General features: G+C 67.9%; 78 protein-coding genes and 1 pseudogene (1 of these 79 only partly in view). 26 read left to right on the top strand and 53 right to left on the bottom strand.

The genetic code is table 11. The features are described 5' to 3' along the window. Window positions 1–53 precede the first annotated feature (53 nt). The 6 genes from BM388_RS03555 to BM388_RS03530 all read right to left on the bottom strand — a co-directional run bounded on the left by BM388_RS03555 (window position 54) and on the right by BM388_RS03530 (window position 7232). Window positions 54–263: a hypothetical protein gene (locus BM388_RS03555; protein ID WP_089847289.1), complete on the bottom strand. Its 210-nt coding sequence runs from the start codon at window positions 261–263 to the stop codon at window positions 54–56. Between the two features lie 162 nt (window positions 264–425). Continuing rightward, entirely contained in the window at window positions 426–1616 is a 1191-nt protein-coding gene (gene prpF / locus BM388_RS03550) for a 2-methylaconitate cis-trans isomerase PrpF (RefSeq protein ID WP_089847285.1), read from the bottom strand. Between the two features lie 91 nt (window positions 1617–1707). Beyond that, window positions 1708–4335 carry a Fe/S-dependent 2-methylisocitrate dehydratase AcnD gene (gene acnD, locus BM388_RS03545; RefSeq protein WP_089847283.1) on the bottom strand — a complete coding sequence of 876 codons (2628 nt, stop codon included), beginning with the start codon at window positions 4333–4335 and terminating at the stop codon, window positions 1708–1710. Window positions 4336–4407: 72 nt separating this feature from the next. Then, on the bottom strand, window positions 4408–5535 hold the full coding sequence (gene prpC / locus BM388_RS03540) for a bifunctional 2-methylcitrate synthase/citrate synthase (RefSeq protein WP_089847281.1): 1128 nt from the start codon (window positions 5533–5535) through the stop codon (window positions 4408–4410). Window positions 5536–5594: 59 nt separating this feature from the next. Further along, window positions 5595–6485: a methylisocitrate lyase gene (gene prpB / locus BM388_RS03535; RefSeq protein ID WP_089847279.1), complete on the bottom strand. Its 891-nt coding sequence runs from the start codon at window positions 6483–6485 to the stop codon at window positions 5595–5597. Between the two features lie 30 nt (window positions 6486–6515). Then, window positions 6516–7232, bottom strand: a complete 717-nt coding sequence (locus BM388_RS03530) for a GntR family transcriptional regulator (RefSeq protein ID WP_089847277.1) — start codon at window positions 7230–7232, stop codon at window positions 6516–6518. 203 nt (window positions 7233–7435) lie between these two features. On the opposite strand from BM388_RS03530, the gene pabB reads away from it, so the two are divergent. Beyond that, window positions 7436–8809 (top strand): aminodeoxychorismate synthase component I, encoded by a 1374-nt coding sequence (gene pabB, locus BM388_RS03525; protein ID WP_089847274.1) that lies wholly within the window; start codon window positions 7436–7438, stop codon window positions 8807–8809. A gap of 33 nt (window positions 8810–8842) precedes the next feature. Beyond that, window positions 8843–9670: a phosphoadenylyl-sulfate reductase gene (locus tag BM388_RS03520; protein WP_425431902.1), complete on the top strand. Its 828-nt coding sequence runs from the start codon at window positions 8843–8845 to the stop codon at window positions 9668–9670. 115 nt (window positions 9671–9785) lie between these two features. Here the strand turns inward: BM388_RS03520 and cysB are convergent, their stop codons facing one another. Next, window positions 9786–10757 carry an HTH-type transcriptional regulator CysB gene (gene cysB / locus BM388_RS03515; RefSeq protein ID WP_089847270.1) on the bottom strand — a complete coding sequence of 324 codons (972 nt, stop codon included), beginning with the start codon at window positions 10755–10757 and terminating at the stop codon, window positions 9786–9788. 317 nt (window positions 10758–11074) lie between these two features. Here cysB and trxA point away from each other — a divergent pair, with 317 nt between their 5' ends. Continuing rightward, window positions 11075–11398, top strand: a complete 324-nt coding sequence (gene trxA, locus BM388_RS03510) for a thioredoxin (RefSeq protein WP_089847268.1) — start codon at window positions 11075–11077, stop codon at window positions 11396–11398. 90 nt (window positions 11399–11488) lie between these two features. On the opposite strand, the gene BM388_RS03505 is transcribed toward trxA, so the two are convergent. Then, the gene (locus tag BM388_RS03505; RefSeq protein WP_089847266.1) at window positions 11489–12583 is read right to left on the bottom strand and encodes an AI-2E family transporter; all 1095 of its coding nucleotides are present in this window, start codon (window positions 12581–12583) and stop codon (window positions 11489–11491) included. 125 nt (window positions 12584–12708) lie between these two features. Between BM388_RS03505 and BM388_RS03500 the strand changes: the two genes are divergently transcribed. Then, the gene (locus BM388_RS03500; RefSeq protein WP_089847264.1) at window positions 12709–13488 is read left to right on the top strand and encodes an SIMPL domain-containing protein; all 780 of its coding nucleotides are present in this window, start codon (window positions 12709–12711) and stop codon (window positions 13486–13488) included. Between the two features lie 142 nt (window positions 13489–13630). Here the strand turns inward: BM388_RS03500 and serS are convergent, their stop codons facing one another. Next, on the bottom strand, window positions 13631–14908 hold the full coding sequence (gene serS / locus BM388_RS03495) for a serine--tRNA ligase (RefSeq protein ID WP_089847263.1): 1278 nt from the start codon (window positions 14906–14908) through the stop codon (window positions 13631–13633). 199 nt (window positions 14909–15107) lie between these two features. On the opposite strand from serS, the gene BM388_RS03490 reads away from it, so the two are divergent. The 3 genes from BM388_RS03490 (at window position 15108) to BM388_RS03480 (ending at window position 20878) form a co-directional block, all read left to right on the top strand. Further along, window positions 15108–18458, top strand: coding sequence for an FAD-binding and (Fe-S)-binding domain-containing protein (locus BM388_RS03490; protein WP_089847261.1), 3351 nt, complete (start codon window positions 15108–15110; stop codon window positions 18456–18458). A gap of 74 nt (window positions 18459–18532) precedes the next feature. After that, window positions 18533–18733, top strand: a complete 201-nt coding sequence (locus BM388_RS03485; RefSeq protein ID WP_089847259.1) for a DUF2905 domain-containing protein — start codon at window positions 18533–18535, stop codon at window positions 18731–18733. A gap of 174 nt (window positions 18734–18907) precedes the next feature. Next, window positions 18908–20878, top strand: a complete 1971-nt coding sequence (locus tag BM388_RS03480; RefSeq protein WP_175535027.1) for a TonB-dependent receptor family protein — start codon at window positions 18908–18910, stop codon at window positions 20876–20878. 87 nt (window positions 20879–20965) lie between these two features. Here the strand turns inward: BM388_RS03480 and trpC are convergent, their stop codons facing one another. The 5 genes from trpC to gph all read right to left on the bottom strand — a co-directional run bounded on the left by trpC (window position 20966) and on the right by gph (window position 26089). Further along, window positions 20966–21772 carry an indole-3-glycerol phosphate synthase TrpC gene (gene trpC / locus BM388_RS03475; protein WP_089847255.1) on the bottom strand — a complete coding sequence of 269 codons (807 nt, stop codon included), beginning with the start codon at window positions 21770–21772 and terminating at the stop codon, window positions 20966–20968. An 8-nt stretch (window positions 21773–21780) separates the two neighbouring features. Continuing rightward, entirely contained in the window at window positions 21781–22800 is a 1020-nt protein-coding gene (gene trpD, locus BM388_RS03470; RefSeq protein ID WP_089847253.1) for an anthranilate phosphoribosyltransferase, read from the bottom strand. 30 nt (window positions 22801–22830) lie between these two features. After that, complete coding sequence (locus tag BM388_RS03465) at window positions 22831–23415, bottom strand: anthranilate synthase component II (RefSeq protein ID WP_089847251.1); 585 nt, start codon at window positions 23413–23415, stop codon at window positions 22831–22833. 52 nt (window positions 23416–23467) lie between these two features. After that, window positions 23468–24964: an anthranilate synthase component I gene (trpE, locus tag BM388_RS03460; RefSeq protein WP_089847301.1), complete on the bottom strand. Its 1497-nt coding sequence runs from the start codon at window positions 24962–24964 to the stop codon at window positions 23468–23470. Window positions 24965–25213: 249 nt separating this feature from the next. After that, complete coding sequence (gph, locus tag BM388_RS03455) at window positions 25214–26089, bottom strand: phosphoglycolate phosphatase (protein WP_089847250.1); 876 nt, start codon at window positions 26087–26089, stop codon at window positions 25214–25216. 104 nt (window positions 26090–26193) lie between these two features. On the opposite strand from gph, the gene BM388_RS03450 reads away from it, so the two are divergent. Further along, complete coding sequence (locus tag BM388_RS03450) at window positions 26194–27492, top strand: NAD(P)/FAD-dependent oxidoreductase (RefSeq protein ID WP_089847248.1); 1299 nt, start codon at window positions 26194–26196, stop codon at window positions 27490–27492. A 71-nt stretch (window positions 27493–27563) separates the two neighbouring features. On the opposite strand, the gene BM388_RS03445 is transcribed toward BM388_RS03450, so the two are convergent. Genes BM388_RS03445 through rpe form a run of 3 tightly spaced genes read right to left on the bottom strand, consistent with a single transcriptional unit; the run spans window position 27564 to window position 29454 of the window. Beyond that, the gene (locus BM388_RS03445) at window positions 27564–28406 is read right to left on the bottom strand and encodes a mechanosensitive ion channel family protein (protein WP_089847246.1); all 843 of its coding nucleotides are present in this window, start codon (window positions 28404–28406) and stop codon (window positions 27564–27566) included. Window positions 28407–28452: 46 nt separating this feature from the next. Continuing rightward, on the bottom strand, window positions 28453–28746 hold the full coding sequence (locus BM388_RS03440; protein WP_089847244.1) for a GIY-YIG nuclease family protein: 294 nt from the start codon (window positions 28744–28746) through the stop codon (window positions 28453–28455). 9 nt (window positions 28747–28755) lie between these two features. Continuing rightward, on the bottom strand, window positions 28756–29454 hold the full coding sequence (rpe, locus tag BM388_RS03435) for a ribulose-phosphate 3-epimerase (RefSeq protein WP_089847242.1): 699 nt from the start codon (window positions 29452–29454) through the stop codon (window positions 28756–28758). 144 nt (window positions 29455–29598) lie between these two features. Between rpe and ggt the strand changes: the two genes are divergently transcribed. From ggt to BM388_RS03405, 6 genes are all read left to right on the top strand, one after another. Further along, window positions 29599–31329, top strand: a complete 1731-nt coding sequence (gene ggt, locus BM388_RS03430) for a gamma-glutamyltransferase (protein WP_089847240.1) — start codon at window positions 29599–29601, stop codon at window positions 31327–31329. Between the two features lie 187 nt (window positions 31330–31516). Continuing rightward, window positions 31517–32527, top strand: coding sequence for a thiosulfate ABC transporter substrate-binding protein CysP (cysP, locus tag BM388_RS03425; RefSeq protein WP_089847238.1), 1011 nt, complete (start codon window positions 31517–31519; stop codon window positions 32525–32527). 21 nt (window positions 32528–32548) lie between these two features. Continuing rightward, on the top strand, window positions 32549–33421 hold the full coding sequence (gene cysT, locus BM388_RS03420) for a sulfate ABC transporter permease subunit CysT (RefSeq protein WP_089847236.1): 873 nt from the start codon (window positions 32549–32551) through the stop codon (window positions 33419–33421). 1 nt (window position 33422) lies between these two features. Further along, on the top strand, window positions 33423–34250 hold the full coding sequence (cysW, locus tag BM388_RS03415) for a sulfate ABC transporter permease subunit CysW (RefSeq protein ID WP_089847234.1): 828 nt from the start codon (window positions 33423–33425) through the stop codon (window positions 34248–34250). After that, window positions 34247–35350 (top strand): sulfate/molybdate ABC transporter ATP-binding protein, encoded by a 1104-nt coding sequence (locus BM388_RS03410; RefSeq protein ID WP_089847232.1) that lies wholly within the window; start codon window positions 34247–34249, stop codon window positions 35348–35350. The genes cysW and BM388_RS03410 overlap by 4 nt, the downstream gene beginning before the upstream one ends. A gap of 94 nt (window positions 35351–35444) precedes the next feature. Then, window positions 35445–36035 (top strand): YajG family lipoprotein, encoded by a 591-nt coding sequence (locus BM388_RS03405; protein WP_089847231.1) that lies wholly within the window; start codon window positions 35445–35447, stop codon window positions 36033–36035. Between the two features lie 37 nt (window positions 36036–36072). On the opposite strand, the gene BM388_RS03400 is transcribed toward BM388_RS03405, so the two are convergent. The 3 genes and pseudogenes from BM388_RS03400 to BM388_RS03390 form a co-directional block, all read right to left on the bottom strand. Beyond that, window positions 36073–36702 carry a thiopurine S-methyltransferase gene (locus BM388_RS03400; RefSeq protein ID WP_089847229.1) on the bottom strand — a complete coding sequence of 210 codons (630 nt, stop codon included), beginning with the start codon at window positions 36700–36702 and terminating at the stop codon, window positions 36073–36075. A 2-nt stretch (window positions 36703–36704) separates the two neighbouring features. Beyond that, on the bottom strand, window positions 36705–37334 hold the full coding sequence (locus BM388_RS03395; protein WP_089847228.1) for a TIGR04211 family SH3 domain-containing protein: 630 nt from the start codon (window positions 37332–37334) through the stop codon (window positions 36705–36707). Between the two features lie 315 nt (window positions 37335–37649). Next, window positions 37650–38773: pseudogene (locus BM388_RS03390) on the bottom strand (ISAs1 family transposase). Window positions 38774–38992: 219 nt separating this feature from the next. Between BM388_RS03390 and miaB the strand changes: the two are divergent. The 5 genes from miaB to lnt all read left to right on the top strand — a co-directional run bounded on the left by miaB (window position 38993) and on the right by lnt (window position 44419). Next, window positions 38993–40336, top strand: a complete 1344-nt coding sequence (miaB, locus tag BM388_RS03385) for a tRNA (N6-isopentenyl adenosine(37)-C2)-methylthiotransferase MiaB (RefSeq protein WP_089847226.1) — start codon at window positions 38993–38995, stop codon at window positions 40334–40336. A gap of 75 nt (window positions 40337–40411) precedes the next feature. After that, entirely contained in the window at window positions 40412–41515 is a 1104-nt protein-coding gene (locus BM388_RS03380; RefSeq protein WP_089847224.1) for a PhoH family protein, read from the top strand. Continuing rightward, entirely contained in the window at window positions 41512–42036 is a 525-nt protein-coding gene (gene ybeY / locus BM388_RS03375) for an rRNA maturation RNase YbeY (RefSeq protein ID WP_089847222.1), read from the top strand. Before BM388_RS03380 ends, ybeY begins: the two co-directional genes overlap by 4 nt. After that, on the top strand, window positions 42033–42902 hold the full coding sequence (locus tag BM388_RS03370; protein ID WP_089847220.1) for a CorC family transporter: 870 nt from the start codon (window positions 42033–42035) through the stop codon (window positions 42900–42902). Before ybeY ends, BM388_RS03370 begins: the two co-directional genes overlap by 4 nt. Before the next feature lie 26 nt (window positions 42903–42928). Further along, window positions 42929–44419 carry an apolipoprotein N-acyltransferase gene (lnt, locus tag BM388_RS03365; protein ID WP_245781449.1) on the top strand — a complete coding sequence of 497 codons (1491 nt, stop codon included), beginning with the start codon at window positions 42929–42931 and terminating at the stop codon, window positions 44417–44419. A 103-nt stretch (window positions 44420–44522) separates the two neighbouring features. Here lnt and phaC read toward each other — a convergent pair whose 3' ends face one another. The 5 genes from phaC to prmB form a co-directional block, all read right to left on the bottom strand. After that, window positions 44523–46346 (bottom strand): class I poly(R)-hydroxyalkanoic acid synthase, encoded by a 1824-nt coding sequence (gene phaC, locus BM388_RS03360; RefSeq protein WP_089847216.1) that lies wholly within the window; start codon window positions 46344–46346, stop codon window positions 44523–44525. A gap of 241 nt (window positions 46347–46587) precedes the next feature. Further along, a complete protein-coding gene (locus BM388_RS03355) occupies window positions 46588–47025 on the bottom strand; it encodes a phasin family protein (protein WP_089847214.1) in 438 nt (145 codons plus the stop codon). Window positions 47026–47157: 132 nt separating this feature from the next. Beyond that, window positions 47158–47580 (bottom strand): hypothetical protein, encoded by a 423-nt coding sequence (locus tag BM388_RS03350; RefSeq protein WP_139233889.1) that lies wholly within the window; start codon window positions 47578–47580, stop codon window positions 47158–47160. Between the two features lie 57 nt (window positions 47581–47637). Next, on the bottom strand, window positions 47638–48723 hold the full coding sequence (gene aroC, locus BM388_RS03345; protein WP_089847213.1) for a chorismate synthase: 1086 nt from the start codon (window positions 48721–48723) through the stop codon (window positions 47638–47640). Window positions 48724–48768: 45 nt separating this feature from the next. Further along, window positions 48769–49725, bottom strand: coding sequence for a 50S ribosomal protein L3 N(5)-glutamine methyltransferase (gene prmB, locus BM388_RS03340; RefSeq protein ID WP_245781448.1), 957 nt, complete (start codon window positions 49723–49725; stop codon window positions 48769–48771). A 118-nt stretch (window positions 49726–49843) separates the two neighbouring features. On the opposite strand from prmB, the gene BM388_RS03335 reads away from it, so the two are divergent. Beyond that, complete coding sequence (locus BM388_RS03335; protein ID WP_089847209.1) at window positions 49844–50422, top strand: Smr/MutS family protein; 579 nt, start codon at window positions 49844–49846, stop codon at window positions 50420–50422. Window positions 50423–50458: 36 nt separating this feature from the next. On the opposite strand, the gene BM388_RS03330 is transcribed toward BM388_RS03335, so the two are convergent. The 3 genes from BM388_RS03330 to BM388_RS03320 are packed head-to-tail and all read right to left on the bottom strand — an operon-like array spanning window position 50459 to window position 53366. Further along, window positions 50459–51583 (bottom strand): patatin-like phospholipase family protein, encoded by a 1125-nt coding sequence (locus BM388_RS03330; protein ID WP_089847207.1) that lies wholly within the window; start codon window positions 51581–51583, stop codon window positions 50459–50461. Further along, the gene (locus BM388_RS03325; protein ID WP_089847205.1) at window positions 51580–52554 is read right to left on the bottom strand and encodes an alpha/beta fold hydrolase; all 975 of its coding nucleotides are present in this window, start codon (window positions 52552–52554) and stop codon (window positions 51580–51582) included. The genes BM388_RS03330 and BM388_RS03325 overlap by 4 nt, the downstream gene beginning before the upstream one ends. Further along, window positions 52551–53366 carry an alpha/beta fold hydrolase gene (locus BM388_RS03320; RefSeq protein ID WP_089847203.1) on the bottom strand — a complete coding sequence of 272 codons (816 nt, stop codon included), beginning with the start codon at window positions 53364–53366 and terminating at the stop codon, window positions 52551–52553. The genes BM388_RS03325 and BM388_RS03320 overlap by 4 nt, the downstream gene beginning before the upstream one ends. A 223-nt stretch (window positions 53367–53589) precedes the next feature. Between BM388_RS03320 and BM388_RS03315 the strand changes: the two genes are divergently transcribed. Next, window positions 53590–54549 (top strand): AEC family transporter, encoded by a 960-nt coding sequence (locus BM388_RS03315; protein WP_089847201.1) that lies wholly within the window; start codon window positions 53590–53592, stop codon window positions 54547–54549. Between the two features lie 18 nt (window positions 54550–54567). On the opposite strand, the gene BM388_RS03310 is transcribed toward BM388_RS03315, so the two are convergent. The 9 genes from BM388_RS03310 to BM388_RS03270 form a co-directional block, all read right to left on the bottom strand. Continuing rightward, the gene (locus BM388_RS03310; protein WP_089847199.1) at window positions 54568–54897 is read right to left on the bottom strand and encodes an antibiotic biosynthesis monooxygenase family protein; all 330 of its coding nucleotides are present in this window, start codon (window positions 54895–54897) and stop codon (window positions 54568–54570) included. 180 nt (window positions 54898–55077) lie between these two features. Continuing rightward, window positions 55078–55575 (bottom strand): phosphohistidine phosphatase SixA, encoded by a 498-nt coding sequence (gene sixA / locus BM388_RS03305; protein ID WP_089847197.1) that lies wholly within the window; start codon window positions 55573–55575, stop codon window positions 55078–55080. Then, window positions 55572–56636 carry an NAD(P)H-dependent glycerol-3-phosphate dehydrogenase gene (locus BM388_RS03300; protein WP_089847195.1) on the bottom strand — a complete coding sequence of 355 codons (1065 nt, stop codon included), beginning with the start codon at window positions 56634–56636 and terminating at the stop codon, window positions 55572–55574. The genes sixA and BM388_RS03300 overlap by 4 nt, the downstream gene beginning before the upstream one ends. A 137-nt stretch (window positions 56637–56773) precedes the next feature. Beyond that, window positions 56774–58216 (bottom strand): NAD(P)(+) transhydrogenase (Re/Si-specific) subunit beta, encoded by a 1443-nt coding sequence (locus BM388_RS03295; protein ID WP_089847193.1) that lies wholly within the window; start codon window positions 58214–58216, stop codon window positions 56774–56776. 16 nt (window positions 58217–58232) lie between these two features. Then, a complete protein-coding gene (locus BM388_RS03290; protein ID WP_089847191.1) occupies window positions 58233–59804 on the bottom strand; it encodes a Re/Si-specific NAD(P)(+) transhydrogenase subunit alpha in 1572 nt (523 codons plus the stop codon). 253 nt (window positions 59805–60057) lie between these two features. Further along, entirely contained in the window at window positions 60058–61962 is a 1905-nt protein-coding gene (htpG, locus tag BM388_RS03285) for a molecular chaperone HtpG (RefSeq protein WP_089847190.1), read from the bottom strand. Between the two features lie 105 nt (window positions 61963–62067). Beyond that, complete coding sequence (locus tag BM388_RS03280; RefSeq protein ID WP_089847188.1) at window positions 62068–62532, bottom strand: PaaI family thioesterase; 465 nt, start codon at window positions 62530–62532, stop codon at window positions 62068–62070. Further along, entirely contained in the window at window positions 62525–63046 is a 522-nt protein-coding gene (locus BM388_RS03275; protein ID WP_089847186.1) for a PaaI family thioesterase, read from the bottom strand. The genes BM388_RS03280 and BM388_RS03275 overlap by 8 nt, the downstream gene beginning before the upstream one ends. Window positions 63047–63091: 45 nt before the next feature. After that, the gene (locus tag BM388_RS03270; RefSeq protein ID WP_089847184.1) at window positions 63092–63451 is read right to left on the bottom strand and encodes a YkvA family protein; all 360 of its coding nucleotides are present in this window, start codon (window positions 63449–63451) and stop codon (window positions 63092–63094) included. A gap of 158 nt (window positions 63452–63609) precedes the next feature. Between BM388_RS03270 and BM388_RS03265 the strand changes: the two genes are divergently transcribed. Next, the gene (locus tag BM388_RS03265; protein WP_089847182.1) at window positions 63610–65550 is read left to right on the top strand and encodes a transglycosylase SLT domain-containing protein; all 1941 of its coding nucleotides are present in this window, start codon (window positions 63610–63612) and stop codon (window positions 65548–65550) included. Between the two features lie 80 nt (window positions 65551–65630). On the opposite strand, the gene BM388_RS03260 is transcribed toward BM388_RS03265, so the two are convergent. Continuing rightward, window positions 65631–66275 (bottom strand): LysE family translocator, encoded by a 645-nt coding sequence (locus BM388_RS03260; protein WP_089847181.1) that lies wholly within the window; start codon window positions 66273–66275, stop codon window positions 65631–65633. 71 nt (window positions 66276–66346) lie between these two features. After that, window positions 66347–66772 carry an NINE protein gene (locus BM388_RS03255; RefSeq protein ID WP_089847179.1) on the bottom strand — a complete coding sequence of 142 codons (426 nt, stop codon included), beginning with the start codon at window positions 66770–66772 and terminating at the stop codon, window positions 66347–66349. 304 nt (window positions 66773–67076) lie between these two features. Between BM388_RS03255 and BM388_RS03250 the strand changes: the two genes are divergently transcribed. Continuing rightward, window positions 67077–67283 (top strand): cold-shock protein, encoded by a 207-nt coding sequence (locus BM388_RS03250; protein ID WP_040187864.1) that lies wholly within the window; start codon window positions 67077–67079, stop codon window positions 67281–67283. A 110-nt stretch (window positions 67284–67393) separates the two neighbouring features. Here BM388_RS03250 and BM388_RS03245 read toward each other — a convergent pair whose 3' ends face one another. The 3 genes from BM388_RS03245 to yegS all read right to left on the bottom strand — a co-directional run bounded on the left by BM388_RS03245 (window position 67394) and on the right by yegS (window position 69622). Continuing rightward, the gene (locus BM388_RS03245; protein WP_139233888.1) at window positions 67394–68125 is read right to left on the bottom strand and encodes a hypothetical protein; all 732 of its coding nucleotides are present in this window, start codon (window positions 68123–68125) and stop codon (window positions 67394–67396) included. Between the two features lie 78 nt (window positions 68126–68203). Beyond that, on the bottom strand, window positions 68204–68632 hold the full coding sequence (locus BM388_RS03240; protein ID WP_089847175.1) for a VOC family protein: 429 nt from the start codon (window positions 68630–68632) through the stop codon (window positions 68204–68206). 42 nt (window positions 68633–68674) lie between these two features. Then, complete coding sequence (gene yegS, locus BM388_RS03235) at window positions 68675–69622, bottom strand: lipid kinase YegS (RefSeq protein ID WP_089847173.1); 948 nt, start codon at window positions 69620–69622, stop codon at window positions 68675–68677. 175 nt (window positions 69623–69797) lie between these two features. Between yegS and BM388_RS03230 the strand changes: the two genes are divergently transcribed. Both BM388_RS03230 and BM388_RS03225 read left to right on the top strand, forming a co-directional pair. Further along, complete coding sequence (locus BM388_RS03230) at window positions 69798–71396, top strand: cation:proton antiporter family protein (protein ID WP_175535026.1); 1599 nt, start codon at window positions 69798–69800, stop codon at window positions 71394–71396. 173 nt (window positions 71397–71569) lie between these two features. Continuing rightward, window positions 71570–71857, top strand: coding sequence for a hypothetical protein (locus BM388_RS03225; RefSeq protein ID WP_089847171.1), 288 nt, complete (start codon window positions 71570–71572; stop codon window positions 71855–71857). 114 nt (window positions 71858–71971) lie between these two features. On the opposite strand, the gene pepN is transcribed toward BM388_RS03225, so the two are convergent. The 4 genes from pepN to BM388_RS03205 form a co-directional block, all read right to left on the bottom strand. Continuing rightward, window positions 71972–74605, bottom strand: coding sequence for an aminopeptidase N (pepN, locus tag BM388_RS03220; RefSeq protein ID WP_089847168.1), 2634 nt, complete (start codon window positions 74603–74605; stop codon window positions 71972–71974). Between the two features lie 72 nt (window positions 74606–74677). Continuing rightward, window positions 74678–75055, bottom strand: coding sequence for a YbaN family protein (locus BM388_RS03215; RefSeq protein WP_089847297.1), 378 nt, complete (start codon window positions 75053–75055; stop codon window positions 74678–74680). Between the two features lie 166 nt (window positions 75056–75221). Then, window positions 75222–75707, bottom strand: a complete 486-nt coding sequence (locus BM388_RS03210) for a YajQ family cyclic di-GMP-binding protein (protein ID WP_089847166.1) — start codon at window positions 75705–75707, stop codon at window positions 75222–75224. A gap of 54 nt (window positions 75708–75761) precedes the next feature. Further along, window positions 75762–76262 carry a GNAT family N-acetyltransferase gene (locus tag BM388_RS03205; protein ID WP_089847164.1) on the bottom strand — a complete coding sequence of 167 codons (501 nt, stop codon included), beginning with the start codon at window positions 76260–76262 and terminating at the stop codon, window positions 75762–75764. 213 nt (window positions 76263–76475) lie between these two features. Between BM388_RS03205 and cobO the strand changes: the two genes are divergently transcribed. Beyond that, entirely contained in the window at window positions 76476–77075 is a 600-nt protein-coding gene (gene cobO / locus BM388_RS03200) for a cob(I)yrinic acid a,c-diamide adenosyltransferase (RefSeq protein ID WP_089847162.1), read from the top strand. A gap of 93 nt (window positions 77076–77168) precedes the next feature. Here cobO and BM388_RS03195 read toward each other — a convergent pair whose 3' ends face one another. From BM388_RS03195 to miaA, 7 genes are all read right to left on the bottom strand, one after another. Next, complete coding sequence (locus BM388_RS03195) at window positions 77169–78461, bottom strand: adenylosuccinate synthase (protein WP_089847160.1); 1293 nt, start codon at window positions 78459–78461, stop codon at window positions 77169–77171. A 72-nt stretch (window positions 78462–78533) separates the two neighbouring features. Beyond that, window positions 78534–79730, bottom strand: coding sequence for an ATP phosphoribosyltransferase regulatory subunit (locus tag BM388_RS03190; RefSeq protein WP_089847158.1), 1197 nt, complete (start codon window positions 79728–79730; stop codon window positions 78534–78536). A 184-nt stretch (window positions 79731–79914) separates the two neighbouring features. Continuing rightward, window positions 79915–80796 (bottom strand): protease modulator HflC, encoded by an 882-nt coding sequence (hflC, locus tag BM388_RS03185; RefSeq protein ID WP_089847295.1) that lies wholly within the window; start codon window positions 80794–80796, stop codon window positions 79915–79917. A 2-nt stretch (window positions 80797–80798) separates the two neighbouring features. Next, window positions 80799–82019, bottom strand: a complete 1221-nt coding sequence (gene hflK / locus BM388_RS03180; RefSeq protein ID WP_089847156.1) for an FtsH protease activity modulator HflK — start codon at window positions 82017–82019, stop codon at window positions 80799–80801. A 153-nt stretch (window positions 82020–82172) separates the two neighbouring features. After that, window positions 82173–83489, bottom strand: a complete 1317-nt coding sequence (hflX, locus tag BM388_RS03175; protein WP_089847154.1) for a ribosome rescue GTPase HflX — start codon at window positions 83487–83489, stop codon at window positions 82173–82175. An 8-nt stretch (window positions 83490–83497) separates the two neighbouring features. Then, entirely contained in the window at window positions 83498–83749 is a 252-nt protein-coding gene (gene hfq, locus BM388_RS03170) for an RNA chaperone Hfq (protein ID WP_089847152.1), read from the bottom strand. Between the two features lie 150 nt (window positions 83750–83899). Next, on the bottom strand, window positions 83900–84573 hold the 3' portion of the coding sequence (gene miaA, locus BM388_RS03165) for a tRNA (adenosine(37)-N6)-dimethylallyltransferase MiaA (protein ID WP_089847150.1). It continues 265 nt past the right edge of the window; only the last 674 of its 939 coding nucleotides appear in the window; the start codon falls outside the window, past its right edge; its stop codon occupies window positions 83900–83902.

The following is an 84573-nucleotide window of genomic DNA, read 5'->3' as shown; positions in this document are numbered from 1 at the left end:
CATGTCGACCGGCTCGCGGCACAGGTAGACCCTCAGTCCCGTGTCTGGCCGAATCATCGGGCCACCTCCACGGCGACGAAGCGCTGCGGGCGATGACGAGGTGGTACTGGTACCTCCTGCACCACCAGGCGCTGCTCCCACGCCAGCAGTGACGCCAGCTCCAGTCCCTGCTCCGCTGCGTTCTCACTCAACGGCAATTGCCGAGAGGAAGCATGGAACAGATGGCCCAGCCAGAAGGCCTGTGTCGGGGTCAGGTCGGTCATGGTGTCCTCCTTGGGATCGGGTGACACCAGTCTGATGGACACTATTCAGTTGCAGAAGATGGGGTTTGTGGAGCGCTTACGGTGTTTCTCTTTACCACTCTTCACTATAGGAAATGCCCCGCGTCACGGACACGGGGCGCGTATGCATAGGGCGCTGGCGACTCAGAGGCTGTCGCCGGGCACCCGCACCCAGCCTTCCATCAGCACTCGGGCGCTGCGGCTCATCACCGCCTCGTCGATCACCCAGCGCTCGTCGACCAGGCTCGCCTCCGCACCCACTCGCAGGGTACCGGAGGGGTGGCCGAAGGTGACGGCGTTACGCTTGCCGCCGCCCGCCGCCAAGTTGACCAGGGTGCCTTCGATGGCCGCCGCCGAGGCGATGGCGACCGCGGCGGTGCCCATCATGGCGTGGTGCAGCTTGCCCATGGAGAGCGCCCGCACCCGTAGGTCGATCGCCTCGGCCTCGACCGCCTTACCGCTGGAGGCCGTGTAGCTCGCCGGCGGCGCCACGAAGGCCACCTTGGGGGTGTGCTGGCGGTTAGCGGCTTCGCCGAGTTCCTTGATCAGCCCCATGCGCAGGGCGGCGTGGGCGCGGATGGTCTCGAAGCGCTCAAGCGCTTGGGGATCGCCGTTGATCGCCTCCTGCAGCTCGCTGCCGGAGTAGCCGAGATCGTCGGCGTTGACGAACACGGTGGGAATGCCGGCATTGATCATGGTCGCCTTGAGGATGCCCCCCTCCACCACCTCGGCCGGCACCTCCAGATCATCGACCAGCCGGCCGGTGGGGAAGATCGCCCCCTCGCCGTCCGCGGGATCCTTGAAGGCCACCGGCACCTCGGCGGCCGGGAAGGTCACGCCGTCGAGCTCGAAGTCGCCGGTCTCCTGCACCTGCCCGTCGGTGATCGGCACCCGCGAGACGATGGTCTTGCCGATGTTGGCCTGCCATATGCGCACCTCGACCTCGCCGTTCTCGGGAATACGCGCGGGGTCCACCAGGCCGTTGCTGATGGCGAAGGGCCCCACCGCGGCGGAGAGGTTGCCGCAGTTGCCGCTCCAGTCGACGAAGGCCTTGTCGATGGAGACCTGGCCGAAGAGGTAGTCGACATCGTGATCGGGGCTCTCGCTCTTCGAGAGGATCACGGTCTTGCTGGTGCTGGAGGTCGCCCCACCCATGCCGTCGATCTGCTTCTGATAGGGGTCGGGGCTGCCGATCACCCGCATCAGCAGACGGTCGCGGGCCTCGCCGGGGACCCGAGCGGCCTCCGGCAGGTCGTCGAGGCGGAAGAAGACGCCCTTGCTGGTGCCGCCGCGCATGTAGGTGGCGGGCACCCGGATCTGTGGATGGTGTGCCATGGAATTTGCGTCCTTCTCGAGAAAGATCGACCCGGGGCCGTGGCGGCGCCGGGTCGATGGGTGGATCAGTGGGTGATGGTCATCGCCCGGTTCAACCGACCGCCTCGACCTCGGACTCCAGGAAGTCCTGGGCGAAGCGCTGCAGTACGCCGCCGGCGGAGTAGACGGTCACCTCCTCGGCGGTATCTAGGCGGCAGATCACCGGCACCCGGTCGACCTCGCCGGTCTGGCGGTGGATCACCAGCTCGAGGGTGGCGCGCGGCGCCGGCGCGCCCTCGACGTCGTAGGTCTCGGTGCCGTCGAGCTGCAGCGTATGGCGGGTGGTGCCCTCCTCGAACTGCAGGGGCATCACGCCCATGCCGATCAGGTTGGTGCGGTGGATGCGCTCGAAGCCCTCGGCGACGATCGCCTCCACGCCCGCCAGCGCCACGCCCTTGGCGGCCCAGTCGCGGGACGAACCCTGGCCGTAGTCGGCCCCGGCGATGACGATCAGCGGCTGGTCGCGCTCCATGTAGGTCTCGATGGCCTCCCACATCCGGGTCACCTCGCCTTCCGGCTCGATGCGCGCCAGCGAACCCTGGCGCACCTCGCCGTTCTCGTCCCGCACCATCTCGTTGAAGAGCTTGGGGTTGGCCAGGGTCGCCCGCAGGGCGGTGAGGTGATCGCCCCGGTGGGTGGCGTAGGAATTGAAGTCCTCCTCCGGCAGGCCCATCTTGTGCAGGTACTCGCCGGCCGCGCTGTCCATCATGATGGCATTGGAGGGCGACAGGTGGTCGGTGGTGATGTTGTCTGGCAGGATCGCCAGCGGCCGCATCCCCTTGAGGGCGCGCACCGCCGCCATGTTGCCTTCCCAGTAGGGCGGACGGCGGATGTAGGTGCTCTGCGCTCGCCAGTCGTAGAGCGGGCTCTCGGCCTTCTCGGCGGCGTCCAGGTCGAACATCGGGATGTAGACCTGCTTGAACTGCTCCGGCTTGACGAACTCGGCGACGATGGCGTCGATCTCCTCGTCGGAGGGCCAGAGGTCCTTCAGGGTGACCGGGTTGCCTTGCTGGTCGGTGCCCAGCACGTCCTGCTCGATGTCGAAGCGCACGGACCCGGCGATGGCGTAGGCCACCACCAGCGGCGGCGAGGCCAGGAAGGCCTGCTTGGCGTGGGGGTGGATGCGGCCGTCGAAATTGCGGTTACCGGAGAGCACCGCCGTGGAGTAGAGATCGCGGTCGATGATCTCCTGCTGGATCTCGGGGTCCAGGGCGCCGGACATGCCGTTACAGGTGGTGCAGGCGTAGGCGACGATGCCGAAGCCGAGCTTCTCGAGCTCCGGCAGCAGGCCGGCCTCCTCCAGGTAGAGGCGCGCGACCTTCGAGCCCGGCGCGAAGGAGGACTTCACCCAGGGCTTGCGCGAAAGGCCCAGATCGTTGGCCTTCTTGGCCAGCAGGCCGGCGGCCACGACGTTGCGCGGATTGGAGGTGTTGGTGCAGCTGGTGATGGCGGCGATGATCACCGCGCCATCGGGCATCTTGCCCGCCTTCTCTTCCTCCTGGGCCTGGTCGCTGTCCATGTAAGAGCTCACGGCGATCCCGCGCTCGGCGAGGGCACTGGTGGGCAGGCGACGGTGCGGGTTGGAGGGCCCGGCCAGGTTGCGCTCCACGGTGGAGAGATCGAAGGTCAGCACCCGCTCGTACTGCGCCTCGCTCAGGCTGTCGGCCCACAGGCCGGTCTGCTTGGCGTAGGTCTCGACCAGTTCGACCTGCTCCGGCTCGCGACCGGTGATCTTGAGATAGTCCAGGGTCTGGTCGTCGATGTAGAACATCGCCGCGGAGGCCCCGTACTCCGGCGTCATGTTGGAAATGGTGGCGCGGTCGCCGATGGTCAGGCTCTTGGCCCCCTCGCCGAAGAACTCCAGGTAGGCGCCAACCACCCGCTCCTGGCGCAGGAACTCGGTGATGGCCAGGACGATATCGGTGGCGGTGATGCCGGGCTGACGCTTGCCGGTCAGCTCCACGCCGACGATGTCCGGCAGGCGCATCATGGAGGGGCGCCCCAGCATAACGGTCTCGGCCTCGAGGCCGCCCACGCCCAGCGCGATGACGCCCAGACAGTCGATGTGCGGGGTATGGCTGTCGGTGCCCACGCAGGTATCGGGAAAGGCGACGCCCTCGCGAGCCTGGATCACCGGCGACATCTTCTCGAGGTTGATCTGGTGCATGATGCCGTTGCCGGCGGGGATCACGTCGACGTTCTCGAAGGCCGTCTTGGTCCACTCGATGAAGTGGAAGCGATCCTCGTTGCGGCGATCCTCGATGGCGCGGTTCTTGTCGAAGGCGTCCTGCTCGAAGCCGGCATGCTCGACGGCCAGGGAGTGGTCGACGATCAGCTGGGTCGGCACCACCGGGTTGACCTTGGCCGGATCACCGCCACGCTCGGCGATGGCGTCGCGCAGGCCGGCGAGGTCGACCAGCGCCGTCTGGCCGAGGATGTCGTGACACACCACGCGGGCCGGGTACCAGGGGAAGTCCAGGTCGCGCCGACGCTCGATCAGCTGGGTGAGCGCATCGGTCAGAAGCTCCGGCTCGCAGCGGCGCACCAGCTGCTCGGCCAGCACCCGCGAGGTGTAGGGAAGGGTATCGTAGGCACCGGGCTTTATGTCGTCGACGGCCGCACGGGTGTCGAAATAGTCCAGCTCGGTACCGGGAAGAGGCTTGCGGTAGTCGGTATTCATGGCGTCCGCCGGAAAGTCGTCGAGAATGGAAGGGGCAAGGGGCGACCGACTAGGGTCGCCCCGGGGGCTGGATCAGTCGCGCTCCTCGATGGGCACCCATTCGCTCTTCTCAGGGCCGACGTAGTCGGCGCTCGGGCGGATGATGCGGTTGTTGGCGCGCTGCTCGAAGACATGGGCACACCAGCCGGTGACGCGCGAGCAGACGAAGATCGGCGTGAACAGCTTGGTCGGGATGTCCATGAAGTGGTAGGCGCTGGCGTGGAAGAAGTCGGCGTTGCAGAACAGCTTCTTCTCGCGCCACATGACCGCCTCGACGCGCTCGGAGACCGGGTAGAGCACGCTGTCGCCCACGTCCTCGGCCAGCTTCTGGGACCAGTGCTTGATGATGGCGTTGCGCGGGTCGGACTCGCGGTAGATGGCATGGCCGAAGCCCATGATCTTGTCCTTACGCTCGAGCATGCCCATGATCTCGCGCTCGGCCTCTTCCGGCGACTGCCAGTCCTCGATCATCGCCATGGCCGCCTCGTTGGCGCCACCGTGCAGCGGGCCGCGCAGCGAGCCGATGGCGCCGGTCACGCAGGAGTGCATGTCGGAGAGCGTCGAGGCGCAGACGCGGGCGGTGAAGGTCGAGGCGTTGAACTCGTGCTCGGCGTAGAGGATCAGCGAGACGTTCATCACCCGGGCGTGCAGCTCGGAAGCCGGTTCATCGCGCAGCAGGTGCAGGAAGTGCCCGCCCACCGAGGCGTCGTCGGTCTCGGTCTCGATGCGCACGCCGTCATGGGAGAAGCGGTACCAGTAGCAGATGATCGACGGCAGCGCGGCTAGCAGGCGGTCGGAGACGTCCTGCTGCTCGTCGAAGCTCTGCTCGGTCTCGAGGTTGCCGAGCATCGAGGCGCCGGTGCGCATCACGTCCATGGGGTGGGCATCGGCCGGGATCTGCTCGAGCACCGTCTTCAGCGCCTGGGGCAGATCACGCAGGCCCTTGAGCTTGGTGATGTAGGCATCGAGCTCGGCCTGGTTGGGCAGCTTGCCCTTGAGCAGCAGGTAGGCCACTTCCTCGAACTTCGCCTTCTCGGCCAGCTCCTTGATGTCGAAGCCGCGATAGGTCAGGCCGGAACCGGTCTGGCCGACGGTGCACAGGGCCGTGGTGCCGGCGCTCTGGCCGCGCAGGCCGGCGCCACTGATGGGTTTATCTGCCATGTCGTGTCTCCTCGTGAGTCGTTTATTGTCGGTATCGTGGCGTGTCAGGCGTCGCTGCCCTACTCCGCGTTACTGTTCTCTGCAAACAAGGCGTCGAGCTTCTGCTCGAAGTCGTGATAGTTGAGGAAGTCGTAGAGCTCGTCGCGGGTCTGCATCAGCTCCACCACATCGCGCTGGTGGCCGGTGTCGTGGATGCTCTGGTAGACCTTGAGGGCCGCGGCGTTCATGGCGCGGAAGGCCGACAGCGGGTAGAGCACCATGCGACAGCCCACCTCACCGAGCTCCTGCTGGGAGAACAGCGGCGTGGCGCCAAATTCGGTGATGTTGGCGAGAATCGGCGCATCGACGCGCTCGCAGAAGGCCTTGTAGTCATCCAGGGTGTGCACCGCCTCGGCGAAGATGGCGTCGGCGCCCGCCTCGATGCAGGCGTTGGCCCGCTCGATGGCCGCGTCCAGGCCGTCCTTCTGGAAGGCATCGGTGCGCGCGATCAGGGTGAAGTCCGGATCGAGGCGCGCGTCCGCGGCGGCCTTCACGCGGTCAACCATCTCCTGCTGGGAGACTATCGCCTTGTTGGGACGGTGGCCGCAGCGCTTCTGCGCCACCTGGTCCTCGAGGTGCACGGCGGCGACGCCGGCACGCTGCATCTCCTTGACGGTGCGGGCGATGTTGAAGGCACCTCCCCAGCCGGTGTCGATGTCCACCAGCAGCGGCAGGTCGGTGGCGCCGCAGATGCGATGGGCGTCCTCGACCACGTCGTTCATGGTGGTCATGCCGAGATCAGGCAGCCCAAAGGAGGCGTTGGCCACCCCGCCACCGGAGAGGTAGATCGCCTGGTGGCCCACGCGCTGGGCCATCATGGCGGTATAGGCATTGATGGTGCCGACGATGGGCAACGGACGGTTGGCCTCAAGGGCGGCACGGAAGCGAGCGCCGGGCGTCATTTGAGTCATGGAGGGTCTCCGGTTAGTGGGTCGAGCGCCTCAGGAGGAGGTCTCGCTATCCTGCGGTTCGAGGGTGGCCGCATAGCGCTCGACGACGTTGGCTCGCGAGGCGCTGACGTGGCGGCGCATCAGCAGCTCCGCCAGTTCGGCGTCGCCCGCCTCGATGGCGTCGACGATGCGGTGGTGTTCGACGAAGGCACGCTGCGGGCGCGTGCCGCTGGCACTGAACTGGGTACGATAGAGCCGCACCAGGTAGTAGAGGTCGTCGCAGAGCAGGCCCATCAGCATCCTGTTGTGGCTGCCGAGCACGATCTGGTAGTGGAAGTCCAGATCGCCCTCGCGCTGATAGTAGGCCTCGCCGCGGCGCAGGTCGGCCTGGCGCTCGTGCACGGAGAGCACCTCGCGCAGCCCGGCGATCTCCTCGGGGGTCATGTGCTCGGCGGCCAGCCGTGCGGCCATGCTCTCCAGGGCCTCGCGCAGGTCGAACAGCTCGAGCAGCTCCTTCATGGAGAGCTGGACCACCCGGGCGCCCACGTGGGGCACCCGCTGGATCAGCCGGTGCGACTCCAGGCGACGCATCGCCTCGCGCAGCGGCCCGCGCGAGATGCCGTAGGCGCGCGAGAGGCCCGGCTCGGTGATCTTGCTGCCAGGCGCCAGCTCGCCCCGGACGATGGCGTCCTGCAGCTGGTTGAAGACCCGCTCCGCCAGGGTGCGAACTTCGGGGGTAGTGGCCTGTTCCGTTGCGGCTAAGGTCATGGCGATTGTCGACAATTAAATGATGGAAGAACTTTAGCCACTGCCTTACCGGCGGTCAACCGGCCATGCGGCAGAAAACCTTCACCTTTGGTTGTAGACAACCCGACCGATGGCGACGCGCGTGTCGACCATGCTCGATCGCCACAAGGGACAAGTCGGTTCGCGATGCCTAGAATGGACGCCCTGTTTGGGGAAGACTCCTGATGACACCACCGCTCGAGATCACACCGCTGCCCTACCACGAAGACCCGCTCGGCTATTTCGCGGTGCTGCGCGACAGGCCCGGCGCCGTGCTGCTCGACAGTGGTCGGCCGACGGCGCCCGGTGGGCGCTACGACATCCTCAGCTGCGACCCGCTGGCGCTGCTCGAGGTCGACGCCGCCGGCCGCGTCCACGGCGACCCCACGCTGGCGAAGCTCTCCCCCTTCGCCGCCCAGCAGGCGCTGCTCGACCGGCTGCCCGGGGAGGCGCCGGAGAGCGACCTGCCGTTTCTCGGCGGACTGATCGGCTACTGGAGCTATGACCTGGGGCAGCGCCTCGAGCCGGTAGCGGGACAGGCGCGCCCGGCCGTCACGCTGCCGGCCAGCCGGGTCGGCCTTTACGACTGGGCGCTGATCCAGGATCACGATCGCCGGGAGAGCTGGCTGGTGGGCAGCGCCGCGCGACGCGAGAAGGTGCTCGCGTGGCTGGCGGCGGCCGCGCCCCCGGCGACGGCCTTTCGCCTCACTGCGCCCTTCGCCGCCGAGCTCAGTCGCGAGGGGTACCTGGCACGCTTTCACGCCGTGCAGGCCTACATCCGCGCCGGCGACTGCTACCAGATCAACCTGGCCCAGCGCTTCAGCGCCCCCTACGAAGGCGACCTGTGGGCCGCCTATCGCCGCCTGCGCGAGGCCACCCCCACGCCCTACGCCGGCTACCTGGCCTGGCCCGGCCCCGAGGGGGAGCAGGCGATCCTCTCGCTCTCGCCGGAGCGCTTTATCGAGTGTCGCGACGGGCGCGTCGAGACCCGGCCGATCAAGGGCACCCGGCCGCGGGGCGCCACCCCCGACGAGGACCGGCGGCTGGCCGCCGAGCTCGAGGCGAGCCTCAAGGATCGCGCCGAGAACGTGATGATCACCGACCTGCTGCGCAACGACCTGGGCCGGGTCTGCCGCCCCGGCAGCGTGCGGGTGCCGACCCTCTGCGGCCTGGAGAGCTACGCCAACGTCCACCACCTGGTCAGCGTGATCACCGGCGAGCTGGCGGCCGGCCGGCGCCCCATGGACCTGCTGGCGGCGGCCTTCCCCGGCGGCTCTATCACCGGCGCGCCCAAGGTGCGCGCCATGCAGATCATCGACGAGCTGGAGCCCAGCCGGCGCAGCGCCTACTGCGGCAGCCTCGGCTACGTCGACGTGCGCGGGCGGATGGACACCTCCATCGCCATCAGAAGCGTGGTGGCCGAGGCGGGCCGACTGCACCTGTGGGGCGGCGGCGGCCTGGTGGCCGACTCCAATGGCGACGCCGAATATGCCGAGACCCTGGACAAGATCCGCCACCTGATGCGCGCTCTGGCGACGCCGAAAGTTGGCGAGAAATAGAATAAAAAGGCGCCTTCATTAGTCAATCTAGACATAGATATCCAATCATTCGGTATTGGGGAGGGGCACCACGGCTCTGCTAGGGTAGCGGCAATATCGCAAGCAGAGAGCGCCATGACCGCCTTCGACCCCAACCGCTTCGTCCTCGAGCACGACCAGGAGACGCCCAAGGAGATCCTGCGCGCCGCCTACCGGGCCTTCGGCGAGCTGACGATCTCCTTCTCCGGCGCCGAGGACGTGGTGCTGATCGACCTGGCCCTGAAGGTCGCGCCGAAGGAGGACGTGACGGTCTTCTCGCTGGACACCGGCCGCCTGCACGCCGAGACCTACGCCTTCATCGAGCGAGTCCGCGATCACTACGGCATCGCCATCGACGTGCGCGTGCCCGACACCGAGGCCGTGCAGGCCCTGGTGCACGAGAAGGGGCTCTTCAGCTTCTATCGCGACGGCCATCAGGAGTGCTGCGGCATCCGTAAGGTGGCGCCCCTGCGCCGCCGTCTGGCGGGCCTGCCGGTGTGGGTCTCCGGCCAGCGCCGCGACCAGAGTCCTGGCACCCGCTCCAGCCTGCAGATCGCCGAGCACGACAGCGCCTTCGGCAGCGAGCAGGCGCCGCTCATCAAGATCAACCCGCTGGCCCGCTGGACGAGCGACGACGTATGGACCTACATCCGCATGTTCGACGTGCCCTACAACGCCCTGCACGAGCGCGGCTACGTAAGCATCGGCTGCGAACCCTGCACGCGCCCCACCCTGCCGGGCCAGCACGAGCGCGAGGGTCGCTGGTGGTGGGAGGATCAGGGCGGCAAGGAGTGCGGGCTGCACGCCGTGAACCTGGCGCCGCCGGCCTCGTCGAGCGTCTGAGCCGCTCGCCTGCCTGAGATGGGCCTACGATGGAAAGGGGCGCCCCGCGGGGCGCCCCTTTCGTTGTGTTACTCCTTCGGCATGACGCGCATGCGATGGGGCGTGGGCTCGAGGCTCAGCGGATCGGCAGCTCGATATCCTCGAACAGCCCCTGCTCGTGGCGGGGCCCGGCGACCAGCGCCGCATCCACCAGGTCGCGGTCGAGATGACCGGCGAAGCCTTCCAGGAAGTCGTACATGTAGCCGCGCATGAAGGTGCCGCGACGAATGCCGATCTTGGTGGTGGAGCTCTCGAACAGGTGATCCGCCTCCAGCGCCACCAGGTCGGTGTCGTGCTCGGCATCCACCGCCATGTGGGCGACGATGCCCACCCCCATGCCTAGGCGCACGTAGGTCTTGATCACGTCGGCGTCGGCGGCGGTCAGCACCACGTTGGGCGACAGGCCGCGCGCCCGGAAGGCATCGTCGAGCTGGGAGCGTCCGGTGAAGCCGAACACGTAGGTGACCAGCGGATAGTCGGCCAGGGCCTCCAGCGTCAGGGTCTCGAGCTCGGCCAGCGGGTGGCCCGTGGGCACCAGCACGCAGCGGTTCCAGCGATAGCAGGGCAGCAGCACCAGATCGTTGAACAGGTCGAGGGACTCGGTGGCGATGGCGAAGTCGGCCTGGCCATCGCTGACCATCTGGGCGATCTGCTTGGGCGTGCCCTGCTGCATGTGCAGCGCCACGTCGGGATACTTCTGGGTGAAGTCGCGAATCACCGGCGGCAGCGCATAGCGTGCCTGGGTGTGAGTGGTGGCGATGGAGAGGCTGCCGCGGCGCTCGTCGCTGTGCTCCTGGGCGACGTCCTTGATGTTCTCGGCCAGCCTCAGTACCTGACCGGCCAGTTCGATGATCGCCTGCCCCGCCGGGGTAACGCGAGTCAGGTGCTTGCCGCTGCGGGCGAAGATCTCGACGCCGAGCTCGTCCTCGAGCAGGCGGATCTGCTTGGAGATGCCGGGCTGGGAGGTGAAGAGGCTCTGTGCGGTGGCCGAGACGTTGAGGTTGTGGCGTGACACCTCCCAGATGTAACGCAGCTGCTGAAGCTTCATGGCCGCCCTCTCTATGCGTGCTGTCTTTGCGTACTGTCTATGCGTGCTGACTGTGCGTGTTGACTGTGGATGTTGAGGCAAGAATGCCGTGCGTGTCGGCCTGTCATGGCGCCCTTAAAATACTTTAAGGACATAAAAAAATAACCCACAATCACTTTATAGCATAACCTGACGGGCCCGATGCAACCGCCAACCGGCGTTCGCATGGGCAGCGTGGATTTGCCAGCACCCCGGACGATCGCTAACATCGTCCGACCGGGCATGTCCCGCATGCCCCCTTACCCGCTCGATGCAGCGCAACGAAACTGGAGAATCACATGGCCAACAACGTCGATGTCACCAATGCCAACTTCGAGCAGGAAGTCCTCAAGGCCGACGCGCCGGTCCTGCTGAAGTTCTGGGCCCCCTGGTGTGGTCCCTGCAAGGTGATGGCGCCGGTGGTCGACGAGGTTGCCGAAGAGCGCGATGGCAATCTCAAGGTGGTCAGCATCAACGTGGACGACGCTCCGGAAATCGCCGCCGAACAGGGCGTGCGCGGCGTGCCCACCGTGATGCTGTTCAAGTCCGGCACCAAGGTCGCGTCTCTGGTCGGCGCCCAGTCCAAGTCTCAGCTGAGCCAGTTCATCGACCAGAACGCCTGATCGCACGCCTTCCCCGAACGCTCATCGCCCCGGCCACGGCCGGGGCGATGTCGTTTAGGGCGACGCCTCGAAGGGCTTCTCCTCGAGAGGCTACTCATCCTCGCGCTTGGAGATCGGCCGATCCGCCTGATCGAGCGGCGAGCCGACCGCCGGCCCCAGCAGATGCGCGATCCAGCGGGTCTGCGGGTGGCTGTCCAGGGCGATCTTCAGGGTCATGGTCAGCACCACCGAGAGCAGCATGCCCACCGCGCCGAAGATCCATCCCCAGACCACCAGCGACAGGAAGGCCACCGAGGTGGAGAGCCCCAGGGCACGTCCCATCACCCGCGGCTCGATGATGTTGCCCATCACAAAGTTCACCCCCAGATAGGCCGCCGAGAGCAGCATGGCATCGACCGGCCCTCCCTGCGGGGAGACCAGCAGCAGCATCACCGGTGGCACCGCGGCGATGGCCGAGCCGATGTTGGGAATGTAGTTCAGGGCGAAGGCCAGTACCGCCCACAGCAGGGGGAACTCCACCCCCAGGAACTTGCAGGCCAACCAGATCAGGGCGCCGGTCGCCAGGCTAATCAACGTCTTCACGGCCAGGTATCGCTTGAGGGTGTGGCTGAACTCGCTGAAGCGCCGAAGGCTGGGCGCCGGGTTGACCAGGGCCCGGGAGATCTTGTCGCGGAAGTTGAGGGTCTCGAAGAGCAGGAAGATCACCAGCAGCGACACGACGATGCTCTGCATCATCAGGTTGCCCACCTCACCGAGCAGCGCCGGGATCCAGCCGCCGAACTGCTCGGCATCCAGCAGCTCCGCCAGGCGATCGGTGTCGATGGCCAGGCCCAGCCCGGCAAGGCCGTCGAGCAGCCCCAGGTAGTACTGGTAGAGCTTCTGCTCGATCCCCGGCAGCGCGTCGACGAAGGTGCCGAAGCTGTTGACCAGCAGCACGCCGAGCAGCGAAAGGAAGCCGCCGATCACCACCAGCGTCAGCCATACCGAGAGACGCAGACTCAGGCCGAGGCGATTGAGCCACTGCACCGGGGCCGTGCAGACCACGGCGATGAAAAGCGACAGCAGCAGCGGAACCAGCAGGCTGGACCCCGCCCGCATGCCGGCCACGATCACCACCAGGGCCGCCAGGGCCAGGGTCAGGTTGAGGGGGATACTCTGCTGCTCGCTTTCGGGGGGTGGGGGCATGCCCGGTCTCACGGTCGTCGATGGTCTGCTCATGATGACGGGGCACGATGCAATTGCAAGGAGAGGAACCATCCCTGCGCCGCGGGCTCGAAGCCGGGTATCCATCCGACGACAAGGAGAGTGTCATGTCCTTCCCACGCCCCGCCCGAGCGCTGTTCCTTCCGGCCCTGGTCGCCATGCTGTCGATCGCACCGCCGATGACGGCCAGCGCCCTGGCGGCAGAGACGCCCCACCGCCTGGACGTCCAGGCACAGGCCGAGCTTGCGGTCGTGCCGGATCGCGCCACCCTCGAGGCCCGCCTCTGGGAGCACACCCCGGCCGTGGCGCAAGCGGCCGACGTCGAAGCCGATGCCCTGCGCGAGGCCCGCGAGCGCCTGGAGGAGCGCGCCGCCGCACTGATCCAGCGCCTGGAGGCTCAGGGGCTTGCCAGCGAGTCGGTCACCGCCGGTTCGCTGCAGGTCCAGCCGCAGCGTCTGTCGGACGTGCAGCGCGGCGACGACAAGCCGGAGCCGCGGGTGCGCACTCGCCTGCAGCGTCCCCTGAGCATCGAGGTAGAGGATCTCGCGCAGCTACCGGCGCTGCTCGACGCGCTGACCGCGGCCGGCGTCAACGCCCTGGACGGCGTGCGCTACGACCTGTCCGACCGCGAGGCCGCCACCGACGAGGCGCTGGTCAAGGCGCTTGCGAAGGCCCGCCACAAGGCCGAGCTGATGGCCGAGACGCTGGGTATCGGCTTGGGCGAGGTGATCGCCGCCAGCGAGACCCGCGCGCCGGTATTCCAGCCGCGGATGATGGCGATGAGCGACGCACGCGCCGAGGGCGCCGGCCCCGCCGAGTATCGCCCGGGCACCATCACCATCGAGGCCGGTGTCAACGTCAGCTGGGAAATCGAACCGAAGCCGTAAGCTGGAAGCTGGAAGCTGGAAGCTGGAAGCTGGAAGCTGGAAGCTGGAAAGCAACGTAAACAGAACCGCCCCCAGGCGCTTGCCAAGGGGCGGTTCACTTCCAGCTTCGAGCTTGGGACTTCGAGCTCCCGGCGAAGCCGGGTCAGGCGTTGATCGTCTCGACGCCACCCATGTAGGGGCGCAGCGCCTCGGGCACTCTGATCGAGCCGTCGGCGTTCTGATGGTTCTCCATCACCGCGATCAGGCAGCGCCCCACCGCCAGGCCGGAGCCGTTGAGGGTATGCAGCAGCTGCGGCTTCTTCTGATCCGGGCGGCGGAAGCGTGCCTGCATGCGCCGCGCCTGGAACTCCTCGCAGTTGGAGATCGAGGAGATCTCGCGGTAGGTCTGCTGGCTCGGCATCCAGACCTCCAGGTCGTAGGTCTTGGCGGCGCCGAAGCCCATGTCGCCGGTGCACAGGGTGACCACCCGGTAGGCCAGGCCCAGCGCCTGGAGAATCGCCTCGGCGTGGCCGCGCATCTCCTCCAGGGCCTCGTAGCTCTTCTCCGGCTCGACCATCTGCACCATCTCGACCTTGTCGAACTGGTGCTGGCGGATCATGCCGCGGGTATCACGGCCGTGGGAGCCCGCCTCGCTGCGAAAGCACGGCGTGTGGGCGGTAAGGCGCAACGGCAGCAGCTTGTGCTCGAGGATCTCGTCCCGGGCGAAGTTGGTCAGCGGCACCTCGGCGGTGGGGATCAGGTGGAAGCCGCGCTCGTCGTCCAGGCGGAAGAGATCCTCGCCGAACTTGGGCAGCTGGCCGGTGCCGTAGAGCGAGGCCTCGTTGACCATGTGGGGGACGTAGCACTCCTCGTAGCCGTGCTCGAGGGTCTGGGTGTCGAGCATGAACTGGGTGAGCGCCCGATGCAGTCGCGCGATGGGCCCGCGCATCACCGCGAAGCGCGAGCCAGTGAGCTTGGCCGCCAGCTCGAAGTCGAGATCGCCCTTGAGCGCCCCCAGGTCGACGTGGTCGCGCACCTCGAAATCGAAGTTCCGCGGCGTGCCCCAGCGGTGTAACTCGACGTTCTCCTCCTCGCTCCGGCCCTGCGGCACGCTCTCGTGGGGCAGGTTGGGAATCCCGCTGACCAGGGCGTCCCATTCGGCCTGCACCTCGGCGAGGCGGGCCTTGGCGGCATCGAGCCGCTCGCCGAGATCGCTCACCTCGGCCAGCAGGGGCTGAATGTCCTCGCCCTGGGCCTTGGCCTTGCCGATCGACTTGGAGCGGGTGTTGCGCTCGTTCTGCAGGGACTCGGTCTCGGCCTGCAGTTCGCGGCGCCGGGACTCCAGCGCTTCGAGACGCTGGGTATCGAGGTCATAGCCCCGCGTGGCCAATCGTTGGGCGACCGCGTCGGGGTCGCTGCGCAGCAGTTTGGGATCGAGCATGGCATCCAGTCCGTTGCAGTCGGTGAAGGAAGGTCGGGCGGTGGTAAAATCAGGCCGCCCATTGTAGGCAAAAGGGGGCAGGGGCGCCACGCGGCGCGGGCGAGCGGGATGCGCCCCCTGGCCTCTCGCGGTAGAGTAGTGGCATCCCTTCTCCCCCGCCCGGCCCTGCCCCGGCGGCGCCACGATTGAACACGACGCCATGATCGCACGCTTGGACACCGCTGACGCCAGCACCCTGCCGGGCCTCGACGCCCGCTACCTGCGCTTTCTCGAGGCGCTGAAAGCCGACGGCTTCGAGGGCGAGATCACCCCGGACTACGCCGCCCGCACGGTGCTCGCCACCGACAACTCCATCTACCAGCGCCTGCCCCAGGCCGTGCTGAGCCCGAAGCATGGCGAGGACCTTCGGCGCATCGCCCGCCTGGCCGGGCGCGAGGCGCATCGTGACGTGGTGCTCACGCCGCGCGGCGGCGGCACCGGCACCAACGGCCAGTCGCTCACCGACGGCCTGGTGGTCGACGTCTCGCGGCACATGAACGCCATCCTCGACATCGACGTCGAGAACCGCCGGGTGCGGGTCCAAGCCGGGGTGGTCAAGGACCAGCTCAACGCCGCGCTCAAGCCCCATGGGCTCTTCTTCGCGCCAGACCTGTCCACCTCCAACCGCGCCACCATCGGCGGCATGATCTCGACCGACGCCAGCGGCCAGGGCAGCTGCGAGTACGGCAAGACCCGCGACCACGTGCTCGAGCTTGCGACCGTGCTGCTCGGCGGCGAGCGCCTGGTCAGCCGCCCGCTGGCCGACGAGGCGCTCTTACCGCTGTGCGCGCGCGACGACGTCACCGGCACGGCTTACCGCACCGCCCGGGAGATCATCGACACCCAGCGAGGCCTGATCGAGGCCACCTTCCCGCCGCTCAACCGCTGTTTGACCGGCTACGACCTGGCGCATCTCAGGGACGCCCAGGGTCGCCTCGACCTCAACAGCCTGCTCTGCGGCTCCGAGGGCTCGCTCGGCCTGCTCGATGAGGCGGTGCTCAACGTGCTGCCGATTCCGAAGCACTCGACCCTGGTCAACGTGCGCTACGCGGGCTTCATGGACGCCCTGCGCGACGCCAAGGCGCTGATGGGCTCTTCACAAGACCAGCCGCAGGCGCTCGACTCTTCACAAGATCAGCCGCAGGCGCAGCCCACCTCCATCGAGACGGTGGACGACACCGTGCTGCTGCTCGCCATGGAGGACTTCGTCTGGGACAGCGTCGCCGAGTTCTTCCCGGCAGGGGAGACGCCGGTGCGCGGCATCAACCTCGTCGAGTTCAACGACGACGACCCCGAGCGCCTGGCCCAGCGGGTCGAGGCCTTCTGCCGCCACCTTGAGACGGATGCGAGCGTCGAGCGCCTCGGCTTCACGCTGGCCGAGGGCCGCCCACAGATCCAACGGGTCTACGCCATGCGCAAGCGCGCCGTGGGCCTGCTCGGTAACGCCAGGGTCGATGACAAGGGCGAGAAGCGCCCGATCCCCTTCGTCGAGGATACCGCGGTACCCCCCGAGCACCTGGCGGACTTCATCGGTGAGTTCCGCGCCGCCCTAGACGCCCGGGGGCTTGCCTACGGCATGTTCGGCCACGTGGATGCCGGGGTTCTTCACGTGCGCCCGGCCATCGACATGAAGGACCCCGAGCAGGAGCGACTAATTCGCGAGGTCTCCGACGAGGTGGCCGCGCTGACTCGGAAATATGGCGGCCTGCTGTGGGGCGAGCACGGCAAGGGCGTGCGCTCGGAGTACTCCCCCGAGTTCTTCGGCGAGCTCTACCCCAGCCTGCAGCGGGTGAAGGCGGCCTTCGACCCCCATAACCAGCTCAATCCCGGCAAGATCGCGACGCCCTTCATCGGCACTCCCTCCCCTTCTCTCTCCCACGACGAGATATCGGGGGCGGGTCGGAGCGAAGGTCATTTGCCAGGGAGGGCAAGTGTAGCGCCCAAGGAGGGGTTCACAGCGCCTTCGCGATGGTCCGGCACCCCGGGGGATGCCCCCGATACGCCTGACGCTGCCGGCACGGTCAAGGAGGCTAGCGAGGCCCAAGCGGTCAAGTTCGTCGACCCTGGCCTGCTGGCCATCGACGGCGTGCCCACCCGCGGCCAGTTCGATCGCACCATCGACGAGCGGGCCTGGCAGGCCCACGCCGCCACCGTCTACTGCAACGGCAACGGCGCCTGCTACAACTACGATCCCGACGACGCCATGTGCCCCTCCTGGAAGGCGACCCGCGATCGAGTCCACTCGCCCAAGGGGCGCGCCAGCCTGATCCGCGAGTGGCTGCGCCTGCAGGGCGAGGCCGGCGTCGACCTGATCGAGGAGTCACGCCGCCAGCGCGCCGAGGGCGCCTGGGGCTTCGTCAAGCGCTTCCCCCGCCGCGCCCTCAACACCTGGCGCCGCGACCGCGAGGCGGACTTCTCTCACGAGGTCTACGACGCCATGGCCGGCTGCCTCGCCTGCAAGTCCTGCGCCGGCCAGTGCCCGGTGAAGGTCAACGTGCCGGACTCCCGCTCGCGCTTCCTCGAGGCCTACCACGGCCGCTACCTGCGCCCGGCGCGAGACTATGTGGTGGGTGGCATGGAGTTCCTGCTCCCGGCGCTCTCCCGGGTCGCCCCGCTCTACAACGCCGCGCTGGGTACCCGCCTGGTCGACCGCCTGCTGGCGGGCCCGCTCGGCCTGGTGGACAGCCCCCGACTCTCCCGGGCGAGTCTCAGGAAGCAGCTCGCCGCCTGGGGTGTGGCCCAGGCCACGCCGACCTCGCTCGGCCTGCTTACCGAGTCCCAGAAGGCCCGCAGCGTGGTGATCGTCCAAGACGCCTTCACCAGCCACTTCGAGGCGCGGCTGGTGATGGACATCGTCGAGCTGCTCTCGCGGCTCGACGTGCGAGTCTTCGTGGCGCCCTTCTCGCCCAACGGCAAGCCCCTCGATGTCCAGGGCTTCCAAGGGGCCTTCGCGCGCACCGCCGAGAAGCAGGCCCGGCGCCTGAGGACGCTGGCCGAGTTCGGCATGCCGCTGGTCGGCATCGACCCGGCGATGACCCTGACCTATCGCCAGGAGTACGTGAAGGCGTTGGGACCGGACGCCGTGCCAGAGGTGCTGATGCTCCAGGAGTGGCTGGTGACCATGGCCTCGACTCTGGCGCACCGGGTGGCGCCGGAGGAACATGACCAACGGGATCCCGGCTTCCGGCTGCTCTCCCACTGCACCGAGAAGACCAACGCCCCGGGCAGCCCCAAGGCCTGGCAGCAGCTGTTCGCCGCCTTCGACCTGGAGCTCGAACTGCTCAGTACCGGCTGCTGCGGCATGTCCGGCACCTACGGCCACGAGGCCCGAAACCTCGAGACCTCGCGGACCATCTACGCCCAGTCCTGGCAGCCCCAGGTGGAGAGCGAGGCCAACGCCGGCCGTCTGCTGGCCACCGGCTACTCCTGCCGGAGCCAGGCCAAGCGCTTCTCGGATCAGGCCCTGCCGCACCCGCTGCAGGCCCTGCTGGGGTGGCTCAAGCAGCGCTGAGCCCCGACGTCCACCGGCAGCATCGCCGGTGGGCGCCGAGTCGCGGGGACACTGCGGGAGCCCGAGGCGTATCCGTGAACCGCACCCTGATTCTCGTCGGACTGCTGATCATCGCCGCGGACCTGCTCTGGCCCTGGCTTTCGAGGCTGCCCTTCGGCCACCTGCCCGGGGACATCGTGATCCGCCGCAAGCAGGTCACCGTCTACGTCCCGATCACCACCATGATCCTGGTCAGTCTCGTGGTCTCCGCCATCCTATGGCTGTTCCAGCGCTGAGCCGACGGGCCGTTCCGGCGCTACGCTAAAGCCGACCCCATGAACGGGATGAGCCCATGGCAAATCGTTTCACGCTGCTGCTGCTGGCCTGCTGGGGCCCCCTCTCCTGGGCGCAGGCAACCGAAGGCCTCGACAGCCGGGAGGACAAGGGAGACCCCCTCCGGCAGCGCGGCCTTGCCCACCATCACGGTGACCGCCCCGCGACTCACCCGGGACCTCTACGATACCCCGGCCGCCGTCACGACCCTGACCCGGGAGGATATCCAGCGGGGCCAGCAGGGTGTGCGCCTGGATGAGTCCCTGGTGACGGTTCCCGGTGTCTTCCTGCAGAACCGAGACAACTTCGCCCAGGGCCAGCGGATCGCCATCCGGGGCTTCGGTGCCCGGGCTCCCTTCGGCATACGTGGCATCCATGTGCGTGTCGACGGCTTTCCCTTCACCCTCCCCGACGGCCAGGCCCAGATCGATGCCGTGGACCTGGATAGCGCCGAGCGCATCGAGGTCATTCGCGGCCCCTCCTCGGTGCTCTACGGCAATGCGGCAGGCGGCGTGGTGGATATCCGCACCGGCGACGGCAGCGAACTGGTTCGTTCGCCCGTGGTCTCCGTGCAGGGTGGCAGCCACGACTTCCGCAAGCTGAGCCTTCGCAACGGCGACGAAAGCGGCCGATGGATCCACAGCGTCAGCGTGTCGGCACTGGACTTCGACGGCTATCGCGAGCAGAGCGCCGTGAACAAGCGCCTGCTCAACGCCCGTCTGGGGGTCCGGCTCGACGACGACCGCACTCTCTCGGCGCTGGTCAACGTGCTCGATAATCCGCGTGCCGAGGATCCCAGCGCGCTGACGGCCGACGAGGTGGCCGATAACGCCCGTCAGGCCCGCGATGTCGCGATCGACCTGGATTCTCGGCAGGAGGTCGAGCAGCAACTGGTCGGACTGCACTACGAGGATCTCGCCATGGGGGAGGGCGAATTCAATGCCCGTGCCTTCGTCAGCCGACGCGACTTCCTGCAGCAGCTCCCCTTCCCCGGTAGCAGTCTGATCGACTATGAGCGCCACTACTACGGCGGCAGTCTCGACACCACCCTGCCGATGACGCTGGCGGATCGCCCGCTGCGCACCGTGGTGGGGGTAGACGTGGCCCGTCAGGAGGATGACCGCGGACGCCAACGGGTCGACAGCAAAGGCCAGCCGATTGCCGTCAGTGCCGATGAACAGCAGAACGCCACGTCGGCAGGTGTCTTCCTGCAAACCGAACTCGGTCTGACCGAGCGACTCGACCTGAGTGCCGGTGTTCGCCACGACAGCGTGCGCATGACCATCGACGATCGCCTGGTCGGTACCGACGACCCTGACGAAAGCGGCAGCCGAACCTTTCGCGAGTGGACCGGGAGCCTGGGGCTGAGCGTGCGTTTCCACCCGAACCATCAGCTCTATGCCACCCTCGGCACCGCCTTCGAGACGCCGACCTTCACCGAGTTCGCCCCCTCGGACGGCAGCGGCGGCTTCAACCCCGACATCGAACCGCAGACCTCGCTGAACCGCGAGGTCGGGATGCGTGGCCGGCTGGGCGGCCAGCTGACCTATGACCTGGCGGCCTTCTCGGTGCTCGTCGACGACGAGCTGATACCCTTCCAGGCCTCGGATGGTCGCGACTTCTTCGTGAATGCCGGCGAGACCCGACGGGAAGGTATCGAGCTCGGGCTGGACTGGAACATCAGCCTGGCCTGGCGCCTGACCAGTGCGCTGACACTGGCCGACTACGCGTTCGAGCGCTTTCGCGACGAGGATGGCACCTACGACGGCAACGACCTGCCCGGGTTGCCGAGCCGGCTGTGGATGAACCGCCTGAACTGGTACGGCAGCGGAGAGCGCTTCACCACCCTGGAAGCCCAGTACACAGGCTCCTTCTACGCCGACAACGCGAATAGGGTGCAGATTCCCAGCCACTGGCTGGTCAACCTGCGCGCCGGCGACGCCTGGCGCCTGGGCGGCAGCAACACGCGACTCGGGATACAGGTCGGTATTCGCAACCTGCTGGACGAGGACTACAACGAGAACGTGCGCATCAATGCCTTTGGGGGACGCTACTACGAGCCGGATCCGGGCACCACCTGGTTCGCGGGGCTCGAGCTCAGCTTCTGAGCCGCGTTCGATGCCGAAAACGACAACGGGCAGCCGAGGCTGCCCGTTGTCGTTGTCGTTGGCATTGTCGCTGTTACAGGCGAGAGATCAGTAGAACAGCCGGCGCAGCGCCTCGCCGGGCTCGGCCTCGCGGACAAAGGCCTCGCCCACCAGGAAGGCGTTGACGTCGCGCTCGCGCATTCGCAGCACGTCGTCGCGGCTGTGGATGCCGGACTCGGTGACCACCGTGACGCCCGCGGGAATGCGCGGCAAAAGCTCCAGGGTCGTGTCGAGCCGGGTATCGAAGGTGTGCAGGTCGCGGTTGTTGATGCCCACCAGCGCGAGGTCAAGCTTGAGCGCCCGCTCGAGCTCGAGGGCATCGTGGACCTCCACCAGCACGTCCATGCCGAGCTCAACGGCCTGGCGGTGCAGGTCCGCCAGGCGAGCATCATCAAGGGCGGCGGCGATCAGCAGGATGCAGTCCGCGCCGATGGCCCGCGCCTCGCTCACCTGGTAGCCGTGGGTGATGAAGTCCTTGCGGATCACCGGCAGGTCGCAGGCCGCACGCGCCTCGATCAGGTCGTCCTCGTGGCCCTGGAAGAAGTCGGCATCGGTCAGCACCGAGAGGCAGGCGGCCCCGCCCTCGGCGTAGCTCGCGGCGATCTCGCCGGGCCGGAAATCCTCGCGCATCACGCCCTTGGACGGTGAGGCCTTCTTGATCTCGGCGATCACCGCCGGATCGCCGGCGCGGATCCGCCGGTCGAGGGCGGCGACGAAGCCGCGCGGGGCGTCCTGCTCGGCGGCCAGGCGCAGGAGTTCCTGCTCGGAGACGGCGCGCGAGCGCTCGGCCACCTCTTGATCCTTGCGGGACAGGATGCGCTCGAGGATCGTCGGCAGCGCGGGAGCGTCGGTCATGTCGGGCCTCACTGGTTGAACACGCGGGTAAAGTTGGCAAGCTCCTTGAGCTTCTCCAGCGGCAGCTTCGAGGCCTGGGCATCCTGGGCCATGGCGACCCCCTCCTTGAGGGTATCGGCGACCCCGGCGGCATAGAGCGCCGCCCCGGCGTTGAGCGCGACGATGTCGGCCGCGGGCCCTTCGCCCACCAGCGCCTGCTCGACCAGCCGCAGGCTGTCCTCGGCGGTCTTGACGCGCAGCGGGTCCAGCGACTGGCGCTCGATGCCGAACTCTTCGGGGATGATGGTGTACTCGTGGATCTCGCCGTCCTTGAGCTCGGCGACCAGGGTCGGCTGGGCCAGCGAGATCTCGTCCAGGCCGTCCTCGGCATGCACCACCAGCACGTGCTCGCTGCCGAGGCGCTTGAGCACCTCGGCCATCAGCGGGACCAGCTCCGGGGCGTAGACCCCCAGCACCTGATTGGACACGCCGGCCGGGTTGGTCAGCGGCCCGAGAATGTTGAACAGGGTACGCACGCCCATCTCGCGACGCGGCGCCACGGCGTAGCGCATCGCTGGATGGTGGTTGGGGGCGAACATGAAGCCGACGCCCACCTGCTCGATACAACGCCCGACCTGCTCGGCGTCGAGATCCAGGTGAATCCCCGCCACGGCGAACAGGTCGGCGCTGCCCGAGGAGGAGGAGACGCCGCGGTTGCCGTGCTTGGCGACGTGGGCGCCGCCGGCGGCCACCACGAAGCTCGCCGCCGTGGAGACGTTGAACAGGTTCGCCCCGTCGCCGCCGGTGCCGACGATGTCGACCACGTTGTCGGCGGTGAGCCGCACCGGGGTCATCAGCTCGCGCATCACCTGGGCGGCGGCGCTGATCTCCTCGGCGGTCTCGCCCTTCATCGCCATGCCCATCAGGAAGGCGGCAATCTGCGGCTCGCTGGCCTCGCCGGTCATGATCTGGCGCATCACGGCGTGGGTCTCATCGAAGCTCAGGTTCTCGCGACGCATCACCGCGCCGAGGGCCTCTCGCATCTGCATGGGATTCTTCTCCTCTGACTGGGGCACGATTCAGCGACGCTTCAGGAAGTTGGCCAGCAGCTCATGGCCCTGGCGGGTGAGGATCGACTCGGGGTGGAACTGCACGCCCTCCACATCCAGCGTGCGGTGGCGAAGCCCCATGATCAGCCCCGGGGTGACGTCGTCCTCGTCGCACCAGGCGGTGACCTCCAGGCAGTCCGGCAGGCCCTCGCGCTCGACCACCAGCGAGTGGTAGCGCGTCACCTCCAGCGGCTCCTCGAGGCCCTCGAACACGCCCTGGCCGAGGTGGCGGATCCGCGAGGTCTTGCCGTGCATCACCTGGGGGGCGCGCACCACGCGCCCGCCGTAGACCTGGCCGATCGCCTGGTGGCCAAGGCAGATGCCGAGCACCGGGATGCGTCCGGCGAAGCGGCGGATGGCGGCCATGGAGATACCCGCCTGGTCGGGGGTACAGGGCCCCGGTGAGATCACCAGGTGGCTCGGCGAAAGGGCCTCGATCTCGTCGAGGGTGATGGCGTCGTTGCGGTGGGTCGCCACCTCGGCGCCCAGCTCCCCGAGGTACTGGACCACGTTGAAGGTGAAGCTGTCGTAATTGTCGATCATCAGCACGGACATGGTGCGCTCTCCGGCACTCGCCCGGCCAGGGCCGGGCGACAGGAATCAGGGGTCACTCGAGGTTGTCCAGGCCGCGCTCGGCCATGGCCACGGCGCGGAACAGGGCACGGCCCTTGTTGAGGGTCTCCTGCCACTCCATCTCCGGCACCGAGTCGGCGACGATGCCCGCGCCGGCCTGGACGTGCAGCTGGCCGTCCTTGATCACCGCGGTGCGGATGGCGATGGCGGTATCCATGTTGCCGTGCCAGGAGAGGTAGCCCACGGCGCCGGAGTAGACGCCGCGCTTGACCGGCTCCACCTCGTCGATGATCTCCAGCGCGCGGATCTTGGGGGCGCCGGAGACGGTACCGGCCGGGAAGGTGGCGCGCAGCACGTCCATCGCGGAGAGGCCGGGCTTCAGGCGCCCGACCACGTTGGAGACGATGTGCATCACGTGGGAGTAGCGCTCCACCACCATCTTGTCGGTCACGGTGACCGAGCCGGTCTCACTGATGCGTCCGACGTCGTTGCGCCCCAGGTCGATCAGCATCAGGTGCTCGGCGAGCTCCTTGGGATCATTGAGCAGCTCGGCCTCCAGCGCCCGATCCTCCTCCTCGCTGTGGCCGCGCTTGCGGGTGCCGGCGATGGGCCGCACGGTGACCTCGCCGTCCTCCAGGCGGGTGAGGATCTCCGGCGAGGAGCCGGCCACCTGGTGATCACCCAGGTTCAGGTAGAACATGTAGGGCGACGGATTGAGGCTGCGCAGGGCGCGATAGAGATCCAGCGGCGCGGCCCGGTAGGGAATCGACATGCGCTGGGAGGGCACGCACTGCATGACGTCGCCGGCCAGCACGTACTCCTTGATCTGCTCCACCGCCGCCTTGAAGCCCTCCTCGGTGAAGCCGGAGGTGAAGTCGCCCTCCTCTACCGCCGCGCGACCGGTGCCGGGGCTGACGGTGTTGTGGGTGGCGCTGCGCAGGCGCATCTCGAGGCGCTCCAGGCGCTCCACGGCCCGCGCGTAGGCGGCCTCCTCGGCCGGGTCGGCGTGGGTCCAGAGCGTCAGCCGGCCGGAGAGGTTGTCGAACACCACCAGGTCGTTGCAGACCATCAGCAGGATGTCCGGCACGCCCAGCGGATCGGCCTTGGCGTCGACATGGGGGCCGCGCAGGCGCGGCTCGATGTAGCGGATGGTCTCGTAGCCGAAGTAGCCCACCAGGCCGCCGTCAAAGCGCGGCTGGTCGTCCAGGCGCGGCACCTTGAAGCGGGCCTGGAAGCGCTCGATCCACTCGAGGGGGTCCTCCACCTCCACGGCGCCCAGCTGCTGGTCGTCGACGATATGGCGGACGGTGAAGCCGCGCACCTCGATGCGCTCGTGGCACGGCAGGCCGATGATCGAGTAGCGCCCCCACTTCTCGCCGCCTTGCACGGACTCGAGCAGGAAGGTCCAGGGCGCGTCGGCGAGCTTCAGGTAGGTCGAGAGCGGGGTATCGAGATCGGCCAGCACCTCGCGGGTGACCGGAATACGGTTATAGCCGGCGTCGGCCAGCTCATGAAAGCGCTCGGGAGTCATCATGCCCGGGGTCCTCGCGGTGGAGAGAAAGACACTGGTGGATCGAGGGACGCCCCGCCGGGGCGCCCGGTCAGGCGAGCGTCACCATCGCCAGCCGCCGGCCATGCCGGGGCGCGAGAGGGGACGAGCAGCGGTAAGGCGGGAAAAGGCATCCAGCGTCATGCGGGTGTCCATCGGAGGAGATCGCGAGATCCGTTATAACAAAAAACTATCGTTATCGGGCTTCATTATAGCCCAGACAAAATCACCCTAAACGAGTTCCGCAAGCGATTCAACCGTGCCATCCGGGCGGCTCAGCGCCACCGGCTCGCCGTGGTTATAGCCGTAGGGAACCGCCAGGGTGCGAAAGCCCGCGGCGCGCCCGGCCTCGATGTCGTGGCGCGAGTCGCCGACCATCAGGCAGGCCGAGGGCGCCACGTCGAAGTGCGCCGCCACGTGCAACAGCGGCGCCGGATCGGGCTTCTTCGCCGCCAGGCTATCGCCCCCCAGGCAGAGCGCAAAGTGGCGCGCCAGGTCGAAGGCCTCGAGCAGCGGCGCAATGAAGGCGCTCGGCTTGTTGGTCACCAGCGCCAGGGGCAGCCCGCGCGCGCTCAAGCCCTCCAGCGCCTCGCGCGCCCCGGGATAGAGCCGGGTGCGGGCGCAGGGGGCACGGCCGTAGTGGGCGAGGAAGGCGGTGTGGGCCTGCTCTAGCAACACTTTATCGATTTCTTCACCGGCCTCGAGCGAGGCTTTTCCGGCGACTGATCTACGAGGGGGCGCTGTGACCCCCTCCCTGGGCGCTACCGATGCCCTGCTTCGCTCTCGCATCCTGCTCCGCTTGCAGGACCGGTGCCGGCCATCCATGGCCAGCCCGTTCGGAGGAATTCTCCTCACCCCTGGCATAGGACCTCCTCTGCGATCAGTCTGCGGCAACTCGCTAGCCTGTGTTGCGAACCGCAGCGCACGCTCCATCAGCGTAAGCGAGCCGTTGCCGACCCAGTCGCGCACCCGGGCCTCGCCCTGGGGCGCCAGGCCGAGATCCACCAGGGCGGCATCGGCCGCCACGGCCAGGTCAGGCACGGAATCGATCAGGGTGCCGTCCAGGTCGAAGGCCACCAGCCGAATGTCGTTGAGGATGGGGTGCATGACGCCTCTCGTCGAATGAGTCGATAACCCATTATGCCGGACCGGCCATGGGCAGGAAATCGGCTAAGGCTTATGCTGGAGCCTCAACCTTTCGGGAGAGTGACATGGACCTGCCAAGAATCGTCGTGGTCGGCGGGGGGGCCGGCGGCCTCGAGCTGGTCACCCGGCTCGGCCGCAAGCTCGGCAAGCGCGGCCGCGCCGAGATCGTGCTGGTCGATCGCGACGCCACCCATATCTGGAAGCCGCTGCTGCACGAGGTCGCGACCGGGGCGCTGGACTCGGGGCTGGACGAGATCTCCTACCAGGCGCACTCGAGCCTTAACGGCTATCGGTTCCAGCGCGGCACCCTGGGCGGCATCGATCGCGAGGCCTGCAGCCTGACGCTGGCCCCGGTGCTCGATGACGCCGGCGACGAGGTGCTGCCCGCCCGGGAGCTCGCCTACGACCAGCTGGTGCTGGCACTGGGCAGTGTCAGCAACGACTTCGACACGCCTGGCGTTGTCGAGCACTGCCACTTTCTCGACAGCCCCCACCAGGCCGAAGCCTTCCGCCAGGAGATGCTCAACACCTTCCTGCGCCACAACGACCCGCGCCGCGAGCGGCCGGCGCGCATGGCGGTGGGCATCGTCGGCGCCGGCGCCACGGGGGTCGAGCTCGCGGCGGAGCTCCACGAGGCCTCGCGGATGCTGCACAGCTACGGGGTCACCTCCCTGGACAGCGACCGGCTCGAGGTGCACCTGATCGAGGCCGCCCCGCGGGTGCTGCCGGCGCTGCCGGAACGCATCAGCGAGGCGGTCCACCGTGAGCTGGAGCGGCTGGGGGTGAAGATCCATGCTGAGACGCGCGTGACCCGGGTGGAGGCCACGGCGATCCATACCGCCGACGGCGAGCGAATCGAGATCGATCTCGGCGTCTGGGCGGCGGGCATCAAGGCGCCGGCACTGCTCTCGCAGCTGGGCCTGCCGACGGAGAAGAACCACCGGCTCAAGGTCCACGACACCCTGCAGAGCACGGAGGATCCCCGGGTGTTTGCCATGGGCGACTGCGCCAGCTGCCCGCAGCCGGACGGCAGCACGGTGCCGCCGCGCGCCCAGGCCGCCCATCAGCAAGTCGCCACGCTGTACCACAATCTACAGGCCAGGCTCGCCGACAAGCCGCTCAAGTCCTTCGTCTACCGGGACCGCGGTTCGCTGATCTCGCTGGCGCACTTCGACGCGATCGGCAGCCTGATGCGCGGCGCCTCGGCGCGCAGCCTGTTCATCGAGGGGCACCTGGCGAAGTTCTTCTACGCCTCGCTCTATCGCATGCACCAGCGCGCCATCCACGGCACCCTGAAGACCGGCCTGATGGTCGTGGTGGACGGGCTCTACCGCTTCCTGAAACCGCGCCTGAAACTGCACTGACGCCGTGATGAAACGCGACGAGGGCCGCCGGGTATCCCCGGCGGCCCTCGTCAATGGAGCCTGCGCGGCGCTCAGCGCTCGTCGAGGCCTCCCGCCGCCTCGCCGTGGTGATAGACATGCACGTCACGCTGGGGAAAGGGGATGCTGATGCCCTCGCGATCGAAGCGACGCTTGATCTCCTCGATCATCTCCCAGTAGACGTCCCAGTAGTCGCCGGCGCTGACCCAGGGTCGCACGATCCAGGTGACGCTGGAGTCGCCCATGGCGCTCATGCGGATATTCGGCGCGGGATCGGCCAGCACCCGGGAGTCGTCGGCCACCACGCCTTGCAGCACGCGACGCACGGTGTCGATGTCGGCCTCGTAGCCAACCCCCACCGCCAGATCGACCCGCCGGGTGTCGTGAGCCGAGACGTTGGTGATGGCGCCGCTCATCATCTGGCCGTTGGGCACGATGATCTTGCGGTTATCGCCGGTCTTGAGCTCGGTGGTAAAGATCTGTACGTCCTCGATCACCCCGGCCACGCCGCCCGCCTCGACGTAGTCGCCGATCTTGTAGGGGCGAAAGATGATCACCAGCACCCCGGCGGCGAAGTTGGCCAGCGACCCCTGCAGCGCCAGCCCCACGGCCAGGCCCGCGGCACCGATCACCGCGATCAGCGAGGTGGTCTGGATGCCAACCTGGCTGATCGCCGCCAGCACCACGAAGGCCAGCAGCAGGGCATAGAGGATATTGCCCAGGAACTTGACCAGCAGCGGATCGACCTTGCCGCGCCGCATGGCCTTGAGCGAGAGCCGGTGCACGAGCTTCGCCGCCCAGCGCCCGACCACGAAGATGGCGGCGGCCGCCACCAGGTTGATGGCGAAGTTGGTGCCCTGCATCTGGACGAAATCACTGATCCATTGGCTATTCATGGGGTGCTCCCTGTGCTGGCGAGGCCGCGCCCCGCGTCCATGGTGATCATTCGCCGGCCCGGCGCCGGGCCAGCCACTGCCGCTTCGCCGCGGCGCTCAGGCGCTTGACGGCGGCTTCCTGGCGCAGCGCCGCGCCGTGCTCGCCGATACACTCGCGATGCACCAGCGTAAGCGGCCCCTTGCCGCGCAGCGCCTTGGCGCCGCGCCCGCCACGATGCTCGGCCAGCCGTCGGTCGACGTCGGTGGTAATGCCAGTATAAAGAGCGCCCGATGCGGTCTCGATCAGGTAGAGATACCAGAGGCGCTCGGCGGCCGGGCTCGGCGCATCGGCGGCGCTCATCGAGCCGCCTCAGGCGCCGGCCAGGGCCCGGCGGAAGTCGCCGATCACCCCGTCGTAGCGGTGCGGGTCGGCCGCGTTGCGCGCCTTGAACACGGCTGAGCCGGCGACGAAGGTATCGGCCCCTGCGCGGGCGATCTCGGCGATGTTATCGACCTTGACCCCGCCGTCGACCTCCAGGCGGATCGGACGCCCCGAGGCATCGATACGGCGGCGCACCTCGCGCAGCTTGTCGAGGGTACCGGGGATGAACGACTGGCCGCCGAAGCCCGGGTTGACGCTCATCAGCAGGACCATGTCGACCTTGTCCATCACGTAGTCGAGGAAGGAGAGCGGCGTGGCCGGGTTGAACACCAGGCCCGCCTTGCAGCCGCCGTCGCGGATCAACTGCAGGGAGCGGTCGATGTGATCGGAGGCCTCCGGGTGAAAGGTGATGTAGCTGGCCCCGGCATCGATGAAGTCGCCGATCAGCCGATCCACCGGCCTGACCATCAGGTGGGCGTCGATGGGCGCGGTCACCCCGTGCTGCCGGAGGGCCTCGCAGACCATCGGGCCGATGGTCAGGTTGGGCACGAAGTGATTGTCCATCACGTCGAAGTGGACGATGTCCGCGCCGGACGCCAGCACATCGTCCACCTCCTCGCCCAGGCGGGCGAAATCGGCGGAGAGAATCGAGGGCGCAAGCTGGAAATCGAGTCGGGAGTCGGTCATGGCGACGATCGGTTCCTGTGAGAGTCGAGGGGGCACAATGGGCGGCATTCTAGCAGCATCTCGCCCCCCGCCGTATGGCTTGCAGGTTCGCCAAGCCCGGCCGATAGTGATCAGGGCACGCCCCACCCTCAACGGAGAACCCCGATGATGACCCGCTGCCTGTCGCATCCTCTGAGTGCCGGCCTGCTCGCCGGCACGCTGCTCTTCGCCCCGCCGCTGCTCGCTCAGCCGGCCATCCTCGAAGGCGAGCGCTTTCACCCCCAGGAGGGCGCCGAGGGCATGGTGGCGACCAGCCATTTCCTGGCCTCACGGGTCGCCCACGATGTGCTCGCCGCCGGGGGCAACGCCGTGGACGCCGCCGTCACCGCGGGCTTCGCGCTGGCCGTCACCCAGCCCCGCTCCGGCAACATCGGCGGCGGCGGCTTCATGCTGATCTCCGATGAAGACAGCGACGAGGTCATCGCCATCGACTATCGTGAGGAGGCCCCCGCAGCCGCCACCGAAACCATGTTCCAGGACGAGGACGGCAACGCCGTCTCCGAATGGTCGCGCTTCACCCATCGCGCCGCCGGCGTGCCCGGCACCGTGGCGGGCCTGGCCCTGGCGCTGAAGGAGTACGGCACCCTGAGCCTCGCCGAAGCCCTGGCGCCGGCGATCAAGCTTGCCGAGGAGGGCTTCGAGGTGCCCCAGCGCTTCGTAGACGGGGTAAGCGCGACCCGCGAGCGCCTGACGAAGTGGGACTCGACTGAGGCGATGTTCTTCAAGGAGGACGGCAGCCCTTACGAGGTCGGCGACACCTTCCGCCAGCCGGACCTGGCGGCGACGCTCAAGCGCATCGCCGAGCAGGGTGCCCGCGAGTTCTACGAGGGCGAGACCGCCCGGCTGATCGTCGCCGAGATGGAGCGCCATGACGGCCTGATCACCCGCGAGGACCTGGCCGCCTACCAGCCGGTGATCCGTGAACCGAGCCATGGCAACTACCGCGGCTACGACGTATACGCCATGAGCCCGCCCTCCTCCGGTGGCGCCCATATCGTGCAGATGCTCAATATCCTCGAAGCCTACGACATCGGCGACATGGGCTTCGGCGCGGCCAACACCATGCACCTGATGGCCGAGGCGATGAAGCGCGCCTACGCCGACCGCTCGGAGTACCTGGGCGACACCGACTTCGTCGACGTGCCCCTCGAGGGCATCACCTCCGAGGGCTACGCCGACGAGCTGCGCGCCGAGATCGCCATGGATCGCGTCACGCCGAGCGAGGAGATCGCCCCGGGCAACCCGCTGCCCTATGAGTCCAACGAGACCACCCACTTCTCCATCGCCGATGACGAGGGCCTCGCGGTCTCCAACACCTATACCATCAACTTCAGCTACGGCTCGGGGATCGCCGTGGCGGGCGCCGGCTTCCTGCTCAACAACGAGATGGATGACTTCTCCGCCAAGCCCGGCGTGCCCAACGCCTACGGCCTGATCGGCGGCGCGGCCAACAAGATCGAGCCCGGCAAGCGCATGCTGTCGTCGATGACGCCGACCATCGTCAAGCAGGACGGCAAGAACTTTCTGATCACCGGCAGCCCCGGCGGCTCGCGGATCATCACCACCACCCTGCAGGTGCTGATGAACGTCATCGACCACGACATGAACATCCAGTCGGCGGTCAGCGCCCCGCGCCTGCACCACCAGTGGCTGCCCGACGAGCTGCGCATCGAGGCCGGCTTCAGCCCCGACACCCTGGAGCTGCTCGAGGGCAAGGGCCACACCATCAGTCAGGAGTCGGCGATGGGCGCCGCCCAGTCGATCGTGATCGAGGACGGTCGCTTCTACGGTGGCGCCGACCCGCGGCGCTCCACCTCCTCGGCCATGGGGCTCTAGCGCTCAACCGCCCCGCACGCCCACGTGCGGCCCCGCAAATCCCGACGCCCTCGGCCTCGCCGAGGGCGTCGGCGGTTTAGCGTCGACGGATACACAAATTCTAAAAAGGAATAAAAGACGGCATTGTAATTCCACTTGGCGCTGTTTACCTTAGCCCTCTAAGGAAACCGTCGCCCAAGGAGTCACCATGTCGCCGCTGCCCCTCTTCCGCCGCACCCTCGTCGCCTCCGCCATCGCCCTCGGCGTGGTGGCCCCGGTCATGGCCGAGGAGCGCGAACTGCTCAACTCCTCCTATGACATCGCCCGAGAGCTGTTCGCAACCGTCAACCCGGCCTTCAAGGATCACTGGGAAGCGAGCCACGACGACACCCTGAGCATCAAGCAGTCCCACGGCGGCTCCTCGGCCCAGGCCCGTGCGATCCTCCAGGGCCTGCGTGCCGACGTGGTCACCTACAACCAGGTCACTGACGTGCAGGTGCTGGCCGATGCCGGCCTGGTCGCCGAGGACTGGCAGCAGCGGCTGCCGAACAACGCCTCGCCCTACTACTCCACCACCGCCTTCCTGGTGCGCGAGGGCAATCCCGAGGGCATCGAGAGCTGGGACGACCTGGCCGCCGAGGGCGTCGAGCTGGTGTTCCCCAACCCCAAGACCTCCGGCAACGGCCGCTACACCTACCTCGCCGCCTGGGGCGCCGCCGAGCGCGCCTTCGACGGCGATGAGGAGCGGGTGACGACGTTCATGCGCGACTTCCTCGGCAACGTCAAGGTCTTCGACACCGGCGGCCGCGGCGCCACCACCAGCTTCATCGAGCGCGGCATCGGCGACGTGCTGATCAGCTTCGAGTCCGAGGTCAACAACATCCGCCAGGAGTACGGCAGCGACGACTACGAGGTGATCGTGCCGCCGGTCAGCATCCTGGCCGAGTTCCCGGTGGCCGTGGTCGAGGACAACGCCGAGCGCAACGGCACCCTGGAGCTCGCCCGCGACTATCTCGAGTTCCTCTACGCCGAGGAGACCCAGCGCCTGCTGGCCGGCTTCAACTACCGGGTGCATGACGAGGCCGTGGTGGCGGAGTTCGCCGACCAGTTCCCCGAGACCGAGCTCTTGAAGGTGGAAGACGTCTTCGGCGGCTGGGACGCGGCCATGGAGGCCCACTTCGAAAGCGGCGGCCGGCTCGACCAGCTGCAGCGCCGCTAGGCACGCCGCGGAGCCTTCGCCATGAGCCAACGCGCCGCCGGGTCCCGCCTGCCCCTGCCCTTCCCCGGCCGCACCCAGCGGGTGCTGCCGGGCTTCGGGCTCTCGCTCGGCATCAGCCTGACCTTCGTCTCGCTGGTGCTGCTGCTGCCGCTGACCGGCCTGGTGGGTCAGCTGGCCGGCCTGTCGCTCGGCGAGTACTGGGCCATCATCAGCGAGCCCCGGGTGGTGGCGAGCTATGCAATCACCCTCGGCGCCGCCGCGGTGGCGGCGCTGGTCAACGCCGCCTTCGGGCTGCTGCTGGCCTGGGTGCTGGTGCGCTACGACTTCCCCGGCAAGCGCGCGCTGGATGCGCTGATGGACCTGCCCTTCGCCCTGCCCACCGCGGTAGCCGGCATCACCCTGGCGACCCTCTACTCCAGCAACGGCTGGATGGGCCAGACGCTCGCCCCGCTGGGCCTGGAGGTGGCCTACACCTGGGTCGGTATCGCCCTGGCCATGGCCTTCACCAGCATCCCCTTCGTGGTGCGCACGGTGCAGCCGATCCTCGAGGACCTGCCCCACGAGATCGACGAGGCGGCGATGACCCTGGGCGCCCAGGACGGCGTCGCCTTCCGCCGGGTGATCCTGCCGCACCTGTGGCCGGCGCTGGTCACCGGCACCGGGCTCGCCTTCGTGCGCTCGCTGGGCGAGTTCGGTGCGGTGATCTTCATCGCCGGCAACATGCCCTACGAGACCGAGATCACCTCGCTGATGATCTTCGTCAAGCTGCAGGAGTACGACTACGTGGGCGCCTCGGCCATCGCCTCGGTGGTGCTCGCCACCTCGCTGGCGCTGCTGCTGGCCATCAACCTGTGGCAGGGACGCTTCATCCGTCGCCTGCACGGAGGCAACTGACATGCAACGCATCGGTGATGCGCCGGCCCTGCGCCGCCTGCTGATCGGCGCCGCCGTGGCGCTGTCGGCGCTGTTTCTGCTGCTGCCGCTGGTGGCGATCTTCGCCCAGGCCTTCTCCCAGGGCCTCGGTACCTTCTGGGTCAACGTGAGCGACACCTATACCCTGGCCGCCATCGGCCTGACGCTGTTCATCACCGCGCTGACCATTCCCATCAACCTGGTGTTCGGGGTGATGCTGGCCTGGCTGGTGACGCGCTTCGCCTTTCCCGGCCGGCGCCTGCTGCAGACCCTGATCGACATCCCCTTCGCCATCTCGCCGGTGGTGGCGGGCCTGGTCTACCTGCTGCTCTACGGGCGCAACGGCTGGCTCGGCGGCTGGCTCGACGCCCACGATATCCAGCTGATGTTCGCCTGGCCGGGCATCCTGATGGTCACCGTCTTCGTCACCTGCCCCTTCGTCGCCCGAGAACTGATCCCGCTGATGCAGGCTCAGGGCTCCCGCGAGGAGGAGGCGGCGGTGACACTGGGCGCCTCGGGCTTCACGCTGTTTCGCCGGGTCACCCTGCCCAACATCCGCTGGGCGCTGCTCTACGGCGTGATCCTGACCAATGCCCGGGCGGTGGGAGAGTTCGGCGCGGTCTCGGTGGTCTCCGGGGCGATCCGCGGCGAAACCAACACCCTGCCGCTGCACGTCGAGCTGCTGTATCAGGACTACAACACCGTGGGCGCCTTCGCCAGCGCCGCCCTGCTGGCGCTGATCGCCCTGTTCACCCTGGCCGCCAAGGCCGGCCTGGAGTGGCGCGCTGCGCGCCGGGAGGCCCTCGCATGAGCATTCGTCTCGAGAACATCGCCAAGCATTACGGGCCCCGCGCCCGCGCCCTCTCGCCGATCGACCTGGACATCCGCGAGGGGGAGCTGATCGGCCTGCTCGGCCCCTCGGGATCGGGCAAGACCACCCTGCTGCGCATCATGGCCGGCCTCGAGCAGCCCGACCCCGCGCCCGCCGGGCGCATCCAGTTCGGCGAGCGCGACGTGACCCGAGTGCACGTGCGCGACCGGCGCATCGGCTTCGTCTTCCAGCACTATGCGCTGTTCCGGCACATGAGCGTCTACGACAACGTGGCCTTCGGCCTGACGGTGCTGCCGCGCCGCGAGCGCCCCTCGTCCGGCGAGATTCGCGCCCGGGTGCACCGCCTGCTGGAGATGGTCCAGCTCGAGCAGCTGGCGACGCGCTACCCCGCCCAGCTCTCCGGCGGCCAGCAGCAGCGGGTCTCGCTGGCGCGCGCCCTGGCCCTGCGCCCGGAGGTGCTGCTGCTCGACGAACCCTTCGGGGCGCTGGACGCCAAGGTGCGCCAGGAGCTGAGGCGCTGGCTGCGCCATCTGCACGACGAGCTGGGCTTCACCAGCGTCTTCGTCACCCACGACCAGGAGGAGGCGCTGGAGCTCTCGGATCGCGTGGCGGTAATGAGCAACGGCCGCATCGAGCAGATCGATACCCCCGAGGCGCTCTATCGCGCGCCGGCCAACCGCTTCGTCTTCGAGTTCCTGGGCGATGTGAACCACCTCGAGGGCGAGGTGCGGGAGGGCGTGCTGACCTGCGGTGAGGCGCGCCTGGCGGTGGACATGCCCGACGGCGCGGCGGAGCTGCTGATGCGTCCCCACGAGCTGTCACTGGCACCGGCGCCGAGCGCCGAGGCGCACCTGCCGATGACCGTCACCGCCGTCTCGCCGGTGGGCGCCGAGGTGCGCGTGGAGCTCGCCGCCGACTGGCTCGCCGAGCCGTGGCTCGCCACGGTGCGCCACGCCGACTTCGAGCACCTGGCGCTGGCCCGCGGCAAGCGCCTCTATGCGCTGCCGCGCCGCTGGCACCGCTTCGACGACCAAGGCGCCCGCCCGGCCGCACGACCAAGGCTTGCCACCGCAGACTGATGAACTTCCACCACAGGCTGATGGGCCGCCCGCGGGGCGATATACTGGGGCTCCCGATCACTCATCGGGAGCCTTTTTCATCAGGAGTCTTGCCATGCAGCGTCGACGCGTCCTGGGGGCCTGTGCCCTGCTACTCACCGCCGGCTGGCTGGCCGGCTGCGCTAGCCCCCACTACCTGCAGCTCGATCCCCGCCGCACGGCCGGCGTACCCCAGACGGGCAGCGGCCAGGCCGTCACCGTGACCGCCGTGGACGGCCGCGACAGCGAGGTGCTCGGCACCCGCACCGGCAGCGCCATGTCCACGGCGGTGATCACCGTCAACGCCCACGAGCTGGTGCCCGAGCTCCAGGCCGAGGCCGAGCGCGCGGTGCGCGAGATGGGCTTCACCCCGACCACCGAGCGCGCCGAGGGGCGGCCCAGCCTGACGCTGACCCTCGAGCACCTGGGCTACGAGCGCGGCGAGAGTCGCCCCTTCATCGACGAGGCGCGGCTCGAGGCGGTGCTCGTCGCCGAGGCGATCAACGCCGGCACCACCTACACCGGCACCTATACCTCACGCCGCACCCAGGGCTACGCCCTGCGCCCCGACAAGGAGGCCAACACCCGGATGGTCAACGAGCTGCTCTCCGACGGCCTGGATCGCGCCTTCCGCGATCCCGAGCTCGGTCGCCTGCTGGCGCGCTGACCCAACGCCGCGGGCCGCCCCACACCGGTTCACCTGATCAGGTCAGCGGCCCGCGACGCTCCAGCGCCCAGACGCACTCGCGAAAGCCGCTGCCCGGCTCAGGCTCGCCGTCTTCCAGGTGGGTGACCCGAAAGTTGGGAGCGAAGAGCGCCCGCACCTCCTCGGCATCGACGCTGTAGGGCGGGCCGCCGGGATCCCGGGTCAGGCTGATCAGCAGCCCCCGACTCCCCGGCGGCAGCAGCTGCGCCAGGTGGAAGGCGTAGCGCTGGCGGGTGGCCTCGGGCAGCGCGATCAGCGCGGCCCGGTCGTAGAAGGCGCCGATCTCGGCCGCCTGCTCGATATGGAAGTGGAAGAAATCCCCGCACCACAGCTCCACGCTGCCCTGGCGGCAGACATCGAAGCCGTCCTGGTGATAACGGGTGATGTCTCCTCTGCCCTCGGCGACGAACTGCTCGATGGCCGTCTCGGCGAGCTCGATGCCCAGCACCGGGTGGTCGCGCCTCGCCAGCCAGCGCATGTCCAGGCTCTTGCCACACAGCGGCACCAGCACCTTGGTCCCGGCTCGCACCTCGAGGGCCGTCCAGTGACGGACCAGGGCCGGATGGGGGCGGTCACGATGGAAGCCGATGCGCCCCTCGTGCCAGCGCTTTAGCCAATCGTCCGCCATGCTCAGAACCAGCGGTCGCGCTTGCGACGACGACGCGGCAGGTGGGGCACGATCAGGCCGACCAGCAGGCCGGCCCCGGCCACGCCACCGCCATACATGAAGTAGCGCATCAGCAGGTCCTCCTCCTGAGTGTCCAGACGCGCCTGGAACTCCCGGATGGTGGCCCGCGACTGCTCGGTCTCCTCCTCGAGGGCCTGGTTGCGCGCCTCGAGCTCGTCGATGCGCGACTGGCGAAGTTCCAGGGTGTCGGTCATCGACGCCGTGCGCTTCTCCCAGGTCTCGTTGATGCCGGAGAGCTCCTCGGTCAACGCCTCGACCCTGTCCTCCAGGGCCGGCAGCCGCTGCTGGGCGCTGGGCTCGGCCTGGAGCTCGCTGCTGAGCACCCAGACGACATCGCCCTCGGCGTCCTCGACCCGGCTGTAGTCGCCGCTGGTCTCGAGCACGGTCACAGGCTCGCCGGCGGTCAGGGTGCCGATGATCCGGTAGCCGTCGGTGGGGCCGCTGCGCACGAAGGTAGTGAGTTCGTCCGACACCCAGGCGTCGGCATCGGCGGCCTCCTGGGCAGGAAGCGCGGGGGGCAGCGTCGCAAGCGCGACGCCGAGTGTCAGAATCTTGAGTCTGTGTATCGTCATGCCATCGTCCTGGCTGTCCAAGGCTCGCGTGTCGTTGCTCTGTCGTGACGCGTTCGCCGCGCCCGGACGTCCTTGCCGGGCGCGGCGGCGATGCGTGATTCGTGCGGACGGGTTACCCACAGCTGCTGTGGACAACCATCGGGAAAACCGCTGGAAACCCGCTGCAAGCCGGCGTGACCATCGTCTCCATCACATTCCGGTCATTTTCTGACCAGGCCGTGACCCGTGGCCGACGCCCGTCCTCGAAAGGCCCACAGAGTACCACAGTCGGGGCGTCCGACCGCGGGCAGGGCAATCGCATGTAGAGAAGGCTTCTCATTCCAAGCCAAGTAGATGAGCGCGGTAATCATCTGAACTGGCCGCAAGGATGCGTTTGGTCTTGAAGCTTCCCTTGCGTTTTATCGGATCCAAGCGAATCAGGTTCAGTGTCAACCGCTTGAGAATGGCCAGGTTGTGTCCGGCGTGCGACGTTCGTGCCCGCATCTGGTCATCGGCAAAGGTGACGTCCAGGCACCAGTGCACCTGATTCTCGATGCTCCAGTGCTGCCGAACCGCCTTGGCCAACTGCTCGGCGTTCGGCGCCAGGCTGCTGATGTAGTAACGGCGTTCACGCTCCGTCGTGCCTTGGCGCTCGCGTGTTGACTCGATGACGGCGAAGCTGCGCAGGTCCGGCCAGCGAGCCGGTTTCGGTAGACAGTCCAGTGCATCGAACACGTAGCAGCGTCGTGTCTCCAGGCGACCATGCGCCTTGCTGACCTCCTCCTTGAACTGATGCGGCGTCTGCGCTGCCGGTGTGGCACAAAATTGCTCGAAGAAGTCATCGATCGCTTCCTTGAGCTGGGGTTGGTTCTCCTTGATGGCCAGCACATAGTCGGCCCGACGGTTGCGGATGGCTTGCGCAATCGAAGGCTGAGTGCCCATGGCGTCGATGGTGACAATGCACCCTTCGAGCGCCAGGGTGGCCAGCAGATCCGGAATGGCGGTCTTCTCGTTCGATTTGGTGGCGGTCGCTTGTTGGCCGAGAATCACGCCAGCATCAGCGGCAAAGGCGCTGACGAGGTGCAAAGGGGCTTCGCAGGCCTTGGCCGAGCGCCGGCTGATCTTGCCGTCCAGCGCCACGACCTGAGGCGACACACTGGGCAGGACGCCGTCTATCCAGCGGCGGAAAGCCGCTTCGAACTCGTGTGGGTCCATCAGACCGAAGAGCCTGGCGAGGTGTCATGCGACGGGACCCCATTGGGCAAACTGAGGTATTGGCGGAGCCAGGGGAGCTTCTCCTGGGCCCACAGTTCGATCTCTTCAAACGTATCGGCGCCGACGAGGACACCGCAGACGGCGACGGTGAGCAGGTCTGGCAAGGGGTGCTGCACCTTGCTGGAATGACGCGGATCGGTAACGCTGGCGAAGATGTCCAGGATCGGCATGGCAGTCTGGGGCATCGCATCCTCCGGCCAAATGCCCCAGCTATACCGAATCACTCTTTATGATTCAATTGCGAACGAATCTCGACGTGCGATTGCCCTGCGACCGCGGGGCCACGCTGGCCCCGATGCCGGGCGCTGCGTATAATGTGCGGCCTTGTCTCGGGTGGCCACCCGGCCATCTCCCCATGTCCATCCAACGGTGTCCCGTCGCGCCAGCTGCCGCGACCTACTCTTATGGCGAAGAAACTCTTCATCAAGACGCACGGCTGCCAGATGAACGAGTACGATTCCGCGCGCATGGCGGATCTGCTCGGCGAATCCCATCAGCTCGAGCTCACCGACGACGAGCGCGATGCCGACGTCATCCTGCTCAACACCTGCTCCATTCGCGAGAAGGCCCAGGAGAAGGTCTTCCACCAGCTCGGCCGCTGGAAGAAGCTCAAGGAGGCCAACCCGGAGCTGGTGATCGGCGTGGGCGGCTGCGTGGCAAGCCAAGAGGGCGAGGCCCTGCGCAAGCGTGCCCCCCATGTCGACATGGTGTTCGGCCCGCAGACCCTGCATCGGGTGCCGGGCATGCTCGACGCGCGCCGCGACGACCAGATCTCGGTGGTCGACGTCACCTTCCCCGAGGTCGAGAAGTTCGACCACCTGCCCAAGCCAAGCTCCGACGGGGCCACCGCCTTCGTCTCGGTGATGGAAGGCTGCTCCAAGTACTGCACCTTCTGCGTGGTGCCCTATACCCGCGGCGAGGAGGTCTCGCGCCCCTTCGAGGCGGTGATGGACGAGGTCATCCACTTGGCCGACCAGGGGGTGCGCGAGATCAACCTGCTGGGGCAGAACGTCAACGCCTACCGCGGTGAGAACCAGCTCGGCGACGAGATCGACCTGGCCGAGCTGATCGCCTGCGTGGCCGCCGTCGAGGGCATCGACCGCATACGCTTCACCACCTCGCACCCGGTGGAGTTCTCCGACAGCCTGATCGAGGCCTACGCCGAGATCCCGGAGCTGGTCAGCCACCTCCACCTGCCGGTGCAGGCGGGCTCGGACCGGGTGCTCGCCGCCATGAAGCGCGGCCACACGGTGGAGGAGTACGTCGAGAAGATGGAGCGCATCCGCGCGCTGCGCCCCGACATCAGCTTCTCCTCGGACTTCATCATCGGCTTTCCCGGCGAGACCGAGGAGGACTTCGAGTCGACCATGGACCTGATCCATCGCATCGGCTTCGATCACTCCTTCAGCTTCGTCTACTCGGCGCGCCCCGGCACCCCGGCGGCGGGGCTCGAGGACGACACCCCGGAGAGCGTCAAGAAGCAGCGCCTGGCGATCCTCCAGGAACGCATCATCCAGCAGACCATGCAGATCAGCCGGCGCATGGTGGGCACCACCCAGCGCATCCTGGTCACCGGCTTCTCGCCCCGCGATCCGGGCCAGCTCTCGGGACGCACCGAGAACAACCGCGTGGTCAACTTCCGCGCCGCCAATCCCTTCGAGCTGATCGGCTACTTCGTCGACGTCGAAATCAACGAGGCGCTGCCCAACTCCCTGCGCGGCGAGCTGATCTCTCCCGAGCGCTTCTGATAGTCAGCGATTGCCCCGGCCGGCGCCGGGGCAGTAAGCTGAGAGACACATCCACAACGCAGGGATCATCCAGTCTTGAGCCAGCCATCTTCTCAGGCCAATCGCATCATCACCCTGAACCTGGAACCCAACGATCCTCGCCGCCTGGCCAACCTCTGCGGCCAGCGCGACGAGCACTTGAAGCTGGTCGAGGCACGGCTCGGCATCACCCTGCGCAATCGGGGCAACATCTTCCAGCTCGCCGGGCCAGCGAGTCGCGTCAAGGCCGCCGCCAACGTGCTGGAGCACCTCTATCGGGAGACCGAGGCCAGCGACCTCGAGCCCGATACGGTGCACCTCTTCCTGCAGGAGTCCGGCCTCGAGGCGCTGGACGAGGAGGAGGGCGATGAGGCCGACGACGAGGTGCTGCTGCGCACCCCGCGCACGCTGATCAAGCCCCGCGGCCTCAACCAGCAGAGTTACGTCTCGAGCATCCGTGCCCACGACATCAACTTCGGCATCGGGCCGGCCGGCACCGGCAAGACCTACCTGGCCGTGGCCGCCGCGGTGGAGGCGCTCAACCAGCAGGAGGTGCGCCGCATCCTGCTGGTGCGCCCGGCCGTGGAGGCTGGCGAGAAGCTCGGCTTCCTGCCCGGCGACCTGGCCCAGAAGATCGATCCCTACCTGCGCCCGCTCTACGACGCCCTCTACGAGATGATCGGCTTCGAGCAGGTGGCCAAGCTGATCGAGCGCCAGGTGATCGAGATCGCCCCGCTGGCCTACATGCGCGGGCGCACCCTGAACAACGCCTTCATCATCCTCGATGAGAGCCAGAACACCACCCGCGAGCAGATGAAGATGTTCCTGACGCGCATTGGCTTCGGCTCCACGGCGGTGATCACCGGTGACGTGACTCAGGTGGACCTGCCCCGCGGCCAGACCTCGGGGCTGATCCAGGTGCTCGACGTACTCAAGGACACCCCGGGGATCGGCGTGACACACTTCGCCGCCAAGGACGTCGTACGCCATCCGCTGGTCCAGCGCATCATCGAGGCCTACGACCACTTCGAGGCCGGCGAGGAAGCCGCCGAACGCGAACGCCGGGAACAGCGCGAGGCGCGCCGCGAGGCCCAGGCCGAGGAACGCCATGCGCGCCTGCGCCAGGCCCAGGGCTCCGACGATGCCGGAGAGCCCGCATGACCGGCGAACCTCCTCCACTCGTCGTCGATCGCCAGGTGGCCCTCGCGGCCGAGGCCCTGCCCGGCCAGGCCGATCTCGAGGCCTGGGTGGCGGCGGTGCTTGCCCGCCATCCCGATGAGACGCGCCTTGAACTGACCGTGCGCTTCGTCGACGCCGAGGAGAGCCAGGCCCTGAACCGCGACTATCGCGGCAAGGATCGGCCCACCAACGTGCTCTCCTTCCCCTTCGAGAGCCCGCCCGGCATCGAGCTGCCGCTGCTCGGCGACCTGGTGATCTGCCATCCGGTGGTGGTTCGGGAGGCCGGCGAGCAGGACAAGCCGACGCACCCTCACTACGCTCACATGGTGATCCACGGCACCCTGCACCTGCTGGGCTACGATCACCTCGACGACGCCGAGGCCGAGATCATGGAGGCCCTCGAGCGCGAGATCCTGGCATCGCTGGGAATCGCCGATCCGTATCTCACCCCCAGCCCTCCGCACCGCGATACCGACAACGAGGACGAGAGAGCCGACGCATGAGCGAAGACCGATCGAGTAGCCAGGGCAACAGGTCCTGGCTCGATAAGTTGTTCAGTGCCCTGTCCAACGACAGCGACGAACCCAGCTCCCGCGGCGAGTTGCTGGCGTTCCTCCGCCAGGCGGGCTCCCGCCTGAAGCTCGACCAGGACGCCATGATGATCATCGAGGGCGCCCTGAGCATCAGCGACCAGCAGGTGCGCGAGGTGCTGATCCCCCGCTCGCAGATCACCGCGATCGCCCTCGACCAGCCCCTCGACGAGTACCTGCCGGTGATACTGGAGACCGGCCACTCCCGCTATCCGGTGATCGGCGAGAACCTCGACGAGATCAAGGGCATCCTGCTGGCCAAGGACCTGCTGCCGCTGCTGCGCGGCGGCCAGGAGAACGGCCGCCCCTTCCAGCTCGACGAGGTGCTGCGCCCGGCGATGTTCGTGCCCGAGTCCAAGCGCCTCAACAGCCTGCTCAAGGAGTTCCAGGACACCCGTAACCACATGGCCGTGGTGGTGGACGAGTACGGCGGCACGGCGGGTATCGTCACCATCGAGGACATCCTCGAGGAGATCGTCGGCGAGATCGAGGACGAGCACGACATCGACGAGGAGATCGATATCCGCGAGCTGGGCGAGGCGCGCTATGCGATTCGCGCCCTGACGCCCATCGAGGACTTCAACGAGCGCTTCGGCACCGAGTTCTCCGATGACGACTTCGATACCCTCGGGGGCCTCGTGATGCAGCGCTTCGGCCACCTGCCGGGACGCGGCGAGCACACCGAGCTCAGCGGCTGGCGCTTCACCGTGCTCAACGCCGATAACCGACGCATCCGCCTGCTCGAGGCAGCCCCCTGCGAGGAGAACACCGAGGAGTGACTCGCCCACTTCCATGGATGGATACGATGGCTGACGTTCGCCTGTCCCCGGCCCTGGGCTGCCTGCTGGCCCTGGTGGCCGGGGGGTTCACCACCCTCAGCACCGCCCCCTTCTCGCTCTGGTGGCTGGGCCCGGTCGCCGCCGGCCTGGTCTATCTCGGACTGACCGCCCTGACGCCTCGTCAGGCCGCGCTGCGCGGCCTCTGCTACGGCATCGGCCTGTTCGGCTCCGGGGCCTCTTGGGTCTATGTCTCGATCCACGACTATGGCTACACCGGGGTGCCCCTGGCGCTGCTGCTGACGGCACTGTTCGTCGTCGGCCTGGCGCTGTTCTTCGCCGTCACCCTGTGGGGCTATCGCCGCCTGTGCGGGCCGCGGTTCGCCGCGCTGACCTTCGCCGGCGCCTGGGTGCTTGGCGAGTGGCTGCGCACCTGGCTCTTCACCGGCTTCCCCTGGCTGCTGCTGGGCAGCGCCCAGGTCGATTCGCCGCTGGCGCCCTGGGCCCCGGTGGGAGGCGTTTACCTCCTGTCGCTGATCACCGCCCTCACCGGCAGCCTGGCCGTCGAGCTGCTACGCCGCCGCTGGTGGGCCGCCGCCCCGCTCGCCGTGATCTGGCTGGTGCCGCTGACCCTGCCGAGCCAGTGGACGACGTCCCAGGGTGACCCTGTGCGCGTCGCGCTGCTGCAGGGCAACCTGCCCCAGCTGATCAAGTGGCGCCCCGAGGGGCAGCGCCGTGCCATCGATACCTACCTGGACCTGACCCGCGGCCTCTACGACGACATCGACCTGGTGATCTGGCCCGAGGCCGCGCTGCCGATGTTCGAGGATCAGGCCGAGCCGATCCTCGAGCGCGCCCACGCCGCCCTGCCGGCGGGCAGCGAGCTCTTGACCGGCATCCTGCAGCGCGATGAGCAAGGCCGCTACTACAACAGCGTGGTCGGCCGCGGCGACGTGGCGGGGGCGTATCGCAAGGCGCATCTGGTGCCTTTCGGCGAGTATCTGCCGCTGGAGAGCCTCCTGCGCGGCGCCATCGCCTTCTTCGACCTGCCCGCCCCGGCCATGACGCCGGGCCCGGACGGGCAGGCACCGATGCGGGTCGGTAGCCTGGTCATCGGCAACGCCATCTGCTACGAGATCATCTACGCCGATCTGGTGGCCGCACAGGCCCGGGAGGCGGGCGTGCTGCTGACGGTCTCCAACGACACCTGGTTCGGCGCCTCGATCGGGCCGCTGCAGCACCTGCAGATGGCGCGCCTGCGCGCCCTGGAGAACGGCCGCCCGGTGATCCGCGCCACCAGCAACGGCGTGACCGCGCTGATCGACGCCCAGGGCCGGGTCACCGCCCAGGCCCCCCAGTTCGAGACCACCGTGCTCGAGGGCGAGGTCACGGCCACCGAGGGGCTCACGCCCTTCACCCGCACCGGCAGCTGGCCCGCCTGGCTGCTCGCGGCCCTGTTGGTGCTGCCGGGGATTCAGCGCCGAGCGACGAGCACCGAGCGCCAAGCGGGACGGCGCTGAGCTTACAGCGTCAGCGTCCCCTCCCCAACGCAAGAACCCCATCGAGCCGACGCTCGATGGGGTTCTCTCTTTTCTGGCCGCTCGGCGCTTGGCCGCCTGGCGCTTACGCGTCGCCCAGCACCTCGGGAATGGTCATGCGCACGTAGCGCCCCGGGGCCGGCTCGAGGATATCGAGCTCGCCGTCCCCGGGCTGGCGCGCCGGCACCAGCTTCTCGGCATCCACATAGCCGTTCTCGGTCATCCACGCTTGCCAGTGCGGCCACCAGGAGCCCTCGTGCTGCTGGGCGCCCTCGAGCCACGCCTCGGCACTGTCAGGCAAGGCGTCGTTGGTCCAGTAGCCGTACTTGTTCTTGCTCGGCGGGTTGACGATCCCGGCGATATGCCCGGAGCCACCCAGCACGAAGGTCACCGGCCCCTTGGGCAACAGCGCGCCGTAGTAGCTGCTGTTCCACTTGGCGATGTGATCCTCGCGAGTGGAGATGAAGTAGCTCGGCGTGGAGATCTTGCGCAGGTCGATCTTGACCCCGTCGAGCTCGATCCCGCCGGGCTGCACCAGCCGATTCTCCATGTACATGTGGCGCAGGTACCAGGCGTGGGTGCCGGCCGGCAGGTTGGTCCCGTCGGTGTTCCAGTAGAGCAGGTCGAACGGCGCCGGAGCGTCACCCTTCAGGTAGTTGTTGATGTAGAAGGACCAGAAGAGGTCGTTCTCACGCAGCAGGTTGAAGGAGTAAGCCATGACGCGACCGTCGAGGTAGCCGTCGCGCTCGAGCTTGGCCTCGATGCCCTCGAGCACCGGCTCGCTGAGGAAGACACCGATCTCGCCGGGGTCGCGGAAGTCCTGCAGGGTGGCCATGTAAGTCACCGACTTGACCTTGCGACCGCGGCGCGTGCTGGTCAGGTAGGCCACGGTAGAGGCGGTCAGGGTCCCGCCGATGCAGTAGCTCAGCAGGTTGACCGACTTCTCGCCGGTGGCCTGCTCGATGGCGCCCATGGCGTCGATGGGCCCCAGCTGCATGTAGTCGGCCCAGGTCAGGTCACGCTGCTCGGGCCCCGGGTTGCGCCAGGAGATCAGGAACACGGTGTGGCCCTGCTCCACCAACCAGCGCACCAGGGAGTTGTCCTGGCGCAGGTCGAGGATGTAGTACTTGTTGATCCAGGGCGGCACTATCAGCAGCGGCGTCTTGTAGGCCTGCTCGGTGGTCGGCGTGTACTGGATCAGCTGAATCAGCTCGTTCTCATAGACCACCGCACCCGGCGTGACGGCGATGTTCTCGCCGATAGCGAAGGCGTTGCGATCGGTCATGGTGACGTTGAGGCCCTCGGCGGAGTTGGCCAGGTCCTCGCGCAGGCGGGCGAGTCCCTCGACCAGGTTCTGGCCACGGGTCTCCTGGGTCTTGCGCATCACCTCGGGGTTGGTGGTCACGAAGTTGGTCGGCGCCATGGCATTGACCAGCTGGCGCGCATAGAAGCCGAGGTTGCGCTTCTGGTCGGCCGAGAGGCCGTCCAGGCGCTCGATCAGATCCTCCACCAGGCGCGAGAACAGCAGGTACTGCTGCATGATCGCCAGGTAGTAGGGATCCTCGCGCCAGGCGTCGTCCTTGAAGCGGCGATCCCCCCGGGCCGGGGTGACCAGCGGCTCGACGTCCTCGCCGGCCAGCCGGCGCAGCGACTGCTGCCACAGCTGGGCCTGGTCCTGGAGCAGCCGCGACTGGGTCTGCCACAGCAGGGGCGGGTTGCGCATCAGCGACTCGGCGCCGGCCTGGAAGCTGCGCCGCATGTCCTCATGGACCGATTCCGCGGCGTCGCTGGGCACCATGCGCGCCAGCAGATCCTGCATCAAGGCCCGATATTCCTCGCCGATCGCCGAGAGCTGGGCGTTCCACGCCTCCAGCTCGGCCGGTGTCGGTGCTTGCACCCCTGCTTGCATTGCCCACTCCTGTTGTTCATCGCGAACGTTCATATCGACCGTTGATAACGCCCCGTGCATGTCGGCCACACACGGTGCCGGCCTGGGGGTCGACCCGGCTGCTTACAAACCGACGCCTCGCGACGCGCAAGGCACGGCCCGAAAGACTGACCAGACCGACCGTCCAGATCGACTGGCCAGAACGCCTGGCACCGACACCCGCGGGACGGATATCGGTGCGCGGTGGTGACGATCTAGGAAATCAGCGCTTGCGCGACGAGGACTGGCTGGTCGCCTTGGCGGGCTGCTCCGACGGGGTGCCACCCTCCTTGGCCGCCTGGCCAGCCTTCTCGGCCTGTTCGGCGAGCTGCTTGCCGGACTCGGCGTAGAGCTTCTCCAGCTCGGCCTTGAACTCCAGGCTCATCTCGCTCATGGCCTTGGCGTCCTCGAGCATCTGCTGAGAGAGCTCGTTCATCATCTCGGCCTGGCGGGCACCGAAGTCGCGCACGCTCTCGGCGTCGCTGAGCTCACCGGCATCGCGCATGCGTTCGGTGCCCATCTGGCTGTAGCGCTTCATGGACTCCATCTGATACTGCGTCATCTTCTCCATGTTGTTCAGCATCAGAGAATTGAGCTTGCGCATCGGTTCGAAGAACTGACGGGTCTGCTCGTTGAATGTCTCGATCATCTTGTCCTGCATGTCGAATCCCTCCTGGCGGCTCGATAACGAACGACTTGTTGCACTGCACAAAGCCTAGTCTGCCACTCCGAGGCTTGCAACCGGATAACGGCGCCCCCCGGCGAAGGTCGAAGAGTGGCGCAAGACCGGCCCTCAGCTCTCGCGCTTGCCGCGCGAGCGGGCACTCGCCGTGGAAGCGCGGGAACCGCTGGCGGACGACTTCTCGGAGGACTGGGTCTTCTTCGTGGAGGACGAGGCGTCGCCCGAGGAGGCCTCGCCGGACGCGCCGCCGCCGGAGGAGCTGGCCGCGGCCTTGGAGAGCATGTCGAGTATCATCTGCTGGTAGTTGCCGAAGCTCGAGAGGCCCTGGGAGAGCCCCTGCGTCAAGTTCTGCGACAGCCCCTGCTGCTGCAGGAAGGGCTGCATCAGGCTCATCGGGTCGTACCCCTCGACGCCCGACTCCATCTGCTTCTGGATCCGGTCGAGCAGATCCTTCTGGAAGGCCTCCACGTCGGGCAGGCCCAGCGCCTGACGAAACTCCTCGGGGGTCAGGTCGAATTCGACGTTGATCTTCATGGCGTCACTCTTGTGGGTGGACGCCTGAAGTGTAGCAGCCATGCCGCCCGGAACGGCTCAACGCAAGCGGGGGGTCGAGACGTTCACCTCGGCGTTCTGGCCGCGCTGGCGCAGCAGGTGATCCATCAGGGTCAGCGCCATCATCGCCTCGGCGATGGGCGTGGCGCGAATGCCCACGCAGGGGTCGTGGCGGCCCTTGGTGACGATCTCCACCGGCTGGCCATGAACGTCGATGGATCGCCCGGGCGTGGTGATGCTGGAGGTGGGCTTCAAGGCCAGGTGGGCGATGATCGCCTGGCCGCTGGAGATGCCACCCAGCACGCCGCCGGCATGGTTGGAGAGAAAGCCTTCAGGGGTCATCTCGTCGCGGTGCTCACTGCCGCGGCTTGCCACCGAGGCGAAGCCGTCGCCGATCTCCACGCCCTTCACCGCGTTGATGCTCATCAGGCCGTGGGCCAGCTCCGCGTCCAGGCGATCGAAGACCGGCTCCCCCAGGCCCGGGGGAACGCCTTCGGCCACCACGCTGATCTTCGCCCCTACCGAGTCCTGGTCGCGGCGCAGCTGATCCATGTAGGCCTCGAGCTCCGGCACCCGCTCGGGGTCGGGACAGAAGAACGGATTCTCGTCCACCGCCTCCCACTGCTTGAAGTCGATGGCGATCGGGCCGAGCTGGCTCATGTAGCCGCGAATGACGATGCCCTGTGCGGCCAGGTACTTCTTGGCGATGGCCCCGGCCGCCACCCGCATGGCGGTCTCCCGCGCGCTCGAGCGCCCGCCGCCGCGGTAGTCGCGGATGCCGTACTTGTGGTGATAGCTGTAGTCGGCGTGGGCCGGCCGGAACTGGTCCTTGATCTTCGAGTAGTCGGTGGAGCGCTGGTCGGTGTTCTCGATCAAAAGGCCGATGGAGGTGCCGGTGGTCACGCCTTCGAAGACCCCGGAGAGGATGCGCACCCGGTCGGCCTCGCGACGCTGGGTGGTGTGGCGAGAGCTGCCGGGGCGGCGACGGTCCAGGTCATGCTGCAGGTCCTCCTCACTGAGCAGCAGGCCCGGCGGGCAGCCATCGACGATGGCCCCCAGCGCCGGGCCGTGGCTCTCGCCGAAGGTGGTGACGGTGAACAGCTTGCCGAAGGTGTTACCGGACATTAGCGCTCCTCCTGGGGTCGGGAGAGATGGGGCGAGAGAGATGGATCAGGCGAAGGACGCCGCATGGGCGTCGAGTTCGGCGGCGGTCAGGGCGAATACACCCTGGCCGCCGCGCTCGAATTCCAGCCACAGGAAGGGCACCTCGGGGAAGACCGCCTCCAGGTGGTGATCCGAGTTGCCGACCTCGATGATCAGCACGCCGTCGTCGCTCAGGTGGTCGCGGGCCTCGCGCAGGATACGCCGGACGATGTCCAGGCCGTCCTGGCCCGCCCCCAGCGCCAGCGCCGGCTCGTGGCGGAACTCGGCGGGCATGGTCGTCAGGTCGCGGCTGTCCACGTAGGGCGGATTGGAGACGATCAGTTCAAAGCGACGGCCCTCGAGGCCCGCGAAGAGGTCGGACTCCACGGCGCGCACCCGCTCCCCCACGTCGTGGCGGGTAATGTTCTGGCGCGCCACCGCCAGGGCCTCGGGGCTGATGTCGGCCAGGTCGACCTCGCAGGTCGGCAGATGCAGCGCCGTGGCGATGCCGATGCAGCCCGAGCCGGTACACAGGTCGAGCACCCGGGCGGGCGGCTCGTCGGGGAACCAGGCGGCGAAGCCGTGCTCGATCAGCTCGGCGACGGGCGAGCGCGGGATCAGCACCCGCTCGTCGACGCTGAACGGAACACCGGCGAAGAAGGCCTCGCCCAGCAGGTAGGGCAGCGGCCGGCGCGTCTCGATGCGCGCCCGCACCAGCGCCACGATGCGCGAGCGCTCCATGGGCAGCAGCCGTGCCTCGAGCACCGCCGGGTCGACGTTCCAGGGCAGGTGCAGGGCACCCAGGGTCAGCGCCACGGCCTCATCCCAGGCGGAGGCGGTGCCGTGGCCGTAATGCAGGCCGGCCAGGTGGAACTCGCTGGCGGCCCAGCGCAGGCAGTCGCGCAGGGTGATCAGGCCTTCGCTCAAGGCCTCGTCGCTCAGCACGAGGGTGGACGTAGACGCGTCGGGGAGAGATTCGGCCACGGGACTTCCTGATGTCGAGGGGTTCGGGAATAAAGACGCCAGATTGTAACCGGGCCCGCGGTTCACAGCCACGGCTGGGGCGGTATACTGGCGGCTCGCTCCTTCACCCGATGGTCCCATGAGTCGAGATCGCCACGTCCCGGACGACGACGAGATCAACGCCTTCCGCCAGGCCCTGCGCGAGGCCGGCGTGCGCCCCATCGCCAGCAACCGGGCCGATCCCGGTCGCCGGCGCCGTGGGGATGCCGCCGCGGCCGAGCGGCGGGCGGCCGCCACCACGGTGGCCGACGAGCTCGCCGGCGGCGGGCGCACCTCGGATGGTCGGGTGGAACCGGTACGGCCCTCGGAGTTCCTCGACTTCGCCCTCCCCGACCTGCCCTGGCGCACGCGCCAGCAGCTCAAGCGCGGGCGCCTCGGCTGGGAGGCGGGGCTCGACCTGCACGGCCACACCCTGGAGGAAGCGCGGGAAGAACTCGAAGCCTTCCTACGCGATGCCGGCGACCGCCGGCGACGCTGCGTGCTGGTGGTGCACGGCAAGGCCTGGGGCAGCACCCGCGACTACCCGGTGATCAAGAGCCACGTGAACGCCTGGCTGCGGGAGTGGCCCAGCGTGCTGGCCTTCTGCTCGGCCACCACGGTCGACGGCGGTACCGGGGCGGTCTACGTGCTGCTGCGCCGGCGCGGCAGCGAGGCCTGAGCGGCTAACCGCCGGCCGGCGACGCGGCACGGCGCCTCAGGACGGCGCCTTCTCCTTCCCTGCTTCTTCTCCCGTGTCTTCGCCCGCGTCCTCTGCCGTCTCCTCGCCCACCGGCTCGACGACGATCGCCTGATCCCCCCAGCCCGGATGGGAGAGCCCCTCGAAGCGGTCCAGCGCGTCCACGGCGAGATGGCGGCCGAGGCTGATCAGCGCCTCGGCGCGGTGAAACTCGTAGGCGCCACACACCGTCTTGGGCACCTCGATCAGCACGTCCGGCGGATAGCCCGCCACCTTGTACTTGGCCAGCGCCGCCTGAGTGATGTCGAAGGAGGCCAGCACCATGTCCAGGCGCCCCCACTCCCGGCGATCACGCTCCATGGCCTCCTCCACCCGACTCTTCTTGACTCCGTCGGCGGACTCGTGGCCGTTGCCGAAACCGTCGAACAGCCGCCGGGCAGCGCCGCGCACCCCATCGATCCAGCTGGCGAAGTCGACGCCGCCGGCATCGCGGGCCTCCTCCCTGGCCTGCTCCTGGGCGGCCTCGTGGGGGGGCAGCAGCTCCTCGAGGCTCACCGGCCGGGGGCTGTGGGCGGTGACGTTGACCGCCATCACGAAATCCGCCTGGGCCGACACCGTGGGGATGATCGGCAGCGGATTGAGTAGCCCGCCGTCGACCAGCACCTGGTCGCCGCGATGCACCGGGGTGATCACCCCGGGCACGGCGATGGAGGCGCGGATCGCCTCGAGCAGCGAGCCGCTCTGGAACCACACCTCGCGCTGGCGGGTCAGGTCGGTGGCGACGGTGGTCACGTCGATATTCAGGTCCTCGATGCGTATATCGTCGACCAGGCTCTCGAGCTTGCTCATCACCTTGTTGGCGCGCATGGCGCCCATCGGGCTCCAGGTGACGTCGACCAGCCGCAGCACGTCGAAGTAGTCGAGCTGGCAGACCCAGTCGCGGTAGGCGGCGAGCTTGCCCGCCGCGTAGACCCCGCCGACCAGGGCGCCCATGGAGCAGCCCGAGATCGCCACCACGCGGTAGCCGCGGGCCTCGAGCTCCTCGATCACCCCGATGTGGGCGTAGCCGCGCGCCCCGCCGCTGCCGAGCACCAGGGCGACCGTCTTGTCCCGGGGGCTTGTGACCTGCTGCTGTCGATTCATGATCCGTCCTCCCTCTCGTGCCTGCGCTCTTGCGTTCGCTCAGAGGAGGCATGCCAGTCGGCGATGACCCTCGCCACCTCCCCCGCGGTCGCCGGCTCCAGATGCAGGTGATGCCCGCCCGGCAGCACACGGCGCGAGAGGTTCGCCACCGCGGCTCGAGCCCAGCGTGCCCGCGGCCGGTCGCCGAGGATGCCGGTCGCCCCCTCCACCAGCAGCACCGGCGCGCGCAGCGCGCAGAGCATGGCGGAGAGTTGCTCGGGGCACAGCCGCACCGGTGAGGGGCGCAGCAGGCGTGCATCGGTGCGCAGGCGGACGCGACCGCCGGGCAGCTCCTCGAGGTTGCGAAGCATCAGCGGGCGTGCCGTCTCGGCATCGATGGGCGTCGCCCCGCCGGCGACTCGCGCCGCCACCGCGGCCTCATTATCAGGATAGCTCGGTGCTCGGGAGCCAGAAGCGCTCGATGTCCGGGCGCCTGAAAGGCTCGGCGCCCGGGAGCGAGCGCGCCGCTCGGCAAGCAGCGCCTTGCGCAGCTGGGCAGGGGCGTCGTCGGCCACCGTGGTCAGCGCGCCGAGGCCATCGATCAGCACCAGCGTCTCGACCCGTTCGGGCAGTGCGGCCGCCGCCAGGCAGGCCACCCCGGCGCCCATGGAGTGGGCCAGCAGGGTCAGCCGCGAGAGGCCGAGCTCGTCGCCGGCATCGAGCAGGTCGTGGACGTAGTCCCATAGCGCATAGCCGCCGTCGTGGTGCGCCGACTGGCCGTGGCCTGCGAAGTCGAGGGCCACCACGCGAATCCCGAGGCGCTCGACCAGGCGTGGAGCCAGGCGCGAGAAGCTCGCGGCGTTGTCCAGCCAGCCGTGCAGGGCGAGCCAGGAGGGGGCCTCGGGATCGCCCCAGGCCAGGGCGGCCAGGCGCCCATCGGCCAGGCGCAGGCGCTGGGGCTGAGACTCGGACTGACAATGAGGCTCGCTCATGAGGGCCGCCCGATCAGCTCGTCGATCATCGCCACCAGGGTCGTGCGGGTCTCCTCGGGAACCTCCATGGGGAACATGTGCCCCCCCGAGACCTCGGCGACGCGCACCCCGCGGCGGCGCAGCCGGCGCCGGCGGTGGGGGGTGAGCACCCGGGAGTCGCGGCCGGCCAGCACGCCGAGGGGGACCTGGACCCGCGCCGGCAGGTCATCCAGGTGGTCGGGCAGGTGGCGAAAGATCTGCACCTCGATGTCGGGGTCGTAGACCAGCACCACCCGGCCGTCGTCGAGTTCCCGGGTGCCACCGTCCACGTAGTCGTGAAGGGCCTGGTCGGTGAAGCCGCGAAAGAGCCCGCGGCTGCGCAGGTAGTGCGTCATGGCATCCCGGCTGGGCCAGCTGTCGCGTCGCCCCAGGGTACGGCCGGCCGGGGTGACGCGATCGGCCAGGCCGAGCCGCTTGACGGCCTTCATGACCACGGCGTCCAGGCCAAGCATCAGCGGCGGGTCGAGCATCGCCACGCCGCAAAAGCGCTCGGGGGCGCGCTCGGCGGCCATGGCCATGAGCACCCCGCCCATGGAGTGTCCGACGCCGATAACCGGCCCAGACAGCTCGGCGAGGTGCTCGAGGAGTTCGTCGCGCAGGGCCAGCCAGTTGTGCCCCACCGGGAAATCGGGATGATGGCCGAGGCGATCCAGCGGATGCACATCGAAGCGCTCGGCCAGCGGCGACAGGAAGCTGCGATAGCTCTGCCCCGGGAAGCCGTTGGCGTGGGCGAAGACGAGGGGAGGACGCGAGGTCTGGTCGATTCGGCTCATGAAGGCTCCTTCTGGGGGCAGCCGGCCGGTGCCCTTCTGGCGATAGCAGGCTAACGGGATTACCATGTTTCGCCAAGTCGTCCTTTGGCGGCAACCCCACCGAGAGGAGCTTACCGTGGCCGATTCCCGAAAGCCCACACGCGATACCCGCGCCCGCAACCGGGTGTTCTTCATCACCGTGATCACCGCTGTGATCGTCGGCCTGTGGCTGGCGCGCTAGGCCATGGGGCTTTCGGCGCTCTTCCTGCAGACCCTCGAGATCACCCTGCCGGTCTTCGCCATGGTGTTCATCGGCCTGGGGCTGAAGCGCGCCCGCTGGATCGATCCCGGTTTCGTCTCCACCGCCTCCCAGCTGGTGTTCAAGGCGACCCTGCCGACGCTGGTCTTTCTCAGCATCATCCGCGCCGACCTCGAAGCCAGCCTCGACCCGGCCCTGCTCGGCTTCTACGCCCTGGCGACGCTCGCTAGCGTCCTTTTCTGCTGGGGATGGGCGAGCCTGCGGGTGCCCTACCGGGAGCGCGGCGTCTATATCCAGGGGGCCTTTCGCGGCAACTGCGGCATCGTCGGCCTGGCGCTCGCCGCGGGCATGTACGGCGACGTCGGCCTCTCCACCGGCAGCCTGCTGCTGGGAGTGGTGATCCTGACCTACAACGCCTGCTCGGTGATCGTGCTGGTCGCCTATCAGCAGGATCGGCAGCAAGAGCAGCGCGCCGACTGGCGCAGCATGCTGCGCCATATCGTTACCAACCCGTTGATCCTCGCGGTGGCGGCGGCGGTGCCGGTGGCGGCATCCGGCTGGTCGCTGCCCGGCTGGCTGGCCACCTCCGGCGACTACTTCGCCTCGCTGACCCTGCCGCTGGCGCTGATCTGCATCGGCGCCACGCTCTCGTTCGGCGAGGTGCGTCACTCCGGTCGCCTGGCGCTCGGCGCCAGCCTGCTGAAGATGGTCACCTTGCCCGCGCTCACCACCGGCGCCGCCTGGCTGGTCGGCTTCGAGGGCCCGGCGCTCGGCGTGATGTTCCTTTTCTTCTCAAGCCCCACCGCCGCCGCCGCGTTCGTGATGGCCAAGGCGATGGGCGCCAACGCGGCGCTCACCGCCAATATCGTCGCCCTGACCACGCTGATGGCGAGCCTGACGATCACCCTAGGCGCCTTCGGCCTGACCGCCGCCGGGGTGATGTAAGGGCGATCCAGGCTCCGCTCAGCGGTCGGCGACGGTGCCGCGCGCCTCGGTGCCCTCGACCACCTCGAACTGCTCAATGCCGCCGCCCTCGGCGGTGGCCTCGGGTGGCAGAGGATCGGCGTGGGCGCGCTTGAAGTCGTCGCTGCCGACCCAGGCGCGAAAGGCCGCCTGACTCTCCCACTCAGTCTCCACTACGTAGGGCGCCTGGTTGCCCTGGGGGCGCAGCACACGCATGGCGACGAAGCCCGGCTGGGTGTCGATCTGCCCGGCCCGGGCGCGAAAGCGCGCCTCGAACGCCTCCTCGAAGCCCGGGTTCACGTGGATGCGGTTATTGACGATATAGCTCATCTCGTTTCCTCAATGCTCTCTTGCCAGCCGAACGACGCGCTTCCCGGGGACAAGCCTCCTCGAGGGCGCTGTGAACCCGTCCTTGGGCGCTACTTTTGCCATCCATGGCAAAAGACCCTCGCTCCGCCTTGTACCCGGCGCTCGTCTCGCCGACAGATGCCTGCCCAGTGAGCAGAATGCTCAGTCAAGGAGATCGGCAGGCGTGGTGAAGCATGCCAGACGGGCACACCCCGCCGCGCGCACCTCGGCCGTGAGTTCGGCCACGGCGGCCGTGGCGAAGCCGGGGCCGCGCTCGGCCCGCCCCTCCACCAGCAGCCCGGTGAGCGCGGCGACCAGCGGCATGTGGCTGACCAGCATCAGCGGGCGATCGTCGGCCTCGTCGAGCAGCCAGTCGATCACCGCCCCGGGCGCGTCGTCGGGGGTGATCAGCGCCAGGGTCTCGACCTCGAGTCCCAGCGGCTCAGCGATGCGCTGGGCGCTCTGGCGGGCCCGCACATAGGGGCTCGCCACCAGGCGCAGGCGCGTCGCGTCGAGATCCGTGCGCGAGGCGAGCCAGCGGCCCATGCGCTCGGCCTCGCGCTCGCCACGCGCGGTGAGGACGCGCTCGGCATCCGGCGCGCCGGGCGCGGCCTCGCCGTGGCGCATGATCAGCAAGCGCTGGTCTCTTGTTGCGGTCATGCCGCCCCTCCGCCGTCGCGACGATCCTGCTGAACGTCGGAGCGCGGCAGCACGAACTCCACGTCACTGCTCTGCTCGCCCTGCATCAGCAGCCGCGCCATCTCCCGGGCCGGCACGCCCGCGAAGAGCACCTGATAGAGGCCTTCGGCGAGCGGCATGTAGACGCCGTCCTCGCGCGCCTTGTCGCGCACCAGGCGCACGGTGTTGACGCCCTCGGCCACCTGGCCCAGGGCCTCCACGGCCTCCTCGAGGGTCTTGCCCTCACCCAGGGCCTGGCCCACGCGATAGTTACGGGAAAGCGCCGAGGAGCAGGTAACGATCAGGTCGCCGACGCCGGCCAGCCCCAGGAAGGTCATGGGGTTGGCGCCCTGGTTCACGGCGAAGCGGCTCATCTCGGCCAGCGCCCGGGTCATCAGCATGCTGCGAGTGTTCTCGCCCATGCCCAGCGCCGCCGCCATGCCCGCAGCGATGGCGTAAATGTTCTTCAGCGCGCCGCCCAGCTCCACACCGAATCGGTCGTTGCTGGCATAGACCCGGAAGTAGTCGCAGCCCAGCGCCGTCTGCACGCGTGTGCGGGTCTCGGCGTCGTCACTGGCGATCACCGTGGCGGTGAGCTGCTTCTGGGCGACCTCCGAGGCGAGGTTCGGCCCCGAGATCACGCCGATGTGGGGAAAGCCGGTCTCCTCCTCGAGGAGCTCGCTCATCAGCTTGAAGCCCTCCTCCTGGATGCCCTTGGTGGTGCTGACCAGTATCTGACGCGCGTCGAGCCAGGGGCGCGCCTGGCGCACCACCTCGCGGAAGGCCTTGGAGGGAATCGACACCAGCACCAGGCCGGCGCCCTCGAGCACCTCGTCCATGGCGGTGGAGGCCACCACCGCTGGGTTGATGGCGTAGTCGGGCAGGTAACGGCCGTTGCGGTGTTCGCGGTTGATCTGCGCCGCCAGATCGGGGTCGCGTAGCCACTGGCGCACCTCGGCCCCGTTGTCGGCGGCGATGCTCGCAAGCGCCGTGCCGAAGCTGCCGCCGCCGAGCACCGCCACGCGCATGGGTTGGTCTGACATGATCGCCCCGGGAAACTGAATGGATGGGGAGATTGTAACGAAAAAACGCCCCGTAAAGGGGCGTGTCAGGGAGCCTTGAGGGGGCTGATCGATAGATCCCAGCGCCCGAGCCGGCATCCGGCCCGGGCGCGTCGGGGTCAGTCGACCAGGTGCAGCAGCGAGTCGATGCTCGATCTGGCATCGCCGTAGAACATCCGGGTGTTCTCCTTGAAGAACAGCGGATTCTCGATGCCGGAGTAGCCGGTCCCCTGGCCGCGCTTGCAGACGAACACCTGCTTGGACTCCCAGACCTTCAACACCGGCATGCCGGCGATCGGGCTGTTGGGATCCTCCTGGGCCGCGGGATTGACGATGTCGTTGGAGCCGATGACGATCACCACGTCGGTGGTGGGGAAGTCATCGTTGATCTCGTCCATCTCCAGCACGATGTCGTAGGGCACCTTGGCCTCGGCCAGCAGCACGTTCATGTGCCCGGGCAGGCGGCCTGCCACCGGGTGGATACCGAAGCGCACGTTCTTGCCCGCGGCGCGCAGCTTGCGAGTCAGTTCGCTGACCGCGTTCTGGGCCTGGGCCACCGCCATGCCGTAGCCAGGCACGATGATCACGCTGTCGGCATCGTTGAGGGCGCTTGCCACGCCGCCGGCATCGATGGCCACCTGCTCGCCCTCGATCTCCGCCGCGGGGCCCTGGCTGCCGCCGAAGCCGCCCAGGATGACGTTGATGAAGTTGCGGTTCATCGCCTTGCACATGATGTACGACAGGATCGCACCCGAGGAGCCCACCAGGGCGCCGGTGACGATCAGCAGGTCGTTGGAGAGCGTGAAGCCGATGGCCGCCGCGGCCCAGCCGGAATAGCTGTTGAGCATCGACACCACCACCGGCATGTCGGCGCCGCCGATGCCCATGATCAGGTGATAGCCGATGAAGAACGCCAGCCCCGCCAGCACCAGCAGGGTCCAGAAGCCCGCGCCGTTGAGGTAGAGGATGGCCAGCAGCAGCGACAGCGCCGCCGCGCCGGCGTTGAGCAGGTGCCCGCCGGGCAGCTGCTTGGGCTTGCCGTCGATCTTGCCGGCCAGCTTGCCGAAGGCGATCACGGAGCCTGTAAAGGTCACCGCGCCGATGAAGATGCCCAGCACCACCTCAACCTGCAGGAAGGTCAGCTCGGCCGGGGTCTTCTCCGCCACCAGGGCGGCGAAGGCCGAGAACTCCTGGGACGTGGCCTCGATGGCGCGCGCCGCCATGACACGGCGCCGCTCCAGGTCGGCGTTCCAGGCTACGAACACCGCGGCCAGGCCGACGAAGCTGTGCAGCGCCGCCACCAGCTGCGGCATCTCGGTCATGTCGACCTTGCCGGCCACGTAGACGCCGATGCCCGCCCCGATGACCATCATGGGGATCATCCACCAGTAGCCGCCGATGCCCGGCCCGAAGGCGGTGAAGAACACCGCCACGGCCATGCCGACGATGCCGTACCAGACGGCGCGCTTGGCCTTCTCCTGGTTGCTTAGCCCCCCCAGCGAGAGGATGAACAGAACACTTGCCGCGATCGCCGCGGCAGATACGAATCCTTGACCCAACATGTCGTGTCTCCGCCGCTCAGGATTTCTGGAACATGGCCAGCATCCGGCGTGTCACCAGGAAGCCACCCACGATATTGATGGATGCGATCAGCACCGAGATCGCCGCCAGCACGCCGACCACGACGCTGCCCGAGCCGATCTGCAGGACCGCCCCGAGGATGATGATGCCGGAGATGGCATTGGTCACCGCCATCAGCGGGGTATGCAGCGAGTGGCTGACGCCCCAGATCACCTGGAAACCGACGAAGCAGGCGAGCACGAAGACGATGAAGTGCTGCATGAAGGAAGCCGGGGCCACCTGGCCGAGCAGCATCATCAGCGCGCCGCCCACCGCCAGCAGGGTCACCTGGCGCTTGGTCTGCGCCTTGAAGGCGGCGTGCTCGGCGGCCTTCTTCTCCTCCGGCGTTGGCTCCTTCTCCTTGGGCTTGGGCTTGGCGGCGCCGATGGCCTTCACCTTGGGCGGCGGCGGCGGGAAGGTGACCTCCCCCTGGTGGGTGACCGTGGCGCCGCGGATCACGTCGTCCTCCATGTCGTGCTCGATCACGCCCTCCTTCTCGGGGGTCAGGTCGGTCAACATGTGGCGGACGTTGGTGGCGTAGAGCAGCGAGGACTGGGTCGCCATGCGCGAGGGGAAGTCGGTGTAGCCGACCACCGTCACCCCGTTGTCGGAGACCACCTTCTCGTCGGCCCGGGTCAGGTCGCAGTTGCCGCCCTTCTCGGCCGCCAGGTCGATGATCACCGAGCCGGGCTTCATGGCCGCGACCATGTCCTCCAGCCACAGCTTGGGCGCGGGCTTGCCGGGAATCAGCGCCGTGGTGATGACGATATCGACGTCCGGCGCCTGCTCGCGGAAGCACTCGAGCTGCTTCTCGCGGAATTCGGGGCTGGAGGGGGCCGCGTAGCCACCGCTCTCGGAACCGTCCTGGCTGTCCTCGAAGTCGAGAAACAGGAACTCGGCGCCCATGGACTCGATCTGCTCCGAGACCTCGGGACGCACATCGAAGGCGCGCACCACGGCGCCGAGGCTGGTCGCCGTGCCGATGGCGGAGAGCCCCGCCACGCCGGCGCCGATCACCAGCACCTTGGCGGGCGGGACCTTGCCGGCCGCGGTCACCTGGCCGGTGAAGAAGCGCCCGAAGTTGTTGCCCGCCTCGATCACCGCCCGGTAGCCGGCGATGTTGGCCATCGACGACAGCGCATCCATCTTCTGGGCCCGCGAGATGCGCGGCACCATGTCCATCGCCACCACGGTGGCGCCCTTGGCGCGGCACGCCTCCAGCATCGACTCGTTCTGGGCCGGCCAGAAGAAGCTGATCAGGGTCTGGCCCTCACGCAGGCGCTCGGCCTCCTCCTCGAGGGGCTCGCGGACCTTGATCACCACCTCAGCCTCGGTCCACAGCGCTTCGGCGTCGTCGACCACGGTAACGCCGGCATCGCGGTAAGCGGCGTCGTCGAAGCCCGCCGCCGCACCGGCACCGGTCTCGATGAGGCAGTCGTGTCCCAGTTTCTGGATGAACTTCGCGCTGTCAGGGGTCAGCGCGACACGCGCCTCTCCCTTGGCGAGCTCCTTGGGTGCACCAATCTTCACGTTGGATCTCCCGCTAGTTATTGGAATCTTGCATGGGTCAGAACAGATATTCATACCTGAGCATGCCGCGATGCACAACAGCCAGACGAAGGTCGCGGCCGGCCGCAAGGCCGCCGCCATACCCGCCTGAAAACGCCGCTGAGAACCTTGACGCGAACGGCAACCCGCGGTGCGACACCAACGCAAAAAGGCCGCCCGAAGGCGGCCTTATCATGAAGCGACATCGCGGTCGAAACCGCTGTCAGGCTGGCGTTCAGGCGCCCAGCAGGGCGTTGAGACGCTTGACGTAAGCGGCAGGGTCATCGAGATGGCCGCCCTCGGCGATGATCGCCTGATCGAGCAGGATGCGTGCCAGGTCCTCGAAACCGTCGCCCTCGACGCCCTCGAGGCGAGCCACCAGAGCGTGCTCGGGGTTGAGCTCGAGGATCGGCTTGACCTCGGGCATCGCCTGGCCGGCGGCCTCCATGATGCGACGCATCTGGAAGCCCATCTCGTGCTCGGGCAGTACCACGCAGGCCGGGGAGTCGGTGAGGCGATGGGTCACCTTGACCTCCTGGACCTCGTCGCCCAGCGCCTCCTTGACACGCTTGACCAGATCCTCCTTGGCCTTGGCGGTCTCCTCCTGCGCCTTCTTCTCCTCCTCGTCCTCGATCTCGCCGAGGTCGAGATCGCCCTTGGCGACGTCGACCAGGCGCGTGCCCTCGAACTCGGTGAGGTGGCTCATCAGCCACTCGTCGATGCGGTCGTGGAGCAGCAGCACCTCGATGCCCTTCTTGCGGAAGACCTCGAGATGGGGGCTCGACTTGGCCGCATTGAAGCCGTCGGCGACGATGTAGTAGATCTTCTCCTGACCCTCCTTCATGCGCGAGACGTAGTCGGCCAGCGACTGGTCCTGGGTGGCGCTGTCGGTGTGGGTGCTGGAGAAGCGCAGCAGGCCGGCGATCTTCTCGCGATTGGCGTGATCCTCCGCCGGGCCTTCCTTGAGCACGCTGCCGAAGGTGTTCCAGAAGGTCTGGTAAGCCTCGGGATCCTTGGCCAGCTTCTTGAGCATGTCCAGCGAGCGCTTGGTCAGGGCGCTCTTGATCTTGTCGACCTGCGGATCCTGCTGCAGCAGCTCGCGGGAGACGTTCAGCGACAGGTCACGGGTATCCAGCACGCCCTTGATGAAGCGCAGGTAGAGCGGAAGGAACTGCTCGGCGTCGTCCATGATGAAGACGCGCTGCACGTAGAGCTTCACCCCGCGGGCGCCGTCGCGCTCATAGAGATCGAAGGGCGCGCGGCCCGGCACGTAGAGCAGGCTAGTGTATTCGAGCTTGCCCTCGACCTTGTTGTGGCTCCAGGTCAGCGGATCGCTGAAGTCGTGGGCCACGTGCTTGTAGAAGGCCTTGTACTCATCGTCGCTGAGCTCGCTCTTGGGGCGTACCCACAGCGCGGTGGCCTCGTTGACGGTCTCCCAGGTAGTGGTCTCGCTGCCCTCGATCTCGTTGCCGTCCTCATCGCGGGCGGTCTCGACCTTGGGCATGCGCACCGGCACCTCGATGTGGTCGGAGTACTTGCGCACCAGGCTCTGCAGGCGGAAGTCGTCGGCGAACTCGCCGGCATCTTCCTTGAGGTGCAGAACGATCTCGGTGCCGTGGGTCTCGCGCTCGATATCGGCGACGGTGAACTCGCCCTCGCCCTTGGAGTGCCACTCGACGCCCTCGCCCTGCTCGGTGCCCGCCTTGCGGGTGCGCACGGTGATGTCGTCGGCGACGATGAAGCCGGAGTAGAAGCCGACGCCGAACTGGCCGATCAGCCGGGCATCCTTCTGCTGCTCGCCGGAGAGCTGCTTGAGGAACTCAGCGGTGCCCGAGCGGGCAATGGTGCCGAGGTTCTCGATCACCTCGTCGCGGTTCATGCCGATGCCGTTGTCGCGCACGGTGACGGTGCCCGCCTCGGCGTCGTGCTCGATCTCGATGCGCAGCTCGCTGTCGCCTTCATAGAGGGCATCGTTGTCCAGCGCCTGATAGCGCAGCTTGTCGCAGGCGTCGGCGGCGTTGGAGATCAGCTCGCGCAGGAAGATCTCCCTGTTGGAATACAGGGAGTGGATCATCAGGTGCAGCAGCTGCTTGACCTCGGTCTGGAAGCCGAGGGTTTCTTCATGGGTGGCAGTGGTCATGTGGCTCGGACCCCTTTTTCGACATGACAATGGTGGCGGCGCCACCGATGTGGAACTGTCGTCGATATGGGGCCCGTCGTGGGCTTTTCAAGCACCCCGTCACGCTTATCTGGCGGATGGGTCGCCGAGCACGAAGTGCAGGCGCGCGGTGGCGATCGGGACGCCCTCGCGCTCCTGCCAGGCCGCGACCTGGACGTTGCCCAGGCGCCGCCCCTCGCGCAGCAGGGTGCAGCGGGCCAGGGTCGGCACCACCCGGGCGGTGCGCAGGTAGTCGATGGAGAGATCGACGATGCGCGGCAGGCGCGGTTCCCGAGCGGCCAGCATCAGGTCCAGGGTCGCGGCGGTCTCCATGAAGGCAGCCACCACCCCGCCATGCAGTGCCGGCAGCAGGACGTTGCCGACGTTCTCCTCGCGGGGATCGAGGCGAAACAGCAGGCCCTCGCCATCCGGATCCGCCTCGGCCGTGACGCCGATGCGTCGGGCATAGGGCATTAGCGCCAGCCACGCCTGGACGTCGCCCTCGGCACGGGTGCGCGCCAGCCATTCGACGTCGTGGAAGCCATCACGCATGGTCGCTCTCCTCGAAAGGGGGCGCGTCGATCGGCGCCTCGGCGAACAGCGCCTCGGCAAAGCCCGGCGGCGTATTGCGCGGGCCCAGGCGCACGAAGTTGCCGATGCCTCGCGCCAGCGGCCCCGCCTGCTGGCGAAGTGTGCCCTCGGTGAAGACCACCGAGGCGGTGACCCGCACCACCCGCGCCTCGGCGATGATCGCCTGCCCGGCCACGCCCGGCCGATAGTGGTCGACGCGCAGATCGAGGGTCGGACAGACCTCCGGCGCCGGCAGCGCCGGCAGCACCGCCGAGCCGCAGGCGGTATCGAGCAGCATGGTCAGCACCCCGCCGTGCACCAGCCCTCGGGGGGCGTCGCCGAGCAGGTCATCGTGCCATGGCAGGCGCAGGGTGACTCCCTCGGGCGTCGCCTCGAGCACCTCGAGGCCGAGTGCGCGGGTATGGGGAATGACCGCGACGAAGCGCGCCAGGGCGCGTCGCCAGTCGGCGGCGCTGGGGGTGTGATCGGGGGGCATGCGGACCTCGTGGGACGCCTGTCGAGAGAGATTCAAACGAGCGTATCAAGGCAGGCGTTCGTCGTCGCGTCGACCTTCGCCGGGGGCCTTGCCCGCGCCCTCGCGCCAGGCGCGATAGCATGCCAGGTGGCGATCGACCCGGGTCAGCAGCCAGCCGACGATCACCACGTCGTCGACCAGGCCGAGCAGCAACAGCACGTCGGGGATCAGGTCGAGCGGTGAGATCAGGTACCCAAGCGCCACCAGCATCCACAGGAAAGCGCCCCAGGGCACCGGCCGGTAGCGACGCAGCAGCACGTCGCGGGTCATGGGCAGGAAGAGCCGCAGGGCGCGACCCATCTGGCCCAGCACGCGGGAGCGTCGACGCAGGCGCTCCCCCCACCATCCACCGCTGAACCTGGCCATTTCCTCTCCTTGCCGCCACGCACGAGTCCCGCTACACGATAGAATATCCCCACAGCGCCGAACAGCCGGCGTCTGTCGGGCCACGGCGACACTACTCAAGGCCGCCACCATCGGCCACCATGGCCGGCCGCCGATCGCGAACCGCAAGAGGTCACCCCATGCTCCCGACATTCGGTCACTGCAAGACCCTGATCGCCACCACCCTGTGCTGCCTGCCCCTGCTCGCCCAGGGCAATGACCGCGCCATGCAGGATGCCCTGCAGGCCGCGCGCAGCCAGCAATGGCAGAAGATCGATCAGCGCGCCATCGAGGGTCACGTGCTGGCCGGCTACGTCGAGTACCACCGTCTCAAGGCGCGCCTGCCCGGCGCCGAGCCCGAGGCGGTACTGGCCTTCATCGAGCGCCACGACGATGCCCCGCTGGGGAAGTGGCTGCGCGGCCAGGCCATCGAGCAGTATGGCGAGGCGGGGCGCTACGAAAGCCTCAGGGCGGTGGCCGACGGCGTGCCCGCGGGCACCGAGCGGCAGTGCCACTACTACACCGCCCAGCTCGGCGCCGACCCGCAGGCGGCCGCCGAGGGGGGCCGCGAGCTGTGGCGGGTCGGCCGTTCCCAGCCGGAGGCCTGCAATACCCTCTTCGACACCCTGCGAGCCCAGGGAGAGATCGATCAGCAGGCGATCTGGGAGCGCATGACCCTGGCCTGGCAGGCCGGCGAAACCGGGCTTGCCGACTACCTCGGCCGCATGCTGGGCCGGGACTGGCAGAATGGCCGCACGGCCATGAGCATGCTGAAAAAGGACTTCTCCGCCGTCACCCGCACCCCCGCCTGCCTAGGACCGGAGTGCCGCGGCACCAGCGCGCTGTATGCCGCCGCCATGCACGGCTTCACCCGGGCGGATACCGAGGCCGCCCTGGAGGCCTGGCGCAAGCTCTCCCCCCACCTCGCCCTGCAGGCCCGCCATCGCCGGGCGATCGAGCACGATCTGGCCTTCTACTCCATGGTACGCGAGATCGACCAGAACCTCGGCTGGGTCGACGAGCTGCTGACGCGACGCGATGACGATGACCTGCTCGAACTGCGGGTACGGACGGCGCTTGGCGATCGCGACTGGACCGGGGTCATCGCCTGGATCGGGCGGATGGACGAGGCGCAGCGCGACGAGAGTCGCTGGCAGTACTGGCTGGCGCGGGCCCGTGAACAGCAGGGCAACGACGATCTGGCACGCGAGGCCTACGCCCGGGCCGCCGGGGAGCGCAACTTCTTCGGCTTCGCCGCCGCCGATCGACTCGATCGCCCCTACGCCCTCAATCAGGCGCGCCACCGGATCGACGAAGCGACCCGCCAGGCGGTGGCCGAGTGGCCAACCGTGCGTCGCACCGAGGCGCTCTTGCGCATCGGCGAGCCGGGGCTCGCCGCCAGCGAGTGGTATGCCGCCGCGGCGCGCGGCAGCGAAGAGCAGGCCCGCCTGCTCGCCGACTATGCCCAGCGGCGCGGCTGGCAGGCCCGGCTGGTGCAGACCACCATCGCCGGCAAGCTGTGGGACGACCTGGCGTGGCGTTTCCCCGAGGCCTATCGCGATCACTTCCTGCACTGGGGCCGCCAGACCCGCGTCGACCCCTATCTGCTGATGGGTATCGCCCGGCGTGAGAGCGCCTACAATCCCGAGGCGCTGTCGCCGGCCGGGGCCCGTGGCCTGATGCAGCTGATGCCGGGCACCGCCACCCAGGTCAGCCGGCAGCTCGGCATGAACGACCCGGGGCCCTATGGCGTGCTCGACCCCGCCGTCAACATCCGCCTGGGCAGTACCTACATCCGCGACATGCTCGACCGCTACCAGGGCAACCGCCTGGCCGCCACGGCGGCCTACAACGCCGGCCCCCACCGCGTCGATCGCTGGCTGCGCGAGGCGCCGCAAGCGTTCGACCTCTTCGTCGAGAGCATCCCCTTCCGCGAGACCCGTGACTACGTGCAGGCCGTGCTCGCCTATCGGGTGATCTTCGAGAGCCTGGCCAACGGCGGCGACAGCACCGGCGTCTCGCTGCTGACCCCGGCGGAAACCTCGGGGCGCTACGACCGCTCGCTGCTGGCCAGCAACTGAGCCCAGGCGCGTTGCACGCCACACCCCTAACGCCAGCGGCCCCGGGATTTCCCGGGGCCGCTGGCGTTTCGACATCCGTCTCAGGCCGGCGAGCGCGTCAGCGCCAGCTTGATGCCGAAGCCCACCAGCACGGCCCCGGTCAGGCCGTTGAGCCAGCGCGTGAACGCCGAGCTGGAAAGCCACTGGCCGGCGCTGCCGACCATCGCCACGATGCCGATCTGCCACAGGTTGGCCACCACGAAGTGCACCCCGGCCAGCCACAGCGACTTGGCGAGCGCCGGATCCCCCGGGGCGATGAACTGCGGCAGGAAGGCCATGTAGAAGACCACCGTCTTGGGGTTGAGCACGTTGGAGAGCAGCCCCTCGCGCACCGGCCGCCACAGCGGCACCGGCGCGCGCTGGGTCGCGACGCCGGCCACGGGTAGCCCCTGTCCCCGCCGGGCGGCCAGCAGGCTCGCCACGCCCAGCCACACCAAGTAGGCGGCCCCCGCCAGCTTGAGCACGCCGAAAGCCCAGGCGGATTGCAGCAGGATCAGCGAGATGCCGAGCGCCGAGACCGTGGCGTGCACGAAGAGGCCACAGCAGATGGCCAGGCTAGTGGCCACGCCGTCGCGCCAGCCGCCCCGCGCGGTATTGCGGATCACCAGCAGGGTATCCACCCCGGGGCTCATGCTGAGCAGTGTGATGGCGACCAGGAACGACCAGAACTGCGCGTCGATGAACATACCACCCTCCAACCTCATTCACCCCATGCTCACGAGAGCCTTGGCCTTCAACGATAGAACGCGCCCGACGATCAGCCGCTGAAGATGCCGCGGCGGGCATGGCGCATGGAGATCTGGTCGTTGAGGGTCCAGAAATCGTAGAGCACCCCGAGCCCGAAGAGGCCGAAGGTCAGCAGGTAGAGGATGCCGCTCAGCCACTTGCCGAGATAGAAGCGATGAATGCCGAACACCCCCAGGAAGGTCAACAGCAGCCAGGCCAGGGTGTAGTTGGTCGGGCCGGCCTGGAAGCGCAGGTCCGCCTGGCGGTCCATGGACGGGATCAGGAACAGGTCGATCAGCCAGCCGATGCCGAGCAGCCCCAGGGTGAAGAACCAGAGGGTGCCGGTGACCGGCTTGCCGTAGTAGAAGCGGTGGGCGCCGAGAAAACCGAACAGCCACAGCAGGTAGCCGACCACCTTGCTGTGGGTGTCGCTGGAGGCGAGTTGCGGATGGGTCATGAGGGCTCTCTTTTCGGTGATGATTCTGGCGAGATGGAGGCTGGACGCTCACGGGCTTTCCATCTACAGTGTTTTTGCGGGCGGCAGCGCCAGTCTCCCTGCGACACCGTGTTGACGCAACCCTGGCGCTGTAGCACTATCCGCTGCGTTGGTCAGCAAGCAGAAAAGTCGTCAGCTGTACTTCGATTCCTTCGATATACCCGGTGCGCACTTGCTTCTGGTTCTGCCCACGCATTACGGGTCCATGGCGAGGTCGGTCCTCTCCTGGCCCAGCACCATTATTTGTTAGTTAAGGAAATCGACAATGGCAACTGGCACTGTCAAGTGGTTCAACGATACCAAGGGCTACGGCTTCATCTCTCCGGACGACGGCGGTGATGATCTGTTCGCTCACTTCTCCGAGATTCAGGCTGAAGGCTTCAAGTCCCTGCAGGACGGCCAGAAAGTCACCTTCGAAGTGACCCAGGGCAAGAAAGGCCTTCAGGCCTCCAACATCCGCGCTGCCGACTAAACCCCGGTTGACACGGAGACGACCGGCCGGCATTACCGTCCGAGCGTCGCAGAGAAAGGCCCACCTTTGGTGGGCCTTTTTCGTTTTCGACGACCGGCAGGCAAGCCTGCTCAGTCTTGTTCGCCTGAGCTCGCCTCGATGTCGAGCTCGGAAGAGGCACCCGGCGCCTGGCGCTCGGCCCGTTGGAACTGCTCCTCGATCTGGCGGCTCGCCTCTTCGAAGCGCTTCTCGGTCTCCTCGATGATGGCGTTGACCTCATCCTCGCCGAGCTCGTCCGGCAGCGTCGAGACTTCATCCGGCAGCGGCGAAGACTCCTCCAGGACCGAGTCCAGATCGGCCGAGGCCTCCGCCTCGGGGATCGGCTCGCGTTCGGGCCGCTGCCGCTCCGCCTGCTCGAACTGCTCGTCGATGCGACGACTGGCTTCCTCGAAGCGCTGCTCGGTCTCCTCGAGAATAGCATCGACGTCGGTGCGGCTCGTCTCGCCGGGCAGCGACTCATCCATCGTCACGGCCTCGACATCGCCCTCTGCCTCGGCGGCGATTTGGCCCTGCTCTGTCGCCGTATCTGTCGCCGCCTCGGTGGGCTGCTCAGTCTCGGACGGCGCCTCGGGGGCTTGATCGGCGAGCTGTGCCTCGGGTTGCTCGGTGGACGTCTCACTCACGGTCGACGCCTCGCTTGCGGGCGGCTCCTCGGCCGTCGAGGGCGTCGGCTCGGCCGGCTGGCTCGCTGTCTGCTGCGTCCCATCGCTCTCCGACGGTGTCGGCGTGTCGTCACCGCTGTCACATCCGGCGAGCCCCGCGACCAGCGCCAGGGCCGAGACCAGCGGCATCCAGGGTTTCATGGTCATTCTCCTGTTCCTGCCGATAAAGGGGCGCCATTGCACCAGAGCCCCCTCACGGCCGCAAGGTGACGGCTCGCCTCAGGTGGCGAACAGCTGGCCGGCGATATCGCGAAAGGCCTTGAACTCGATGGCATTGCCGCTGGGGTCGCGGAAGAACATGGTGGCCTGCTCGCCGGGCTCACCGCGAAAGCGCAGGTAGGGCTCGATCTCGAACCGCAGGCCCGCCGCGGTAAGCCGGTCGACCAGGGCTTCCCAGTCGGTCATCTCCAGTACCACGCCGAAGTGCGGGACAGGCACGCCGTGACCGTCGACCGGATTGCGATGGTCGTCAAGGCCCTGCTCGCCCAGCGCCGGGTTCAGGTGGCAGACAAACTGGTGACCATAGAGGTTGAAATCGATCCAGGTGTCGCTGGAACGCCCTTCGGGGCAGCCCAACAGGTCGCCGTAAAAGCACCGGGCCTCATCGAGGTCACGGACCTGAACGGCCAGGTGAAAGGGGGTGAGCATTGCGAGGTCCTCTGCCGATGAGAGATGAGAAAGGCTCCCTCATCATGCCGTCTCGCCGGCCGACTCGCCAGCGGCGTCTCCGTCCGTGCGGGCCGCACGGGTGAGCAACGAGCAGCTCGACGACACCGCCAGCGATAGCGCTCCGGGCTCGATGGTCACCGTGAACCCCTTGCGCCGGGCGGGCTCGCCATCCAGGGTCAGCGGCACCCCCTCATCGGCCTCGAAGGCGAGCCAGTCGACCCGCAGGGTATCGACGTGGCTGCCTCGAGCGGGACGCGTCTCGAGCTCGTGACGCATGGCGCGCAGCTGGGTCAGCGAGCCGATGTCGTGCAGGATCAGCACATCGAGGCGCCCATCGTCCAGCGAGGCCTGCGGCGTCAGCACGTGCCCCCCGCCCGACTGTCGCCCATTGCCGATGGCCAGCAGGCAGACCTCGACCCGGCGTTCGCCATCCTGCCAGCGAAGCCGCCCGGCATAGTGATTGATGTGCCAGGCCTTGACGGCACCGATCAGCGAGTAGGCTCCGCCGCCGAGTAGACGCTTCAAGCCCTTGGGCGTGGACGAGGTAATCTCGGCACCGAAGCCGGCGGTGGCCATGTTCAGGAAGTACCAGTCGTCCAGGCGAGGCACGTCGATGCGATGCGCCGGCAGGCTCAGGGCCGCCTCGAGGGCCGGCTCGCAGGTCAGCGGAAGGCCCACCGAGGTGGCGAAATCGTTGGCGCTGCCCAGGGGCAAGATGCCGAGCACGGGGCGGCGCTCGCGCGGCACGCGCATCAGGCCGTTGACCACCTCGTTGACGGTGCCGTCGCCGCCGCCGGCGATCACCCGATCGACGCCGTCGCGGGCGGCCTGCTTGGCCATGCGCTCGGCATCGCCGGCCTCCCAGGTGACGCACACCTCGAGGGCATCGCCTGCCGCCCGCCGCGCGAAGACCGCCTCGCGCACCTCCGGCAGCTGCGCCGACTTGCCATTGAGGATCAGTCTGGCCATGTGCTCTCCCCTGCCCGTGCATTCCTGGTCCGCGCCAGCCCACCCCGACTCACGCAGACTCACCCTGTCACGCCCGCGTCATCGCCGACGCGCATACACCAAATCATGAATGCCATTCACCCTACGACTTCCCTACACTATCCGTCTTGCCGAAGATTGCTAACAGGGAGTGTGCATGATCGAACCGGCCTTTCTTCTCGCGGCCTTCCTCGGCGGCATGTCCGCGATGCTGCTGCGGCTGCCGCCCATGGTGGGCTTTCTCGCCGGCGGTTTCGCGCTCAACGCGCTGGGGTTCGACAAGACCCCGATGCTCGAAACCCTGGCCGACATCGGGGTCGTGCTGCTGCTGTTCAGCATCGGCCTGAAACTGGACGTGCGCACCCTGCTTCGCCGCGACGTCTGGGGCGGCGCCTCCCTGCACATGCTGGCCTCGACCCTCGTGATGGTGGCGCTGCTGGCGCTGATCAAGTGGCTGGGTCTCTCGCTGCTGGCCGACACCGGCTGGCACACTCTGACTCTGCTCGGCTTCGCGCTCTCCTTCTCGAGCACCGTCTTCGTGGTCAAGGTGCTGGAGAAGCGCAGCGAGACGCAGACCGCCTATGGACGGCTGGCCATCGGCGTGCTGATCATGCAGGACATCTTCGCGGTGCTCTTCATCACCGCCTCCACCGGGGAGCTGCCGAGCCCCTGGGCCCTGGGCCTGCTGCTGCTGCTCCCGCTGGCCCCCGCTCTGCGCGCCCTGCTGGACCGACTCGGCCACGGCGAGATGCAGATGCTGTTCGGCATGCTGCTGGCGCTGGTGCTGGGCTACGCGCTGTTCGAGTCCGTCGGCGTGAAGGGCGATCTCGGCGCGCTGATCATCGGGCTGCTGCTGGCGCCCCACCCCGCCGCTCAGACCCTGGCGCGCTCGATGTTCAGCCTCAAGGAGCTGCTGCTGGTGGGCTTCTTCCTGAGCATCGGGCTGACGGCCATGCCGAGTGCCGAGATGCTCGGCGCGGCCCTGCTGCTGCTGCTGATCCTGCCGCTGAAGAGCGTCATCTATCAGGCGATCTTCATGCGCTTCAAGATGCGCCACCGCACCTCGGTGCTGGCCACTCTCAGCCTGACCAACTACTCGGAGTTCGGCCTCATCGTCGGCGCCATCGCGGTCTCCAGCGGCTGGCTCTCGGGGGACTGGCTGGTGGTGATCTCCCTGGCCGTGGCGCTCAGCTTCGGTCTGTCGGCCGTCCTCAACGGCGTGAGCGAGCGGGTCTATCGCTGGCTGGAACCGCGGCTGCCACGGATCAGCGTCGGCGAGCTCTCGCCCAGCGACCGCCCCATCGAGGTCGGCGATGCCGAGGCGGTGGTGCTCGGCATGGGGCGCATCGGCCGCAGCGTCTATCGTCGCCTGCAGAAGGAGTATGGCCTGCGCGTGCTGGGCATCGACAGCAACCCCCAGAGCGTCAAGACATTGAGCCGCCGCGGCTTCAATATCCTCGAGGGCGACGCCGTGGACTCGGACTTCTGGGACAAGCTCTTGATGTCCCGCGACGTGCAGATGGTGGTACTGGCTATGCCTCACCACGCGGGCAACCTCTTCGCCCTCAAGCAGCTGCGCTCACGCGAATTCCCGGGGCGCATCACCGCCGTGGTCGAGTATCCCGAGGAGATCGAGCCGATCCGCGAGCTGGGGGCCAATGCGGTCTTCCACGTCTACGACGAGGCCGGCCGGGCATTGGCCGACAGCGCCGCCGAGGAGGCCGGCGTGGTATCCAAGGCCAGCCAGCTGGGGTGAGGACATGAGCGACCGGCGGATCGGTCCGGGGTTGCCCGCCCGGCTTGTCTGCTCGGGCCGCTAGTCGCGATACTTCCTCCAACGCCTGAATCCCGACGCCCCGCCGGCACGCGCGGGCCTCACTCTCTAGAGCCTTGGCATGCCGAGGCTCACCCACACCGGAACGCACCACCATGGACGACATCTTCAGCTTCATCGGTAACGCCTTCGGCGAGTTCATCCGCTTCATCGTCGATGGTCTGAGCGGCTTCCTCTCCGGCCTCGACGAGGTAGCCGGCAGCTTCATGCAGGGGCTATCCGACTCCCTGGGCATCCCGATCACCCTGATCAGCGTGCTGGTGCTGGCGCTGGGGCTGTGGCTCTTGTGGAAGGGCGTGGCCGCGCTGCTGCGCGGCGCCTTCATCGTCATGCTCATCTGGTGGCTGCTGGGAGTAACGGTGCTGAGCTGGCTGATCTACTGACATCACCTTCCACCAACGACTACAGCGCCGCCCTCTCGGGCGGCGCTGTCGTGTCAGGTCGAGGGATAATGGAGCGCGATCTTCTCAGCGTCGTGTCCCGGCAGAAAACGGTCCTCAGGCGAGCGCTTTCTCCACCACCTCATAGACGTTGGGCGAGAGCTCCTCGGCGCGGATACGCTCGAGCTCGGCCTTCATCAGTTCCTGTCGCGCCTCGTCGAAGCGCGCCCAGCGGGTCAGCGGCGTGATCAGCCGCGCGGCGATCTCCGGATTGAGCCGGTTGAGCTCGATCACGGTGTCGGCGAGCAGCCGATAACCCTCACCGTCGGCCCGGTGGAAGTTGACCGGGTTCTGGTTGGCGAAGGCGCCGATCAGCGCGCGCACCCGGTTGGGATTCTTCAGCGAGAAGGCCGGGTGCGCCATCAGGAACTTCACGCGATCGAGCACGTCCGCCTGGGGGCGCGTCACCTGCAGGCTGAACCACTGGTCCATCACCAGCGGATCGTGGGCCCACTTCTCGCCGAAGGCCTTCAGCGCCGGGTCGGCGATGTCGCCACGCGAGCCGTGCACCAGCAGGGTCAGAGCATGGCGCACGTCGGTCATGTTGTGGTTCGCCGCGAACTGCGCCTGGGCAAGCTCGAGCCCCGCCTCGTCCTCGATGGCCATCAGGTAGGAGAGCGCCACGTTCTTGAGGCTGCGCGCGGCGATCTGCTCGGGCTGCGGGGCATAGGGCGCCTCCGAGCGGTTCTGCTCGTAGAGCCGCAGGAAGTCGTCGCGCAGGGAAGCCGCCAGGGACTGCTTGACGAAGGTGCGGGCGGCGTGGATGGCATCGACGTCGACTAGCGGCTGCTGCTCGGCGATGTAGGCCTCCGAGGGCAGCGTCAGCATCTGGGCCAGCACCGCCTTGTCGTCGATACGGGCCTCCAGCACGCCGCGGAAAGCCTCGACCACGCGCGGATCCATCACCTTCTCGACCCCGTTGCGGTGGGCGGCGATCAGGTCGTCCAGGGCCAGCAGGGCCAGGCGCTGGCCGGCATCCCAGCGATTGAAGCCGTCGGAGTCGTGAGCCTGCAAAAACGCCAGATCCTCGCGGCCATAGGGGAAGTGAAGCTTGACCGGCGCCGAGAAGCCGCGCCCCAGCGACGGCACCGGAGCCTCGCTGACCTCGGTGAAGACGAACTCCTGCTCGTCCTCGCGCAGGTGGATCACCGCGTCGGTGCCGAGCGCCTCGCCGTCCAGGGTCAGCGGCAGGTCGCGGCCGGACTTGGTGCCCACCAGGCCCAGGCGCACCGGGATGTGCAGGGCCTGCTTCTCGGCCTGGCCGGGGGTGGCCGGGGTGCGCTGGCGCAGGACCAGCCGGTACTCGGCGTTGGCGTAGTCGTACTCACCGTGGGCGTCGATCTCGGGGGTGCCCGCCTGGGAGTACCAGCGCAGGAACTGGCCGAGATCCTCACCCGAGGCCTCGGCCATGCAGTCGACGAAGTCCTCGATGGTCACCGCCTGGCCGTCGAAGCGCGAGAAGTAGAGATCGCTGCCGCGGCGGAAGGCCTCCTCCCCTACCAGGTTCGAGAGCATGCGCACGATCTCGGCGCCCTTCTCGTAGATGGTCAGGGTGTAGAAGTTACCGATCTCGATGTAGTGATCGGGACGCACCGGATGGGCGGTGGGGCCGGCATCCTCGGCGAACTGGGCGGTGCGGAAGAAGGAGACATCCTCGATGCGCTTGACCGGCGCCGAGTTGGTGTCGGCCGAGAAGCACTGGTCACGAAAGACCGTGAAACCCTCCTTGAGGGAGAGCTGGAACCAGTCGCGACAGGTGACGCGGTTGCCGGACCAGTTGTGGAAGTATTCGTGGGCGACGATGCTCTCGACGCGCTGGAAGGCGGCGTCGGTGGCGGTATCGGGATGGGTCAGCACCGCCGCCGAGTTGAAGATGTTGAGCCCTTTGTTCTCCATGGCGCCCATGTTGAAGTCGTTGACAGCGACGATCATGAACAGATCCAGGTCGTACTCGCGGCCGTAGGTCTGCTCGTCCCAGGTCATGGCACGCTTCAGCGAGGCCATGGCGTGGTCGGTCTTGTCGAGGTTCTCCTCCTCCACGAACAGCTGCAGGGTCACCTCGCGCCCGCTCATGGTGGTGAAGCGATCCTCGACCTTCTCGAGATCGCCGGCCACCAGCGCGAACAGGTAACTGGGCTTGGGATGCGGGTCCTCCCAGGTGACGAAGTGGCGCCCGCCGGGAAGCTCCCCCCGCTCCACCGGATTGCCGTTGGAGAGCAGCACCGGCAGGGTCGCGGCATCACCGATCACCGTGGTGGAGAAGGTCGCCATGACGTCCGGCCGATCCGGGTAGAAGGTGATGCGACGAAAGCCCTCGGCCTCGCACTGGGTGCAGTACATGCCGCTGGAGCGATAGAGCCCCGAGAGCGCCGTGTTGGCATCCGGCGCGACCTCCACCTCGGTATCGAGCAGGAACGCCTGGGGCACCCGATGCACGATCAGCCCCGCCTCGCCGACCGCGTACTCGTCTTCACCCAGCACCTGGCCGTCGATGGCGATGGCCTTGAGGTCGAGCTGCTCGCCGTCGAGCTCGAGGGGCGTGCCGGCCTCGCGCTCGGGGTGGCGCTCGAGATGCAGGCGCGCCTTGACTCGGGTGGCGGCGGGATCGAGATCGAAGCTCAGTTCGGTGCGAATCACGCGGTAGGCGGGCGGACGGTAGTCACTCAGGTAGATCGGCTGCGGTTCTGACATCTAGGAAGGGCTCCTGTCGGTAATTGCGATCCATTGTACGGCCCGCCGTGCCCGAAGCTCAAAGCCGGGCGCTCAGCGGGCCGCGATGGGCTCGGGTCGCGACAGGATCCAGGCGGTGATCAGCACAAGCCCCGCGATGAGCGCGAGCTTGAGCCACAAGAGGCTAACGGTGAGGGCCAGCACCAGCATCGACACGGCGAGCATCGCCGCGGCGAGCCGCTTGGCGTGGCGGGGAATCGCCCGTTCGGCCTCCCAGGCGGTGATGGCGGGACCGAAGCGCGGGTGCTCGCGAATCCAGGCGGCGAAGCGGGGCGAGCCCTTGGAGGCCGCCCATACCGCCAGCAGCATGAAGCAGGTAGTTGGCAGCAGGGGCAGGAAGGCGCCGACCACACCCACCCCGAAGCTGATCCAGGCGAGGCCCAGGAAGGCGAGACGTTGCAGGGTCGGCATCTGGCGCTCACTCCCGTTCATCGGCGTCAACTCTCATTGAAGAGCATTTCACCACCCGGTGCCAATCGCGATCGCCTATGGATGCCATCGGGATGACCAAGGTCATGCCGCACAATCACTCGCCCGATCCGTCACGACGATCCGTCACGACGATCCGTCTCGACGGTCAGTCACGAAAGTTGTCGAACTGCAGCGGGAGGTCGGGACCGCCTTCCCCGCGCAGCAACGCCATGACGGCCTGGAGATCGTCGCGCTTCTTGCCGGTGATGCGCACCTTCTCGCCCTGGATCTGGGCCTGGACCTTGAGCTTGCTGTCCTTGATCCGCTTGACGATGTCTTTGGCTTCCTTCTGGTCGAGGCCCTGCTTGAGGGCCACCTCCTGACGGGCGCGCACCCCGGAGAGTACCGGCTCCTCGACGTCCATGCAGCGGGCGTCGATCCCGCGCGCGATCAGCTTGTTGCGCAGCACGTCGAGCATCTGCTTGAGCTGGAAATCGACCTCGGCCTCGAGGGTCACGGTGTCGCCACCGAGCTCGAAGCTCGCGGTGACGCCCTTGAAGTCGAAACGCGACTGGATCTCGCGATTGGCCTGATCCACGGCGTTGCTGGCTTCGTGCTTGTCGAATTCGGAGACGATGTCGAAGGAGGGCATGACGATATCCTGTCCTGGTGGTCGTGAACATGGGCGAAAGGAGCGACGATTCTATCAGCCCTCGCACCGGGGCGCGGCCTCCTCGAGGGCGACCAGCGGTTTGGCCATCTGCCAGCCACCGCACCCATCCTCATAGTAGTCGCCAAGCCAGCACTCCGGACGAAAGCCCATGCGCCGGTAGAGGCCCATTGCCACATCATTGTCGGCCCGCACCTCCAGGCCCAGCACCTCGGCCTCTCTTGCGCGCGCCTCGGCCTCCAGTGTCTCCAGCAGCCGCCGACCCAGGCCGCCGCCGCGCGACCCTGGGTGCACGCAGAACGAATAGAGCCGGGCGCGCCGGCTGCCGCGACGAAACAGCAGCGTGCCGTAGCCGAGCAGGGCCAAGGGTCGCCCATCAGGCTCGCCGCGCTGGACCACCAGGGTCAGGGCATGGGCCCGATTGAGCAGGTACCAGAGCTGACGACGGCTGAAGCGATCACCGCTGAAGGCCACCTGCTCGAGGCGATAGAGGGCATCCAGGTCGTGGCCGCTGGCCTGGCGCAGGGTGACGGTCATCGTGAGTCTCCGGGCCTCTTGGATGCGCGTTGGTACCGACCGATCGCACGGTCGTCGGCGCGCGTCCCGCTATCTTTCCACCCGCCTCGCGCCTTGTCGAGCTGCGGCGTGGCGCCTATCGTCCTGGCCAGGACGCCTCTCAGGCTGACGCACGCCGCATTCTGGCGTATGCTGCCACTCCTCGACAAGACTTGTACAAGCCACGGAGCTCCGATGAACGATCGCGATACCCGCCATCAGCAGGCGATGCAGAAACTCAAGACCCGGGTCGACGAGAAGGTCGCCGAGGCGACCGAGCAGCGGGGGCTGCTGCTGGTCTTCACCGGCAACGGCAAGGGCAAGACCACCGCCGCCTGGGGCACCGTGACCCGGGCACTGGGCTACGGCTATCGGGTCGGCGTGGTGCAGTTCATCAAGGGACTCTGGGAGTGTGGCGAACGGGAGCGGCTGGCCGAGGACGAACGCCTCGAAGTCGCGATCATGGCCACCGGCTTCACATGGGACACCCAGGACCGCGACGCCGATACTCGCGCCTGCCAGGAGGTGTGGGCCGAGGCCGAGCGGATGCTGGCGGATCCCGAGGTCTACCTGGTGGTGCTCGACGAGATCACCTATATGCTCAAGTTCGGCTACCTGGACATCGCCACCGTGAAGGCGGCCCTGGAGAACCGTCCCGCCGAGCAGACGGTGATCGTCACCGGGCGTAACGCCCACCGGGAGCTCCTCGCCATGGCCGATACCGTCACCGAGATGACCGAGGTGCGACACGCCTTCAACGGTGGTCTCCAGGCTCGTCGCGGGATCGATTACTGATCCCCGCCCCCCGGTTCCGGCGTCCGAACGCGCGAAGGCCGGCCCCTGGGGGCCGGCCTTCGTGTCTTTCGCTGCTCAAGTGTGACGTGGCGATCAGCTGAAGGGATTGCGCAGCACGATGGTCTCGTTGCGATCCGGGCCGGTGGAGATGATGTCGATGGAGGTTCCGACCTTCTCCTCGAGGAAGCTGATGTAGGCGCGAGCATTGGCCGGCAGGTCCTCGACGCGCTTGACGCCCAGGGTCGACTCGCTCCAGCCGGGCAGATCCTGGTAGACCGGCTCGATGGCTTCGTACCCCTCGGAGTCGATCGGGGTGTCGAGCACCTCGCCGTCCTTGCTGCGATAGCCCACGCAGACGCGGATGTTCTCCAGGCCGTCGAGCACGTCGAGCTTGGTCAGACAGATGCCGGAGACCGAGTTGATCTGCACCGCGTGACGCAGCGCCACGGCGTCGAACCAGCCGCAGCGACGCGCGCGCCCGGTGGTGGCGCCGAACTCGTGCCCCTTCTCGGCCAGGTGGCGGCCGTGGTCATCGAACAGCTCGGTCGGGAAGGGACCGGAGCCGACGCGAGTGGTGTAGGCCTTGGTGATGCCCAGCACGTAGTCGAGATAGAGCGGGCCGACGCCTGACCCGGTGGCGGTGCCACCGGCGGTGGTGTTGGAGCTGGTCACGTAGGGGTAGGTGCCGTGGTCGATGTCCAGCAGCGAGCCCTGGGCGCCCTCGAAGAGGATGTTCTCGCCAGAGCGGCGCATGTCGTGCACCAGCGAGACGGCGTCGCAGACCATCGGGCGCAGCTCCTCGGCCATGGCCATGGCCTCGTCGAAGACCTGCTGGAAGTCCACCGGCTCTTCACGGTGGTACTCCTTGAGCACGAAGTTGTGGTACTGAAGAACTTCGCCGAGCTTGGAGGCGAAGCGCTCGCGGTGCAGGATGTCGCCCAGGCGCAGGCCGCGACGCGCGACCTTGTCCTCATAGGCCGGACCGATGCCGCGACCGGTGGTACCGATCTTGGCGATGCCGCGGTCCTTCTCGCGCGCCTGATCCAGGCGCACGTGATAGGGCAGAATCAGCGGGCAGGACGGCGACAGGCGCAGGCGCTCGCGCACCGGCACGCCCTTATCCTCCAGCTCGCGAATCTCCTTCATCAGCGCCTCGGGCGACAGCACCACGCCATTGCCGATCACGCAGAGCTTGTCCTTGCGCAGGATGCCGGAGGGAATCAGGTGCAGCACGGTCTTCTCACCGTCGATCACCAGGGTGTGCCCGGCGTTGTGACCGCCCTGGAAGCGCACCACGGCGGACGCGGATTCGGTGAGCAGGTCGACCACCTTGCCCTTGCCTTCATCACCCCACTGGGTGCCCAGTACGACTACATTCTTGCCCATTGTGCTCTCGTCTCTCGTTGCGGCACCGCGCCCTTGAAAAGGCCCAGGGCCGAGGTCATTGACCGCTGGCCGTCAGGCGCGGTCCTGGTGGGTCTCGAGGAAGCGTGGCTCCCAGCGACCGTCGATACGCTCCAGCCGACGGTCGCAGCGGTGTTCCGCCGGACCGGTGCGCTGCCCGGGCAACGCCTGGACGACGCGCTCGCCCTGCTGGCGCAGCGCCTGAAGCGCGTCGGCGAGCCCCTCGCCTTCGGCCGGGGCCCAGATGCCGTCGGGCTCGGGCTCGCCGGGGGCCAGGGTGGCCAGCAGCTTCAGATCCATCGAGAAGCCGGTGGCCGGCCGCGCCCGCCCGAAGGCCCGACCGGTGTCGTCGTAGCGCCCGCCCTTGGCCAGCGCCTGGCCGTAGTGCGGCACGTAGGCGGCGAACATCATGCCGGTGTGGTACTGATAGCCACGCAGCTCGGCCAGGTCGAAGTAGGGCTCGACCCCGGGATACTCGGCGAGCACGCCATCGACCAGGGCACGAAGCTGGTCCAGGGCCGCGCCCACCGGCTGCGGCGCTTCCTGGAACGCCTCGCGGGCATCCTCCAGCACCTCACGCCCGCCGTGCAGATCGCCCAGGGCACGGAACATCGCCGCCAGCCCCGGGTCGCGCACGCTCTCATCGACGCGAGCATTCAGCTCGCCCGGCGACTTCAGCGCCAGGGCGTCGAACAGCGCACGCTCCTGGTCGGCATCGAGGCCGGCGGCCTCGACCAGGCTGCGGTAGATGCCGATATGGCCCAGCGCCAGATGGATCTCCGCGGCCCCGGCCGTCTCGAGGCTGGCCAGGGCCAGACGCAGGATCTCCAGGTCGGCCTCGAGGCCGGCATGACCAAAGAGCTCCACCCCGACCTGTACCGGGCTGCGGCCGCCCTGGTACTGGTCGGCCTTGGCGCGTAGCACGTTGGTGCAGTAGCACAGCCGTACCGGCCCCTGGCGACGCAGGGAGTGAGCATCCATGCGCGCGACCTGAGGCGTGACGTCGGCGCTGACGCCCATCATGCGGCCGGTCATCTGATCGGTGAGCTTGAAGGTCTGAAGATCGAGGTCGGTTCCGGTGCCGGTCAGCAGGGAATCCAGAAACTCCACCGGGGGTGGCATCACCTGATCGTAGCCCCAGCGGTGATAGAGGTCGAGCAGCGCTCGGCGCAGCTCCTCCATGCGACTGGCCTGGGGCGGCAGTACCTCGTCCATGCCGTCGGGGAGCAGCCAGCGGTCAGCGATGGTCATGTCGTTCATCCTGCTAGACGATGGTGGGCCTACGGCGATTCCCGGGTCGCGCGAGGCGGATCGGCGAGTGGGGCGCCGGGGAGAGGCCACAAAAAAACCGGGCCACGCCCGGTTGAAGGATTCTATCACGTTTGCAGGCCGGTTGAACCCCGGCCGGCGGGCGGCGCACCGCCCGCCGCCAGGCTCACTGGTCCGTCGAGGTCGGGCTCTTGAGGTACTGGAAGAAGTCGCTGGAGGGGTCCAGCACCAGCATGTTGCCGTCGCCCTCGAAGCTTTGGCGATAGGCATCGAGGCTGCGCCAGAAGCTGAAGAACTCCTCGTCCTGGCCATAGGCCTCGGAGAAGATCGCCGCGGCCTCGGCATCACCCTCACCGCGCAGCGTCTCGGAGCGAGCACGCGCCTGGGCGAGCAGCACCGAACGTCGACGATCGGCATTGGCCCGGATCCGCTCGGACTCCTCCCGACCCTGGGCCCGCCATTCGCTGGCCTGGCGCTCACGCTCGGAGCGCATGCGGTCATAGACCGCCGAGGAGACGTCCTCGGGCAGGTCGATGCGCTTGACGCGAATATCGAGGATCGCCACGCCGAGTTCGTCGCGCATCAGCGCGTTCAGTTCCTCAGTGGGCCCCGTCATCAGGTCATCACGCTTCTCCGAGATGATCTGCTGCAGGTTCAGGCGACCGAACTCGTTACGCAGGCTCTCGTCGACCCGCGGCTGGATCAGGCGCACCGCCTGCAGCTCGTCGCCGGAGGTCGCCTCGTAGTAGCGCGTCGGATTGATCACCTGCCACTGGACGTAGGAATCGACGATCACCGCTTTCTGCTCGAGGGTCAGGTAACGGCTGGGATCGGTATCCAGCGTCAGCACCCGGGTATCGAAGGTGCGCACGGTCTGGGTGATCGGCACCTTGACGTGCAGGCCGGGCTGGATGTCCTCCTCGATGATCTCGCCGAAGCGCAGCTTCACCGCACGCTCGGTCTCGTCCACCACGTAGAGGCTGTTGCTGGCCAGCCAGGCGATGGCGGCCAGGCCGCCCACGACGAGCAGGGATCGATTATTGATCATCATTAACGCCCCTCCCTGCGAATGCCATTGCTATTGCTGCTGTTGCTGCTGTTGCCGCTGGACGACTGGCTGGCGCCGAGGCGCTCAAGGACCCGCGGATCCAGGCCGTCGTCGTTGCCGCCCTGGGCGCTGGCGCCCGAGCTGCCGGCGCTGCCGAGACGGTCGAGCGGCAGCACCATCAGCGGGCTGTTCTCGGACACATCCACCATCACCTTGGCGGTCTCGCCGTAGACCTCGGACATGGTGTCGAGGTAGAGGCGCTCGCGCATGATCGCGGGATCATCCTGGTACTGGGTCAGGAGGGCGCTGAAGCGGCTGGCCTGGCCCTCGGCCTCGGCGACTACCGATTCGCGATAGCCCTGACCCTGCTCGACCAGGCGCTGGGCCTGCCCCTGAGCCGCCGGGATCACGGCATTGGCGTAGGCCAGCGCCTGGTTGATGGTGCGCTGACGATCCTCGCGGGCGCGGATGACGTCGTCGAAGGCGTCCTGCACCGGATCCGGCGGCGCCGTGGACTCCACGTTCAATGTCTGCAGCAGGATGCCGGTTCCGTAGCTGTCGAGGTAGGACTGCAGGCGGCTCGCCACGGAGCTGCCGAGAATCTCACGCCCGGAGGTCAGGATATCGATCATGTCGGTACCGCCGACCACGTGGCGCAGCGCGCTGTCCAGGGCGTTCTCGAGGCTGAGCTCGGGGTTGCGCACGTTGAGCACGTAGGAGCGGGGATCGGCGACCTGGTACTGGGCCGAGATCTCGACCGAGACGATGTTCTCGTCCTGGGTCAGCATCGACTGGGTCTGGGTCAGCGAGCGCACGCGAGTCACGTTGACCATGCGCACGTCATCGATCAGCGGCGGGTTCCACTGCAGACCCGGAGTGACCACTTCCTGGAACTTGCCGAAGCGCAGCACCACGCCGCGCTCGGACTGATCGACCAGGTAGAACCCGGAGGCCGCCCAGATGGCCAGTACCACCACGATCAGCAGGCCAGGCAGGGTGAAGGCGTTGCGTGGCTTGCCACCGCCGCCCTTGCCTCCGGCGCCGCCGCGCTTTCCGCCGCGGCCGCCCAGCATGTTGTTGAGTTTGTCCTGAAACTTCTTCAGGGCCTCGTCGAGGTCGGGCGGCCCCTGATTGCCGCCGCCCTTGCCTCCGCCGTTGCCACCACGACCGCCACCACTCCAGGGGTCGTGCTGGTTGCCACCACCAGGCTCATTCCAGGCCATTCGTCGTCTCCACTCTGCGTTGCGTCCCATCGTTATGACACTGGCGACGGGCGTCCGTTGCGATCCTTCGGGTGCCGCCCGGCCAAGCCCGGCGTCCCTGTTGTGATGTTGTGGTACCGGCGAGGCGTCCTGCCCCGCTCGTCTTACGCCTGTTTACGCTTCCCAGACCGGCTTCTCCTGCAGGGTCGCCGGCAGGTAGTCGTCGGCGCGCTCGCCCAGGTGCGACATCAGCTGCAGGAAGTCGCGCCGCGGCAGGCGCACCCTCAGCAGGCTGTGGCCCTGCTCGTCGAAGCGCTCGTCGCGCACCGCATTCAGCTCGTGCAGGCCGGCGCGCAACTTGCCCTGCTCCGGGGCAAGGGTAAGCTCGAGGTCGATGATGTCATCGGCCAGGCATTCGGAGAGCGCCTGCTGCAGAAGCTCGAGCCCCTTGCCCTGCTGGGCGGAGACCCAGACCACCTCGGGGCGGCCCTCGCCGTCGCGCTCGATGCGCGGGGCGCTGTCGAGCAGGTCGATCTTGTTCATCACCTTGAGCGTCGGCAGATCACGCGCCCCGATCTCCTCGAGCACCCCCTCGACCTGGCCAACATTGAGCTCGCGGTCGGGGTCGGCGGCGTCGATCACGTGCACCAGCAGGCTCGCTTCCGCGGCCTCCTGCAGGGTCGCGCGAAAGGCCTCGACCAGCTTGTGTGGCAGGTGGCGAATGAAGCCCACGGTATCGGCGAGCACCACCGGACCGACGTCCTCGATCTCCACACGCCTGAGCGTCGGGTCGAGGGTAGCGAAGAGCTGGTCGGCCGCATAGACCTCGGCGGTGGTCATAGCGTTGAAGAGCGTGGACTTGCCGGCGTTGGTATAGCCGACCAGCGATACGCTGGGAATCTCGGCCCGAGAGCGGGCCCGACGGTTCTGGTTGCGCTGGCTGCGCACCTTGTCGAGCCGCTTGTGAATCGCCTTGATGCGTGCCCGCAGCAGGCGACGGTCGGTCTCGAGCTGGGTCTCGCCCGGCCCGCGCAGGCCGATGCCGCCCTTCTGGCGCTCCAGGTGAGTCCAGCCGCGGACGAGTCGGGTCGACATGTACTCGAGCTGGGCCAGCTCCACCTGCAGCTTACCCTCATGGGTACGGGCCCGCTGGGCGAAGATGTCGAGGATCAGGCCGGTGCGGTCGATCACCCGGCACTTGAGCTCGCGCTCGAGGTTGCGTTCCTGAGAGGGGCTGAGGGAGTGATTGAAGATCACCAGTTCGGCCTGATGGACGGCCTTGGCCTCGCGCAGCTCCTCGAGCTTGCCCGACCCTAAGAAGGTGCGCGAGTCGGGACGCTTGCGGCTGCCGGTGAGCAGCGTGGCCGGCGTGGCACCGGCCGAGCGAACCAGCTCGAGGAACTCTCCCGCATCCTCGCGCTCCTGCTCGTCCTGGAAATCCACATGGACGAGGACTGCCGTCTCACCGGCATCGGGGCGTTCAAAAAACAATCAGTACCTCACGCATCAGTGTCCGACGGTGCGCCGGCATCCGGGGCCGGCAGGCGCACGTTGCGCGACGGCACCACGGTGGAAATAGCATGCTTGTAGACCATCTGGCTGACCGTGTTGCGCAGCAGGATGACGAACTGATCGAAAGACTCGATCTGGCCCTGCAGCTTGATGCCGTTAACCAGGAAAATCGATACCGGAATGCGCTCCTTGCGCAGGATGTTCAGGTACGGGTCTTGAAGGGACTGCCCTTTGGACATGTTGCTCTCCCTGAAGTGTCTCTGGGGGTTGATGTTATGTCGGTCATGGTCGCTTCGGCCAGGGGGGGCAACGCTATATACCCTAAGGGGCCTGTCTGCCCGATACCCTAAGGGGCCTGTCTGCCCGGCCACCGAGAGCGCCATCTTACGCTAAGTGCCGAATTCGCGCACCAGTTTCAGCACCTCGCCCAGCGGGTCGGGACCCTGGCTGTCGACCCACTCGAGCCCCGGCCAGCTGCGCATCCAGGTCAGCTGTCGCTTGGCCAGCTGGCGGGTCGCGATGATGCCGAGCCGCTCGAGCTCGGCGCGATCGATCTCGCCCTCGAGATAGGCCCACACCTGACGATAGCCCACGCTCTTCATCGACGGCAGCGAGGGAGAAAGATCGCCGCGCCCCTTCAGCGCGGCGACCTCGTCGATCAATCCGGCGTCGAGCATGCCCCTGAAGCGCTGGGCGATCCGCTCGTGCAGCACACCACGGTCGGCCGGTGCGAGCCCTATCGACAACGTGCGAAAGGGAAAGGTTTCCTGGCGCTGCTCATCCCACAGCGCACTGAGCGAGCGCCCGGCGAGCCGATGAACTTCCAGCGCCCGGGTCAGGCGCTGAGGGTCGTTGGGATGAATGCGCGCCGCCGAGACCGGATCGATCCGAGCGAGCTCCTCGTGAAGCGATGCCAGGCCATGCTCGGCCACCTGACGCTCGAGCTCGGCACGCACCGCCGGATCGGCGGCCGGCAGGTTGGCGACGCCCTCGAGCAGGCGCTTGAAGTACATCATGGTGCCGCCGACCAGTAGCGGCACCCGGCCGGCGGCGGTGATGGCGG

This window comes from Halomonas saccharevitans, assembly GCF_900116405.1.
Classification (GTDB): domain Bacteria; phylum Pseudomonadota; class Gammaproteobacteria; order Pseudomonadales; family Halomonadaceae; genus Halomonas; species Halomonas saccharevitans.
Note: the sequence above shows the minus strand (reverse complement) of the source record. Positions and strands in the feature narration are given on the sequence as shown.

Bases quoted from the DNA above. Each gene is read 5' to 3' on its own strand.
- BM388_RS03555 (WP_089847289.1), bottom strand. From the start codon at position 263: ATGACCGACCTGACCCCGACACAGGCCTTCTGGCTGGGCCATCTGTTC.
- BM388_RS03370 (WP_089847220.1), top strand. From the start codon at position 42,033: ATGAGCGAAGACCGATCGAGTAGCCAGGGCAACAGGTCCTGGCTCGAT.
- BM388_RS03350 (WP_139233889.1), bottom strand. From the start codon at position 47,580: ATGAAGATCAACGTCGAATTCGACCTGACCCCCGAGGAGTTTCGTCAG.
- hflC (WP_089847295.1), bottom strand. From the start codon at position 80,796: ATGATCAATAATCGATCCCTGCTCGTCGTGGGCGGCCTGGCCGCCATC.
- BM388_RS03270 (WP_089847184.1), bottom strand. From the start codon at position 63,451: ATGGCCAGGTTCAGCGGTGGATGGTGGGGGGAGCGCCTGCGTCGACGC.
- BM388_RS03250 (WP_040187864.1), top strand. From the start codon at position 67,077: ATGGCAACTGGCACTGTCAAGTGGTTCAACGATACCAAGGGCTACGGC.
- trxA (WP_089847268.1), top strand. From the start codon at position 11,075: ATGGCCAACAACGTCGATGTCACCAATGCCAACTTCGAGCAGGAAGTC.
- BM388_RS03275 (WP_089847186.1), bottom strand. From the start codon at position 63,046: ATGCCCCCCGATCACACCCCCAGCGCCGCCGACTGGCGACGCGCCCTG.
- gph (WP_089847250.1), bottom strand. From the start codon at position 26,089: ATGCACCCCATCCTCAACGACATTCGGCTGGTGGCCTTCGACCTGGAC.
- rpe (WP_089847242.1), bottom strand. From the start codon at position 29,454: ATGACCGACTCCCGACTCGATTTCCAGCTTGCGCCCTCGATTCTCTCC.
- BM388_RS03490 (WP_089847261.1), top strand. From the start codon at position 15,108: ATGATCGCACGCTTGGACACCGCTGACGCCAGCACCCTGCCGGGCCTC.
- aroC (WP_089847213.1), bottom strand. From the start codon at position 48,723: ATGTCCGGTAACACCTTCGGCAAGCTGTTCACCGTCACCACCTTCGGC.
- sixA (WP_089847197.1), bottom strand. From the start codon at position 55,575: ATGACCGCAACAAGAGACCAGCGCTTGCTGATCATGCGCCACGGCGAG.
- prpB (WP_089847279.1), bottom strand. From the start codon at position 6,485: ATGACTCAAATGACGCCCGGCGCTCGCTTCCGTGCCGCCCTTGAGGCC.
- cysB (WP_089847270.1), bottom strand. From the start codon at position 10,757: ATGAAGCTTCAGCAGCTGCGTTACATCTGGGAGGTGTCACGCCACAAC.
- ggt (WP_089847240.1), top strand. From the start codon at position 29,599: ATGATGACCCGCTGCCTGTCGCATCCTCTGAGTGCCGGCCTGCTCGCC.
- BM388_RS03500 (WP_089847264.1), top strand. From the start codon at position 12,709: ATGTCCTTCCCACGCCCCGCCCGAGCGCTGTTCCTTCCGGCCCTGGTC.
- prpC (WP_089847281.1), bottom strand. From the start codon at position 5,535: ATGGCAGATAAACCCATCAGTGGCGCCGGCCTGCGCGGCCAGAGCGCC.
- BM388_RS03300 (WP_089847195.1), bottom strand. From the start codon at position 56,636: ATGTCAGACCAACCCATGCGCGTGGCGGTGCTCGGCGGCGGCAGCTTC.
- BM388_RS03205 (WP_089847164.1), bottom strand. From the start codon at position 76,262: ATGACCGTCACCCTGCGCCAGGCCAGCGGCCACGACCTGGATGCCCTC.
- BM388_RS03310 (WP_089847199.1), bottom strand. From the start codon at position 54,897: ATGAGCTATATCGTCAATAACCGCATCCACGTGAACCCGGGCTTCGAG.
- acnD (WP_089847283.1), bottom strand. From the start codon at position 4,335: ATGAATACCGACTACCGCAAGCCTCTTCCCGGTACCGAGCTGGACTAT.
- phaC (WP_089847216.1), bottom strand. From the start codon at position 46,346: ATGCAAGCAGGGGTGCAAGCACCGACACCGGCCGAGCTGGAGGCGTGG.
- cobO (WP_089847162.1), top strand. From the start codon at position 76,476: ATGAACGATCGCGATACCCGCCATCAGCAGGCGATGCAGAAACTCAAG.
- BM388_RS03335 (WP_089847209.1), top strand. From the start codon at position 49,844: ATGAGTCGAGATCGCCACGTCCCGGACGACGACGAGATCAACGCCTTC.
- BM388_RS03315 (WP_089847201.1), top strand. From the start codon at position 53,590: ATGGGGCTTTCGGCGCTCTTCCTGCAGACCCTCGAGATCACCCTGCCG.
- hflK (WP_089847156.1), bottom strand. From the start codon at position 82,019: ATGGCCTGGAATGAGCCTGGTGGTGGCAACCAGCACGACCCCTGGAGT.
- trpD (WP_089847253.1), bottom strand. From the start codon at position 22,800: ATGCAGATGCGAGAGGCCCTCGGCGCGGTGATGCGTCGCGAGAACCTG.
- pepN (WP_089847168.1), bottom strand. From the start codon at position 74,605: ATGTCAGAACCGCAGCCGATCTACCTGAGTGACTACCGTCCGCCCGCC.
- BM388_RS03450 (WP_089847248.1), top strand. From the start codon at position 26,194: ATGGACCTGCCAAGAATCGTCGTGGTCGGCGGGGGGGCCGGCGGCCTC.
- BM388_RS03400 (WP_089847229.1), bottom strand. From the start codon at position 36,702: ATGGCGGACGATTGGCTAAAGCGCTGGCACGAGGGGCGCATCGGCTTC.
- trpC (WP_089847255.1), bottom strand. From the start codon at position 21,772: ATGACCGACGCTCCCGCGCTGCCGACGATCCTCGAGCGCATCCTGTCC.
- BM388_RS03215 (WP_089847297.1), bottom strand. From the start codon at position 75,055: ATGCCGACCCTGCAACGTCTCGCCTTCCTGGGCCTCGCCTGGATCAGC.
- serS (WP_089847263.1), bottom strand. From the start codon at position 14,908: ATGCTCGATCCCAAACTGCTGCGCAGCGACCCCGACGCGGTCGCCCAA.
- BM388_RS03225 (WP_089847171.1), top strand. From the start codon at position 71,570: ATGGACGACATCTTCAGCTTCATCGGTAACGCCTTCGGCGAGTTCATC.
- BM388_RS03505 (WP_089847266.1), bottom strand. From the start codon at position 12,583: ATGCCCCCACCCCCCGAAAGCGAGCAGCAGAGTATCCCCCTCAACCTG.
- BM388_RS03410 (WP_089847232.1), top strand. From the start codon at position 34,247: ATGAGCATTCGTCTCGAGAACATCGCCAAGCATTACGGGCCCCGCGCC.
- BM388_RS03395 (WP_089847228.1), bottom strand. From the start codon at position 37,334: ATGACGATACACAGACTCAAGATTCTGACACTCGGCGTCGCGCTTGCG.
- cysP (WP_089847238.1), top strand. From the start codon at position 31,517: ATGTCGCCGCTGCCCCTCTTCCGCCGCACCCTCGTCGCCTCCGCCATC.
- trpE (WP_089847301.1), bottom strand. From the start codon at position 24,964: ATGACTCCCGAGCGCTTTCATGAGCTGGCCGACGCCGGCTATAACCGT.
- lnt (WP_245781449.1), top strand. From the start codon at position 42,929: ATGGCTGACGTTCGCCTGTCCCCGGCCCTGGGCTGCCTGCTGGCCCTG.
- BM388_RS03440 (WP_089847244.1), bottom strand. From the start codon at position 28,746: ATGAGCGCCGCCGATGCGCCGAGCCCGGCCGCCGAGCGCCTCTGGTAT.
- BM388_RS03230 (WP_175535026.1), top strand. From the start codon at position 69,798: ATGATCGAACCGGCCTTTCTTCTCGCGGCCTTCCTCGGCGGCATGTCC.
- BM388_RS03465 (WP_089847251.1), bottom strand. From the start codon at position 23,415: ATGTCCGTGCTGATGATCGACAATTACGACAGCTTCACCTTCAACGTG.
- htpG (WP_089847190.1), bottom strand. From the start codon at position 61,962: ATGACCACTGCCACCCATGAAGAAACCCTCGGCTTCCAGACCGAGGTC.
- cysT (WP_089847236.1), top strand. From the start codon at position 32,549: ATGAGCCAACGCGCCGCCGGGTCCCGCCTGCCCCTGCCCTTCCCCGGC.
- ybeY (WP_089847222.1), top strand. From the start codon at position 41,512: ATGACCGGCGAACCTCCTCCACTCGTCGTCGATCGCCAGGTGGCCCTC.
- BM388_RS03245 (WP_139233888.1), bottom strand. From the start codon at position 68,125: ATGAAACCCTGGATGCCGCTGGTCTCGGCCCTGGCGCTGGTCGCGGGG.
- BM388_RS03320 (WP_089847203.1), bottom strand. From the start codon at position 53,366: ATGAGCCGAATCGACCAGACCTCGCGTCCTCCCCTCGTCTTCGCCCAC.
- prpF (WP_089847285.1), bottom strand. From the start codon at position 1,616: ATGGCACACCATCCACAGATCCGGGTGCCCGCCACCTACATGCGCGGC.
- BM388_RS03295 (WP_089847193.1), bottom strand. From the start codon at position 58,216: ATGTTGGGTCAAGGATTCGTATCTGCCGCGGCGATCGCGGCAAGTGTT.
- BM388_RS03355 (WP_089847214.1), bottom strand. From the start codon at position 47,025: ATGCAGGACAAGATGATCGAGACATTCAACGAGCAGACCCGTCAGTTC.
- yegS (WP_089847173.1), bottom strand. From the start codon at position 69,622: ATGGCCAGACTGATCCTCAATGGCAAGTCGGCGCAGCTGCCGGAGGTG.
- BM388_RS03530 (WP_089847277.1), bottom strand. From the start codon at position 7,232: ATGACCTTAGCCGCAACGGAACAGGCCACTACCCCCGAAGTTCGCACC.
- BM388_RS03210 (WP_089847166.1), bottom strand. From the start codon at position 75,707: ATGCCCTCCTTCGACATCGTCTCCGAATTCGACAAGCACGAAGCCAGC.
- BM388_RS03260 (WP_089847181.1), bottom strand. From the start codon at position 66,275: ATGTTCATCGACGCGCAGTTCTGGTCGTTCCTGGTCGCCATCACACTG.
- pabB (WP_089847274.1), top strand. From the start codon at position 7,436: ATGACACCACCGCTCGAGATCACACCGCTGCCCTACCACGAAGACCCG.
- BM388_RS03190 (WP_089847158.1), bottom strand. From the start codon at position 79,730: ATGACCATCGCTGACCGCTGGCTGCTCCCCGACGGCATGGACGAGGTA.
- BM388_RS03240 (WP_089847175.1), bottom strand. From the start codon at position 68,632: ATGCTCACCCCCTTTCACCTGGCCGTTCAGGTCCGTGACCTCGATGAG.
- cysW (WP_089847234.1), top strand. From the start codon at position 33,423: ATGCAACGCATCGGTGATGCGCCGGCCCTGCGCCGCCTGCTGATCGGC.
- hfq (WP_089847152.1), bottom strand. From the start codon at position 83,749: ATGTCCAAAGGGCAGTCCCTTCAAGACCCGTACCTGAACATCCTGCGC.
- BM388_RS03265 (WP_089847182.1), top strand. From the start codon at position 63,610: ATGCTCCCGACATTCGGTCACTGCAAGACCCTGATCGCCACCACCCTG.
- BM388_RS03195 (WP_089847160.1), bottom strand. From the start codon at position 78,461: ATGGGCAAGAATGTAGTCGTACTGGGCACCCAGTGGGGTGATGAAGGC.
- BM388_RS03280 (WP_089847188.1), bottom strand. From the start codon at position 62,532: ATGCGTGATGGCTTCCACGACGTCGAATGGCTGGCGCGCACCCGTGCC.
- BM388_RS03445 (WP_089847246.1), bottom strand. From the start codon at position 28,406: ATGAATAGCCAATGGATCAGTGATTTCGTCCAGATGCAGGGCACCAAC.
- BM388_RS03325 (WP_089847205.1), bottom strand. From the start codon at position 52,554: ATGAGCGAGCCTCATTGTCAGTCCGAGTCTCAGCCCCAGCGCCTGCGC.
- BM388_RS03405 (WP_089847231.1), top strand. From the start codon at position 35,445: ATGCAGCGTCGACGCGTCCTGGGGGCCTGTGCCCTGCTACTCACCGCC.
- BM388_RS03255 (WP_089847179.1), bottom strand. From the start codon at position 66,772: ATGACCCATCCGCAACTCGCCTCCAGCGACACCCACAGCAAGGTGGTC.
- miaB (WP_089847226.1), top strand. From the start codon at position 38,993: ATGGCGAAGAAACTCTTCATCAAGACGCACGGCTGCCAGATGAACGAG.
- BM388_RS03330 (WP_089847207.1), bottom strand. From the start codon at position 51,583: ATGAATCGACAGCAGCAGGTCACAAGCCCCCGGGACAAGACGGTCGCC.